This is a genomic window from Acinetobacter sp. ANC_7503, assembly GCF_056780035.1.
Map to the genome: position 1 here is coordinate 230,686 of NZ_JBWYJA010000001.1, position 115,343 is coordinate 346,028.

At 39.2% G+C, this 115,343-nt stretch carries 117 protein-coding genes, 1 tRNA gene, 10 pseudogenes and 1 riboswitch (2 of these 129 only partly in view); of the genes and pseudogenes, 34 read left to right on the forward strand and 94 right to left on the reverse strand.

From position 1 onward, the window contains the following. On the forward strand, positions 1-894 hold the 3' portion of the coding sequence (mdh, locus tag AC1M9M_RS01175; protein ID WP_481595369.1) for an iron-dependent methanol dehydrogenase. The gene continues 279 nt to the left of window position 1, outside the view; only the last 894 of its 1,173 coding nucleotides appear in the window; the start codon falls outside the window, past its left edge; it ends in the stop codon at positions 892-894. A gap of 202 nt (positions 895-1,096) precedes the next feature. Here mdh and AC1M9M_RS01180 read toward each other — a convergent pair whose 3' ends face one another. Next, positions 1,097-2,272, reverse strand: coding sequence for a sigma-54-dependent transcriptional regulator family protein (locus tag AC1M9M_RS01180; RefSeq protein ID WP_481595370.1), 1,176 nt, complete (start codon positions 2,270-2,272; stop codon positions 1,097-1,099). A gap of 204 nt (positions 2,273-2,476) precedes the next feature. On the opposite strand from AC1M9M_RS01180, the gene exaC reads away from it, so the two are divergent. Beyond that, complete coding sequence (gene exaC / locus AC1M9M_RS01185) at positions 2,477-3,988, forward strand: acetaldehyde dehydrogenase ExaC (RefSeq protein WP_481595371.1); 1,512 nt, start codon at positions 2,477-2,479, stop codon at positions 3,986-3,988. A gap of 59 nt (positions 3,989-4,047) precedes the next feature. Here exaC and AC1M9M_RS01190 read toward each other — a convergent pair whose 3' ends face one another. From AC1M9M_RS01190 to AC1M9M_RS01200, 3 genes and pseudogenes are all read right to left on the reverse strand, one after another. Further along, positions 4,048-5,100, reverse strand: a complete 1,053-nt coding sequence (locus AC1M9M_RS01190) for an NAD(P)-dependent alcohol dehydrogenase (protein ID WP_481595372.1) — start codon at positions 5,098-5,100, stop codon at positions 4,048-4,050. A gap of 101 nt (positions 5,101-5,201) precedes the next feature. Next, positions 5,202-5,804 carry a 2-hydroxychromene-2-carboxylate isomerase gene (locus AC1M9M_RS01195; protein ID WP_481595373.1) on the reverse strand — a complete coding sequence of 201 codons (603 nt, stop codon included), beginning with the start codon at positions 5,802-5,804 and terminating at the stop codon, positions 5,202-5,204. Between the two features lie 22 nt (positions 5,805-5,826). Beyond that, positions 5,827-6,597: pseudogene (locus AC1M9M_RS01200) on the reverse strand (SDR family oxidoreductase). A gap of 86 nt (positions 6,598-6,683) precedes the next feature. On the opposite strand from AC1M9M_RS01200, the gene AC1M9M_RS01205 reads away from it, so the two are divergent. The 3 genes from AC1M9M_RS01205 (at position 6,684) to AC1M9M_RS01215 (ending at position 8,767) form a co-directional block, all read left to right on the forward strand. Then, entirely contained in the window at positions 6,684-7,256 is a 573-nt protein-coding gene (locus tag AC1M9M_RS01205) for a TetR/AcrR family transcriptional regulator (protein WP_481595374.1), read from the forward strand. 88 nt (positions 7,257-7,344) lie between these two features. Next, positions 7,345-8,046, forward strand: coding sequence for a glutamine amidotransferase (locus tag AC1M9M_RS01210; RefSeq protein WP_481595375.1), 702 nt, complete (start codon positions 7,345-7,347; stop codon positions 8,044-8,046). 94 nt (positions 8,047-8,140) lie between these two features. Then, a complete protein-coding gene (locus tag AC1M9M_RS01215; RefSeq protein ID WP_035263786.1) occupies positions 8,141-8,767 on the forward strand; it encodes a LysE family transporter in 627 nt (208 codons plus the stop codon). A gap of 47 nt (positions 8,768-8,814) precedes the next feature. Here AC1M9M_RS01215 and AC1M9M_RS01220 read toward each other — a convergent pair whose 3' ends face one another. After that, the gene (locus AC1M9M_RS01220) at positions 8,815-9,402 is read right to left on the reverse strand and encodes a YceI family protein (protein ID WP_481595376.1); all 588 of its coding nucleotides are present in this window, start codon (positions 9,400-9,402) and stop codon (positions 8,815-8,817) included. Between the two features lie 330 nt (positions 9,403-9,732). Between AC1M9M_RS01220 and AC1M9M_RS01225 the strand changes: the two genes are divergently transcribed. Further along, on the forward strand, positions 9,733-10,260 hold the full coding sequence (locus AC1M9M_RS01225; RefSeq protein ID WP_481595377.1) for a nuclear transport factor 2 family protein: 528 nt from the start codon (positions 9,733-9,735) through the stop codon (positions 10,258-10,260). Positions 10,261-10,319: 59 nt separating this feature from the next. Here the strand turns inward: AC1M9M_RS01225 and AC1M9M_RS01230 are convergent, their stop codons facing one another. Together AC1M9M_RS01230 and tkt are read right to left on the reverse strand one after the other, a co-directional pair. Then, a complete protein-coding gene (locus tag AC1M9M_RS01230; RefSeq protein ID WP_035263790.1) occupies positions 10,320-10,535 on the reverse strand; it encodes a hypothetical protein in 216 nt (71 codons plus the stop codon). A gap of 114 nt (positions 10,536-10,649) precedes the next feature. Continuing rightward, entirely contained in the window at positions 10,650-12,638 is a 1,989-nt protein-coding gene (gene tkt / locus AC1M9M_RS01235) for a transketolase (protein WP_481589912.1), read from the reverse strand. 443 nt (positions 12,639-13,081) lie between these two features. On the opposite strand from tkt, the gene metK reads away from it, so the two are divergent. Next, positions 13,082-14,248, forward strand: coding sequence for a methionine adenosyltransferase (metK, locus tag AC1M9M_RS01240; protein WP_035263794.1), 1,167 nt, complete (start codon positions 13,082-13,084; stop codon positions 14,246-14,248). A gap of 45 nt (positions 14,249-14,293) precedes the next feature. On the opposite strand, the gene AC1M9M_RS01245 is transcribed toward metK, so the two are convergent. Continuing rightward, positions 14,294-14,536, reverse strand: a complete 243-nt coding sequence (locus tag AC1M9M_RS01245) for a hypothetical protein (protein WP_035263796.1) — start codon at positions 14,534-14,536, stop codon at positions 14,294-14,296. Positions 14,537-14,843: 307 nt separating this feature from the next. On the opposite strand from AC1M9M_RS01245, the gene AC1M9M_RS01250 reads away from it, so the two are divergent. Beyond that, on the forward strand, positions 14,844-15,053 hold the full coding sequence (locus tag AC1M9M_RS01250; RefSeq protein WP_035263798.1) for a hypothetical protein: 210 nt from the start codon (positions 14,844-14,846) through the stop codon (positions 15,051-15,053). On the opposite strand, the gene AC1M9M_RS01255 is transcribed toward AC1M9M_RS01250, so the two are convergent. Together AC1M9M_RS01255 and AC1M9M_RS01260 are read right to left on the reverse strand one after the other, a co-directional pair. Continuing rightward, positions 14,997-15,638, reverse strand: a complete 642-nt coding sequence (locus AC1M9M_RS01255; RefSeq protein WP_179998148.1) for a LysE family transporter — start codon at positions 15,636-15,638, stop codon at positions 14,997-14,999. The genes AC1M9M_RS01250 and AC1M9M_RS01255 overlap by 57 nt on opposite strands. Positions 15,639-15,744: 106 nt before the next feature. Continuing rightward, complete coding sequence (locus AC1M9M_RS01260; protein ID WP_035263802.1) at positions 15,745-16,329, reverse strand: FxsA family protein; 585 nt, start codon at positions 16,327-16,329, stop codon at positions 15,745-15,747. Between the two features lie 122 nt (positions 16,330-16,451). On the opposite strand from AC1M9M_RS01260, the gene ruvC reads away from it, so the two are divergent. Continuing rightward, positions 16,452-16,997, forward strand: coding sequence for a crossover junction endodeoxyribonuclease RuvC (gene ruvC, locus AC1M9M_RS01265; RefSeq protein ID WP_035263804.1), 546 nt, complete (start codon positions 16,452-16,454; stop codon positions 16,995-16,997). A gap of 23 nt (positions 16,998-17,020) precedes the next feature. Here the strand turns inward: ruvC and AC1M9M_RS01270 are convergent, their stop codons facing one another. Further along, on the reverse strand, positions 17,021-17,299 hold the full coding sequence (locus tag AC1M9M_RS01270; protein WP_481595378.1) for an acylphosphatase: 279 nt from the start codon (positions 17,297-17,299) through the stop codon (positions 17,021-17,023). Between the two features lie 15 nt (positions 17,300-17,314). Continuing rightward, complete coding sequence (locus AC1M9M_RS01275; protein WP_481595379.1) at positions 17,315-18,826, reverse strand: NAD(P)H-hydrate dehydratase; 1,512 nt, start codon at positions 18,824-18,826, stop codon at positions 17,315-17,317. Positions 18,827-18,845: 19 nt separating this feature from the next. Here AC1M9M_RS01275 and queG point away from each other — a divergent pair, with 19 nt between their 5' ends. Next, positions 18,846-19,949: a tRNA epoxyqueuosine(34) reductase QueG gene (gene queG / locus AC1M9M_RS01280; protein ID WP_481595380.1), complete on the forward strand. Its 1,104-nt coding sequence runs from the start codon at positions 18,846-18,848 to the stop codon at positions 19,947-19,949. Positions 19,950-20,239: 290 nt separating this feature from the next. Beyond that, positions 20,240-21,229, forward strand: coding sequence for a biotin synthase BioB (gene bioB / locus AC1M9M_RS01285; protein WP_180027754.1), 990 nt, complete (start codon positions 20,240-20,242; stop codon positions 21,227-21,229). Positions 21,230-21,275: 46 nt separating this feature from the next. Here the strand turns inward: bioB and AC1M9M_RS01290 are convergent, their stop codons facing one another. Next, positions 21,276-21,485, reverse strand: coding sequence for a hypothetical protein (locus AC1M9M_RS01290; protein WP_481595381.1), 210 nt, complete (start codon positions 21,483-21,485; stop codon positions 21,276-21,278). Positions 21,486-21,681: 196 nt separating this feature from the next. Here AC1M9M_RS01290 and AC1M9M_RS01295 point away from each other — a divergent pair, with 196 nt between their 5' ends. Next, on the forward strand, positions 21,682-23,001 hold the full coding sequence (locus AC1M9M_RS01295) for an acyl-CoA dehydrogenase family protein (protein WP_481595382.1): 1,320 nt from the start codon (positions 21,682-21,684) through the stop codon (positions 22,999-23,001). 161 nt (positions 23,002-23,162) lie between these two features. On the opposite strand, the gene AC1M9M_RS01300 is transcribed toward AC1M9M_RS01295, so the two are convergent. Further along, positions 23,163-24,425 carry an acyl-CoA dehydrogenase family protein gene (locus tag AC1M9M_RS01300; RefSeq protein ID WP_481595383.1) on the reverse strand — a complete coding sequence of 421 codons (1,263 nt, stop codon included), beginning with the start codon at positions 24,423-24,425 and terminating at the stop codon, positions 23,163-23,165. A 13-nt stretch (positions 24,426-24,438) separates the two neighbouring features. Next, positions 24,439-25,689 carry an SfnB family sulfur acquisition oxidoreductase gene (locus tag AC1M9M_RS01305; RefSeq protein ID WP_481595384.1) on the reverse strand — a complete coding sequence of 417 codons (1,251 nt, stop codon included), beginning with the start codon at positions 25,687-25,689 and terminating at the stop codon, positions 24,439-24,441. A gap of 208 nt (positions 25,690-25,897) precedes the next feature. Here AC1M9M_RS01305 and AC1M9M_RS01310 point away from each other — a divergent pair, with 208 nt between their 5' ends. After that, positions 25,898-27,313: an LLM class flavin-dependent oxidoreductase gene (locus AC1M9M_RS01310; RefSeq protein ID WP_481595385.1), complete on the forward strand. Its 1,416-nt coding sequence runs from the start codon at positions 25,898-25,900 to the stop codon at positions 27,311-27,313. A 48-nt stretch (positions 27,314-27,361) separates the two neighbouring features. On the opposite strand, the gene AC1M9M_RS01315 is transcribed toward AC1M9M_RS01310, so the two are convergent. The 5 genes from AC1M9M_RS01315 to AC1M9M_RS01335 all read right to left on the reverse strand — a co-directional run bounded on the left by AC1M9M_RS01315 (position 27,362) and on the right by AC1M9M_RS01335 (position 34,499). After that, positions 27,362-28,267 (reverse strand): cation diffusion facilitator family transporter, encoded by a 906-nt coding sequence (locus AC1M9M_RS01315; protein ID WP_481595386.1) that lies wholly within the window; start codon positions 28,265-28,267, stop codon positions 27,362-27,364. Between the two features lie 76 nt (positions 28,268-28,343). Continuing rightward, positions 28,344-31,487: an efflux RND transporter permease subunit gene (locus tag AC1M9M_RS01320; protein WP_481595387.1), complete on the reverse strand. Its 3,144-nt coding sequence runs from the start codon at positions 31,485-31,487 to the stop codon at positions 28,344-28,346. Continuing rightward, positions 31,477-32,694 (reverse strand): efflux RND transporter periplasmic adaptor subunit, encoded by a 1,218-nt coding sequence (locus AC1M9M_RS01325; protein WP_481595388.1) that lies wholly within the window; start codon positions 32,692-32,694, stop codon positions 31,477-31,479. Before AC1M9M_RS01325 ends, AC1M9M_RS01320 begins: the two co-directional genes overlap by 11 nt. Position 32,695: 1 nt before the next feature. Then, entirely contained in the window at positions 32,696-34,015 is a 1,320-nt protein-coding gene (locus tag AC1M9M_RS01330) for a TolC family protein (protein WP_481595389.1), read from the reverse strand. A gap of 46 nt (positions 34,016-34,061) precedes the next feature. After that, entirely contained in the window at positions 34,062-34,499 is a 438-nt protein-coding gene (locus AC1M9M_RS01335) for a cation efflux protein, CzcI-like (RefSeq protein ID WP_481587099.1), read from the reverse strand. Positions 34,500-34,739: 240 nt separating this feature from the next. Here AC1M9M_RS01335 and AC1M9M_RS01340 point away from each other — a divergent pair, with 240 nt between their 5' ends. Then, the gene (locus AC1M9M_RS01340) at positions 34,740-35,684 is read left to right on the forward strand and encodes an ABC transporter permease (protein WP_481595390.1); all 945 of its coding nucleotides are present in this window, start codon (positions 34,740-34,742) and stop codon (positions 35,682-35,684) included. After that, positions 35,684-36,577 (forward strand): ABC transporter ATP-binding protein, encoded by an 894-nt coding sequence (locus AC1M9M_RS01345; RefSeq protein ID WP_035263830.1) that lies wholly within the window; start codon positions 35,684-35,686, stop codon positions 36,575-36,577. The genes AC1M9M_RS01340 and AC1M9M_RS01345 overlap by 1 nt, the downstream gene beginning before the upstream one ends. A gap of 91 nt (positions 36,578-36,668) precedes the next feature. Here the strand turns inward: AC1M9M_RS01345 and AC1M9M_RS01350 are convergent, their stop codons facing one another. The 10 genes from AC1M9M_RS01350 to AC1M9M_RS01395 form a co-directional block, all read right to left on the reverse strand. Next, positions 36,669-37,373, reverse strand: a complete 705-nt coding sequence (locus AC1M9M_RS01350) for an ABC transporter ATP-binding protein (RefSeq protein WP_481595391.1) — start codon at positions 37,371-37,373, stop codon at positions 36,669-36,671. Continuing rightward, positions 37,366-38,577: an ABC transporter permease gene (locus tag AC1M9M_RS01355; protein ID WP_481595392.1), complete on the reverse strand. Its 1,212-nt coding sequence runs from the start codon at positions 38,575-38,577 to the stop codon at positions 37,366-37,368. The genes AC1M9M_RS01350 and AC1M9M_RS01355 overlap by 8 nt, the downstream gene beginning before the upstream one ends. Before the next feature lie 2 nt (positions 38,578-38,579). Beyond that, a complete protein-coding gene (locus tag AC1M9M_RS01360) occupies positions 38,580-39,749 on the reverse strand; it encodes an efflux RND transporter periplasmic adaptor subunit (RefSeq protein ID WP_481595393.1) in 1,170 nt (389 codons plus the stop codon). Positions 39,750-39,769: 20 nt separating this feature from the next. Beyond that, positions 39,770-40,018, reverse strand: coding sequence for a TIGR03643 family protein (locus AC1M9M_RS01365; protein WP_481595394.1), 249 nt, complete (start codon positions 40,016-40,018; stop codon positions 39,770-39,772). A 270-nt stretch (positions 40,019-40,288) separates the two neighbouring features. Next, the gene (locus AC1M9M_RS01370; RefSeq protein ID WP_481595395.1) at positions 40,289-41,305 is read right to left on the reverse strand and encodes an ABC transporter substrate-binding protein; all 1,017 of its coding nucleotides are present in this window, start codon (positions 41,303-41,305) and stop codon (positions 40,289-40,291) included. Then, positions 41,302-43,110, reverse strand: coding sequence for an allophanate hydrolase (gene atzF / locus AC1M9M_RS01375; RefSeq protein ID WP_481595396.1), 1,809 nt, complete (start codon positions 43,108-43,110; stop codon positions 41,302-41,304). The genes AC1M9M_RS01370 and atzF overlap by 4 nt, the downstream gene beginning before the upstream one ends. An 11-nt stretch (positions 43,111-43,121) precedes the next feature. Beyond that, positions 43,122-43,565 (reverse strand): CopG family ribbon-helix-helix protein, encoded by a 444-nt coding sequence (locus AC1M9M_RS01380; RefSeq protein WP_481595397.1) that lies wholly within the window; start codon positions 43,563-43,565, stop codon positions 43,122-43,124. After that, the gene (locus AC1M9M_RS01385) at positions 43,558-43,683 is read right to left on the reverse strand and encodes a hypothetical protein (RefSeq protein ID WP_481589896.1); all 126 of its coding nucleotides are present in this window, start codon (positions 43,681-43,683) and stop codon (positions 43,558-43,560) included. Before AC1M9M_RS01385 ends, AC1M9M_RS01380 begins: the two co-directional genes overlap by 8 nt. Positions 43,684-43,937: 254 nt before the next feature. Continuing rightward, positions 43,938-44,570, reverse strand: coding sequence for a nitroreductase family protein (locus AC1M9M_RS01390; RefSeq protein WP_481595398.1), 633 nt, complete (start codon positions 44,568-44,570; stop codon positions 43,938-43,940). Positions 44,571-44,611: 41 nt separating this feature from the next. Continuing rightward, positions 44,612-45,469, reverse strand: coding sequence for an SDR family oxidoreductase (locus AC1M9M_RS01395; RefSeq protein WP_481595399.1), 858 nt, complete (start codon positions 45,467-45,469; stop codon positions 44,612-44,614). Positions 45,470-45,597: 128 nt separating this feature from the next. Here AC1M9M_RS01395 and AC1M9M_RS01400 point away from each other — a divergent pair, with 128 nt between their 5' ends. Continuing rightward, on the forward strand, positions 45,598-45,975 hold the full coding sequence (locus AC1M9M_RS01400; RefSeq protein WP_481594561.1) for a winged helix-turn-helix transcriptional regulator: 378 nt from the start codon (positions 45,598-45,600) through the stop codon (positions 45,973-45,975). A 278-nt stretch (positions 45,976-46,253) separates the two neighbouring features. Here AC1M9M_RS01400 and AC1M9M_RS01405 read toward each other — a convergent pair whose 3' ends face one another. The 11 genes from AC1M9M_RS01405 to AC1M9M_RS01455 all read right to left on the reverse strand — a co-directional run bounded on the left by AC1M9M_RS01405 (position 46,254) and on the right by AC1M9M_RS01455 (position 58,393). Further along, positions 46,254-46,406: a hypothetical protein gene (locus AC1M9M_RS01405; protein ID WP_481595400.1), complete on the reverse strand. Its 153-nt coding sequence runs from the start codon at positions 46,404-46,406 to the stop codon at positions 46,254-46,256. Between the two features lie 2 nt (positions 46,407-46,408). Beyond that, positions 46,409-47,332 (reverse strand): Abi family protein, encoded by a 924-nt coding sequence (locus AC1M9M_RS01410; RefSeq protein ID WP_481595401.1) that lies wholly within the window; start codon positions 47,330-47,332, stop codon positions 46,409-46,411. 163 nt (positions 47,333-47,495) lie between these two features. Continuing rightward, positions 47,496-51,116 carry an urea carboxylase gene (gene uca, locus AC1M9M_RS01415; protein WP_481595402.1) on the reverse strand — a complete coding sequence of 1,207 codons (3,621 nt, stop codon included), beginning with the start codon at positions 51,114-51,116 and terminating at the stop codon, positions 47,496-47,498. A 2-nt stretch (positions 51,117-51,118) separates the two neighbouring features. Next, positions 51,119-51,772, reverse strand: coding sequence for an urea amidolyase associated protein UAAP2 (locus tag AC1M9M_RS01420; protein ID WP_481595403.1), 654 nt, complete (start codon positions 51,770-51,772; stop codon positions 51,119-51,121). 15 nt (positions 51,773-51,787) lie between these two features. Then, positions 51,788-52,525 (reverse strand): urea amidolyase associated protein UAAP1, encoded by a 738-nt coding sequence (locus tag AC1M9M_RS01425; protein WP_481589888.1) that lies wholly within the window; start codon positions 52,523-52,525, stop codon positions 51,788-51,790. A gap of 28 nt (positions 52,526-52,553) precedes the next feature. Further along, a riboswitch (guanidine-I (ykkC/yxkD leader) is annotated at positions 52,554-52,665 on the reverse strand. A gap of 220 nt (positions 52,666-52,885) precedes the next feature. Beyond that, the gene (locus AC1M9M_RS01430) at positions 52,886-53,560 is read right to left on the reverse strand and encodes a hypothetical protein (protein WP_481595404.1); all 675 of its coding nucleotides are present in this window, start codon (positions 53,558-53,560) and stop codon (positions 52,886-52,888) included. Positions 53,561-53,859: 299 nt separating this feature from the next. Continuing rightward, entirely contained in the window at positions 53,860-54,777 is a 918-nt protein-coding gene (locus AC1M9M_RS01435) for a LysR family transcriptional regulator (protein WP_481595405.1), read from the reverse strand. A gap of 103 nt (positions 54,778-54,880) precedes the next feature. Next, entirely contained in the window at positions 54,881-55,681 is an 801-nt protein-coding gene (locus AC1M9M_RS01440; protein WP_481595406.1) for a sulfite exporter TauE/SafE family protein, read from the reverse strand. 43 nt (positions 55,682-55,724) lie between these two features. Further along, entirely contained in the window at positions 55,725-56,219 is a 495-nt protein-coding gene (locus AC1M9M_RS01445; RefSeq protein WP_481595665.1) for a flavin reductase, read from the reverse strand. 96 nt (positions 56,220-56,315) lie between these two features. Continuing rightward, a complete protein-coding gene (locus tag AC1M9M_RS01450) occupies positions 56,316-57,359 on the reverse strand; it encodes a methionine synthase (protein ID WP_092766429.1) in 1,044 nt (347 codons plus the stop codon). Positions 57,360-57,409: 50 nt separating this feature from the next. Further along, on the reverse strand, positions 57,410-58,393 hold the full coding sequence (locus AC1M9M_RS01455) for a putative oxygenase MesX (protein ID WP_481589884.1): 984 nt from the start codon (positions 58,391-58,393) through the stop codon (positions 57,410-57,412). A 336-nt stretch (positions 58,394-58,729) separates the two neighbouring features. Between AC1M9M_RS01455 and AC1M9M_RS01460 the strand changes: the two genes are divergently transcribed. Next, positions 58,730-59,398: an epoxyqueuosine reductase QueH gene (locus AC1M9M_RS01460; protein WP_481595407.1), complete on the forward strand. Its 669-nt coding sequence runs from the start codon at positions 58,730-58,732 to the stop codon at positions 59,396-59,398. 54 nt (positions 59,399-59,452) lie between these two features. Here the strand turns inward: AC1M9M_RS01460 and AC1M9M_RS01465 are convergent, their stop codons facing one another. From AC1M9M_RS01465 to AC1M9M_RS01495, 7 genes and pseudogenes are all read right to left on the reverse strand, one after another. After that, entirely contained in the window at positions 59,453-59,956 is a 504-nt protein-coding gene (locus tag AC1M9M_RS01465) for a GNAT family N-acetyltransferase (RefSeq protein WP_481595408.1), read from the reverse strand. A gap of 1 nt (position 59,957) precedes the next feature. Beyond that, positions 59,958-60,722, reverse strand: a complete 765-nt coding sequence (locus AC1M9M_RS01470) for an ABC transporter ATP-binding protein (protein ID WP_481595409.1) — start codon at positions 60,720-60,722, stop codon at positions 59,958-59,960. Beyond that, positions 60,719-61,735: a FecCD family ABC transporter permease gene (locus AC1M9M_RS01475; RefSeq protein WP_481595410.1), complete on the reverse strand. Its 1,017-nt coding sequence runs from the start codon at positions 61,733-61,735 to the stop codon at positions 60,719-60,721. Before AC1M9M_RS01475 ends, AC1M9M_RS01470 begins: the two co-directional genes overlap by 4 nt. Next, positions 61,732-62,748, reverse strand: a complete 1,017-nt coding sequence (locus AC1M9M_RS01480; protein WP_481595411.1) for an ABC transporter substrate-binding protein — start codon at positions 62,746-62,748, stop codon at positions 61,732-61,734. The genes AC1M9M_RS01475 and AC1M9M_RS01480 overlap by 4 nt, the downstream gene beginning before the upstream one ends. Beyond that, positions 62,748-64,841, reverse strand: coding sequence for a TonB-dependent receptor (locus AC1M9M_RS01485; RefSeq protein ID WP_481595412.1), 2,094 nt, complete (start codon positions 64,839-64,841; stop codon positions 62,748-62,750). Before AC1M9M_RS01485 ends, AC1M9M_RS01480 begins: the two co-directional genes overlap by 1 nt. A gap of 214 nt (positions 64,842-65,055) precedes the next feature. Continuing rightward, entirely contained in the window at positions 65,056-65,736 is a 681-nt protein-coding gene (locus tag AC1M9M_RS01490; protein WP_481589877.1) for a GntR family transcriptional regulator, read from the reverse strand. Between the two features lie 207 nt (positions 65,737-65,943). Next, positions 65,944-66,573 (reverse strand): annotated as a pseudogene (locus tag AC1M9M_RS01495) (methylenetetrahydrofolate reductase C-terminal domain-containing protein); the annotation flags it as partial. A 93-nt stretch (positions 66,574-66,666) separates the two neighbouring features. Here AC1M9M_RS01495 and AC1M9M_RS01500 point away from each other — a divergent pair. Continuing rightward, positions 66,667-66,819 (forward strand): transposase, encoded by a 153-nt coding sequence (locus AC1M9M_RS01500; RefSeq protein ID WP_481595666.1) that lies wholly within the window; start codon positions 66,667-66,669, stop codon positions 66,817-66,819. A gap of 1 nt (position 66,820) precedes the next feature. Here AC1M9M_RS01500 and AC1M9M_RS01505 read toward each other — a convergent pair whose 3' ends face one another. The 23 genes and pseudogenes from AC1M9M_RS01505 to AC1M9M_RS01615 all read right to left on the reverse strand — a co-directional run bounded on the left by AC1M9M_RS01505 (position 66,821) and on the right by AC1M9M_RS01615 (position 81,304). Continuing rightward, on the reverse strand, positions 66,821-67,153 hold the full coding sequence (locus AC1M9M_RS01505) for an Imm42 family immunity protein (RefSeq protein WP_481595413.1): 333 nt from the start codon (positions 67,151-67,153) through the stop codon (positions 66,821-66,823). Between the two features lie 213 nt (positions 67,154-67,366). Next, a complete protein-coding gene (locus tag AC1M9M_RS01510; protein ID WP_481595414.1) occupies positions 67,367-67,618 on the reverse strand; it encodes a hypothetical protein in 252 nt (83 codons plus the stop codon). Positions 67,619-67,684: 66 nt separating this feature from the next. Beyond that, positions 67,685-67,930: a hypothetical protein gene (locus AC1M9M_RS01515; protein WP_481595415.1), complete on the reverse strand. Its 246-nt coding sequence runs from the start codon at positions 67,928-67,930 to the stop codon at positions 67,685-67,687. A 346-nt stretch (positions 67,931-68,276) separates the two neighbouring features. Continuing rightward, positions 68,277-68,813: pseudogene (locus AC1M9M_RS01520) on the reverse strand (VENN motif pre-toxin domain-containing protein); the annotation flags it as partial. A 58-nt stretch (positions 68,814-68,871) separates the two neighbouring features. Next, positions 68,872-69,249, reverse strand: a complete 378-nt coding sequence (locus AC1M9M_RS01525; protein ID WP_481595416.1) for a hypothetical protein — start codon at positions 69,247-69,249, stop codon at positions 68,872-68,874. Between the two features lie 26 nt (positions 69,250-69,275). After that, positions 69,276-71,048, reverse strand: a pseudogene (locus AC1M9M_RS01530) (VENN motif pre-toxin domain-containing protein); the annotation flags it as partial. 174 nt (positions 71,049-71,222) lie between these two features. Next, positions 71,223-71,345, reverse strand: a pseudogene (locus AC1M9M_RS01535) (transposase); the annotation flags it as partial. 700 nt (positions 71,346-72,045) lie between these two features. Next, complete coding sequence (locus AC1M9M_RS01540) at positions 72,046-72,675, reverse strand: hypothetical protein (protein ID WP_481595417.1); 630 nt, start codon at positions 72,673-72,675, stop codon at positions 72,046-72,048. A gap of 21 nt (positions 72,676-72,696) precedes the next feature. Further along, positions 72,697-72,918, reverse strand: a complete 222-nt coding sequence (locus tag AC1M9M_RS01545; protein ID WP_481595418.1) for a hypothetical protein — start codon at positions 72,916-72,918, stop codon at positions 72,697-72,699. Between the two features lie 410 nt (positions 72,919-73,328). Continuing rightward, positions 73,329-73,653, reverse strand: a pseudogene (locus AC1M9M_RS01550) (VENN motif pre-toxin domain-containing protein); the annotation flags it as partial. Between the two features lie 76 nt (positions 73,654-73,729). Continuing rightward, positions 73,730-74,116, reverse strand: coding sequence for a hypothetical protein (locus AC1M9M_RS01555; protein ID WP_481595419.1), 387 nt, complete (start codon positions 74,114-74,116; stop codon positions 73,730-73,732). Next, complete coding sequence (locus AC1M9M_RS01560; protein WP_481595420.1) at positions 74,113-74,427, reverse strand: TNT domain-containing protein; 315 nt, start codon at positions 74,425-74,427, stop codon at positions 74,113-74,115. The genes AC1M9M_RS01555 and AC1M9M_RS01560 overlap by 4 nt, the downstream gene beginning before the upstream one ends. A gap of 142 nt (positions 74,428-74,569) precedes the next feature. After that, positions 74,570-74,854 carry a hypothetical protein gene (locus tag AC1M9M_RS01565; protein ID WP_481595421.1) on the reverse strand — a complete coding sequence of 95 codons (285 nt, stop codon included), beginning with the start codon at positions 74,852-74,854 and terminating at the stop codon, positions 74,570-74,572. Between the two features lie 3 nt (positions 74,855-74,857). Next, positions 74,858-75,631, reverse strand: a complete 774-nt coding sequence (locus tag AC1M9M_RS01570; RefSeq protein ID WP_481595422.1) for a VENN motif pre-toxin domain-containing protein — start codon at positions 75,629-75,631, stop codon at positions 74,858-74,860. A 40-nt stretch (positions 75,632-75,671) separates the two neighbouring features. After that, positions 75,672-76,034 (reverse strand): hypothetical protein, encoded by a 363-nt coding sequence (locus AC1M9M_RS01575; RefSeq protein WP_481595423.1) that lies wholly within the window; start codon positions 76,032-76,034, stop codon positions 75,672-75,674. Further along, on the reverse strand, positions 76,034-76,216 hold the full coding sequence (locus AC1M9M_RS01580) for a hypothetical protein (protein ID WP_481595424.1): 183 nt from the start codon (positions 76,214-76,216) through the stop codon (positions 76,034-76,036). Before AC1M9M_RS01580 ends, AC1M9M_RS01575 begins: the two co-directional genes overlap by 1 nt. A gap of 646 nt (positions 76,217-76,862) precedes the next feature. Then, positions 76,863-77,175 (reverse strand): annotated as a pseudogene (locus AC1M9M_RS01585) (VENN motif pre-toxin domain-containing protein); the annotation flags it as partial. Between the two features lie 20 nt (positions 77,176-77,195). After that, a complete protein-coding gene (locus AC1M9M_RS01590) occupies positions 77,196-77,492 on the reverse strand; it encodes a hypothetical protein (RefSeq protein ID WP_481595425.1) in 297 nt (98 codons plus the stop codon). A gap of 701 nt (positions 77,493-78,193) precedes the next feature. Further along, positions 78,194-79,480, reverse strand: a pseudogene (locus AC1M9M_RS01595) (VENN motif pre-toxin domain-containing protein); the annotation flags it as partial. A gap of 76 nt (positions 79,481-79,556) precedes the next feature. Next, positions 79,557-79,856, reverse strand: coding sequence for an Imm40 family immunity protein (gene imm40, locus AC1M9M_RS01600; RefSeq protein ID WP_481595426.1), 300 nt, complete (start codon positions 79,854-79,856; stop codon positions 79,557-79,559). 427 nt (positions 79,857-80,283) lie between these two features. Then, positions 80,284-80,520: a hypothetical protein gene (locus AC1M9M_RS01605; RefSeq protein WP_481595427.1), complete on the reverse strand. Its 237-nt coding sequence runs from the start codon at positions 80,518-80,520 to the stop codon at positions 80,284-80,286. Between the two features lie 18 nt (positions 80,521-80,538). Then, positions 80,539-80,907: pseudogene (locus AC1M9M_RS01610) on the reverse strand (VENN motif pre-toxin domain-containing protein); the annotation flags it as partial. Positions 80,908-81,031: 124 nt separating this feature from the next. Further along, positions 81,032-81,304, reverse strand: coding sequence for a DUF6966 domain-containing protein (locus AC1M9M_RS01615; RefSeq protein ID WP_481595428.1), 273 nt, complete (start codon positions 81,302-81,304; stop codon positions 81,032-81,034). A gap of 189 nt (positions 81,305-81,493) precedes the next feature. Between AC1M9M_RS01615 and AC1M9M_RS01620 the strand changes: the two are divergent. Continuing rightward, a pseudogene (locus AC1M9M_RS01620) lies at positions 81,494-82,341 on the forward strand (IS5 family transposase). 189 nt (positions 82,342-82,530) lie between these two features. Here the strand turns inward: AC1M9M_RS01620 and AC1M9M_RS01625 are convergent. Further along, a tRNA-Ile gene (locus AC1M9M_RS01625) sits at positions 82,531-82,607 on the reverse strand. A 328-nt stretch (positions 82,608-82,935) separates the two neighbouring features. Here AC1M9M_RS01625 and AC1M9M_RS01630 point away from each other — a divergent pair. Together AC1M9M_RS01630 and AC1M9M_RS01635 are read left to right on the forward strand one after the other, a co-directional pair. Next, on the forward strand, positions 82,936-83,502 hold the full coding sequence (locus AC1M9M_RS01630; protein ID WP_171076734.1) for a 1-acyl-sn-glycerol-3-phosphate acyltransferase: 567 nt from the start codon (positions 82,936-82,938) through the stop codon (positions 83,500-83,502). 107 nt (positions 83,503-83,609) lie between these two features. After that, entirely contained in the window at positions 83,610-84,359 is a 750-nt protein-coding gene (locus AC1M9M_RS01635; protein ID WP_035264495.1) for a YebC/PmpR family DNA-binding transcriptional regulator, read from the forward strand. A gap of 82 nt (positions 84,360-84,441) precedes the next feature. On the opposite strand, the gene AC1M9M_RS01640 is transcribed toward AC1M9M_RS01635, so the two are convergent. Together AC1M9M_RS01640 and AC1M9M_RS01645 are read right to left on the reverse strand one after the other, a co-directional pair. Then, a complete protein-coding gene (locus AC1M9M_RS01640; protein ID WP_035264497.1) occupies positions 84,442-84,912 on the reverse strand; it encodes an Lrp/AsnC family transcriptional regulator in 471 nt (156 codons plus the stop codon). A gap of 113 nt (positions 84,913-85,025) precedes the next feature. After that, positions 85,026-85,790 carry a glutathione S-transferase family protein gene (locus tag AC1M9M_RS01645; RefSeq protein WP_481595429.1) on the reverse strand — a complete coding sequence of 255 codons (765 nt, stop codon included), beginning with the start codon at positions 85,788-85,790 and terminating at the stop codon, positions 85,026-85,028. A gap of 373 nt (positions 85,791-86,163) precedes the next feature. Here AC1M9M_RS01645 and AC1M9M_RS01650 point away from each other — a divergent pair, with 373 nt between their 5' ends. The 7 genes from AC1M9M_RS01650 (at position 86,164) to ychF (ending at position 93,834) form a co-directional block, all read left to right on the forward strand. Next, complete coding sequence (locus tag AC1M9M_RS01650) at positions 86,164-87,366, forward strand: SfnB family sulfur acquisition oxidoreductase (protein WP_481595430.1); 1,203 nt, start codon at positions 86,164-86,166, stop codon at positions 87,364-87,366. Between the two features lie 9 nt (positions 87,367-87,375). Further along, positions 87,376-88,599 carry an SfnB family sulfur acquisition oxidoreductase gene (locus AC1M9M_RS01655; RefSeq protein WP_481595431.1) on the forward strand — a complete coding sequence of 408 codons (1,224 nt, stop codon included), beginning with the start codon at positions 87,376-87,378 and terminating at the stop codon, positions 88,597-88,599. Beyond that, positions 88,599-90,029 carry an LLM class flavin-dependent oxidoreductase gene (locus AC1M9M_RS01660; protein ID WP_481591137.1) on the forward strand — a complete coding sequence of 477 codons (1,431 nt, stop codon included), beginning with the start codon at positions 88,599-88,601 and terminating at the stop codon, positions 90,027-90,029. The genes AC1M9M_RS01655 and AC1M9M_RS01660 overlap by 1 nt, the downstream gene beginning before the upstream one ends. A 25-nt stretch (positions 90,030-90,054) precedes the next feature. Continuing rightward, complete coding sequence (locus AC1M9M_RS01665; protein WP_481595432.1) at positions 90,055-90,897, forward strand: MetQ/NlpA family ABC transporter substrate-binding protein; 843 nt, start codon at positions 90,055-90,057, stop codon at positions 90,895-90,897. 11 nt (positions 90,898-90,908) lie between these two features. After that, positions 90,909-91,979, forward strand: coding sequence for a methionine ABC transporter ATP-binding protein (locus AC1M9M_RS01670; RefSeq protein WP_481595433.1), 1,071 nt, complete (start codon positions 90,909-90,911; stop codon positions 91,977-91,979). Further along, positions 91,960-92,619 carry a methionine ABC transporter permease gene (locus tag AC1M9M_RS01675; RefSeq protein WP_481595434.1) on the forward strand — a complete coding sequence of 220 codons (660 nt, stop codon included), beginning with the start codon at positions 91,960-91,962 and terminating at the stop codon, positions 92,617-92,619. The genes AC1M9M_RS01670 and AC1M9M_RS01675 overlap by 20 nt, the downstream gene beginning before the upstream one ends. Positions 92,620-92,742: 123 nt before the next feature. Next, the gene (ychF, locus tag AC1M9M_RS01680; RefSeq protein WP_035264512.1) at positions 92,743-93,834 is read left to right on the forward strand and encodes a redox-regulated ATPase YchF; all 1,092 of its coding nucleotides are present in this window, start codon (positions 92,743-92,745) and stop codon (positions 93,832-93,834) included. 59 nt (positions 93,835-93,893) lie between these two features. Here the strand turns inward: ychF and AC1M9M_RS01685 are convergent, their stop codons facing one another. Further along, the gene (locus AC1M9M_RS01685; RefSeq protein ID WP_481595435.1) at positions 93,894-94,448 is read right to left on the reverse strand and encodes an Mpo1 family 2-hydroxy fatty acid dioxygenase; all 555 of its coding nucleotides are present in this window, start codon (positions 94,446-94,448) and stop codon (positions 93,894-93,896) included. A 100-nt stretch (positions 94,449-94,548) separates the two neighbouring features. Here AC1M9M_RS01685 and AC1M9M_RS01690 point away from each other — a divergent pair, with 100 nt between their 5' ends. Beyond that, entirely contained in the window at positions 94,549-95,241 is a 693-nt protein-coding gene (locus tag AC1M9M_RS01690; protein WP_481591143.1) for a Crp/Fnr family transcriptional regulator, read from the forward strand. Between the two features lie 66 nt (positions 95,242-95,307). On the opposite strand, the gene AC1M9M_RS01695 is transcribed toward AC1M9M_RS01690, so the two are convergent. After that, a complete protein-coding gene (locus AC1M9M_RS01695; protein ID WP_035264529.1) occupies positions 95,308-95,790 on the reverse strand; it encodes a hypothetical protein in 483 nt (160 codons plus the stop codon). Positions 95,791-95,915: 125 nt separating this feature from the next. On the opposite strand from AC1M9M_RS01695, the gene AC1M9M_RS01700 reads away from it, so the two are divergent. The 5 genes from AC1M9M_RS01700 (at position 95,916) to dapC (ending at position 102,276) form a co-directional block, all read left to right on the forward strand. Further along, positions 95,916-96,644 (forward strand): AzlC family ABC transporter permease, encoded by a 729-nt coding sequence (locus AC1M9M_RS01700; protein ID WP_180027874.1) that lies wholly within the window; start codon positions 95,916-95,918, stop codon positions 96,642-96,644. Next, on the forward strand, positions 96,641-96,982 hold the full coding sequence (gene ygaH / locus AC1M9M_RS01705) for an L-valine transporter subunit YgaH (RefSeq protein WP_179998205.1): 342 nt from the start codon (positions 96,641-96,643) through the stop codon (positions 96,980-96,982). Before AC1M9M_RS01700 ends, ygaH begins: the two co-directional genes overlap by 4 nt. Before the next feature lie 185 nt (positions 96,983-97,167). Further along, a complete protein-coding gene (gene purT / locus AC1M9M_RS01710; RefSeq protein ID WP_481595436.1) occupies positions 97,168-98,385 on the forward strand; it encodes a formate-dependent phosphoribosylglycinamide formyltransferase in 1,218 nt (405 codons plus the stop codon). A 23-nt stretch (positions 98,386-98,408) separates the two neighbouring features. Next, complete coding sequence (glnD, locus tag AC1M9M_RS01715; RefSeq protein WP_481595437.1) at positions 98,409-101,075, forward strand: [protein-PII] uridylyltransferase; 2,667 nt, start codon at positions 98,409-98,411, stop codon at positions 101,073-101,075. A gap of 31 nt (positions 101,076-101,106) precedes the next feature. Beyond that, positions 101,107-102,276 carry a succinyldiaminopimelate transaminase gene (dapC, locus tag AC1M9M_RS01720; RefSeq protein WP_481595438.1) on the forward strand — a complete coding sequence of 390 codons (1,170 nt, stop codon included), beginning with the start codon at positions 101,107-101,109 and terminating at the stop codon, positions 102,274-102,276. Positions 102,277-102,483: 207 nt separating this feature from the next. Here dapC and pyrF read toward each other — a convergent pair whose 3' ends face one another. The 18 genes from pyrF to AC1M9M_RS01810 all read right to left on the reverse strand — a co-directional run. After that, positions 102,484-103,182 carry an orotidine-5'-phosphate decarboxylase gene (pyrF, locus tag AC1M9M_RS01725; RefSeq protein ID WP_179998209.1) on the reverse strand — a complete coding sequence of 233 codons (699 nt, stop codon included), beginning with the start codon at positions 103,180-103,182 and terminating at the stop codon, positions 102,484-102,486. 140 nt (positions 103,183-103,322) lie between these two features. Further along, positions 103,323-103,688: a lipopolysaccharide assembly protein LapA domain-containing protein gene (locus AC1M9M_RS01730; RefSeq protein WP_035264552.1), complete on the reverse strand. Its 366-nt coding sequence runs from the start codon at positions 103,686-103,688 to the stop codon at positions 103,323-103,325. 20 nt (positions 103,689-103,708) lie between these two features. After that, complete coding sequence (locus AC1M9M_RS01735) at positions 103,709-104,014, reverse strand: integration host factor subunit beta (protein ID WP_035264555.1); 306 nt, start codon at positions 104,012-104,014, stop codon at positions 103,709-103,711. A gap of 162 nt (positions 104,015-104,176) precedes the next feature. Continuing rightward, on the reverse strand, positions 104,177-105,853 hold the full coding sequence (rpsA, locus tag AC1M9M_RS01740) for a 30S ribosomal protein S1 (protein ID WP_035264556.1): 1,677 nt from the start codon (positions 105,851-105,853) through the stop codon (positions 104,177-104,179). A gap of 116 nt (positions 105,854-105,969) precedes the next feature. Continuing rightward, positions 105,970-106,650, reverse strand: a complete 681-nt coding sequence (gene cmk, locus AC1M9M_RS01745) for a (d)CMP kinase (protein ID WP_481595439.1) — start codon at positions 106,648-106,650, stop codon at positions 105,970-105,972. A gap of 18 nt (positions 106,651-106,668) precedes the next feature. Then, a complete protein-coding gene (locus AC1M9M_RS01750) occupies positions 106,669-107,100 on the reverse strand; it encodes an SRPBCC family protein (protein WP_481595440.1) in 432 nt (143 codons plus the stop codon). A 75-nt stretch (positions 107,101-107,175) separates the two neighbouring features. Beyond that, entirely contained in the window at positions 107,176-107,700 is a 525-nt protein-coding gene (gene tadA, locus AC1M9M_RS01755; RefSeq protein WP_035264563.1) for a tRNA adenosine(34) deaminase TadA, read from the reverse strand. Positions 107,701-107,702: 2 nt separating this feature from the next. Then, positions 107,703-108,824 (reverse strand): enoyl-CoA hydratase/isomerase family protein, encoded by a 1,122-nt coding sequence (locus AC1M9M_RS01760; RefSeq protein WP_481595441.1) that lies wholly within the window; start codon positions 108,822-108,824, stop codon positions 107,703-107,705. After that, positions 108,821-109,534: a uracil-DNA glycosylase gene (ung, locus tag AC1M9M_RS01765; protein WP_179998212.1), complete on the reverse strand. Its 714-nt coding sequence runs from the start codon at positions 109,532-109,534 to the stop codon at positions 108,821-108,823. The genes AC1M9M_RS01760 and ung overlap by 4 nt, the downstream gene beginning before the upstream one ends. Positions 109,535-109,562: 28 nt before the next feature. Beyond that, on the reverse strand, positions 109,563-110,159 hold the full coding sequence (locus AC1M9M_RS01770; RefSeq protein ID WP_180027682.1) for a 6-pyruvoyl trahydropterin synthase family protein: 597 nt from the start codon (positions 110,157-110,159) through the stop codon (positions 109,563-109,565). A gap of 161 nt (positions 110,160-110,320) precedes the next feature. Then, positions 110,321-111,277, reverse strand: coding sequence for a type II secretion system minor pseudopilin GspK (gene gspK, locus AC1M9M_RS01775; protein ID WP_481595442.1), 957 nt, complete (start codon positions 111,275-111,277; stop codon positions 110,321-110,323). Positions 111,278-111,292: 15 nt separating this feature from the next. Next, the gene (gene gspJ, locus AC1M9M_RS01780) at positions 111,293-111,940 is read right to left on the reverse strand and encodes a type II secretion system minor pseudopilin GspJ (protein WP_481595443.1); all 648 of its coding nucleotides are present in this window, start codon (positions 111,938-111,940) and stop codon (positions 111,293-111,295) included. Beyond that, entirely contained in the window at positions 111,937-112,329 is a 393-nt protein-coding gene (gspI, locus tag AC1M9M_RS01785) for a type II secretion system minor pseudopilin GspI (RefSeq protein WP_035264570.1), read from the reverse strand. Before gspI ends, gspJ begins: the two co-directional genes overlap by 4 nt. Beyond that, positions 112,316-112,876, reverse strand: a complete 561-nt coding sequence (locus tag AC1M9M_RS01790) for a pilus assembly FimT family protein (RefSeq protein WP_481595444.1) — start codon at positions 112,874-112,876, stop codon at positions 112,316-112,318. The genes gspI and AC1M9M_RS01790 overlap by 14 nt, the downstream gene beginning before the upstream one ends. A 1-nt stretch (position 112,877) precedes the next feature. Then, positions 112,878-113,492 carry a TetR/AcrR family transcriptional regulator gene (locus AC1M9M_RS01795; RefSeq protein ID WP_035264575.1) on the reverse strand — a complete coding sequence of 205 codons (615 nt, stop codon included), beginning with the start codon at positions 113,490-113,492 and terminating at the stop codon, positions 112,878-112,880. 45 nt (positions 113,493-113,537) lie between these two features. After that, positions 113,538-114,311, reverse strand: a complete 774-nt coding sequence (locus AC1M9M_RS01800; protein WP_180027681.1) for a TatD family hydrolase — start codon at positions 114,309-114,311, stop codon at positions 113,538-113,540. A 31-nt stretch (positions 114,312-114,342) separates the two neighbouring features. Beyond that, positions 114,343-114,684 (reverse strand): PilZ domain-containing protein, encoded by a 342-nt coding sequence (locus AC1M9M_RS01805; protein ID WP_481595445.1) that lies wholly within the window; start codon positions 114,682-114,684, stop codon positions 114,343-114,345. A 25-nt stretch (positions 114,685-114,709) separates the two neighbouring features. Further along, a protein-coding gene (locus tag AC1M9M_RS01810; RefSeq protein ID WP_481591156.1) for a DNA polymerase III subunit delta' crosses the window boundary here: on the reverse strand, positions 114,710-115,343 show its 3' portion. Its footprint extends 344 nt past the window's final position; 634 of the gene's 978 nt are visible here — the last part of the coding sequence; the start codon falls outside the window, past its right edge; it ends in the stop codon at positions 114,710-114,712.

Sequence of the window (115,343 nt, forward strand, 5' to 3'; positions counted from 1 at the left end):
AATGCTTGTGATTTTATTATTTCTTTAGGTGGTGGCTCTTCACATGATTGTGCTAAAGGTATTGGTTTAGTGACTGCAGGTGGTGGGCACATTCGCGACTATGAAGGAATCGATAAAAGTACCGTCCCGATGACACCTCTTATTGCAATCAACACAACTGCAGGAACTGCTTCGGAAATGACGCGTTTCTGTATTATTACTAATACAGAAACTCATGTAAAAATGGCAATCGTCGATTGGCGTTGCACTCCACTCATTGCCATAGATGATCCTAAACTGATGATCGCAAAACCTGCAGCATTGACAGCTGCAACAGGTATGGATGCGCTTACTCATGCCGTCGAAGCCTATGTTTCAACAGCAGCAAACCCAATTACAGATGCCTGTGCTGAAAAAGCCATCAGCATGATCAGTCAATGGCTGAGTCCTGCGGTTGCTAATGGTGAGAATATTGAAGCACGTGATGCAATGAGTTATGCACAATATTTGGCAGGCATGGCATTTAATAACGCCTCTCTAGGTTATGTACATGCCATGGCTCACCAATTAGGCGGTTTTTATAATCTTCCGCATGGTGTGTGTAACGCGATTTTACTCCCACATGTCTGTGAGTTCAACTTAATTGCCTGCCCTGATCGTTATGCCAAAATAGCTGAATTAATGGGTGTAAATATTGAAGGATTAACCATTAATGAAGCTGCATATGCAGCAATTGATGCGATAAAAATCCTCTCTCAATCTATTGGCATTCCAACAGGATTAAAAGAGCTTTCGGTTAAAGTGGAAGATTTAGAAGTGATGGCTCAAAATGCACAAAAAGATGCCTGCATGCTCACTAACCCACGTAAAGCAGATCTCCAACAAGTCATCAACATTTTTAAAGCTGCAATGTAAACTTTTGAGTTGCTAGATCTAAAAGAGAATCTGGATACACTTCAGATTCTCTTTTTTACTCTTTGATTCTCAATCGAATCTGATAGTGCATTACATCAGGAACGGCGGCGTTAAATTTTTGTAGGTATAAATAAATGAGGATAAAATACGTTAACAATACGAAGAATATGCTTTAGGCCGCTGTGTTTTACTTTAATTCGGCTCAATTACGATAGTGCTGTAAAAGTTGTTGCGTTGAATAATCTTGCGGTGACAACTCCATTAAACGCTCCATTGCATCAACTGCATCAGGATTTCGTGCAATGTATTTTAAAAGCACTTCAACATCACAATAGTTAAAAATTGCTTCACTCAAACGCGAATCTAAACAATTTCGCCAAGAACATAAGAATGGGCTTTCTGTTTTTGCGAGCATTACACCATTGACCTGCTGTAAAGCTTTATCAATAAATCCAACGTCTAAAGCATTTTCGATTCGGAGGAAATCAGCCTCAATATGAGCCAGTAATTTATAGGGTCTTGAGCCTAACATTCCACCCAATAAATCTCGAAGCTGCGACATTTCAGCTTTTAAAGTTCCCATGCTTACCTTTCGCTCCCCATACAAAGCTTGATGAAGCGAATCTAAGCTAAGCCCTTGAGGACATAATGCCAATATTGTCAAAATTTCAATCTGTCTAGGTGTAACCACCAAGGTACGTCCGTTAAATATGACTTGAGGAATTCCAAAGGTACGAATAAATAAATGTTGGCGTTGATAATTCAGTAATGCTGATTGTATTAAAGATGCACAACGTTCTGCTGCGAGTAGTCCAAAACTATTGTGATGATCCCATGTCGTTGATAAATCTAATACACCAATGAGTTGCTTCGAAAATGGATCAACAATTGGTGCTGCATAGCACACCCAATCATGAATAGACTCCATATAGTGTTCATTTGAAAACACACAACTTGATTTTTCAGTTTTCAAGGTTAATGCTAAAGCATTGGTTCCAACCACTTCCTCCCGCCATTGACCGCCTTCAATAAAGTGAACACGTTCTGCAGCCTTACGCATTTGTTGACTAGCTTCCGTCCAAATAATGGTGCTGTTGATATCGCCTACCGCAAGTACCATAGATGATTGTTGTGCAACATGTTTTAACTCTTGTTCACATATTTTCAATGCTTGATTTAGGCTGTTACTTTCAACAGTACTCGTTGTGATCAACGGCGCTACCATTCGCTCTTTCGGAATTTCTGCCAACTTCGATCTTTGCCAAGACTTTAAAATATGCTGACCAAGTTGTTTCGCCTGTACAGTTGAAAGACTGATTTTCTCTCTAAGTGTTTCTATTTGTTGTCTTTGCTTGATAAGAGTCTGCATTGAGTTCATTCCTTATTATCTCAACATTTCCCAATATGCATATGTTGTACTTATTATAGTTATAGTATTTGTTGATCAGTTGTAAACCTTCATCATTCCAACCTTTTTCCAACCTTATTGTGGTTATGTTAACTCATCAATAATAGAAGATATCTAATACCAAAGACGAAGATATTTTCCATAACTTTACAGCACAACCAAAGGATGGACACTATGCGCTACGCTGATCCCAATCAACCAGATTCTAAAGTTCAATTTAAAGCACAATACGAAAATTTCATTGGTGGGAGATGGGTTCCTCCAGTAAAAGGTGAGTATTTTGATAATCTTTCTCCCGTAGATGGGAAAGTTTTTACTCGAGTTCCCCGTTCTTCAGTCGAGGATATTGAACTCGCTTTGGACGCAGCTCATGCCGCTAAAACTGAATGGAACAAAACGTCTGCAACAACTCGCTCTAACATTTTATTAAAAATAGCAGATCGCTTAGAAGAGAATCTAGAATTACTTGCTGTGGCAGAAACATGGGACAATGGTAAACCTATCCGTGAAACCTTAGCTGCAGATATTCCACTGTGTATTGACCATTTCCGCTATTTTGCTGGCTGTATCCGCGCACAAGAAGGTGGTATTTCAGAAATCGATGAAGATACTATCGCTTACCATTTTCATGAGCCGTTGGGTGTCGTTGGACAGATTATTCCATGGAACTTTCCGATTTTAATGGCGGCGTGGAAACTTGCGCCTGCATTAGCAGCGGGGAACTGTATTGTCTTAAAACCAGCTGAGCAAACTCCTGTCAGTATTCTAGTTTTAGTTGAACTGATACAAGATATTTTACCACCAGGTGTGCTGAATATCGTCAATGGTTATGGTGTTGAAGTAGGACGCCCTCTTGCCACAAATCCACGTATTTCAAAAATTGCATTTACTGGCTCAACTGCGGTTGGTCAATTAATTATGCAATATGCCACCGAAAATATTATTCCAGTGACATTAGAACTGGGTGGCAAATCTCCAAATATTTTCTTCGAAGACATCATGGATAAGGATGATGAATATCTAGATAAAGCGCTTGAAGGTTTTGCCATGTTTGCCCTGAATCAGGGAGAAATTTGTACTTGTCCATCACGCGCTTTAGTCCAGGAAAGTATTGCAGATAAATTCTTAGAGATGGCTGTAGAGCGCGTGAAGCGAATTAAAACGGGACATCCACTTGATACAGAAACCATGATTGGTGCTCAAGCCTCGCAAGAGCAACAAGATAAAATTTTAGGTTGTATTGCGACAGGTCGTGAAGAAGGTGCTCAAATTCTTACGGGTGGTCAAGCTCGTGAAGAAATTGGACAAGGTTTTTATATTGAGCCGACTATTTTCAAAGGCAATAACAGCATGAAAACATTCCAAGAAGAAATTTTTGGACCAGTTTTGGCTGTGACAACATTTAAAGATTTCGACGATGCCATCAAAATTGCCAATGACACCATTTATGGATTAGGTGCTGGTGTTTGGTCTCGATCAGCGCATACTTCATATCGTGCAGGACGTGCAATTCAATCAGGTCGAGTCTGGACAAATTGCTACCATATCTACCCTGCTCATGCTGCTTTTGGCGGTTATAAAAAATCAGGGATTGGTCGTGAAAATCATAAAATGATGCTGGATCATTACCAACAAACTAAAAATTTATTGGTGAGTTACTCTACTAAACCAATGGGTTTCTTCTAAAACAAAAGCTAAAGAAGCGGCAGATTGCCGCTTCTTTTCTGCTACAGGAGTTTAATGGATTAGCTGGCTTGTAGACTTTTCATATCAATCACAAAACGATATTTCACATCACTTTGAAGCATTCGCTCAAATGCCTCATTAATATTTTGCATATCAATGACTTCTACATCCGACACGATATTGTGCTCACCACAAAAATCAAGTAGTTCTTGAGTTTCTTGAATCCCACCAATCACCGATCCTGCGATTGATTTTCTTCCCATAATCATGGGTACGGAATTGCTGCTAAATTCTCCGAGATAGCCTACCAATACTAGTGTCCCACTCAATGCAAGTGTCGGAATATAAGGCTTTAGATCATGATCATATGGCACAGTATCAATAATTAAATCGAACTGATTTTTCACTGATTTCATTTGTGTTGGATCTGTTGATAACACGACATGATCTGCACCTAAATCACGTGCATCCTGTTCTTTATTTGCTGATCGTGTAAATAAAGTCACTTCTGCACCAAGTGCATGAGCAAGTTTAATCGCCATATGACCTAAACCACCGAGTCCAACAACAGCCACTTTAGAGCCTTCACCGACATTCCAATGCTTTAATGGCGACCATGTCGTGATCCCAGCACATAAGATGGGTGCAATGGATTGTGTATCTAAATTTTCAGGTACTTTCAATACAAAATCTTGGCTCGCAATGATCGTTTGTGCGTAGCCACCATAAGTAGATGTTTGATCATGACGATCTAAACTACCATACGTTTGTGTATTGCCAGCTTCACAATATTGCTCCAAACCTTGGTGACAAGCTGAACAAGTACGACATGAATCTACCATACACCCGATTCCGACCAGATCTCCAACCTTAAACTTCGTTACAGATGTTCCGATGCTTTTTACACGACCAATTACTTCATGACCCGGTACAATTGGGTAACGACTAAATCCCCAATCATTACGCGCTTGGTGTAAGTCAGAATGACATACACCGCAGTATTCAATATCAATAATGACATCATCGGGGCGAGCTTGACGTTGCTGGAAAGTATATGGAACCAATGGACTTTTAGAATCAAGCGCTGCGTAAGCTAAAACATTATGGGTCATCGTGACTCCCTCAAGCTGTTAATTTCGTACTCTCTTATTCGTTATATCACATCAATATTTTTAATAAATTTAGCTGAGTCTCAATCCAATTTCTTTTTCACTTATTTTTGTAATTCGCGCTCTACAAAATGCAAGCGATCTTGTCCCCAATACATATTTTCCCGTACAAAAAATGTAGGTGCTCCGAATACCCCTCGTTGTACGGCATTGTTTGTTTCATCAATCAATTTTTGTTTTACCACCGGATCTTGGCTTAAATCCAAAAGTTGCTGACCGTCGATTGCATCACCTTGAAATAAATTTATCAGAACTTCTGGATCGGCTAAATTCAAGGGCTTTCTAAACATCGCATCAAAAAGCTTGGTCAAAATCACTTCAAAATATTCATTATGATAGATTTTGACTCCCGTTAACATACGCATTAAAGTCAATGTATTCATTGGAAAATATGGATTCATCTGCATCGGGATCTGATAATAATCTGACCAACGACTTAAGTCTTGCATTGAATAGATCCCTTTAACAGGCACCTCAATTGAACTCTTGTTACCAGTCGACTTAAAAATTCCACCCAATAAAATTGGTGTGTAATCAATCACTGCATTATATTTTTTGGTGATTTCTTGTACCTTATAAAAAGCCAAATAACTAAATGGACTGCCAAGATCGAAATAAAATTCAACTTTTTGTTGTTGTGTAGTCATGTCTTATCCTTATTAAATATGATTACCACTGTTCAGACCATGGTCGCAAATCCAATTCATGTGTCCAAGCATCTCGTGGTTGATGAGCAATATGCCAATAGTTATCAGCTATATGTTGAGGATTCAAAATACCGTCATGCTGTTTTTTTTCATACAAATGAAGGAAAGTATCTTTAATAAAATCAGTATCAATCGCCCCATCAATAATGATGTGCGCAACATGAATATGATGAGGCCCTAACTCTTTTGCCATACTTTGGGCTAAGGCTCTTAACGCATGTTTAGCGCCAGCAAAAGCGCTGAAATATGATGAACCACGGATGCTTGCTGTTGCACCAGTGAAAATGATAGTGCCGCGCTGCCTTGCGACCATCCGTTAAGCTACTTCACGACCATTTAAAAAAGCACTAAAACAAGCCATTTCCCAGATTTTAAAATATTTACGTGCTGTTTCTTCTAGAATGCTACACGGCACATTTGCTCCAATATTAAAAACCAATACTTCTATCTGACCAATGTCACGTTCAATTGTGTCAATCAGTTGAATCACTTGATCTTCTTTTCTTGCATCTGAAGCAAATCCATAAGCTTTACCACCGTGTGCTTCAATCTCTCGGATAACAAGTGCAAGCTTGTCTGCATTGCGTCGAGTCATACAAGCAGTATATCCACCTCGTGCAAAGCGTTTTGCGATCTCACTGCCTGTGGCATCTCCTGCACCAATGATCAGTGCGACCTTGTTATATGTTGATTTTTCTTCTGAATGATTAATTTCTGACTGCTGATCGTTCATCACCTCTCCATTAAATAACGATCGTTATTATAACGATCACTATGTTATAGTTTTGAGGCACAGTCAATGGTTATTGAATATTCAATATGAGATATAAAGCAGGATACAAAGAAGAAAAACGTCGCGAAATTTTAAAAACCAGTGGTGAACTCGCAAAAAAACAAGGTTTTAACAATACTGGGGTTGATGGTTTTATGCACGCTGCAAATATGACCAGCGGCGCTTTCTATTCTCACTTTTCTTCAAAAAACGACTTATTTAAAGCCTTAATCGAATCTGAAATCGGAGCAAGTATTCAACAGTGGGAAATGAATCCTCATCAAGATCCAGAATCTTGGTTAGATTTTGAAATGAACCGATATCTTTCTCTATTACACGTTCAACACCCAGAAAAAGGCTGTGTTTTACCCTCACTTGCTGCTGAAGTTTCACGCGCTGATGCTGACATTAAACAATGTTTTGAAAAAGAACTTCAGCGTGGTTACAAACTATTTGCGCAGCATGCTCCAGAACCTGATTTCGCTTGGGCCATACTCTGTCAAATGGTGGGCTCCGTACTATTAGCGCGTGGAGTTCAAGATGAACGCTTAAAAAAAGATATTCTCAATTCTAGTCTAGCGATGCTTAAGAAATTATTAAAAAAAGAGATTGCGAAATAAATCGTTTTATATTGTTTTATGGACGAAACCTTAGTTCCAAAAGTTCTATACTATAATCTCCTCATCATTCTTTTAAGAACGTCACATCATGAGAAAGCTTCCTGAAACAGTATATGCAATACAGCATTTAGCCTTTGAAGATCTAGGTTCTTTTGAGGAGACACTATATCAACTGGGTTATCGGGTCAGATATTTTGATGCAGGTGTGGATGATCTTTCAGTAGCCTTAAAGTACGAAGGTCTGACCATTATTTTGGGTGGACCGATTGGTGTTTATGAGACAGAAGATTACCCTTTCCTACAAACAGAAATAGACTTACTTAAAGAAAGATTAAAACTCCAACGCCCTACGCTTGGCATCTGTCTAGGTGCTCAACTCATTTCAAAAGCCTTGGGCGGTGCAGTATATGCTGGCCACACTAAAGAAATTGGCTGGAGTACGGTAGATATTATAAATGAGCAAGACAACGTTCTAAATTCTTTAAATGGTGTGCCAGTTTTGCATTGGCATGGTGATACCTTTGATCTTCCCGCGCAATCGAAACTTCTGGCGAGCACTCAAATTTATAAAAATCAGGCTTTTCAAGTTGGATCTAATATTTTAGCACTCCAGTTCCATCCTGAAGTGACCTCAGATAGTTTAGAGAAATGGTTGATTGGTCATACTTGCGAATTGCGTAAAGCGGGTATAGATATTACTCAATTACGTGCAGATAACCATCGTTATGCTGAAAAACTTGAATCTGTGGCAGGTTCAATCTTAAGCCGTTTTATTGAACAGATTAAATGATTTTGATTTGATTGCCTTCAACCCAACTGTAGATCAGGATATTGGATTGTGCTATACCTAAATTCAATATCCAAAAATTATAATGAAGATATAAATGTCACCACTGTTCAGTTTAGCCATCATTCATTTCTTTGCACTTATTAGTCCTGGACCAGATTTTTTATTTGTCACGCAAAGTGCGGTTCGACAGTCTCGCATACATGCACTTTTTGCAGCATTAGGAATTTCTCTTAGTATTTTAGTTTGGGCAATTTGTGCTATGAGTGGATTACACTATCTATTCCAAAAAATGGCTTGGCTCCAAACAATTATGATGATTTTAGGAGGGGTTTATCTCATTTATTTAGGCATTCAACTCTTTAAATCAGGGCTAACGAAATTAGAACCTGCTTCAGCTTACGTTACAAAAGGCATAGTCAAGAAAAAATACAGTTCTTTACTGATTCAAGGCTTTCTCACCAATATGGCAAATCCTAAAGCATTAGTTTACTTCAGTAGTGTTTTCGCGCTTGCGATGAATAGTGATGCAACTCTGATACAGCAGAGTTCACTGTTAATGTTAATTTTTGTTGAAAGCTTGATTTGGTTTGCGATAGTTGCTTTTATTTTTTCTGCTAAACAAGTAAACACAATATATCAAAAAATCAGCAAGAAGATTGATCTTATAACAGGTAGTATTTTTATCAGTTTTGGATGTTTCTTAATTTTTAATCGTGATTAAAAAAGCACCCGTAGGTGCTTTCTAAAATGTACTGTTTTTGAAGAATATTATTTCTTATCAGTTGCGACTGAAGCTTCAGTCGTAATATTCACCGTGATTTTGTCGCCTACATTAGGCACATATGCTCCAACACCGAATGCAGAACGGTCAAATGAAGTCGTTGCATTGAAACCAATAGACTGCGCTTTCGTCATAGGATGTTCAGCTTGTTTATTCAAAACAGCATCTAGTACGACAGGCTTAGTAACATTTTTAATCGTTAGATCACCTGTGATCTTATACTTGTTCTTACCATTTGGTTGAACTTTAGTACTTTTAAAAGTGATATTCGGATATTTTTCAGCATCAAAGAAATCTGGTTTCAATAAATGTTCATCTAATGCTTTGACATTTGTATTGATACTTGAAAGTGGAATTGTGACATTCACCGCTGAATTAGCAGGCTTTTCATTGTCTACTTTGATCGTTCCTTGGATATCGCTAAAATTACCTGATGGTGTAGAAAAGCCAAAATGATCCCAAGTAAATACTGTCGCTGTATGAGTTGGATCAATTTTATATTCAACTGGTTTAGCAAATGAAACTGTTGCTACAGAAAGCACTACGGCACTTAACGCTATTGTTTTAAAGTTCATCAATTTTTCCTCAAATTTTTTAAAACATTTATGAAATGGATAGTGAATAATGTATAGCATTCTGAAATTCTTGCATCAGTACAGATAGAACAGTTTGTTGCAAGATTAGAACGCACCTTAAGAAGGTGTCACTTTTATCAAATCAATTTGATCAGATTATGACTATCACTTGTGTATAGATCATGTTTTTCATCTTTAAGCTTTCTCCTAATAAGCAGTTAACATCAACACATATCTTAAATATGAGATTAAATTAAACATTTATACAATATACTAATATTTTGTCTCATTTATAATACTAAAATTACCACTTTGAACTGGAGAATAATGATGAGTGAACAACAACAAGCGATTGATAAAGCGCTTAAAACTAAAGCACCTAAAGATGTCGTATTGGCTTTTTTATATAATACTGATAAATCAAGAGTAGCGATTGCTTCAGAAAAGTTAGTGGCTAAAGATGCCATTTATACTTCGCTAAATTTTAATAATCCTGAACTTAAACAAATTGAACCTTGGGCTGGTACTTCTACAGGTCGTGATGTCTACATTTATACTTTTTCTAATGTCGGAACTTATTGGACGATCGATGATTTTCAAATCACAGATATTTTAGCTGAAGATGAAACAGTGGCTGTATTCGGTCAATTTACTTATACATCTGTTTACGCTAAGCGCACTTTTACTTCACCTTTTTCAATTAAAGCAATAGTTAAAGATGGCTTAATCACGTATTTCCAGTTTATGGAAGATACTTATGCTTCAGCAGCATCTTTCAGAGTAAGTGGTGAATGGACAATTCAACAAAATGCTGATCCAAAATTAAATTTTACCGTGTCAGAAACTACGGCTAATTAACTGTAAAATAATAAAAATAGGCTATTAAAAAAGCCTCATAGGAGGCTTTTTTATGACTGTTAAAGCTTTTCAATCAGAATACGATCAATCTGTTTTAATCCTGAAGTTTTTTCACGATTTTTTCGACGTACTTTAATGATTTTCTCTTCTGCCATATCTTGTAGCAATAACTCTACTGCTACCATCGCTTCAAGTGGTAAGTCTTCACCAATCCACTTTTGCTCACCCGCATCCATTAAAGTAATTTCATCACTAATTTGCTCATACAAACTCATTGCGCTACTCACTTCCAATCTGAAATCTAGGGAATGAATGTATCTATATAGATACATAAAAATAAAAAGACGCCCCACAGTTGGGACGCCTTTTAAAACACTTAATTCTAAGAATTAAGCAGTAATTTCTTTCACTGCTGCGACAACTGCTTCAGTCGTAATACCGAAGTGTTGGAACAAATCTTTCGCTGGTGCAGATTCACCATACGTAGTCATACCAATCACACGACCATCAAGACCTACAAATTTCCACCAGTAATCTACATGTGCTGCTTCTACAGCAACACGTGCACGAATGTTAGATGGAAGAACTGCCTCACGATAAGCCGCATCTTGCTTAACAAATTCTTCAGCACATGGCATAGACACAACACGCACACCTTCAAGCTGTGCATAAGCTTCCATTGCCAATGCAACTTCTGAACCTGTTGCAATGATAATCGCTTTCAATTCGCCTTTTTCTTCAGCCAATACATAACCACCTTTCGCAACATCAGCAATTTGTGCTTCTGTGCGTGTTTGGAATGCTAAGTTTTGACGAGAGAAGATCAACGCAGTTGGACCTTCAGAACGTGTTAACGCAGATTTCCAAGAAATTGCTGCTTCAACTGTGTCACATGGGCGCCATGTGTTGAGGTTTGGTGTACCACGTAAAGATGCGATTTGTTCAATTGGTTGGTGTGTTGGACCATCTTCACCCAAACCAATAGAATCGTGTGTGTAAACATGAATCACACGTTGTTTCATCAATGCAGACATACGTACTGCGTTACGTGCATATTCCATAAACATGAGGAATGTTGCTACGTAAGGAATGAACCCACCGTGAAGTGCAACACCGTTTGCGATTGCAGTCATACCGAACTCACGTACGCCATAGTGTACGTAGTTACCTGCAGCATTGTCTTGAACGCCTTGTGCGCCTTTCCAAAGTGTTAAGTTAGAACCTGCTAAGTCAGCAGAACCACCTAAGATTTCAGACAGCATTGGGGCAAATGCTTGGATTGCATTTTGGCTTGCTTTACGTGTTGCGATGGTTTCAGCTTTTGCGTTTACTTCAGCAATATACGCATCGGCTTTTGCAACGAAGTCAGCAGGTAATTCACCGCTTAAACGACGTTTAAGATCAGCCGCTTCAGTTGGATATTTTGCTTCATATTGTGCAAATACTTCGTTCCAAGCTGCTTCTGCTTGTTGACCTTTTTCTTTAGCGTCCCATGCAGCATAAACGTCAGCAGGAATTTCGAATGGACCTTCAGTCCAACCCAACGCTTCACGTGTTAATGCGATTTCGTCGTTACCCAGTGGTGCACCATGGCAATCTTCTTTACCTTGTTTGTTTGGTGAACCTAAACCAATAATCGTTTTACAGATAATGATTGTTGGTTTCTTCGTTTCAGCTTTAGCTTCTAAAGTTGCCGCACGTAATGCATCTGCATCGTGACCATCAACTTTCAATACTTGCCAGCCATAAGCTAAGAAGCGTTGTTCTGTGTCATCAGAGAACCAACCTTCTACTTCACCATCAATTGAAATACCATTGTCGTCATAGTAAGCAATTAATTTACCTAGACCCAAAGTACCTGCCAATGAACATGCTTCATGAGAAACACCTTCCATTAAACAGCCGTCACCTAAGAAACAGTAAGTGAAATGATCAACGACTTTAATGTCTTCTTTGTTGAATTGCGCTGCTAAGGTTTTTTCAGCCAAAGCAAAACCGACAGCATTCGCGATACCCTGCCCTAATGGACCAGTAGTTGTTTCGATACCAGGTGCATAACCTAATTCTGGGTGACCCGGTGTTTTAGAATGCAATTGACGGAATGCTTTTAAATCTTCAATTGAAAGATCATAGCCAGTCAAATGTAATAATGCATATTGAAGCATTGAGCCATGACCATTTGATAATACAAAACGGTCGCGGTTAGCCCACTGAGGGTTTGTCGGATTGTGATTTAAGAATTCACGCCATACAACATCAGCAATATCAGCCATCCCCATTGGTGCACCTGGATGTCCAGAATTTGCTTTTTGCACAGCATCCATTGCAAGTACACGAATTGCGTTAGCAATGCGACGTTCATTCAGCGGGGTTGTCATAGATCAGTGTCCGATAAATTAAAGATGGGAAATGAATAAAATTCAAAAACTGGGTGTATTGTCTTAAAAAAATCAAACAGCGTAAAGCCCAGAAACGTATATTTCAGCCCTAAAGCGAAAAAATTCATACAATGCGAGTCGGTTTTACCAATATTCAATTCAATCCAATATTTTTTAGTCGCTTGGCCTTTTTTTAAAGTACTGATGTTGAATCATATATTCATATTCTTTCGTACCCACTTAAGCTGTTTTTTATTTCAGCTCAGTCTTAAAAAGAATAAGTCTTATACAAAAGTTTTCACTTATCAATTTAACAGATGATGATATCAATTAAAAAAACACAAAAATGACATAAATTCATGCTTTTTAGTCAGGTTAAGCTAGTCCTTAACGTTAAGTCGATGTACCATATTGCGTCTTTAGAAATAACTGTGATAGGACTTATGCGCGAGTACGCTGTATTTACTTCAGAATCTGTAAGCGAAGGCCATCCAGATAAAATGGCTGACCAAATCAGTGATGCTATTTTGGATGCAATCTTAAAAGAAGACCCATATGCACGGGTTGCTTGTGAAACGCTTGTAAAAACAGGTGCTGTTGTTCTTGCAGGTGAAATCACAACAACTGCAAATGTAGACTTTGAAGCAATTGTACGCCAAACCGTAAATGGCATTGGATACCATCATTCTGATTTAGGTTTCGATGGTTCAACTTGTGCTGTTATCAACATGATTGGCAAACAATCTCCTGAAATTGCTCAAGGTGTAGATCGTCAAAAACCTGAAGATCAAGGTGCTGGCGATCAGGGCTTAATGTTTGGCTACGCAAGTCGCGAAACAGATGTTTTAATGCCTGCTCCTATTTCGTATGCGCACCGTCTTATGGAAAAACAAGCAGAACTTCGTCGTAACGGAAGTCTGCCATGGTTACGTCCAGATGCGAAAAGCCAAGTGACTTTTGCATATGAAAATGGCGTACCTGTTCGTTTAGATGCGGTCGTATTATCGACTCAACACGATCCTGAGATTTCACAGACTGATTTAAAAGAAGCTGTCATTGAAGAAATCGTGAAAAAAGTGATTCCAGCAGATATGTTCCATGCGGATACCAAATTCCACATCAACCCTACGGGTATGTTTGTGATTGGTGGTCCAGTCGGTGACTGTGGTTTAACAGGTCGTAAAATCATTGTAGATACATATGGTGGTATGGCTCGTCACGGTGGCGGTGCTTTCTCTGGTAAAGATCCATCTAAAGTAGACCGCTCTGCTGCTTATGCTGGTCGATATGTTGCAAAAAATATTGTTGCCGCTGGTTTAGCCGATAAATGTGAAATTCAAGTGTCTTATGCGATTGGTGTTGCTGAACCAACATCTATCTCAATCAATACATTCAATACTGCTAAGGTTTCTGAAGAATTGATTATTGCATTGGTACGTGAGCATTTCGATTTACGTCCATATGGAATTACACGTATGTTGAATCTCATTCAACCGATGTATAAGCAAACTGCTGCATATGGTCACTTTGGTCGTGAAGGTTCTGATACTGCATTCACTTGGGAAAAGACAGACAAGGTTGAAGCGCTTAAAGCATCAGCTGGTTTGTAATTTCCAAATAAAAAAGCCCACATCAATGTGGGCTTTTTTATAGATTCAATTTGCTTTATCACTTTGATGAAGCGTGTCCAAAAACGACTGCTTCACAGGGACATTTTGGTTATCTTGTAAATATAAATGGGCCACTTTAAACACAATGGCTGCGGCTAAACACGCAATGATACAAAATATCCAAAAACCATAAGGTGTTCTGATATTTTGTGATCCGCATTCAGAACACACTTTGTCTGTCGAAGCAACCACCTTGTCGCAACACGCACAATGATACTGATACAGCATACTCATCCTCCCGATTTGACTGTCTTTTTATTTTTATCTACATCACCTTAGAGGCTAATATTTATACTATATAAGCCTTCACCAATAATCAACCTCATGATGTAGCTATAAAACAGCAACCATCTATGTCTTCATTCAATATCTTGTATTATCAGATATCTATATGAATTTTTTTTGACAACCTGCTCTATCATTCTTTTTTCTTCTAGAGATTATCCATATTTTATTCACGCACTCGCCCATCATATCCGCATGGAAATCATAAATTGAAGTAAAATAAACGTAGTGAAAAAATGATGATATGACTATGGTTCAATTAATTAAGAAAGGCGGCTTGAGAGAAAGAGCAAACAGAAGTCGCTCTTATCAAGGTTCTGAAAATACTGAAGCAACTTTGCGACCAAGACGTTATCAGCAAGACACGCTCGTTCTGACTCAAACAGAAGAGTTAGATCAGGATTCAGTTAAGCAAAATAAGCGCATCTATCCACAACCAGACTGCAAAGATCAAAAATAGACCACCCGATGCCATATCTATGTAATGCCCTGAACGCTGGTAGAGCTGTTTAATTTTAGGTCGTGCTAAAACGACCATCAAAAACGTAAAGGTTAAAAACGTTTGAATCGGAATAATGACTGCCAGTTGTATTTTCAACATCTCTGGTGCTGAAGCAGTTAAGGCAAGTGAAAATACACTACTAAAATAAATCAGTGTTTTAGGATTGGATAGGTTTGTAAACAACCCCATCAGAAAGTATTTTTCAGCTTTTAAAGGTAACTGATTTTCATCAATTGCATCAAGTTTGAAAGACTTATAGGTTTGCCAACCACCCTTTAGCATCGCCCAGCCCATTTTTGCCAAAAATAAACCACCGACTAACATTAAGACTTGTTGAATCCATGGGAATTGGGCAATCAAAAGTGCAAAACCTGATAAAGTTAAAATCACCCAAAATAAAATTCCAATAGAAATACCTAAAATAACTTTCAACGTGTTTGCGATTGTGGTTGACGCTGCGCATTTGGCAATCAACAAAATATCAGGTCCAGGACTCAATTGAGCAACAAGATGTAGGACACAGATGGTAAGTAATAGAGACATAAATCAAAAATGAATAAAAATTGTTTGAATTATACTGTTTTTTAGGAAAATCGAGATACAAAAATAAAAAAACCAGACATTACATCTGGTTTTGAACATGCGCAATTTACTTTTGATTAACGTCTTTCATTTCAATTTTCTTTGCTTCAGGTGTAATTTCTCTTGCTTCACCATCAATGATAGTAGAGTCATTTGAACCACGACCGTGCTGCTGGCTTTGCATTTCTTGCATTTGGCGCATTAAATCTGCAAATGGATTCTGACCATTTGCTTGACCACCCATGCCGCCCATATCTCCCATCATACCACCCATCATTTTTTCCATCATGGCTTGCTGACGCTTCATCATGGTTTTCATCATCACCGCTTTAAATGCTGTTTGAACAGGTGGAATTAGAATAAGTAAGGCGAATAGATCAGAAATTAACCCCGGAATCAAAAGGAAAATACCCGCAATAATTTTAGGTAAGTTATTGGTCAAATTCGGATCAGCACTCATATGACCTTGTTGCATTTGCTGCATCTGTGGCATTAAACCTGATGCATGAGAACGAACCATATTTAAACCAATAAAGAATGCAGCAATAAACCAGAAGAATACATACCACATACTTCCGACTAGATCACCCACACCGACCCATACGAAGATTTCAAGGACTATACCGATTAAAACAATAAGAGCTAATTTCATGAAATGTAATCTAATCTCAAAAATTTAAATATAGGGTCGTAATCATCTGCTCAATCTGTATCAAGCTTTTTTCATACGCTTATGTAACAATATGGGCATTATTTTATTTTTAAAGTCATGGAATGTCATTAATTATCGGAATTGATCCTGGTTCACGTCTAACAGGTTACGGTATTATTCAAAAAGAGGGGCAAAAACTCACTTTTGTTGATGCTGGAACAATTCGCACTGAAACACCTGATATGCCTGAGCGTCTAAAACGAATTTTTTCAGGCATTGAAAGAATCGTTAAATTTCATGGTCCTACCGAAGCTGCTGTGGAACAGGTATTTATGGCGGTCAATCCTGACTCTGCCTTAAAACTTGGTCAAGCACGCGGTGCAGCTATAGCGGCATTGGTCAATTTAGATCTACAAGTGGCTGAATATACTGCGCGTCAAATTAAACAATCTGTTGTTGGCTATGGCGCTGCTGATAAAGAACAGGTTCAAATGATGGTTATGCGCATACTTAATTTAAGTATTAAACCACAAGCCGATGCTGCAGATGCACTTGCCGCAGCAATTTGCCATGCACATGCCTCTGGCAGTATGAGTAAATTGGCTGTCTTAAATGCTTTAGGTGGAATGGCACGTGGACGAAGCCGCAGCAGTAGTCGTCGACGTTAAAAGTCTCTCGACACTCAATGCACTTATTGGCGAATTTGAAAGTTATCGAAATCACGCTCTTTGATGTCAATTAAGTCTTCATAGAAGATTTGCTTAACTTTACTATTATGAGGCCCTGCCATGGCCAGTTTGATCATGTCATTGACATCTTTATATGTGCCAACAATGATAGCTTCCAAATCCCCATTATCCATATTTTTAACGTAACCAGTTAAATGCAACTTTAAGGCTTGTTCCATAAACCAGCGACGAAATCCGACCCCTTGAACAAGACCTTGTATCGTTAATTTTAAATATCGCATATCTATCCCTGAATTTTATTTTAGATTTACTATTTGATAAATCGCTTGAGCCATATTCTGAGCTAACAAACCACGTTCACCCTGTTGAGCCAATACATCACCTGCCATGGCATGTAAGTTAACAATTTCATGAAGTTGAATGGAATTAGACAATTGTCCTTTAAGACTCGCAATCATTCCTGCAAGGATATCCCCCATTCCACCTGTACCCATTCCTGGATTACCTTGGGTGCAAATCCAAATGGTTTGCTGCGCGTCAATCGTTAAACTTCCTGCACCTTTTAATACCCATTCACCAGCATACAGTGTTTGTAATCGTTTAATTGCTTTGATGCGGTCATGCTCAACTTCCGCCACGCTAGAGTGTAAAAGTTTTGCAGCCTCACCAGGATGTGGCGTTGCGTAAGTTCTCTCATTGAGTCGAATGGGCTTTTCAGATAAGAACCACAATGCATCAGCATCGAGTACAGTCGGTTTGTTCGTAGAGGACAGAATACTCATCCATTGATCATATTGCTCAGCTGCCCAATCATCGCGTCCCAACCCCATTCCAAAACAAATCGAATCGACTTGCTGTAGCAAATTTTTTCGTTGTAATGGATCGAAACGATTAATATCCTGCACCATTACATTGGGAGATCGTGACAAAATTGCTGAATGATGTTTAGCATCACACACGATCGTGACTTTACCCGCCCCAGCGGCAAATGCAGCTTCAGCCGCCATAATCACCGCACCTCCCATTTGTGCATGACCGCCAATCACGAGCACATGCCCATACGTTCCTTTATGTCCTGTAGAGTGTCGTCGCGGCAAAATTGTTTTGACTGGGCTTAATCGGGCCACAGGTTTTAAATCTGAGTCACATGGTAAAATGGGAATGAGTTTTAGATGTCCTATAAAATCCTGTGCACGCCCTACAAATTGCCCTACCTTATATGCGAGTGCGGTAAGCGTATGCTGAGCATGAATAGCCATTGGTAATGGTTGACCTGTATTTGCATCTAAACCGCTCGGCATATCAATCGCAATTTTGACGCCGTCTTGCTCATTAATATGATGGATAATTCTCTGCCAGTCTTCACTTAAAGTACGATTAATTCCAATTCCAAACAATGCATCAATATAGACATCATAACCCTTACAATGGTTCAGATCGGTGAACTGCTTAAGTGGTATGGATTGACTCATTTTATAAGCACTCTGTAAGGAGTCAGCCGAGTGATGATCGACTTGTGAAAAAGAAAAAATATCGATTTCTAGATTTTGGTTGAATGAACAATGTCGTGATAAAGAGTGCTGTGCTAAATAGTACGTAACAAGATAACCATCCCCTGCATTATTTCCTTTGCCGCAGCAGACTGCGATACGGATTTTCTTTTTTTCAATACCTTGAAGAATTGTGATGATTTCTTGTGCCATCATCCAAGCAACTTGCTGCATAAGACCAAAAGCACTATTTTGATCGTCAAACCAGCGCTGTTCCCAAGCTTGTATCTCACTGCTGTGATAAACTTGTTGATGCATTATCGTTCCTTTTTTATTTATGACTCAATCTCTCTCATCTATACCAGCTCGTATTCCAACACAGCAATTTGATCCTCATGCGCTTAAAGCTTGGATTAAATCTCAAGCATTGGAACTGGGCTTCGCTGATTGTGTCATTGCCCGACCTGATGCTCAAGATGAATTACCTCGATTAAAAGCATATTTAGAACAAGGATTTCATGGTGACATGAAGTTCCTCGAAGAAAATTTGGAAAAACGTGCTAATCCAACACTGTTGGTTCCCCATACAAAAAGTATTATCTGCGTCAGAATGAATTATTTGGTTGAACGACCTCAACCTCGAACAGTACCTGATTTCCCTAATTCTGCCGTTATTGCGCGATATGCACGCGGACGGGATTACCATAAAACCATGCGCGGTAAATTAAAAACACTTTCAAACCTTATTCGTGAAAAAGTCGGCCCATTTGAATCAAGACCTTTCGCCGATTCAGCCCCTATTTTTGAAAAATCACTCGCTGAATCTGCAGGTATGGGTTGGACAGGTAAACATACCCTGCTCATCCACAAAAAATCGGGTTCCTTTTTTGTACTCGGTGAACTGTTTAGTTCTCTTGAATTACCCTTTGACGAGCCTGCCAGTGCACATTGCGGCTCATGTACAGCATGTATTGATATTTGTCCAACGCAGGCGATTGTAGCGCCATATCAATTAGATGCCCGTAAATGTATTGCCTATCTGACCATTGAATACCAAGGGGTGATTCCTGAAGAACTACGCCGTGGCATAGGTAATCGCGTATTTGGATGTGATGATTGCCAGCTGATTTGTCCTTGGAATAGTTTCGCACAAACTACAACGGTTGCTGATTTCCATCCCCGTCATGGGCTGGATCGTCTTTCTTTAATTGAATTATGGCAATGGGACGAAGCAACATTCTTAGCCAACACAGAAGGCAGTCCACTGCGTAGAACAGGCTATGAAAGCTTTATGCGGAATATTGCGATTGGAATCGGGAATGCACCGTATCATCCAAACAATATTGAGCAATTGATACTAAAAAGAAATCAGTCTAGTGAGATTGTGCAAATCCATATTGACTGGGCAGTACAAGAACAACAATCAAAAAGAAATAATTAATTGTACTTTTCCAAGATGACTTGACAGCGCAAAAACACCGTTTTGAGCATGATCTGAAATTTTAAGTACACGTTAGCAACAAGTTCTCAGCATCAAGTTCCCAAAAAATAATTTTGCGGCGAAAAATGCATAAAAATAGTTAAGTTTGTAACTAAATCAACAATGATTAATTTCTATTGAGTTGGCGATTTTGATAATTTTTTTGAGTCATTATTGTCATATTTTACGATTTTGCATTGTTAAAATTACAGTATGATCAAATAAGTAGCTTTTTAATTGATGGATAAATTATGCAAGTACGCAATGATTGGACGCGTGAAGAAATACAAAAACTCTATGAACAACCCTTCATGGACTTAGTTTTCGAAGCACAACGCGTGCATCGTCAATACTTTGATGCAAATACCATTCAGGTCAGCACATTACTATCGATCAAAACGGGTAAATGTCCAGAAGATTGTAAATACTGTTCTCAATCTGCACGTTATGATTCCAAACTTGAAGCTGAAAAAAGAATTGCTGTTGAAAAAGTAATTCATGAAGCCAAAGAAGCTCTCGCTTCTGGATCATCTCGTTTTTGTATGGGTGCTGCATGGCGAAATCCTCATGAACGCGATATGCCCTATGTACTTGAAATGGTACGTGAGGTAAAAGCCCTAGGACTTGAAACCTGTATGACCTTAGGGATGCTTAATCAATCACAAGCGGAACGTTTAAAAGAAGCGGGGTTAGATTATTACAACCACAATTTAGATACCTCTCGTGAGTACTATCCAAATGTGATTACCACACGCACTTATGATGATCGTTTAAATACTTTAGACTTTGTGCGCCAAGCAGGCATGAAAGTGTGTAGCGGTGGAATTGTTGGCTTAGGTGAAGATACTCAAGATCGTATTGGTCTATTACATGAACTTGCGACCTTAGCTATTCATCCAGAATCGGTACCAATCAACATGCTTGTGCCGATCGAAGGCACACCCTTAGCAGATGTTGAAAAACTCGATGTGACTGAATGGATTCGCACCATTGCCGTAGCGCGCATTATCATGCCAAAAAGTTATATAAGACTTTCAGCGGGTCGTGAATCTCTTTCTGATTCTGATCAAGCTTTAGCGTTTATGGCAGGTGCTAACTCTTTGTTCTCAGGTGAAAAGCTTTTAACGACACCTAATGCTGGTGAAGGCAAAGATAAGCAGTTATTCGATAAGTTAGGTCTAAAAGCCGAAAAAGCGAAGCCGACTGTATCAGAGCTGACTATAGATGCAATGGCAAGTTAATTTATAAGATTCGCTCAATCAAAAACCGAAGCTTTGCTTCGGTTTTTTATGATGTGATCAATATGCCATAACAGGCATTAAGATACTGTCCTGGCTTAATTTCATCTGTTCCATTGGCATGGTGTACCGTTATTTTTTGACTAAATGCATCAAACTCAAAGCGATCATAACTATCTTGGTGGTGCATCAACCAATAAATCGTATCTATGACATGATCATCACAAATATAAGTATTCGATTTAAAATCTTTACTCATTTAATTTAAATCCTTTTTTCAATCACAACATTATTATATCTCAATTCATTTTATTGAATATAATTTTCTTTATTTAAGATAATTTCTAATTTTTTATTAATCCAATATATTATATTTACATATCACAATAAATCGATTTTCACCCATTTTATAAGCGCTATTATTTTATTTTAATTTATAATAAAGACTGAGTATTATGAATATCGTTAATTTAAAAACTCAAACTGCATTACAACACCGTCCCAGCGCACTGACCACACAAATTAATGCTGTATGGGGACAAGGACCATCTTCACGTTATGAAAGCCTCGCCTCGTTATTTAGACCAACATTTGAAAAAATCAAAGCTTCGCGATCAGAACGCGAAGAAAAGCGAATTTTAGCTTTTGAACAGATTCAATGGTTAAAAGACATCGGTTTTACGAGACTTCGCTTACCCACTTCGCAAGGTGGATTTGATGCAACTATTCCAGAATTATTTAATCTATTAATCGAACTTGCCGAAGCTGATGCAAATTTACCGCAGGCACTTCGCGTACATTTTGGCTTTGTGGAAGATTTACTGCTCAGCCGCGACCCACAGTTTAAATCTATATGGCTTCCTAGAGTGGCTCAAGGTCAAATTATTGGAAGCGCATGGTCTGAAGGTGGAAATGAGTCCATTCATGAATTTAAAACGAGACTTTCCAAAGATGCTGAGGGACGCACGATATTGAATGGACAAAAATTTTATACCACAGGAAGCTTGTATGCAGACTGGATTGATGTGGGTATTACTGATTTGTATGGAGAATCAGCCAGTATTCTAATCCCTCGACATGCTGAAGGTGTTGAGATTGTGGATGACTGGAATGGTTTTGGTCAAATTCTTACAGCAAGTGGTACTACTAAGTTCACTGATGTTGTTGTGAATCAACAAGATGTCATCGGAGACCAACAGCGCTTTAAATATTCAGCAGCATTCTATCAACTGATTCAATTGGCAATTATTTCAGGGCTTACAAGAGCAGCAAGCTATGAAGTATCAGCTGAGGTTTATAAACGTGAAAGAAATTATACGCATGCCAATGCTTCCTTCGTCCGTAATGATGCTCAAATCCTACAAGTGGTGGGTCAAATTCGTGGTGTCGCGTACACCACTGCAGCAATTATTGAAAAAAATGCACAGGCTATACAACGTGCTTTTGAAGCTGGGTTGAATGATAATGAACAACTCGAAGCAGATCAAAATGCCATAGCAGAATTAGAGGTTGCTCAATCTCAAACCATTATCACCACACTTGCATTAAATGCTTCGACCATTATTTTTGATGCTCTAGGAGCATCAGCCACTGATAAAAACTTAGCTTTAGATCGTTTCTGGCGAAATATTCGTACGCTCGCATCACACAACCCAAGAATTTATAAAGATCGAATTGTCGGAGACTTTAGCGTAAATGGTGCATTACCCCCTTATCAATGGCGTATCGGTAAAGTTGATGAATCAGGGCTTCTGCAAACAGATAAGGCTTCTTGAGCTCGCTTTAAATCGTTAAGACACTATTTTTTAGTGTCTTTTTTTAGTGTTTTTTAAAGTGATCTATCTAAATCGCTTAGGCTATTAGAGCTCTTATTTACGAAGCTAGAAAAAAGGTCCTTAACAGGACCTTCTTAGCAGCATCATAGAAATTACATCAATTAAGCCACTTGAGCTTTCAAGTGTTTCGCCAAAGGACTATTACCAATTTGCCATACAAATGGCAATTCAGTTTGATTCACGACAAAAGCCCCCACCACTTTCTCCTTATAAATAATCGGATTATGTGAGGATACGACACGTGCATTACGCCAGAAACGATCTAACTGCTTCGATGAAGCGCTGGCTGAAGCGCCCAAACTATTGAATAGTTTAGTTGTTAAATCAAGTACAAGATCTGAAATGACGACCTGCCCTTGAGCAGATTCTAGTTCTGCAATTTGGTTAATCTCATGATCTTTTTCAGATGAAGCATTAAAGTGACTTAAATATGCATCATCCAGTGCTGCAGCTGTTTTTAAAGTAATGGCTTGACTGGCAAATGCTTGGGCAGATGCCTTACCAATCACTTGTAGAATCTGAGCATCATCACGGACCAGATCAGCATTCCCGTGGCTAAAGATTCGAGTACGCTTACGCACTTCCTCACTAAAGGTTTCCACCGCAGAAAATGCGATGCCGGTCAGTGTTGCTAGATGTACAACTTGATAAAAAGCTGTTTGATATTTAAAACGCTGATCAAACGGGTAAATATGATCTCGTTCAATCGACACTTGGTTGATTTTTAGAGTCCCACTTCCCGTTGTTTTTTGACCAAATCCATCCCAATCATCATGTACTTTAATTCCATTAGCTTTAGTTGAGACCGCTGCAATCACATGCTGATCAGTGGTTTCATCATAGGCAAAAAGATCAATCCAATCGGCAAAAATAGTACCTGTAGAATAGAACTTTTCTCCTGAAACTTCATATTCGCCTTGTTGATTTTGTCTCACTCGGGTAATGACGTCGCCTATCTCAACATTACCGACCTCTGTCCAAGCGTTTCCTGCGATTTCACCATTTACAAATCGCTTAAACCAAAACGCTTGTGATTGATCTTTATGCGCCACTAAACGGTCTTCGACAAATGCAAAATGTCCACGTAAAGCTTGCACAATATTTGAATCCGCTGTCGCCAACTCGATTAAGATTTGGAAAAGTTGCTGTTGGGTAAAACCTGCACCGCCATATTTTTTTGGCACACGTAATGCACCAAAACATGCATCGTTTAACCATTTAATTTGTTCATGAGGCAAATCACGATCGGTTTCTCGTTGAACGGCCCCTTCTGCAATCCGCTTAAAAATCGGTCGAAACTTTGCTGCAACCTCTTCATAGTTGGCACCAAGTGAAAGTTCTTCATTCTGATTTAATATAGTCATAATAAATTTCTCCTTAGCTCCATGGATGACGTGGTGGTGGGACATCATTTAGAAAATAATTTCCTACAATGTTGTATTTCCAACGCACGGGATCATGCAAAGTGTGTGTTCTGGCATTGCGCCAATAACGATCTAAATTTAATTCTGATAAGGTCGAACGCGTGCCAGAAAGCTCAAATAATTTATTCGCTGCTAAAATCGCAATGTCAGTCGTTAAGACTTTTGCTTCAGCCACGAGCAATGTTGCTTCATTAATATGATCTTCGGTCGGTTCAGCAAGTGCTAAATCAATCGCTAATCCTGCCAAATCCAGAACGGCTTCAGCAGCACGCAGCTTAATTTTCAATTCACCAATATTGGCAATGGTATATGGATCTGAACTTGCTTTATCTAAACCTGAATCAATCCATGGACGTGCAAAGTTACGAACGTAATGAATCGTTTCTTGAATCGCACCACGTGCAATCCCAGCATCTACAGCAGCTTGAATAAATTGAGAAATTGCTCCAGCTGCTGTCGGTCTTACAAAAGCTTGATAAATTGGAACGATATATTTTGCACCTACTTTAACGTTGTTTAATTCGACTGATCCACTGACCGTTGTACGCTGACCAAACCCACTCCAATCATTGGTAATTTTTACACCTTCTGTCCCTTGTGGCACGATTGCAGCAAATGGTTTTCCTTCAGCATCAATCGCAACAACTGGAATGCGGTGTGCCAGTAAAGCTCCAGTCGCAAAGAATTTTTGTCCATTCACAATCCCATTGCCAGAAGCATCAAATTCTATTTTTGTGGTGAGATCGGCAACCGTCTTAGACCCTTTTTCTGAGAAAGCATTCCCCAAACGCTCTCCACCCAGTACTGCTTTAAAAAAGAATTGTTTTTGTTCTTCGGTGGCATCTAAACGGATATGCTCTAGAAACACCCAATGATTTTGTGCGATTTGACCTAGTGATGGATCAGCGCTAGAAATGGTTTTAACAACTTCAGCGAGAGTCTTGTAGCTCGCTCCTGCACCGCCATATTGCTTTGGAATGTTAATTGCCCAAAGCCCTGATTGAGAGTACTTGTTAATTTCACTCAAAGGTAAACGGCGTTCATGATCACGAATGGAGGCTTCCTTTGCAAAATCTTCAGCGAGCTGTTGTGCGATTTGAATCGCTTCTTGATCTGTCTTAATCACATGCGCTGGCTGATGAATTTGGTAGAATTCTTTTGAAATTTCAGCTTCATGCAATTTTATATCTATTTGTGCGGTCATTTTATTCTCTTCAAAAAAATTGAATAAAATTAAATTAGCACTAATTATTTTAATTTTTTATACGATTATTTTATTTACTAATCTGATTTCAAACATAATCAAATCATTTATTTTTTTATTATGTATATTGCAGTTTTTCTCATTAAATAATAAGTATGATATTTCATATAATCAAAATATAAACATTTAATTATTTTATATTTTCATTATGACTAAACATATACGATTTAATGCTTTTGAAATGAATTGCATTGCACATCAGTCCCCAGGCTTATGGCGTCATCCGCTCGATCGCTCTACAGAATATAAAGATTTGGAATATTGGACTGATTTAGCAAAAATATTAGAAAAAGGTATTTTTGACGGTATTTTTCTTGCAGATGTTTTGGGTATTTATGATGTGTATCATCAATCGGCTCAACATGCTTTAAATGGTGCTGTTCAAGTTCCTGTGAATGATCCAATTCAGATTGTTCCAGCAATGGCAGCAGTCACCCAACATTTAGGCTTTGGTGTAACCACCTCTATTTCATTCGAACATCCTTATCCCTTCGCACGACGTATGAGCACATTGGATCATCTCACCAAAGGTCGCGCGGGTTGGAATATTGTGACTTCATATTTAGAAAGCGGATCTAAAAACTTAGGTTTAAAAACCCAAGTGAGTCACGACAATCGTTATGATATTGCAGACGAGTATCTGGAAGTTTTATATAAACTTTGGGAAGGTTCTTGGGAAAATGATGCGGTACGACGCGACAAAGCCGCTGGTATTTTTGCGGATCACACCAAAGTTCATCCAATCCAACATGAAGGTAAATATTTTAGCGTGCCAGGTATTCATATCTGTGAACCTTCTCCGCAACGCACACCTGTATTATACCAAGCTGGTGCATCAAAGCGTGGACAGAAATTTGCAAGTCAAAATGCAGAGTGCGTATTTATATCTGCACCAACGAAAGTTGCTGTAAAAAAGTTAGCACAAGGAATTCGTCAGAATCTTATTGAGGAAGGTAAAGATCCAAACGCAGTTTTAATTTATACAATGCTTGCGATTGTGGTCGATGAAACTGATGAAAAAGCACAGGCTAAATTTGCAGAGTATCAATCTTACGGAAGTTATGATGGTGGATTAACACTCGCTTCAGGGTGGTCTGGTGTAGATTTTTCACAATTCAAAGCTACAGACCAGGTTGAATATATTCATACCAATGCCATTCAGTCTATGTTGCAATCTTACGTAGAAGCAGATCCAGATAAAGTTTGGACCATTGAAGAAATTGCAAAATGGACCAGTGTAGGTGGAAACGGCCCCGTGATTGTCGGCTCACCAAGCACAGTAGCCGATCGTCTTCAAGAATGGGTGGATGAAACTGGCATTGATGGATTCAATTTGGCTTATATTTTGGCACATCAATCTTTTGAAGACGTGGTCGAATACGTCGTTCCTGAGTTACAACGTCGCGGTGTTTACCCTACAGAATATACCAAGGGGACACTGAGAGAAAAGTTGTTTGGTCATGGACCATTACTTCCAGATGATCATCGTGGTGCTCAATACCGTAAGTCATCAACAAATGGGCTGCACACTTCAACCCAAACCGCAACACTTGAATCTGTGTAGATCAATTTAAATTCTCTATATGTAAAAAAGCGCTTTTCGGGGCTTTTTTTAATGCTGATGTTCTAGTTCATGGTGATATGCATCATCTTCTATCTGCAAGGTCATTTCAGTAATATGGTGATCATGACTTAACATTTCAAAAGCTTGTTCATGTAAACGTTTAGGATCGACATTCGGTGCAACCAAATGAACTGTGAGCATGACTTTTTTGGATGTGATCGCCCAAACTTTGAGTTGGTGAATGTCCTTAACTCCTTCAAGCGATAATAAATCTGTACGGAGCTTTTCAATATCAATCTCATCAGGCACACCTTCAAGTAGGATATTTACACTTTGCTTGGCGAGAATCCAAGCACGTGGTAAGACCCAAAATCCGATCAGGACTGCGATAATCGTGTCAATAAGTACCCAGCCTGTAAAATAAATAATCACAGCACCGATGATCACACCTACAGAACCAAGTGCATCACTTAATACTTCTAGATATGCCCCTTTGACATTGAGGCTATCTTTACTACTCGAAAAAAGAATCTTCATCGAAATTAAATTAATGATTAAGCCAATGACGGCGACTATCATCATTCCAACACTCTGAATTTCAGGAGGATTACTTAATCGATGAATCGCTTCTATCAAAATATAAATTGCAACGATAAATAACATCACCGCATTAAATAGAGCTGCCAAAATTTCAAATCGCTGGTAACCAAAAGTTCGCTTATTGTCTGCAGGCTTTTGACCAATCTTAATTGCAACCAACGCGATGGCTAGAGCAGCAGCATCAGTAAACATATGTGCAGCATCTGACAGCAAAGCTAAACTTTGAGTAATAAATGCAGCAACAACTTCAATAATTAAAAATGTCGTGGTTAAGGCTAAAGCAAAAGTTAGTTTCTTTGCGTTGTCTTTACTGACTTCCACATGACTGTGATCATGATTATGCGAACTACCCATTTTATACTCCTCATCAGAAGCCTCACTTAAAATAAAGTGAGGCTTCTGATTCATATACATAATGTTATTGTTTAATTTATTGTTCTGCTTTTGCTTGATTCATCCACCTATACAATACAGGTAAAAGTAGTAGCGTCAGTATGGTGGATGAAATAATTCCACCGATAACCACTGTCGCAAGCGGTCGCTGTACTTCAGCACCCGTACCCGTAGCAAGCGCCATTGGAACAAATCCTAAAGACGCCACAAAAGCAGTCATCAGCACAGGACGTAATCGCAACATTGCACCTTGCCAAATGGCATCTTTTAAACTGTATTCACTTCTTAGCTCCTTAATAAAGGTCAACATAACCAGTCCATTCAGAACAGCGACACCTGATAAAGCGATAAAACCAATACCCGCAGACATTGAGATGGGAATATCACGTAACCATAAAAATAAGACTCCCCCCGTGAGAGCAAAGGGTACGCCCGTGAAGACCAATAAACTTTCTCTTATATTTTTGAATACAGCCATCAGCAGGATAAAAATCGTAATCAAAGCCAATGGAATCACGATAGTCATTCTAGCTTTGGCAGATGCCAAATTCTCAAACTGTCCACCATACTCAATCCAATAGCCACTCGGTAATGCATATGTCGTGAGGCTAGATTGCAACTCTTGGACAAATGAACCCAGATCTCGCCCTTCAACATTTGCCGTCACAATAATCCTACGCTTGCCATTTTCACGACTCACCTGATTCATACCATCAATATTTGAAACTGTAGCCACATCTGCCAGTCTTACTGTCCCACCATTGGGGAGTTGTATGGGTAATTGTGCAATCCCCATGACTGTCCGATCTTGATCAGTAAGTCGAATAACAAAATCAAAACGGCGGTCGCCTTGTAGAATTTCACCGACTTGTTGACCACCGATACTTGAAGCGACTAAATTTTGTATCTCACGAACCGAAAGACCATATTGCGCTGCTAAAGAACGATTTACGTCTATATTTAATAAGGGTAAACCTGAAGTCTGTTCTACTTTGACTGCGGTACTGCCACTGATTTTTTGCACAATCTTGGCAATTTTGGCAGCTTCATCGTTTAACACCTGCATATCATCGCCAAAAATTTTTATACCTATGTCACTGCGGACTCCAGAAATGAGCTCATTAAAACGCAATTCAATGGGTTGAGAAAATTCACTATTGTTGCCAGGCAAAGTCTCCAAAAAAGTTTCAATACGTGACCTTAAATCATCTAAGCTTTCTTTGGGATTCGGCCACTCTTGACGAGGTTTCAACATAATGAATCCATCTGAGATATTGGGTGGCATCACATCTGTCGCCACTTCAGCAGTACCCGTTCGTGCGAAAACATTTTTAATTTCTGGAAAATTTTGAAGCAAAAGTTTCTCAGTCATTTCCTGCATTCTTAATGATTCTTCTAAGCTGGTACTGGGTGAACGCATTTGTTGAATAGCAAAATCACCTTCGCTTAATTGCGGTGCGAATTCACTTCCTAGACGTGTCGCCAACAACCCTGTTAAAACCAAAATACTAACTGCGAGCGTTAACATGACCGTTCGATATAAATAAGTCATATCTAATGCTTTTAGATATTTTTTCTTTAACCATAACATCCATCTACTTTCAGTTTCTTTGACTTCACCTGTTACAAATAAAGCCACTGCAGCAGGAACAAAAGTAATGGATAAAATGATCGCAGCAATAAGAGCTAATACTACGGTGAGTGCCATAGGGTGAAACATTTTTGCTTCAACACCACTTAAAGCAAATATGGGCAGGTACACCACTAAAATAATCGTTTGACCAAAAATTAAAGGACGGCGCGCTTGACGAGCGGCAAGGAATACTTCTTTAAATCTCTCTGAACGTGTTAAAGGTCGTCTTAACTGTTCTTGGGCATGAGCTAATCGGCGAATACAGTTTTCGACAATTACCACTGCCCCATCTACAATAATTCCGAAATCTACCGCACCTAAACTCATAAGGTTGGCACTAATCTTTTGCTGTGCCATACCTGATAATGTAAATAACATCGAAAGTGGAATCACGCATGCTGTAATTAAAGCTGCTCGAATATTTCCCAAGAAAATGAATAAAATCACAATCACCAAAATCGCCCCTTCGACTAAGTTCTTTTGAACTGTCTTAATGGCTTTCTCGACTAAGGTGGTACGATCGTAAACAGTTTCAATTTTTACGCCTTCGGGCAGTGTGGTTTGAATTTCTTGAATTTTTTGATCAACAGCTTGTGCAACACTACGGCTGTTTTCACCCATCATCATCATGGCGATGCCGAGTACGGTTTCTTCTCCGTTATAGGTCGCTCCGCCTGTTCTAAGATCATGTCCAATCGACACTGAAGCAATATCTGAAACACGGACAGGATTTCCATTTAAGGTAACCACCGTTGTATTTTCAATATCCTGTATCGTATTCAGTGTTCCAGGAACTCGTACTGTCAGTTGTTGACCTCCATCTTCAATAAATCCTGCTCCACGATTTTCATTGTTCTCAGTAAGAACTTGTTGAAGTTGCGTCAAACTGACTTGTAGTTGTTGCATACGATTCAAGTCTGGCGAAACAACATATGTTTTATTGAATCCTCCAATACTATTCACCTCAGCAACGCCTTTTACGCGTTGCAATTGTGGACGCACGATCCAATCTTGAATTTCGCGTAAATCCATTGCTGTGTATGAAGAACCATCAGGTTTTTTAGCCTTTGGCTCAGCTTTTAGTACCCATTGATAAATTTCACCCAGCCCCGTAGATACTGGAGACATGGTAGGTGCGATATCATCAGGTAATTCGGATTGAACCTCTTGCACACGCTGATTGATTTGTTGACGTGCCCAGTAAATATCTGTGCCATCTTTGAAGACAATAGTGACCTGAGATAAACCATACCTAGAGATCGAACGTGTTAATTCAAGATCTGGTATCCCCGCCATGGCATTTTCAATTGGATACGTAATGCGTTGCTCAACTTCGAGCGCAGTAAATCCATTAGCTTGGGTATTAATTTGAACCTGTGTATTGGTAATGTCTGGAACTGCATCAATTGGCAATTTTTGATAACTATAAACTCCAACAGCAATCCAAGCACAGGCAAACAGCATGATCCAAATCGCATGTTGAATTGAAAACTGAATAATTCGCTCAAATAGCCCTTCAGCCTCCGGCATGTCATGATTAGTGCCCATGGTCAGCTTCTCCTTTTTCTAACTCCGATTTCAGTAAGAAGCTGCCTTGATTGACATATTTTTGCCCCGCTTGAAGACCAGACTTAATTTCTGCCCATTGACCATCTGAAGACATTTGACCTACTTCAATGGGTTGTGCTTTAAAGTGGAGTTTTCCATTTTTTTGTTCTGTAACAATAAATATTGCTGATTTACCTTCGATTTGTTGCACTGCATTTTTTGCAACGCGTAATACATTGGATGCATCGGGACTTTGAAGTTCAACATTTACCATCAAATTTGGTCTTAACTCACTTGCCTTTCCTTGAACTTTAGCGCGAACAATCAAGCGACCAGTCTGCGCATCTGCTTGCGACGTTAACGATTGCACAACTGCTGTATACGTCTGACCTGATTGTAAAGATTTGAATTGAATATTTTGTTGTGCACGAATTTGATTACTCGCATCTGCAGGTAACACAAATTCCAGCCATAAATCTTTTAATTGTTCGATGATGAAAATCTGATCTGCAAGTTGCACATTTTCACCCACCACGATGTCTTTTTGGCTGATCACGCCCGAGATAGGCGAACGAATGGTAAAACGACCATTAGAACCTGCTGAAGCTCCCAAAGCTTGTAAACGTGCATTGGCACTTTGCACTGTGATTTGTGCTTGACGATATGCATTTTCAGCACGTTGCAAATCCTGTTTTGCAGAGATCCCCTGCGACCACATCCGTTGTTCACGTTGCAAATCTTGGCGTGCCAAATCTAAATTGGATTGTTCCATTCTTAAATTTGCTTGTTGGTCAATGAGCTCTGGGACACTTAATACTGCAAGTATTTGACCTTTACCTACTTCTTGTCCCAGTGCTACATTCACTTGTTCAACATGACCAGCAAAATTAGGGGAAATATGCGCTTGTTGATCTGTATTTACCATCAATTTTGCAGGCAAGTTTGTGTATCGCGGAATTGCACCTAATTGAGCTGATTCTATTTTTATACTATGTTCGACTAGCTGTTTAGATGTCAGTTCAATCTCACCTTCTTCTGCATGATCAGCTTCTGCGCCATTCGACGTTTCAGCTTGCTCTTCACTCTCAACAATTGCTGTTTTCTTATTATCTTTGAAAAAAATCCAAATCCCGATAACTACCGTCACCCCAATAATCAGGGCGATGAGGAATGCTTGGTTTATTTTTCCTTGTTGTATAGATCTCATTTTATTCTGCCCCTATATTGATGAAATTTTCTGACTGTGACACAGCCTCTTTGAGTAATTGGGTATAGGCATCCGAACGACTAATTTGTTCATAACTGGTACCAATACTTAATGCCTCAGCAGCAAGTGCGGTTTGCCATGCCTGTCTTAAGAGCTGAATTTGACTGAGCCGAATATTTTGTAATTGTGTCGTTGCTTGTTGCACCTCAGTGATTGAAAGTTTTCCATTTTTAAAACCGAGCAAAGAGCGCGTCTGTACTTTTTCAGACAAGCCTTTTTGTCTCAGTACAGCGTCATACTGTAGTTTTAAGCCACGCACCTGATGAAATGAGTTTGCAATCTCTAAAATTTGTTGTTTGAGTTCTCTTTGTTGTTGACGCTCAAGTAGAGATTGCTGACGTTGGGCAAGCGGAATTTGGTATTGCTGACGATTAAAAATATTGAACGGAATATCGACACCCACAGATAAACTAGTATCGTTTGTCTCATTGGGCGCTTTTGTTCGCGTCATCCCTACATTCAAATTTGGATTTGGTTTTGCTTTTACTTTAAGTTGCTCAATTCGTTGATTAGCCTGAACAACATTGAGTGCATAAAGCTTTTCTAAATAACCTGCAGAAATATAATTTTGAACATTCTGTTCAACTTGGTCAGGCCAATAAATCCGATTTGAATCAACCTTCACCTCTGCTTCAGTTTCTCCCCAGAGATTAGAAAGATTACGTTTTGCAATTTCCTTATTTAAAATGGCTTGCTGATAATTGCGTTCATTTTCTGCCGCTTCAATCTGCGCTCGTTCATACTCAACTAAGGCTATGCTTCCTGCCTGATATCGTTTTTTAGCGCTGTCTAAAGTTTCACGACTGACTTGCAGTTGAGACTTTTGAATTTGCGCTTCAGATTGCGAAATTAAAAACTGTGACCAAGCATACTTCACGATTAATTGGCTTTGTGCTTCCCACAACTTTTCTCGCAATTCATTTTGTTGCCCAACCAAACGCGCTATATTTTTTTGAATCCGTCTTTGACCAAAAATGTCGATCGGCTGACTAATACCTAGACTTAACTCTTGATCTTGATTCGAGCCAAAGCCATCTCGAGAGAGATTGATAGTCGGGTTTTGCCAAAGTCCACTTTGCTTGACTGCAAGCTCTGACATTTCTTGTCGTTGCTGCCAAATCTGTTCTGATTGTTGATATTGAGACACTTGAACCAGTGCTTGTTCAAGCGAATTGACTGTCATTGCTTGAGCATTTGCACCCAAACTAAGCGAACCTAAAACCAGCCATAATCGAATGGAATGTTTTAATTTAAAAGACATGTGAATTTCCCACTAATTTAAAAATAAGTGGTGGGAAATTTTTAGGCTACCCCACCAATAGCGGGGTTAATTCAGGAGGCGGAGGGATTTTACCTAAATGAGGCGATTGATAGGCATTAATCCAAAGAAAGTGATTTTGGTAAATCTTTTCGATGTGTTGTGACGAAGGCAAATTCTCGTTTACAGCAAGAATAAACTGAGACATTGACGGCAGATGATCTTGATGATCCAAAACATCGATTTGCGCTTTTTCTTCTAGCGTCACGCTTTGATCATCACCAAGCACGAAGCCTTTTTCAATTTGGGACTTCGGACTTTTATTTGAAAGATCGGCTTGGCAAAGTACAGGTTGATGATGACCAAAGTGAAAACTTTGTGTCGATGTTGAGTCGCTTTCATGAACACAAAAAGCCGCCGCCACATTCCAAAGGCTTTGGAACATGAACATACATGCTAAGAATGTCACAAATTTAGCCGATCTCATTTAAGCAGGCTCTCATCTTTTCTATCTGCATTTAAAACGTGATAGTGATCACCATCAAGTGAAGAGTTGTAATTCTCCATCATATTTTGATGATCGAAACCTTGATATTGAAAGAATGTACATAAGAAAAATGAATGAAAACTTAAAAATTTAGCGCTTTTAAAGCACGCTTCGAAAATGGCATCGATTTTGCAACCTAATCATACGAATTTTATTTTTTGTATTACTGAGGTGGCAACGATGAGCTATGTTGCACGAGAATTGAGTCAAAAGCATAAATTTTTGCTTGGTTTTGGATCGTTTTTAATTCCAATTTTAATCTGGTGTGCAGTGAGTTATTTGCCTTTTATTTGGCATCCCCAAGTTCAAATCACAGATTCTGGTAGCACAACATTTTTACAATTCGATAGCCGTGTCAGTAGAGAAGTTTATTATGCTGAAGCGCAATTGGCAGTCGATCAAGGACTGCCACCACCTCGGGGAATTTTGGTCAATCCCATTTACCTACCCGCACCAGATGAAGTCGCTACAGCCTTAGTGACCGCATTTACAACGCCACCCGCTCAAGCAAATGCACCATGGTTTCATGAAAGTTTATGGCACAGCATTAAACTGGTGTTTACCGCATTTTTTATTTCTTCTTTGATCGGGATTCCTTTGGGTATTCTTTGCGGTTTTTCTCATAAAATTTCTCAGTTAACTGAACCTTTTGTAGAGTTCTTTCGCTATCTGCCTGCACCAGCCTTTGGCGCTCTTGCTGTTGCGATTTTGGGCATTAATGATGCACCTAAAATTGCGATTATTGTGATTGGTACCTTGTTCCAACAAATTCTGATTATTGCCAATACCACCCGTCTGGTCGACCGCAGTCTTATTGAAGCTGGATTCACCTTAGGAACTAATAAAATCAAAAGTTTATTTTATGTGGTCATCCCTGCTGCACTCCCAGAAATTTATCGAAACCTTCGTGTACTTTTAGGTTGGGCTTGGACCTATTTAATCGTTGCAGAACTCATAGGAAGTACATCCGGTATCACGTGGTTCATCACTCAACAAGCTCGCTATCAAAACTTTGACAATGTTTTCGCCGCAATTTTGATTATCGGGATGATTGGTCTGATTTGCGACGTGATTTTAATGAAACTTGGACAGCACTTATTTAAATGGAAAACGGGAGCTCGCTAATGTCTTCACTAATTCAACCCTCAGATTTTGATGCCCGCGCTTACTTTGACAAAATTTACGCTCGTCCCGTCATTTTAGAAGCGAAAAATCTCACCCAGAAATTTAGCCACGGAAAAACTGAGCGCACCATTTTAAATGCTTTAGATTTAAAAATTCATAAACGTGAATTTATCTGTGTTATTGGTCCTTCAGGATGCGGTAAGTCTACCTTTAGCCGTATTGTGGCAGGTCTTGATCCATATACCAGTGGTGAATTACTGGTAGACGGTGAAACCATCACAGGACCGAGTCCAGAGCGTGGCATGGTTTTCCAAGGCTACACACTGTTTCCATGGAAAACGGTAAAAGAAAATGTCATGTTTGGTCCACTCATGCGAGGTGCCAGCAATGCTACAGCTGAGGCGCAAGCCCGTGAATGGATCAACATTATCGGACTTGAAAAATTTGAGCAGCAATACCCTCATGAACTTTCTGGAGGGATGAAACAACGCGTTGCCATCGCTCGCGCGCTCGTGAATCAGCCAAAAATTCTCTTAATGGATGAACCCTTTGGGGCTTTAGATCCTCATACGCGTCAAAAAATGCAAAAGCATCTGATCGATCTTTGGGCCAATATCGATATCACGATTATTTTTGTGACACACGATATGGACGAGGCAATTTTACTGGCCGATCGGATTGTGGCATTGAAGGCCAATCCTGGCGAAATTAAGGAAATCATTGAGGTTGATCTACCAAGACCACGTCAGCATGAATTGATGCTCACTGAAAAATTTAAATCGTTAAGACAACGTGTAGATGCTTTGGTACATGCTGAAGAAGATGAACTTGATCCAGCACTCGCCGACTTACCTAAAATTCCAAGAATGACCAAGGTCAGTCATTCTAAATAAGACGCTATATCCTGATCACACAAACGGTCAGGATAAAGCATACAACATCAATCCTTTTGACCACACCATTTTAAATGCAGACTTGGATTAATCACGACTTCATTTCATCACGCTCAATTCGCCCATCTACCAATTGAATGGTTCGATCACATGTAGCGGATAATCGTGGATCATGGGTCACTAACAATACCGCACAATTTTGTTGCTCATTTACTTCACGAAACAGCTCAAAGACTTCGCTCGCTGTTTGACTGTCTAGATTACCTGTAGGTTCATCAGCGAGGAGTAAAGCAGGCTGAGTGATTAAAGCTCTGGCGATTGCGACACGTTGTTGCTGCCCACCAGAAAGTTGACTGGCTTTTCGTTGTGCAAATTGACTCAATCCTACCGCTTTTAACAAATCATGTGCTCGATCCAAAGCTTGTTGATTGGGTTTGCCATGCGCCAACATTAGAGGCATCAAAACATTCTCAATAACGGTGAACGCTTGAATCAAATGATGAAACTGAAACACAAATCCAATGCTCTTCCCACGCAATTCCGTTCTTTGTTGATCTTCCATTTGACTGGTTGGTTGACCAAGTAAATAAATTTCACCACTGGTGGGTTGATCCAGCAAACCTAAAATATTTAATAACGTACTTTTACCTGAACCAGAAGGTCCAATTAACGCAGCAAAATCTTGACGATGTATGGCAAAATCAATCCCATGCAGCACTTCAATTTCATTGGGTTGTCCAATGTTATAAGACTTTTTCAAAGCCTCTAAACGCAGTACTTCATCATGATTAGACATGACGGATTGCCTCCACAGGATCTAAACGCGCTGCACGACGGGCAGGAATCGCCGCTGCAATTAAACCGCTCAATGTTGCAAGTAATAAAGCTGATCCAATCAAATAAGGTGAAATTGGAATGTAAAATAATCCTGGACCAAATTCATTAAATGACCAAACCAATGCATAACTGGTCAGGATTCCGACAATAGAACCAAGTAAGCCGAAAATCGCACCTTGAATGAGAAAGATTATCAAAATCTGTTCTCGGCTCGCACCTGTCGCACGCAAGATTCCGATCTCACGTGTACGCTGTACCACTGTAATGGAGAGTACGCTGGCGATCGCAAATGCAACAGATATTCCAACAAATATAATAATCATATTGGTTGAAAGACTTTGCGCTGAAATCGCATTCATCAATTGCGCATTACTTTCAATCCAACTTTCAGCTTTTAATCCAGTGAGACGATGAATTTGCGTTGCGACCTGATCTGCGGAGAAAATATCAGAAATACGAAGATCAATAATGGTAACCCCACCCGGCAAACCCAATAAAGACTGTGCCCGCTTTAGATCGATATACATATAGCGTGAGTCTAGTTCTTTGACCCCGAGTTCAAAAATACCCGTTACATTCATGACGGCGTTAATATCTTGACCGTTATCAACGCGAATTTTACTGCCTACGCGCACACCAAGGTCTTTGGCCAACTCACTTCCGATGAGTACATCATCTGCTTTTAAACGAAGCTGACCAGTTTTTAGATACTCTTGCAAAGGTACAATACGTTGATACCGTGGTAAATCAATCCCCATAATCGCAACTGACTGAATCGCTTCCCCCCGTTTTACCAGTGCAGGCCCTGAAACCATGGGAGAAACGGCATTGAGCGTCTTGATATTGTCTAGATTTTCAAGAACTTCTTGCCAGTTATTGATCGACTTGAGTCTTTGAGCCCTTTGATCTTCATGGATGATGTGTGCTACGCCCTCAGGCACTTTAACGACGCGATTGACCTCATCTGGTGCATGTAAACTAATATGTGCCTGAGTACCCAACGTACGCTCAATCAAATTGGACTGAAGCCCCTGAATTAATGCACTAATAAAGACAATAACGGCAACACCAATAGCAACACCACCAATAATCATCAGTGTTTGACTGCGACCCTCGCGTAAAAACCCAACAGCGATGAGCCAATTGGTCCATAAACGCTTCATCTTCAAAGTGCTTGTACCTGCTTAGTTCTGACACGCTGATACGCTTTTACTTGATCAGGCTTTATAACGACCTGATCATTGTGATCCAACCCTGATAAGATTTCAGACATGGCAGTCCCACGCAACCCTAATTTTACAGATTGACGTTGGACCTTGCCCTCTCTTACCACCATAACTTCAGCTTGCGTGGTTGAAGGGTCAATAAGCGCGTCATTGGCTATTACTTTGGTTTTATTTCGACGTGCTGTTTCGACATTCACTGAGACTGTCATATCTTGCTTCAAAAAATTGGGTACAGAGTTCACCGCCAATTTGACTTCAACCGTACCACGTTGAGGATCAATATTAGGTGCAATAAAGTTAACTTCAGCTGGAAATGCTTGCTCTGGATAAGCATCTGCAATCACTACCGCTTTTTGACCCAATTTCAGATAAGGTAAATTTTGCTCATCCACCGCCACTTTAATTTGCGTTGGACTATCAACTGCGACTGTAAAGAGCACCTTTCCAGGTTGAATCGCATCCCCTTTTTCGACTTCACGCGTCAAGATCGTACCCGATACTTGTGCCCGAATTTCACTTTTTGCCAATTGGGCACGTAGTGCATTTAATCTTTCACTTAAGGTTTTTTCTTCCACTTGACCTGGAGCAAGGCTTTGCGCCTTCAGTTTTGCCGCAGATAATTGATTTCTCGCTAAGCGTTCAGCTTCTAAGGCTTGTTCTTTTTCCTCTACAGAAAGCACTCCCGGTTCCGTTTGCTGACGACGTCTTGCTTCGCGACTGGCTTGTTGTAATTGGAATTCTGCCGTTTTCAATTCAACCTGCGCTTGTGGATAGCGAATTTTCCGCAATTCCTCTAGCGCAACTTCTGCTTCACGGACTTGTGCTTTTAAATCATCAGATTGAATAATTAACAGTACATCTCCTGCTGCTATTCGTTGACCTTCTTGCACGCGTCGCTCAATCACCACACCCGAAATTTCACTCCCAATTTCACTACGTGCTACATTTTCAGCACGACCTGAAGCGACCACTGTTTGAATCAGTGGTTTTTCTTCGATTAGGTAAGTTTCGACTACAGGACCTTGCCACCAACGGAAAATGAAATATATCCCACCCATCGAAATGAGCAGAATGAGAATCCACCATTTTCGTTGTTTTAAAATACGCAAAGCTTTATCTCCCAATAGGCCTACTTCGGTTTATATTGTCGAGTACAGTAAGCTCTTAAAATATCTGGTGAGCGCTTGTGAAGATGCTTGGTATTCCGCCCCGCAACACGTTTACGCCACATTTCAACACTACTTTTTTTTAATTGTTGTCGCATCAATCGAATGACTGCACTTTCGTTTAATCCGTATTCCAGCAGAATGGCTTCGAAGGGTGTCCGATCTTCCCACGCCATTTCAATAATTCTGGAAATATCAGCTGTTGTATACAACGCACATGATCCTTTTTCATTCGCATCAAACGTTGATGTTAAGCGTTCATTCGTGAAAAATATGTGATTTTTTGTTGATTTATAGACACTTCATACACGCTAACGCATTCATTGTATAAAACGATTGATTTTATGATTTTAATCCGTTTCCCAGTTTTTCCATTTTTATCTATTCTTAATCCATACAAGGTAGGCAACTCTGTTGCTCTACCGACCAATCATTCAGTCCAACTTTGTGCCCAGTGCAAGCCCCTCTGCACTGGGCTTTTTTTATTTAAATGATTCAACCAATTTTGGATAAATCAGCCCATCAATATCTAGTTTTACCGTATAAACTCCATTTTCAAGATTAAACTTATTGACATGATAAGTTGATCCATAAATAGAATCTAAAGTTGAAGAGCGTTTAAATACCTTTTGATTTGCCTCAAGATCCAACAAATGTGTGCCTTGAATAAATTGTTCATATTGCTCAGGTTCTACACCAACACGCTTAGACATAATCATCAAAGCATCGTTTCTCGTCCCAGGGTCTTGAATAAATTTGACGGTTCGATCCCATACTTGAAGCACTTTTTTCCACTCTGCTTGATGCCTAGATAAATGCGTCATATTTACCGTCAACGTATCATAGATCAATCCTGGTTTATCTTGAGAACTATAGATGATTTTGGACCCAGCTACGCTTTTTAAAGCTTGATTTGCTACAGGTTGCCATACAGCGATGGCATCCACATCTGGGCTGCTAAACACTTGGGGTAATTCGTTGGTTGCTGCATTAATCAGTTTGATTTCATTGGCTGATATATTTTGATCTGAAAGTGCGGTATTCAATAAATTATGATCGACCAGCCCTTTTTCGACTGCAATCGTTTTACCCTTAAGATCTGCCACACTATGAATGCCCTCTTTTGCAAGAATGACATCATTCCCTGATGAATAATCAGTTGCTAAAATCATAATGCCCCGCGTTCCACCTGAGGCAATGACCAAATTATCCCCATGAGAAACAGAAACCGCATCCAATTGGTTTGCTGCAAAAGCATTCATAGAGGCTGAATAATCAAACCATTTAAACTCTACGTTTAATCCAGCTTCTTTAAACCACCCTTTCTCAATAGCAACTTGCCATGCCACCCATCCTGGCCAATCACTGTAACCAATACGAATCGGTTGCATTGATTTTTCGGCTTGAGCATGTTGACTTGGTTCTGGAATTTTTGCGGTTTTATCACAACCCACGAATAACAGTGCAGTTCCAATGACTCCCCAGACTATCGTTTTCATTGCACCACCTCACCAATGCTCGTGCACTTAAATTTAGTATTGGTAAAATTTGAGGCTTGAATATAATCACGCCATCCACCAAAGTGACTGATATCAAGTGCATCTGCTAAAGCATGGTTTTCACATATAAAGCCTTTCACCCATGTTCCATCAATGAGTTGGACATTGCCAATACCAAGTGGTGCTGGGACTTCAGCAACAATGTCACCGAACAATGCTCTTGGTACATCCCACACTTCCACTTCAATAGAATGACCTGATGTATCTCGTTGTAGCCCCGGCTTAGGTGGCTGAGTATTTTTTAAAGCAAATAGTTTGTAATACGGCGCAGTACGCGTTTTTTTAACCAAGGTGGCTTGTCTGCTCGTTAACTGAAAATTCAGCGGCATGCCTGTAAGATGTGCTCCCACCACTGCTAATTTAATGGTGTGCTCAGATCCTATTGATTTATGAATTTGATAGCCTTGCTTTGACGTTGCTAAATTTAATCCTGAAGTCGCTTGCCATTGCTGACCGAAGTGTGCCAAAGCTTTATCCATCCAAGCGCCAGCAACTAAAGTGATACCACTTGGCAAACCATCATCACGGATGACATTTGGGAGTGCCAATGCTGATAAATCAGCAAAATTAACAAAATTGGTATAAGCCCCCATATGCGAATTCTTTTGGATCGGATCTGCTTCAACATCTGCAATGCGATAAATCGTAGGAGCTGTTGGCACCATCAACGCATCATAATTTTTTAATTGAAGATTGATCTGCCTAGCCCATTCTGCACGCTGATACTCATCTTGCATCACATCTACAGCATTGAAGTGATCAGCTTGATCAATAATTTGCTTAATTACCGGATGACATTGCTCACGTCGAACTTTGTGTTCGACGGCATGCGTACGCTCCGCAACCCATGAGCGGTTATACAATGCAGCAGCCAATTGATTAAATACTGTGAAATCAATCTCTTTAACTTGAAATCCGAGCGATTTCATTCGAGCAATGGCTGTTTGAAATGCTTGCTCACTTTGAATATCACCATAAAATTCTAAGTGATCTGGGATTGCAATCTTGCCCTTCGAAAATTGTGTCGGGACTGTTCTCGGATGCTGTCTTGAATAAGCATCGGTCGCATCATAACCTTGCATCAATTGTGCTACCGTCCAAGCATCCTCTACTTGAGTTGCAAAAATTGAGATCACATCAATACTTCGACATGCAGGGATTAAACCTGTGGCTGAAAACCAGCCTTTGGTTGGTTTGAGTCCGACAATATTATTGAAACCCGCGGGAACTCTGCCAGAACCTGCTGTATCAGTGCCTAGGGCGAATGGTACATACCCATTTGCTACTGCAACCGCTGAGCCAGAGCTTGATCCACCGCTGATATAATCCGGATTGAAACTGTTTTTTACTGCCCCATAGGGTGAACGTACGCCAACCAATCCCGTGGCAAATTGATCTAGATTGGTCTTGCCCACCACGATTGCACCAGCAGATTTAAGCTTAGCCACTACGGTTGCATCTTGCGTTGCTAAATAAGCCGCGTCTGGGCACGCCGCAGTGGTATAAAATCCAGCAACATCAATATTGTCTTTGACAGCAAATGGCACGCCATATAACGGAAGATCAGCGATATCCTGATGGACCAATGCATCAATCTGCGCCTGTATTTGCTCTGCACTGGCTATTGAAATCCAAGCGTGATCATCATTGCAGAGTTCAGCAACATAACGCTTTAAGTCATTCAACTGAATAGTTTGATTTGTATAAGCCTGTTGCCAATCTTGTATAGTCCATAATGTCTGCACGGCGGTGCTCCTTATACGTGTTCCGAATTTTGAGGAATAGGTGGCATGACTGCATCCATCAGCTCTAAATGCCCCTTAATTACCCCTTTTAATGTTTTAAATTGCTCACTGATGGCTTTTAGGTCACTGCTGACCCCTTGCATCAACATCACCTGCATGACTTTGTCATCATCTAATTGGATATGTAGTGAACTAATCACCTGAGTCAAAAACTGTTGCTGTAAATCTATAAGCTGTGTTCTTAATGGCTTTAAACTGACGTCATACAGTAAGGTTAAAGTACCGACCATGACCTCATTTCGGCTGACGAGGTCATTGATCAAATGGTGGTTAATCATGTCAACAATGGCTTGAGATCGGCTTTCATAATGTTGATCTACAATTTTTTGATCCATAGCCTGCAATGTATTTTCAGGTAAAGTGATGCTGATCCGCGCCAGCTTCTGTTTAGGCACGTTTGAGCTCCTTAGGTTTTTGAGATTGTTGTAAGTGTAAACCGGCACGGACACTCATCAGTTCAATGAAGAATTGAAGGATGGGATGCTTCGATTGTTTGGTTTGATTTGTCGTCATCTGCAGCACCTCTAGGTATTACAAAAAAAAGAATTGGTAATACTTGGTAAATGCAGAAAACGTGCCAAAACTTTTCTTGAGATATATAAAAGAGAGCTAGGAAAAAAGTCGTTGGAAAGATTCAAAAATGTGCATGAATCAAATTTGTGCACTTGATTTGTTCAATGTTCAGAAATGCAAAAAGACCGCCTTTCTGGAGATAGACGGTCAACTCGAATGGTTATTATTTTGTCTTCTTGTTCTAATGAAATACTTTACTGGATATCAGTGACGAACTCCTCACGCGGAATACGGAATTTCTTCAATCCAATTAACCAATCTTTTTCTGGGTTACGGCGACCTAGTGCCAATAGCACCACAGACTTTAAGCCTTTTTCTTTTAAACCTAATAATTCATCCAGACCGTCTTTATCAAAACCTTCCATTGGCGTTGCATCTACACCTAACTCAGCTGCTGCCGCAATTGCCATACCAAAACCAATATGCGCTTGTTTTGCAGTATGATGGTATTGCTGCTCTTCAGTAAACGTCGAGAACAGGTTCTTTAAGTTTTGCACCACATCCATGGTCGTATCTAAAGGTAAATGACGCTCACGATTCATGGCGTTATAGCGTTCATCAATACGCTCGTCTGGAATCGTATCCCAAGCCGTAAATACCAAAAGATGCGATGACTGGGTAATTTGCGGTTGATTCAATGCAACTTGTGAAATTTTCTCTTTAAGTTCTTGGTTGCTGATCGAGATAATATGGAACGGCTGTAAGCCCGCTGAGGTCGGTGCTAAACGCGCAGCTTCAAGAATTTGATCGACTAATTCTTGCGGTAGTTTTTCACCAGTCATTTGTTTGGTTGCATAACGCCAATGTAAAGCTTCTAATAATTTCATGTATTTACCTATAATGTTTAAATGTGAATATTTTTAATTCTTTAAGCGTATAAACTCGCCAACATTGATTTGAGTGATTGGCTTGGACGACCTAAAAGTTTTTCTAAATCTTGGCTTTGAACTTCATACTGTTGATGTTTAATATCTACGACTGTGCCATATGTGAGATAGATCAGAAATTCGGGCAAACCGATTCTTTTTAACAGCTGTTGATAGGCTTCTTCAGTGAGATCGTGATATTCCACTGATATTGTTTTGAGTTGACTCAGCTCATCAGCGATATCTTGATAGCTATAAGTTTGGCTGCCGACTAACTCATAGACCTTATTCTCATGATCATTTTGAATTAAGGCATTTGCTATTGCTTCTCCTAACTCTGCTCTTAGCACATAAGGCACTTTTCCCGCTCCTCCAGAGAGCTGGATGCCTGTATCGATGACTCCTTCACCGATAATTTGTGGAATCGCTTCTGCATACATGGTGTTGCGTAGGAGTGTATATTTCAGTCCGCTTGCTTTGAGGTAATCTTCAGTTTGAAAATGACTGATCATCAAATCTTTCACCGCTGAATTTGCAATATTTTGAATGGACAAACCTGTGTAATACACATGTTGAACACCTGCTTCACGCGCAGCGTCGATGACATTCTTATGTTGTTCAAAGCGATTCATTTCCATCGTTGAAATGAGAAGTAGCTTGTCGACACCCTGAAAGGCTTTGATCAAACTTTCAGGCTGATTGAAATCTCCTTCACGGACTTCAATATGTTCATTGACATAAGGTTTGGCTTTTTCTAAGTTTCTCGCCAATACAGCAAACTCATTGTTTTGTAACTGTTGCTTTAATTGTTGCACTACACTTCGCCCTAAATGGCCAGTAGCACCAGTAACTAAAATCATTCAATAACCTTGGATTATTTTTGCAATGATGTAATTTATAGGCGAGTTAAAAAACGAGATCACTATACTGTTGTATAGTGAATTTAGGATTTTATTTGATTAAATTTTATGACGAGATGGGAGGATAGATGGCTGATTTTATGAAAGAGAATGCAGAAACATTAAGTGAAGATGACCAATGTAATTTGATGTTTATTGTAGCGCTTAAAAATGCCATGAACGTCATTAATGGCAAATGGAAATTAGCGATTGTTGCAACCATGATTAAACAGCCACGCCGTTTTAATGAGATTGAACGTCTGCTGCAAGGCATTACACCCAGAATGATTTCTAAAGAGCTCAAAGAACTTGAATTGAACAATGTTGTTGAAAAAATTGAGTCTGTTGATGAAACCACGGGTAAAACGACCTCAATGTATGATCTGACACCATCAGGTCGTGGCCTAGAAAAGTTGATGGTACAAATGGCGGTTTGGGGACAAGAGCATAAAGAGAGTTTGAAATAATTATAATTTTTTATAGATCGTATCAAGGCGGTCTAAGTCTAAGACCAGTAGCACAATTTTTGCATCGATGACTTGATAAACCAAATGATAGACTGCTGACCTGAGTTTTACATTATACAAATCGACCGATCCACTGAGTTTGTTTTTCGGGATTTTGGGATTGTTTAAAATGGCATCATATTGCGAATAAACTGTTCCGCAATTTGTGGATTGAGTTTATCGAATTTTTTAAGCGCGGTTTTTGTGAACTCGAGCTCGTAGCTCGTCTAAAGTGACCTTTATCGTTTTTTGCCCTTTAGCTTTTCTGCTAGTTCTGTTAAATGCACATCTTCCGCAAGACAATCTTTCAAAATTATTTTTGCATTTTCTAAAATTCGATTTTGACTTTCAGGACTACGATTGCTCAAAAGCAATTGTAATTTTTTAACCATTTTTACAAGCTCCAAATAGGATGTTGCTCCCAATTATCAGGGAAACCCATAGCCACACGCCAAGCCTCATTATTAACAATAGGTCTCAAAAGCTTATTTAATTGATGAGTCCACTCTGTATCGAAGCCTGTTGGTCTAAGTAAAGTCTTTAATATTAATAACACGTAGAAAATACGTTTATTTGTCGGGGTAATTGGTGCTTTCCAATGTGGATGTTTATCAACTTTCGATTTAATCGCTAATTCTTTATTCCATAATCGACCATGGTGCGCACAAATATTTCTTACATAGGTCAATATATGCAACCATTCAGCTAATTTTTCATTATGCACGGAAAATTGCTGAGAGATAGCTTTCTTATCTTCTTTACTGTCAGCCTTATTATTTATTAAACCACTATATAAAAATGACAAAGAACCAAAGCTTAAAACTTCTGTCAGCATCCAAATTGGAAGTTGGGGAAATCCATCATAATTTTGTTGAAAATGTTGAATAAAAGTATCTTTAGAACGCTCTACTTCTTTCTTGCAGGTATTTAAAAATTTACTATGATTAAATTTTGGATAAAAATTTCTCGCATCATATATACAAAATGCACCATATTGATGTGCCATATAATAGGTGATTTTTGTGCGTAGATAAGTTTCAACCATTTCTATTGCATTAAAAATTTGTAATCTTAGCTCTGTATCAAACTCGTATAACTGGATTATAACTTCGAATTTTGTATTCTTATGAAAGATATCTAAAATTTCACCTTCTTGTCTTACTCGGTAAGGATGCCAGTATGCACTTAAACGATAATAACCATATTTTGCCAATATATTCTCAGCCCAAGGAATATTATGAATATTCATACCTTTGGATTGTAGATGATGTACTTGCTCAGTATAAGATAATGGCTTTTTATTATAAGGTTTTAACATAATCAATTAATATATAGACATAAAAAACCGCCAAGGTTGCGCGGACTTCCTAAGAAGAACTAAGCGTGGCGGCTGTATTAAAATCATAATAGCGACAATTGTCGTTATTAGCAAGTGCTAATAAAAAACCGCCCTTACGGACCGCCTTTTTATCTCTATCTCATCAAGCCACTGGCGCCAACGTAAATAACACCTGCCCCGTTTTTACGGTTTGCCCTTTCTCAATGGTAATCGCTTCAACCTTCATACGTTCAGGCGCAATAATCGGAATCTCAATTTTCATCGCTTCTATTACAGCAAGCGTTGCACCTTCTTCCACAATATCCCCTGACTGACATTCAATTTTCCAAATTGAACCCGGCATATGCGATTCCACCGCACAGCCACCTTCAGGCACTTCCACGCCTTCACCATCATCCACAGCATCTAAACTTTCAGAGACATATTCTGCAAGTCCTGCTTCATGCCAGCGACGACGTTCTGCATCAAAGTTAGCCTGTTGTACCGACTTAAATGCTGAAATGGATGCTTGGTTTTCCGTTAAGAAGTCGTTGTACTCTTTTAAGTTGAGCACACCTTCTTCAATACGAAGTTTTAAGCGCCCTGCTTTAAAATCCTCACGCATCTGCATGAGTTCTTCTTCAGACACTTCGTAAAACTTAATTTGGTCAAAGAAGCGTAATAACCACGGTTTACCTTGCTCAAAGTCAGCATTTTTACGGTAGCGTGACCACATTTGCGTGGTACGACCAACAAACTGATAGCCCCCCGGACCTTCCATGCCATACACGCACATATAAGCACCACCAATGCCCACGGCATTTTCAGGGGTCCATGTACGTGCAGGGTTATATTTGGTCGTCACCAAACGCTGACGCGGATCAAGTGGTGTTGCGACAGGAGCACCGAGATAAACATCGCCCAAGCCCATGACCAAATAACTTGCGTCATACACCACATCTTTCACAGCTTGTTTATCTTTTAAGCCATTAATACGACGGATAAATTCGATATTGTCCGGACACCATGGTGCATCAGGTCGCACAGTTTGCATATAGCGTTCGGTTGCCAATTGGGTTTGTGAGTCTTCCCAAGCGAGTGGTAAATACACCGTACGTGATGGCACTTGCATTTGCGTCACATCAGGCAATTCAGCTTCAGCGACTTGCAATAAACGCAGTAAATCAAGCTGATCGAATTTTAATGAGTCAAAATGGATTTGCAGTGAACGAATACCCGGTGTTAGGTCGATAATGCCCTGAATATTTTGCTTTTGTACCCATTGCATCAAAGCATGAATACGGAAACGTAAGTTTAGATCCAGCACCAACTCGCCATATTCCACCAACATGTAGTTGTTGCCGGCAGGACGATACACCACATCAGGCGCTCCATTTTTACCTTTTAAGGTATCGAGGACGGCATTTTTTAAAGTAGCAAGCTCAGGATAGAAAGACTCATCAAATGCCACCGCTTCTGTATCTGAAGCCTCTAATTGCGCATGATATTTTTCATTTAAAAGTTTGGCTTGGTGATAGCTCACAGGGACAAATTTTACTTTATCACCGGCTTTAAGCTGACCGAGTTTCCATAGTTCGGAATGAATCACCACTGCAGGACAAACAAAACCACCGAGACTTGGACCATCTGGACCGAGAATAATCGGCATATCACCCGTGAAGTCGATGGCACCAATCGCATAGGCATTGTCATGAATGTTGGATGGATGCAGACCTGCTTCACCACCGTCGATACGTGCCCATTCAGGCTTTGGACCAATTAAACGGATACCGGTCCGGCTCGAGTTAAAGTGAATCTCAAAGGTATTGGCAAAGAAAGTATCAATGTCATTTTTGGTAAAGAAATCAGGTGCACCATGCGGACCATACATCACCGCAATTTCCCATTCATGGCTAAATGAAGGCACTTGTTCAGGTGCAAGAGCTTTAATTTCATCGCTTGTGAATGCTGTAATTGGGAGCATATCGCCAATAAGTAAGTTACGACCTGCGTGACCACCAAACTGACCTAAGGTAAAGGTTGCTTGAGAGCCTAGATATTCAGGCACATTTAGCCCACCTTTGATGCCGATATAGGTACGGCAACCTGTGGCAATTTCGCCACATTTGAGAATCTGACCTTTACGTACATTCACGGTTTGCCACATTGGCACAGACTGACCATCTAAAGTCGACGGCATATCACCGCCGGCAAGTACGATTTGGCTGTCACAATGGAATTTTAAGGTTGGCCCTTGTAGGGTACATTCAAGCCCTGCAGTGTTATAGGCATTACCAAGCAACTGGTTTGCAACATTCAGCGATAATGGATCTATCGCACCTGAGGGTGGCACACCGACATCCCAATAGCCCAAACGCCCTGTGACATCTTGCACGGCGGTTTGAATGCCGGCTTGTAGCACTTCAATCTTTTGAGTTTTCCACTCAAAGGTATTTAAGAAGCGTGTGGTTTGTGTGCCGGCTTTAAACACTTCACAGTCGATGATGTTTTGTAGATATTCAAGATTGGTTTCAATCCCCGCAACAGAGGTTTTCGCCAAAGTATCGGTCATGGCTTGAATCGCAGAAGCTCGATCATCTGCAGTGACAATGATTTTAGCAATCATCGGGTCATAGAATGACGATACATTCGAGCCTGTTTCGACCCATGTTTCATTTCGGGCATTAGCATCAAACTCAACATGTGTCAGTAAACCGGCACTTGGTTGGAAGTTTTTAATTGGGTCTTCAGCGTACAAACGCACTTGAATCGAATGACCTTTGGATTCGAGTTTTTCAGTTGGCGCAGTCCAATCACCGCTGGCCAATGTCACCATCCATTCCACCAAGTCCACACCAAAGACTTGCTCGGTCACGCCATGTTCCACTTGTAGACGAGTGTTTACCTCTAAGAAATAGAATGCTTGTGTGTCAGTATCCATCACAAATTCAACCGTACCGGCAGAACGGTAATTTACCGACTGCATGAGTTGAATGGCAACATTTTGGATGTAGGCACGTTGTTCATCATTGATATGCGGTGCCGGGGTTTCCTCAATCACTTTTTGGTTACGACGTTGTACCGAACAATCACGCTCACCGAGTGCAATCACTTGACCTTGACCATCACCAAAAATTTGCACTTCGATATGACGGGCATTTTGCACAAATTTCTCTAAGTACAAACCTGCATCTTTAAAGTTGGCTTGTGCTAAATAAGACACGGTTGCATAGGCATCTTTCAGCTCTGCTTCGTTCCAGACCAAGCGCATGCCGATCCCACCGCCACCTGCGGTACTTTTCAGCATCACAGGATAACCAATACGATCAGCCTCAAGCAGTGCTTCAGCTTCATCCGCCAATAACTGACTACCCGGAAGTAGCGGTACATTGGCTTGAATCGCAAGTTCACGTGCCGTGTGTTTAAGACCAAAGGCACGCATTTGCGCGGAGTTTGGACCAATAAAAGCAATGCCTTGTGACTCGCACAAATCGCAGAATTCAGCATTTTCAGACAAGAAGCCATAACCCGGATGGATCGCTTGTGCGCCGGTTTTCTTGGCCACTTCTAAAATTTTATCGACATTTAAATAGCTTTGGTTGGCTGGTGCTTCACCGATATACACTGCCTCATCGGCCAAAGTCACATGCAATGAATCACGATCAGCCTCTGAATAGACCGCAACTGATTGGATACCTAATTTTTTAAGGGTACGAATGACACGACACGCAATTGCACCACGGTTGGCGATCAAAACTTTATTCAATCCATATTTTTTAGTCATGGTTATGCGTCCTCGCCTTCACGGATGATCAATTGAATTTTGGTTGGGTTATAGGCATTACAAGGATTATTCAGTTGTGGGCAGTTGGAGATCAGCACGATTAAATCCATTTCCGCTTTAATTTCCACATATTTACCCGGTGCAGAAATACCATCATCAAACTTTAGATGCCCCTCAGAGGTCACGGGCACATTCATAAAAAAGTTAATATTTGGACCGATGTGACGCACGTTTAAGCCGTGTTTTTTGGCAATTGGATGCTGAGACAGCGCAATCATGAAATTGTTACGGCAACTGTGCATTGGATATTTGTCATGTGCATAACGAACGGTGTTACTTTCACATGAACAAGCACCGCCTAAGGTGTCATGGCGACCGCAGTTATCATCATGAATGATGGCAATTTTGTTGCCAAAGTTGGTGTATAAAGCTGTACCTTTTTCTAAATAGATTTGTTTATTAATCGCTAAGGTATCAGTTGCGCTATAACGCTCTTCAGGGTTTGAAGCCGAGATAAACAGCGTATCCACCGCTTGGTTGCCTTCTAAATCCACAATACGGAAATATTGCCCTTTTTTGACTTCGCACATCCATGCTTCACCAGCAGGACATACTTCGCTTAAAACTGATTTTTCTAATTTTACGAGTGCAGTCATGTTGTATTCTCCCAATTAAGCGCTGAGTGCGTAGTAACGAGTATTGTTTTGAAATGCACGCTGATTTTGCGGGCATGAATCACGACATACATCGCTGTCGCTTAAAGGAAGTGCTTTGTATAAAGACAATTGAACATCGGCAGGTGCATATTCGGTGCTGGTGTCTAAAGCATGCGGTGCAGAGGATAAAAACACCAAGCAATCCATTTCAAAGCGCAGTTCAATCACTTGATTCGTATTGTCAGATGCCACATAGCTGAGATTGCCATGGTCATCCGGTTGAACTTTAGAAAACAAATTTAAAGTACTGCTGAGGTCTGTTGCAGATAAACCAAACTTGGTCATTTCAAGCAATAACGAATCTTTGCCGTTACGGTACATGTCGTTGCGTACATCTTGAAAGGTTTTTGAACCAAATTGTTGTTCAATTTGTTGTGCGGTACTTGGTGCACAAAATGCATCATTCCAGCCATGGTCATCTTTGACGATAGAGATCATCGCGCGACCAAGGTCAGATGCAAGGATATGTCCTGTACTTAAAAATGCCGTATGTTGCCCTTTTAAGCTGTCTGGCATGTTGTAGCGTTCGAGCTTATCTTCGCTATTGATGCAGTACAGTGCCACATTGGCATTTTTACCTAAGGCTTTGAGTTGTAATACTGCGCCACGCTGAATACGTGCTGACCAGTGGTGTCCACCCGGTAAACGTTCCGTCCAAAGGACTTGATCTTCGTGATAAGTTATTGTGCTCATATGCATCCATCCCAATCTTCTACGGTTTACCTCCCGGGCTTTTATCCCTCCGTGTAGCTTGAGCTTGCAACTTAAGCCGTGAACTCTCGGTCGCAGACCTACATGAAACTTCATGTATCGGAACCCTAGATCACTTTATGATTGAATAGATAGATGCAAAGGCTGTGCCAAAGTAATACTTTTTTGTATTTTAGTATTACTATCGCTTGATATATAACATTTCTCTTAGAGCTGATTGTATTGAACAGAATTTAATTCAAGTAAACCTGTTGAATCAGTCGGAGTAAAGAATACTCGGTAAGCACCGAAATTAACCTGCGTGCAATTTTCTTGTGCAAAGAAAAAAGCTAACACATGATTCTATTTTGTTTGTTTTGAGCGGTTATTTTCTGATTGCTTAAGTAGGTTTAGACTCTGATTGATATCACGCACAGTGATTAACTTAAAAATCATAACTAAGCTTCCAAGTGCTACGAACAAAAGAAATACAAGTAAAATGATTAAAGTCATCCCTGTGTTTAATGCGCTATCTGAGGTATAACGAGCTAAAAACCAAGTAAAATTTGAAAATATAAAAAAAGCTAAGGAACCGGTGACGGTATATAGAGCACCATACGCTAACCCTTTAAAGACTAATTCCCGTTCTGAATAAATACATTGAATTTCTCCATTTTCAACTTTAAAAAATTTCCATGTAGTGCGAAGGGACTTCACTAAGTAAAAATAGTAATCTGCATATTTGCGTATAAGTATATCGGATAAAAATGAAGGAATCTCGACACCGCCATTAAGTTGATCACTGGCAATTTTCTTCAAAAAAGGATCTATTGTTTTATTCGGGCTTACATAGATAAATTCTCGAATGTAAAAAGATGCAGCCTCATATAAATTTTTATTTTCATTAAAACTTTTTAGACTCACAAAATACGTTTTTCGACCGTAAAAGACAGCGACGATACCTATAAGCGTCGTACAAATAATCGAAAATAAGCTGAGATAGTCTGAGACTGAAAATGAAGGTATGAGTTGTATCATGGATATAATCTTAAATTTATAATGTATTGAGTTTTATAATTAAAAAACCACTTAGATAAATGACCAAAATAATGGACAATGGACTGAGATCAAATCGTTTACTTTCTACAAACAGATGATGAGTCCAATGTCTCGATGTCAGACATCAATCTTAGTTAAAAAAGTATAATCAAAAGCAAAAAATTCGTCTTCATACAAATAATAGCGACTATCTAATTTTCATCTTAACTTCGCTCATTATTGATATGAAGATTCATTCGAGGTTCAATCTTCACTTTATTCAGAATGATTAAACTTTCTTACATGTAATAAAGTTTTCTTGATTCTGAAAATTTAGCTAATTTTTTTATAAATGAATCGAAATAATCTTTTTTCTTATCTTCAGTTCGAAAACCTGCATATAAAGTACGCCTTAACCCCTCTGGTGCAACGCACTCTAGGCGACGTGAAGTGACCCACCCTTTGGTTTCATATTCGTTTACCACCCAATCTGGTAAAGCTGCGATTCCACGCCCACTTGCGACTAACTGAATCAGCATCTGGGTCAGATCTGTGGTTCGAATATTTTTTGGAAGAATATTTGCAGGAATGAACAACTTCGACATGATATCTAAACGATGTTTGTCTACTGGAAATGTAATCAGCGTTTCTTCAGCTAAATCTTGAACAGTAATGTTTTTTGCACGTACCAAAGGATGTGTTGTAGATAAAACAAGTCGTGATTCATATTTAAATACTGGGAAATATTCAACTCCCTTTAATGCAATTGGGTCTGCAGTAATCAACAAATCAAATTCGCCATTTTGTAGCAATTCATGAGGATTTGCTTCAAACCCTGATGCGAAATCTAAATCAACATCAGGATATTGGTTTCGATACTGATTTAATATCGGCATGAGCCAATCAAAACAACTATGGCATTCTGAAGAAAATGTAATTCTGCCAGTTTGCCCATGGATAATACGCGTGATATCGCTTTGAGCAATCTGAACTTGCGGTAAAATTTCATCCGCTAACTGCAACAGTCTTAAGCCAACATTAGAAAAAGTAATTGGTCTCGTCTTGCGGTTGACGACTTCAACCCCCATCCACTGATCAAGCTCACGTAACTGATGAGATACGGCTGAAGGTGTAATGCAGAGATCACTCGCTGCAGCGACTAAAGAGCCATGCTCTCTCAAAGCCAATAGCATTTTCAAATGTTTTAGTTCGATCATATGGGAAAAAACTCAAATTATGATCCCTCTAGGGACATATTAAAATCTTCGCTTTAGCCCACATTAAGTGAGCTATCTAGGCTGATAAGACATTTGGGTGAAATTAAATCAATCCTTTTACAAGGAAGATACTTCCTATGATAACCAACAAGACAGCGAAACATTTCTTTAACATTGCTGGCGATAAGGTATGTGCAGTTTTGGCACCAAATTTTGCTGTTATAAAACTCATCACACTAATGCCAATGAAAGCATAAATATGAACATACCCGATGGTATTCGGCACATTGATCTCAGCAGTCATACCAAAAACCATAAACCCTATAGCACCAGCTAGAGCTATTGGTAATCCACAAGCAGCAGATGTACCGACAGACTTTTGCATCACCACCCCATAACGATTCAGATATGGAACGGTCAGACTACCACCACCAATTCCAAAGAGTGCCGATGCAATCCCAATGACACTACCTGCTGCAACTTGCTGACTTGATGAAGGAAGAGTCATTGTTGAATTAATTGCTTTGTTCGAGCCTGTAAACATAGTATACGCCACCCAAATCAAAAATAAGCCGACCATGATTTGAAGATGTAATCCCGGTAACAAACCAGCAATTCCAGCACCTGCAAAACAGCCGATGGCCATGGGTGGAGCTAAATTTTTAAATACAGGCCATAGCACGGCACCATTTTTATGGTGTGCCATTAATGAGCTAATCGAAGTGACAACGATTGTTGCTAAAGATGTACCTAATGCCAGATGCATAATGACATCAGGATCATAACCCATTTGGGTAAAGACAATAAAAAGTAGTGGCACAATAATCGTACCACCGCCTACACCAAACAGCCCAGCCGCAAAACCAGCAAATGCACCGATGATTAAAAAGGTTATAAGTTCCACAATAGACTAACTTTTAAAAAGATGAAGGGATTAAGGGGTTGAGTTAAGCGTGTTCCAACTGACCCACTTGATGATAAGCACGGTTAAAGTACACCAAACTCTCTTCTTGATTACTTTGCTTTACTGCAGTCACACGGCATAAAAAAATACTATGTGTACCGACTTGTTGAATATTCTCAATCTCGCAATCAAAACTGACTAAAGCATCTTCTAAAATCGGCGACCCAGTTTTTAAATCAATCCAATCACCTACTCTGAAGCGATCTTCTGAGCTGAGCTTGCTTGAAGCAAAAGCATTCGAAAGCTGTTCATGCTGAGTACTCAGTACGTTTACAGCTAAGACTTTATTTTCAACAAAATGTGCATGTGAACGAGAGGACTGATTCATACAGACTAATAGTGTTGGCGGAGTATCTGTGACACTACATACCGCAGATGCAGTAAAGCCATGCATCCCTGCTTCGCCTGTGGTTGTAATCACATTTACCGCAGTTGTAAGTAAAGACATTGCATTTCTAAAGTCTGTTGCTTCAATCATCTCTTTCATCTCAAATATACATATGACGTGTCGTACATTAGACAGAACAAATGATCTTGCGACGATTTGCCCTGATTAATACAAGACTACGTTTGATTAAGCTTCTAGCTCTTTACGGACAATGGCAGCTCCAGCACTTAAAGCCTCAAGCTTGCCACGTGCCACTTGACGAGAGAGCGGCGTCATACCACAGTTCGTTGATGGATAAAGCTTATCCGCGTCCACAAATTGCAAAGCTTTACGCAGGGTATTCGCGACTTCTTCTGCGGTTTCAACTTGATTAGTTGCCACATCAATTGCACCGACCATGACTTTCTTACCACGAATCAATTCAATCAAATCCATTGGCACACGTGAGTTTTGGCATTCAAGCGAAATAATATCGAGCTTAGATTGTTGTAGCTTCGGAAATGACTCTTCGTATTGACGCCATTCATTACCCAAAGTTTGTTTCCAATCGGTATTGGCTTTAATACCGTAACCGTAGCAAATATGAACCGCAGTTTCACATTTTAAACCTTCAAGTGCACGCTCTAGGGTTGGTACCCCCCAATCATTTACTTCATCGAAGAATACGTTAAACGCCGGTTCATCGAATTGGATAATATCCACGCCTGCTGCTTCAAGCTCTAAAGCTTCTTGGTTTAAAATTTTGGCAAATTCCCAAGCCAATTTTTCACGGCTCTTGTAGTGACCATCAAATAAAGTATCAATCATGGTCATTGGACCAGGCAACGCCCATTTAATTGGCTGATTGGTTTGGCTACGCAAGAATTTCGCATCTTCAACAAATACCGCTTGTTTACGAGAAACTTCGCCCACAACAGAAGGTACACTTGCATCATAACGATTACGAATACGCATGGTTTCACGCTTTTCGAAATCCACACCTTCAAGATGCTCAATAAATGTAGTGACGAAGTGCTGACGGGTTTGTTCACCATCACTCACGATATCAATACCAGCAGTGACTTGCTCATGTAATGATAATTTCAATGCATCACGTTTTGCCTCAAGAAGCTCTTCCCCTTCGAGTTTCCATGCAGACCATAGTTTTTCAGGCTCAGCTAACCAAGATGGTTTCGGTAAACTACCCGCAGTTGAAGTTGGGAGTAATAATTTCGGTGGTGTAAGTGCCATGTCTAATCTTCTTTCTCTAAATTCGTGAATCTGTATATCAATTGGATGTTTTAAGCAGCTGTTTCGACTTCGAAATTTTCAGCCCATTCATTTAAAATGTCTTGATAAGGCTTAATGAAATTTTCTTCTGTCCATTTACCTTGTTTGACTGCTAACTCAGCACGTTCTACACGGTCATAAACAATACGAGTTAGTGAGTAGTCGCCATAGCTTAAGCTTGGTTTATATTCCACGCCTGCTGGTGAGTTAGTATTGTAAATTTCAGGACGGTAGATTTTTTGAAAGCTTTCCATAGTTGCAATCGCACTGATCAATTCAAAATCAGTGTAATCACGAAGTAAATCTCCAGCGAAATAGAATGCGAGTGGTGCGTTACCACCTTCAGGTTTGAAATAACGTACACGTAAGCCCATTTTGGCAAAATATTCATCGGTACGTGAATATTCATCATTTTTGTATTCCACACCCAAAATAGGATGTACGTTGGTGGTACGGTAATAGGTTTTAGAGGTTGAAACACTCAAGCAAATTACTGGTTCTTTATTGAATTCTGCTTTAAATACTGCTGAATTCACCAGATGTTTATACAATTTGCCATGTAGATTACCAAAATCTTCAGGTTTTTCACCCACGCCACAACCCAACTGAGGCAATACCACACTGAAGTCATAATCACGCACATAAGATGAGAAGCTATTGCCAATCATACCTTCAATACGTTCACCTGTTTGGTGATCAATCACCACACTTTTCAGTGTTTCAATAAATGGGAAAGTTTGTCCATTGCCTTCGATATCAATTTCTGCAGAAATGATGTCGATCTCAAGTGAATAGCGATCACCTTTAGGATTATCGACAGTCGCTAAGCTATTAAAACGGTTGTTGATCATCGCAAGTGTACGGCGCAGATTTTCCTGACGACTTTCACCACGAGCCAAATTAGCAAAGTTTGTAGTCAAACGTGTACTTTCTGCTGGCGTATAGTTTTCATCAAAACGGATACGTTTAATTGAACACTCAAATGCTGTACTCATGGAGATTGCCACCTAAAATTTTATAAAAAGCTAAATTTCTGAATGGCTGTATTTAAACGTGAATAATAAAGTGAGTAAAACGATATAAATTCAGCTTAAGATGAGAATCCCTCATGTTAAAGCATATTCGCTATTTCAAAGCGATTTAGAATAGATGAGCTAACTTATCCATGCAGTTAATGAGTAGATCACTGGTATACGGATGCGATTCCGTCCACTCAAATGGTGCTCAAGTGAATTTATCTCAACCTAACCTTAGAAAATATCAGCTTATTAGAGGTTTAATTATCTACTCAATCTTTAAAATATAGGGTTTAAATTTAAACCTATATAACCATGTCAAACAAACTTGAACGTCAAAAACTGTCTCTCCCAGCAGGTCACGACAAACTTCTACTTCATTCCTGCTGTGCACCATGCTCGGGTGAAGTGATGGAAACCCTGATTGAATCAGGCATCAACTTTTCGATCTTTTTTTATAACCCCAATATTCACCCTGTCAAAGAATATGAAATTCGTAAAGAAGAAAATATTCGCTTTGCCGAAAAACATAATATCCCTTTTATCGACTGTGATTACGATACAGACAATTGGTTTGCACGCGCCAAAGGTATGGAAAATGAACCTGAAAAAGGCATTCGCTGTACTATGTGTTTTGACATGCGTTTTGAACGTACAGCTTTATATGCAGCTGAAAATGACTTCAGTCTAATAAGTAGTTCGCTTGGTATTTCCCGTTGGAAAGATATGAAGCAAATCAACGACTGTGGTCATCGTTCAGCTTCACATTATGAAGGGATAACTTATTGGGATTACAACTGGCGTAAGAATGGTGGTGCTGTGCGTATGCTCGAAATCAGCAAAAAAGAGGAGTTTTACCAACAGGAATATTGTGGTTGCGTCTATTCCTTACGTGATACTAATCGTTGGCGTATGAGCCAAGGGCGTGATCGCATCAAAATAGGTGTGAAATTCTATTCAAATGCTCTGGATGATCTAGACTGATTACTGCAGTATTTAGCTATAATCTATATAAATAATTAAGCTTATGGCTAAATTTCAAAATCGTTGATCAGATTTTATAGTTCTTAACATATGAATGGTATTGTAAGTTTTTAACCACTCACGTTTAATCACGTCGAAACCTTGTAAACGCCAAAATTGCTCCGCTGCAGGTAAAAAGGGATGTGTATGCAAATACAAGGTTTCTATGCCGTGTTGCTCGGCATGTGTAAATAATAACTGACACAGTTGCGTGGCAATGCCTTGTCGACGATATTCAGGCAGTACAAAAAGTTTGACCACCTCAACAGCACCTTCAGCAATATCCAAATCAAAACGTCCGTCATAGGCACGGTAAGCAATCGTTGCAATAATTTTGGCTTGATTTTTGACCACGATAAAACAGCCTAAAGGACTGTCCACATAGTACTGCTCAAACTGGGCAATATCTTTTGGAATACAAGCACCATACAGTTCTGGAAATAAAAGCTGCCGTGAATATAAAGCAAATTGAATGACAGATTGATCGGCGGATTGCAGTGTTTCATAGGTTAAATTCATTTTACAACCAAGAATGATCAGGGATAACAATGGTCTTGTCTTGAATCATGGCTTCATGAAACTCGACATCGTAGACGCTTTTTAAAAATTTCGGATCGGTGAGACGCGCTTTTGAATCAGGACGAATCACTTCATGTTCACGCATAAAGAACAAATGATCGGCAAATAAAAATGCCAAATTCGGATCATGCATAATGGCGATCACAGTAAAATTCTGCCGTGACAATTGTCGCAGTTTTTTCATCAAATAAGATTGATAATAAACATCCAAATGATTGGTCGGCTCATCTAATAAAATCACTTTCGGTGCTTGCACTAAAATACGGGCAATCATCACCAATTGACGTTCCCCGCCTGATAGCTCGGTATAAGGACGCTCTTTTAAATGCTCGATATCGAGATCAACTAAAGCCTGATCGACCATGTCCCAATCTTGTTTAGATGGACGAAATCGACTAAATGCAGCCCGACCTGTAATCACCACATCTTTAACTAAAAATGGGAAAACCGTTTTATGGAACTGCGGTAAAAATCCAAGTAGCGCGGCTCTTTCTTTGCCTTTTATCTGTTCTAACGCCCGCCCCGCATAAAGTACTCGCCCATCTATGGTCTGTTCTAAACCTGCCATCAGTTTAAATAATGTGGATTTGCCACAACCATTGCGACCTAAAATCACCGAGAACTGATGCGCTGGAAATTCAAGCTGAATATTTTTTAACACTTGTTTATGCCCATAGGCATAGTTCAACTGTTCAATTCGAATCATGCCCAAGCCGTCCTTTGTGTTTTGATCAGTAATAAGAAAAATGGCGCACCGAGGAGCATGGTGAAAATGCCAATTGGAATTTCAAAGCTGAGTAAAACTCGTGAAAAATTATCAATGAGTAGCAAAAAACTGCCGCCTAAAACCATGTTGGCAGGAATACTGTAACGATGGTCAGGGCCAACCAACATACGCACAATATGCGGCATAAATAGTCCGTATAGACTAATGATGCCTGCGGCAGCCACTGAAGTTGAGGTGCATAGCGTGACCAATAAAATCAGTATGAGCTGCTCCCACTTCGGATTTACCCCCACGGCTTGTGCTTCATCAGCTCCCAATGCCATCAGATTCAAGCGCCAACGCATGGCGTATAAGCCCATTAAAGCCACCGTAATCGGCACAACCGCATATTGGACTTTCTGCCACGATGCCTGATGTAAATTCCCCATGGTCCACTGCACGATCGCTTGTAATTTAAAAGGATCACTTAAATATTGAATAATGGTCAGTCCTGCTAAAAACAGACCTGAAACAATCATGCCGGATAAAATCACCATCACCAATGAAGTTTGGATTTCATGCTTTTGCTGGGCAAACACATAGGTTAATGCCACTGCACATACGCCAAAAATAAACGCCGATAAATTGGGCGACAACCAACTCAAAGATAGTGCTAAGGCTGCACCAAAGGCGGCACCTGAAGAAATCCCCAGCACATAGGAATCCACTAAGGGATTGCGGAACAAAGCTTGCAAGCCATTGCCGGCTGTTGCCAAAGCAGCCCCGACCATAAAGGTCAATAAGATGCGTGGTAGGCGAATATTGAAGACAATATTTTGCATCAAGCTAAATTGTTGCGCATCAAAATACGCTGTACCCAACATCCACTGGATAAACCACAGTGCATAATCCCCTGCGCTTAATGTTTGACTCGGTCCTAGCAACAGCGACATAAAAATCAGCAGAATCGGCAATGGATAAAACCAGGTGTATTTCAATTTTGCCTTATTCATGACATCAACTCCTTGGCAATTTTCTGACCATAGAGTTTCTCTAAAATTTTGAGTTGCAAGGCTTCAACTGCTAAGTCTGAGGTGTCAGGGTAAATGTGATGATGCAGATAAATCGCAGTCACAAGAATTTTGATGGTATGTGGGTTATAGATAAATGCAGGGCTGAGATTAAACACTTTCTGTTGTTGTACTGCTTTTAGACCTTGCAATTCTTTACGCTGATAAATCAGGTTTGGGTCGGTATTCCACAGTACAATATTGTCAGGATTCCACTCAATCAACGTTTCTGGATTGACATTCGGTTGATTGGTCTCCGTTTTAACCACGTTGTAAGCCCCTGCCAATTCAATAAAATCATTGGTAATCGATTTACGGCCTGAGGATGAATAAATTCGTCCACCTGACCATGCGTAATATATTGATTGCTTATATTTTTGCTTTGAGGTTTTGAGTGCCACTTCAGCCAGAAGCACATCTGAAAAATCCAGAATTTCTTTAGCCCGTTGCTTAGCACCTGTAAGCTGTGCAATTTCATACAGCTCTTCTTTCACCTGATCGTAAGTGCCTGATTCCATCACATAGACTGCAATACCAAATTGTCGAAGCAATTGAATGGTTTGTGTTTGCCCACTACCTAAAATCACCAAATCTGGCTTTAATAGCATTAAGCTTTCAATGTTGGTGGCATTTGAGCCTTGTGAAGGTGTAGCGAGTTGCTTATTGGCAATACGTGGATCCATTTTGGAATAAGCATTAAATAACAAGGTCTGTAAATAGACCTCAGCAGGAATCCCCACGACCTTTGCACCCTGCCCCAACATATATAGCCCGTCTAAACCTGGTTCAAACAAGGACACAATACGCTGTGCTGGCTGAGCTAGGCAGACTTCGGTCTCTGAGCTATCAACCACACAGTGCGATGTTGGGCTTTGTATTTTTGCTGATATCGGTTGCTCTGTTGCCGTACAACCCAACAGTACACAGCTCAGTAAAAGGACAATAAATCTTTGCATTAGTATTGCCACTGTACCGATAACGCTGCTTTGATCGGCTCACCGGGTTGAATCCATACATGGCTATAACTGGATAGATAATATTCCTCGTTTAACAGATTATGAATATTCAGTTGATAGCGTAAATTTGGATTTGCTTGGTAATAAGCCCCAAGGTTCAATACGGTATAGGCAGGTAAGCTGAAACCATTAGCCGTATTGGTTGGGCTGTCTCCACTCCGTTGCCCGACATAATTGAGGTTGAAATTTAGACCTGCTGCATGTTGCGTATTTTGCCAAAGGTCATAACTTGCCATGACATGTGCACTATGTTTGGGTACGTTGCTCAGTGCTGAGCCTGCAGGTAACACATCATCTTTGCTGACTTTGGCATCCATATAGGCGTAGCCTGCTGACACCATCATCTGGTCATTGATACGATGGTTGAAGTCAATTTCGAGCCCTTTGCTTTTCACTTCACCAACCGCAGCTTCATAGTTTGGATCAATGGCATCCGTCATCAGGACATTTTTTTTGCTCATATCAAACAAGACGATGCTAAGCATGCTGTGATCTTGCCAATGGTATTTCGCGCCGATTTCATAGCTTTTCGCTGTTTCAGGTGCAAACGTCTCCCCTGTACGACCCATGCCATTATTCATGGAAAATGCTTCACCATAATTGCTATATACAGACAGTGCTGGTGTAGGACGGTAATTAAGGCCTATGCGTGGGCTAAACTTTTGTGCTGTACTCTGATCCTTGAACTGCGTGCGATGGTTGATGAAGCGCTGTTCGACACGATCGAATCGACCTCCGAATAACACATTCCATTGGTCATTAAAAAAGACCTGATCTTGTACATTCACAGCCATGTACTGCTGACGTTCATCGGAATCGGTATGTAAAGGTAGTTCAGAGCTAAATTGCCCATAAGTGGGATTGTAAATGTTGATCCAATTTGGCTGAGCAGCCGAGTGATTAAGACGCAATTGACGTTGCATAAAGTCCAAACGCCCTGTTTCTGCACCGAGTACCAATTCATGCTGAACATGACCGAGTTCCAGTTGACCAAGTAATTCACTTTGGAGCAGCATATCCTCGGTCTGATAATCACGATGACGACGCTGACGCTCTAATGTTTCAAGGTCAGCCTGTAATTTGCGTGGTTCTGTTGAATAGCCGACCATTTGCGCATCTTTATAACTGATCGCAGCATTCATCTGCCATGCGTCATTGAGCTGATGCTTTAATCGTACTTGATAGAGATTGTCTTTGACGCGCATATCACCATCAGAAGGCTCACCCGTAAAGGTCTTTGGATCCATCAATAACTGGTTGTTGACAGCCGTGATACCACGGTCAAATGTGCCTAGATGCTGGGTAAATTCAGTATCTAAATCCACTTGGGTATTTTCAGATAATTTCCATGAGAATTGTGGCGCGACAAATAAACGTTGGCTACTGACATGATCACGGAAAGACTGGTTATCTTCCATTGCAGCGGCTATTCGATACGCCAACGCATCGCTGATTGGCGCGGTCTGTTCAAGACTTAAACGATATTCATCTTGTGTTGTCCCACGAAGATTAAGCGTTGTTTCAGACGTCCATTTTGGTTTTTTTGTGGTGACATTCAATGCCCCACCGACCTCACCACGTCCATACAGTGCGGTACTGGGACCTTTTAAAAAATCCAGTGATTCAATATTGACCATATCTTTAGGTGCAGAAATGCCACGATTGACACTCAGCCCATTACGAATGGCATCCACCCCCATATTGGGATTGCCTTGGAATCCTCGGAATGAATAGTTATCCCAAAAGCCCCCACCATAATTATTTTGATGCAATACCCCACTCACGATGCTGAGGGCTTGATCCATGCGCTGAATATCTTGCTGCTGGATAACGTCTTGCGACAAATGGCTTTTATTAAACGGGATATCCAATAGATCATGCTGAAATTTGGTAAGCGCTTGAGCATGCTGTGTAGATTCTGAGGCTAAAGCTGTGCTGAGATAAATCGTATCTAGGGTTTTGACCTGATCTGTTGCAAACACCCCTTGATTGATGCCAGTTAAACCTATTAATAAAGTTACACGAGATCTCAAAAAAACTATCCTCATTTATACGCACAATATTGATGCGTTTACAAATATTGAATTCAAATTGGTGCACTATTCATTAAATCTATGCACTAAAACTAAGCAAATGTTGTTCTGGCATCGCTGGATTAGTTTTGTGTACATTCTTGTATACAAGATATGAATTAGAGGCAAAAAAAATGCCAATTTTTTAAAATTGGCATTTTTTTAATAATTTATCCTAAACAGTCGAAAATATTTTAAGAGTAATTTTCTTCACGTCCTCAATACTATGTAAGACATGATGTTCTGCTAAATGGATCGCCCCATCAGCATCACGAGCTAAAATACATCTAAGTATTGCAGCATGATCTTGATAAGCATGCTGGATATCGAATTCACGCATGGCGCCTAGACTGAGCACAATTCGGATTTTTTCACTGATTTCATGATGAATCTTGGCGATTTGACGATTTCCTGCAGCTCTAACCAAGGCACAATGAAAATCTTCACTTTGCAGCACCAATGCTTTGGTGTTCTGGTTATAGTCCTGTTCGTCTACAAGCCATAATCGCTTTAAATTCTGTAATTCTTCAGATTGCTCATGATCCATTACGCATAAACGTTTAACAGCCTCTTTTTCCAAGATCATACGTAAATCAAAGAGCTCCTGATAAAAGGTAAAATCTAAAGGCTTAATTTCCCAACCACTGCGGAAATGCACATTCACATAGCCTTCCTGTTCAAGACGATACAGTGCTTGCCGTGTTGGGGTACGGCTGACCTCATACTTTTCAGAAAGGTCCGTTTCAGTAAAACGTTGTCCAGGTTTGAGCTTAAAGCTAAAAATATCATCCTTTATTTGTTGATAAATCACATTAGCTAAATTGCCAGTGCCTGACTTAATGGGCGTTATGCTCATCCTTAATTCTCGTTTTACATCTATGTAATAAATAAATTATAGAGTCATCATGAGAATTTAAGAATCAGTAAATATTGATATATAGGAAAATAGATTAAATTTTGGCTTTTAGATTTATAGGATAATTTAATTTAAGCCCCTATATAACGCTAATTAATAATTGCATTTCAATACTATAAATCAACCCATACAAGAAATTGAAAAGACTTAAACTTTTCCCAAAAACCAATTTTTCCAAGAACTGGTTCCACGAACTTCAACGGGTACGGTTGCAATCAGGGTATCTTTTAAAACGTCAGTTTGTCCTACGGCTTTGGCTAATCGGGCTTTTACAGAGTGAATGCATTCCCGATCTCCAAACTCACATCGATCTAATGTGGTGCCACCGCAAGGACCATTTGCAAGTCCTTTAGGACATGTTTCAGAGCAAATATATAAAGTATCAGCCAATCTACATTGACCACAATTTTCGCAGCCCACAACCATATGTTTTGACTTAAATTCGGTTTTTAACAAAGTTTTTGATGCCAACTCATTATCCCAAAAGGACGCTTTAAAAATAAACCTACCTACACCTTTAGAGATTTTGGACTCAAAAAGGGCTTTATGCATGACATGCAAATGATGATATTTAATCAGCTGACCTAATGTCGGTTGACGCGCATCATAAGTTAATTCTGGAACAAACTCATCTCCAGTCTTAATCTGCCAAAGAGATTTCCAGCGTGCTTCAAGTTCCTCTAAATCATCATGTTGATATTGCTCAATATAATTTTGCAGAACCTTCTGTTCTTCTGAATTTTCGCACGCTGAAAGATGAACACCATTAAAACCTAAAAGCCAAAAAGCCAAAAAGCCAAAAAGCCAAAAAGCCAAAAAGCCAAAAAGCACTGTAAACTAGATCCTGAGCTAAAAGTTTACAATCAAGAAATCAATAAAAGAAGAATTGGGATTGAGCATGTATTTGGGACTTTGAAGACCTTCAAAATCCTTGCCGAGCGATATCGTAATCGAGGCAAAAGATTAGGCTTAAGATTCAATTTAATTGCTGGGATCTATACCATGGAACTGAATAAAAAATGACTTATGATAGAACTCTATTATTAAAACCAAGCCCTAAACCAAAACCAAATTGAAATAACTCCCCTGTATCAATCCAAACAAAATTATCACCATCCAAAGATGAAAAATCAATTTCATTAATAGGCTTTTCTCCAAAATCTTTTTTTAGATTATTAATCACTTCAATGTTACTGACCAAAGTATAAAAAATAGAGTTCAAAGTGATATTAATTCCTTTCCCTGGATAACATTTATCCTGAATCCAAAAACTAAATATTCCTAAATTTAATCCATCATTTAATGCAAAAATTACATCCCATTGAACAAAAAAATCATCATTAAACTTTAAAATCATTCTAGTGCCTCTGACTTCCATCCATTTTTACGCAAAATGGCTTTGGTTTTATTATCTAACTTTAAAGAATTTCTGGCACCATCTGAACTGCCAGCCCAATGGTAAGTATTTGAGCCAGTCCTTCATATGTGAACTGATGAATATTTCCTTTGAAAAGTCAGTCAAACGCCCTTTATTAAAAAACAGCAATCTAAACGAAATTAGTATAGTTTTTTAAGTTAAATCTATTTCCATTTCTTTATGTAGCCCTTTGTCGCACTCTAAAATAAATGGATAAATTTTTTCGGGTTCAGAGTAAATATATTCTAAATAGCTTACTGGTAACCAATAATATATTTCATAATCACTTTGCCTATTATGAGTCGGAACTAGAAAAGATACATAATATTTTTTCATTCCTTCTTCAATCCCAACACTAAATTTTAATTCTTTTGATACATATATATCTCTAAAATTAAATTTCATTTTAATTTCCTATTTTTCTGACCTTTAACATGTCTTTCCTGACCTTTGTTGCATCAATAACAGCCTCTAAACTACCATTAGTAATTTACCCTCAGGAATCCACTGACTATTTGCACCAGCCTCGTTACCAGATGGTAGTCTTAAACCTGCAGATCTTGGATTAGATATATCAATCCTTACTAAACTGCCATTTTTAAGTTGACTTTGTGGTATGCCTATTGAAGCGATTGCAAGTTGTCTTTCATTCTCTGTAATTTCCTGACCTGTTAGGAAATCATTCTTCAAACCAACTGCAGCCCAAATTTGTTTCAAAGTAAGCTCATTAGCCAAAGCAAGAGTTCGCTTACCTAAAGTTTTTTCAGGTGTGGGCCCAATACAATTTGTAGTAGCACCACTGACGGAACCTACATCCTGACCTGAACGGACGGCTTCTATATCTTTTATTGCTTGACTTGTGTAACCAATGGTTTCATTGAATAAGCCTGTTACCTGTCCTGATATTTTTAATCGTTATAATTATTTCACCATTTCTTTCATTTCTGGTGAAGCATCACTTGCCAAAATATTTTTTTAGATGTTGTTCTACACAAGCAGAATTACCCGTTTGCACACAATCATTGAAGGCTTTATCAAGCATTTTATCGGTCTTTCTTAATATTGAAATTCCTTTCTCAATACATGCTCTATCATTCGAACTACATTTTTGAAGGTGTTTATTTACAGCTTTAAGAGTAGCTCTGGTTTGATAATTATTCTCCACCGCATTTTGAGCACTTTGACCACTCTGTACAGTCGAAGCCACATCACCAGTACTTGCACCCACGCCAGATGCAACCAAACCAGTAATCGCACTTACCGTTCATTTTTCATCCACTGTTAAATCTTTTGATTCTTTACCATATAGGTATTTAGCTAGTAGAGGTGCTGATGCTTCTGCTCCACCTGCTGCCAAACCTGCCGTTAAAGCATCATTGCCACCTGCTGCTGCAACTGCCGCACCCAATACAGTATGCGCTAGAATATCTGTTGCACTTCCTTCACTATCATTTGATTTGAAATATTGCCCAATCTCATAGCTGAGTTTAGAACTTGCTGTTGCGGCTGCTATTCCTAAGCCACTGTTAGTCGGAGCTGATAATCCTGCTGAAATGCTATCGACTAATATGCCTAATGTTTGAAGTTGTTGTTTCTTGTCGAACTCAGCTTGACTCAATGTTCCTGCTTCATTAGCTTTTTAGGCTTCGTCTAGCTTTTTATAAACTGTACTTTTTGAATATTTTCTCAATTTCATCTCTTCTAGATGGTTGTTCTTTTAGAACACTCTCTAATCCTTGTCGAATATAGTATTTAACCGTTTTTTCATCATACCACCCTTCAGTTGGCTCTATTCCTATCATTTCTTCATCGACCCAAGCATAATATAGTTCTGTACCATCTTCCTGAACTTCTGAATAGAGCTGCCATCCTGGATCGCCTCCAACTGGCTCCATTGGGTCTTTACCTATCGTTCCACGTAAATAATATTCTAAATCTTTACCGCCATGTATCATTTCATAAATACAATACAACAATGGTGCCTGAAGATCATCATGTTCAAAACTAAAATAATCACTTTTATAGGTAAAACTCATTCAAAAATCCTCTCAATTGATACAATTTATTTTGAATTAGGATTAATAGGAAATGATGTTGGTACTTGAGGTACTCCACTTCGCGTAACGACAGGCACTCTAAAAGTAATTCCATTTATCACGACATTTTGTTGAGTTTTACCACTAGCTCCATAATTCACTATTGCTTTTGCAGCAGCTTGATTTGCCATACTTGCCATTTGCGCATTACTGTAGACTTTAGGATCATAAACAGTTTTTGCTTCAATCCTTCCATTTGGCAATTGATATCTTACTTCCGTAATTCCTTTGGATATTTCTGTTGGCTGCCCAACTACTTTACCACCATTGGCATTTAAAATTTCATAAAAATTATCTGCATTATGTCCACCAGAGATCACTTTTGATTTCTTATTAATTGTCGCATCAATTAAATGTTTCCCTAAAGGTGTATCAATTTGGTTTGTACCAACTTCAGTATAGCCATCTCTAGGTCGAACAGGAATTCGACCAGCAAAATCTGCCTCAGGTTCTTTTAATAATTTCGTAATGTCACTACCATATTTTTTCCCAATATTCTCAAATGCTTCATCCGTTAATTTAATCGGTCCACATAACGTTTTAGAAAAACCTAAACCTAGCATTGCAACTTTAGCTTCTTGTATTTCCTTTGGCGTAAAATGCTCCTTAGTTATAGGGTCATATTCTGCACCCATTGCAGCTGCTAGCTGTCTTATTGTTAAATCATTAATAACCAGTAGAGTTTTTTCACCCAAAGTTTTCTCGGGTATTGGACAAACATATCCTGTCGGACAAGAAAATTTCTCTTTAGTATTTTCTTTAACTACCTGCCCATAATTCTCATCAATAATTGAAAATCCATTATTTTCTACCGCATTCTGAGCTAATTGACCACTCTGTACAGTCGAAGCCACATCACCAGTACTTGCACCCACGCCAGATGTAACCAAACCAGTAATCGCACTTACCGTTCCTTTCTCATCTGCAGTTAAGTCTTTGGCTTCTTTTCCATACAAATATTTTGAAAGTAACGGTGCTGATGCTTCTGCTCCACCCGCAGTAACTCCTGCAAGGAGTGCATCATTATCACCTGCTGCTGCAACCGCCGCGCCCAACACAGTGTGCGCTAAAATATGCGCTGCACTTCCTTCACTATTATTGGATTTGAAATATTGCCCAATCTCATAGCTAAGCTTAGGACTCACTGTTGCGGCTGCTATACCTAAGCCACTGCTCGTTGGGGCTGACAAGCCTGCTAAAATGCTATCGACTAATATTCCTAAGGTTTGAAGTTGTTGCTGTTTCTTGTCGAACTCAGCTTGACTCAGTGTTCCTGCTTCCTTGGCTTTTTTAGCTTCATCTAAATTTTTATTAATTTCAGTACGTACTTCTTGGCGGTTCGCATCAAACTTCTTCGTCACATCCATTTGTAAATTAATTTCGCTTTTAACTTGATCTCGATCAAAGTTATTTTGCAATGCGCCACTGTTTTCACGTGCTGTATCTGTTGTGACATGTGTGAGGATTTCTGACTTGATCTGCTCAGCAGAGTTTCCTGTCAGCTCTTCTTGACGAACTGTTTCTCTAATCGTGATATTAGACGTATTAATACCACTTTGCGTCACACTACTGTCTTTATCACTGTCCAAACCAAAACCAATCGACTTGCTTACACCTTGGATTGTGGAAGCATGTTGATCAATTTTTTCAGGCGCTGATATTACAGTGCCGGGTTTACCCTGATCAGATTTAGTCGCATTTAATCCAGCACTCAGTGAAATCCCTTTAGCATCATATTGTCCCGAATAAAGGCGTACCTCATTTGGACTGGTTTGCCAAGTACACCGCGACCTCTTTAATATAGCCCTTTCTTCGCTGAGTCATTGCAGTTATTTTTTTAAATTTGTTAATTATGCACTTGGATCATTAGATTCTGTGATCTTGGGCTGCTGTGGATCATAACGTTTAATCTATGCATAAAGACTATGTGTAGTTATACCTAAAAGTGATGCGATATCAGCAACACTATGACCTTTCTCTGTGACCTGTTTTACTGCTTCAATTTTAAATTTTTCAGGGTATGGTTTATTGCTCATAAGCACCTCGTTAATTTGCCATTTTATCTAACTAAAAGGTCTCTATAAAATAGGCGGCTAATCACTCAATCAAAAAATATCATACTTTGCATCTTCAACTGAATGGGTTTTCAAGAAATACCCTTTTAAATCCGTTACACAATATCATCGTCGCGCTTGAGTATATTCTGTCCAAATTAAATTCGGTGTACCATCATATATACAAAAACACAAATCAGGCCAATACAAATCATTAGTAACCATTACTCCAAACCCTTGAAAATTAGGAAAATCACCATAATAAGGAGAATGTATATACCAATCTTCTTTTCCGATCTTAGTTAAGTTGATTAGATCTTTTGGGATAATTAATTGATGTCTTAAACTACCATCCGAATTGTATACAGCAGCGTTGTTAGGTCTTAAGAAGTACCAAGGATATTCTATTTTTTTACTTAACTTAGAAGGCTGGTTATTAAAAATAATCAAAAAGCATTTACAATCTAATAAAACATGAACACTCTCCGCAATAGGTAAAATATACTCACTACCATCGCTATAAATAATTTTTTTTTTAAAGCAATAATTTTCTCATTCTTCAATAATAAATTATTAAAAATATTGAGCGAAATATCAGAATCATATTCAGGATAATTCATAAATTCATAAATTTCTCCATTTTCAAAAACATTTGTCTCTATTACTTTCTGTATTGTTTTCATTATTTAATCTCTCTTGTCGAGCTAATTTTAAATAGCTCAGGGTTCGTGTAAGGAGATTTATCTACGAAATTAATCTGATGAGCATTACCTGGTAAAGTTTTACCAGTCTTATAATCATACATAGAGCCTGCTCTTCCTTCTCGAACACCCACACTTGGCTGTACTTCAAATTCAACCACATAAAATTTATTTGGCTTACCAGATTTATTAATACTAGGCTTAAACTCTTCAGTTATTGCACGTTTATTTCGCATATCTGCAACAGAATTAACCTGTTCTTTTGTCGCCCAACCACCTAATTTCTGTGCCGGATTTTCTCCTTTTTTGATAGCTTCTACCATGTTAGAGTATTGAACTTCATCAATCACCATTCGCATTTTCTCGGATTGAATTACTCTTCGATCAGTTACAGTTGTGCCTGCTTTCCATGCTGGATAACCTGTAGGATGATAACTACCACCAACCTGTTGATCATTCAATGTTTTTGGATTATTTCCAATAAGATTTTCTTTTGCTCGTACTAATCCATCTCTATCTGTTACTTGTCCAGCATTAATATTTTCCGCCCTATACGTTGTACCGGATTGAAAGTCACGTACTGATGAGTCTCCAAAACTAGGATTCTCCACATTAGCGTTATTCTCAATTTTTTATCGCTGAATTAAATCATCTGCTACTTTTGCCTCCTTATTGGCTAGACTGACTCCTTTAGCCGTTCCACCACCTACAGCCATTAAAGCTAGATCTGTTGCACTTTCAGGGAAAAATATTTCTGTCGCAACATAACCAAAACCAGCAATATAGTAACTTGCTCCTGTTCTTGGTTTTTCCCCTACCATATAATCTAAAACAGCTGATTTTGCTGGAATCAATATTTTTCTGCTGCGCTTTGCTTTAAACCATTATATTTTGTACTGCAAGCACCATACGTCATGTTTTGGCAACTTCTTTGTGCATATCTCAAGAAATCTAATTGCTTCGTTGCTTGTATTGAAAATCCACTAGTTTCATTGAGAAGCCCTTTTGCTTCAATTGAAACTTTTAGTCTTCTTAGCTGTTGTTCAATCTCTTTCATTTCCGGTGAAACATCACTTGCCAAAATATTTTTTAAATGTTGTTCTACACAAGCAGCATCAGCTGTTTGCACACACTTATTGAAAGCTTTATCAAGCATTTGGTCGGTCTTTCTTAATATTGAAATTCCTTGCTCAATACAAGCTCTATCATTCGCACTACATTTTTGCAGATGTTTATTCACAGCTTTAAGAGTAGCTCTGGTCTGGTAATTATTATCCACTGCATTTTGGGCCACTTGCCCACTTTGCACAGTCGAAGTCACCTCACCAGTGCTTGCACCTACACCAGATGCAACCAAACCAGTGATTGCACTAATCGTTCCTTTCTCATCAGCTGTTAAATCTTTGGCTTCTTTGCCATACAAATATTTTGAAAGTAACGGTGCTGAAGCTTCTGCTCCACCTGCTGCTGCAACTGCCGCACCTAAAATTGTATGTACTGAGAATATGGCCTGAATAGCCTTCCTCATCTCTACATTTTAAATATTGACCAATTTCATAACTAACTTTTGAACTTGATGTAGCTCTCGCAGTAGCTCAACCTAATTGCGTTGGGACACATATCAGCTAAGAGGCATCGACGATTAAACTTTTTCATATAAACTGTTTAAAATGTACCCGACCTAGGAATACATCCAACCGATGTGCTTTCTTGTGCTGGGTGAGCCACAATGCTCCATAAATAAAAATTTGCTGCATCATATGGAGAAGTAAACAAAGATAATCTTGACTTTCGGTAACGTTCGCTATGATAAACCAACCAATATTCATCATCTCTATTAATACACAAGCCTCCATCTAAATAATTTGCATGTTCTGCACCAATATTTACTGTTAAATCTTTATAGCCGAATTTTATCAATTCATCAGTTAACTGTTGATAAGCAATTTTTTCTGCTTTGTTTAATCGCTCAACTCTTTCCTCTTCACTTTTGTAAAAAGAATTACGATTAACATTGATACCATCAAAATCACTATTGAGATTAATGATCATATTTTGTCTCCTAAATAACCGAATTTTTTCAGCTGCTCAACTGTAGCATATTGTTCAAGCTCTGGTATTTTCACACGAATTTGCGTTCCTCCACCTGGTTGCCCAAATGCTGGTGCAATTTTTTCTTCGGTAATCTTAAAGGGCTTAAGCACTTCATATTGATGATATGATTGAGGTCGGTTTGTCCCAGGGGGTAATGCTCTTTGCTCCAATGAATCTATTGGGCTTGCTAAATACCTCCCATTTTCAGGACCATAACGATCTAAAATTTGACCAACCTGTACATTTTTCTCAATACTACTACCTGGCACAGCCCCCCCCATTTGGAGCCACTTTATCCCAATTCCAGTTTCCTCCTATTTCTGCTTCTCCAGTTCTCCAATTTTTTGCATTATCCAATCTATAATGATCATATTATTGAAAATCTTCAACACCATGATTATTATCAATTTTTTATCGCTGAATTAAACCATCTGCTACTTTTTCCTCCTTATTGGCTAGACTGACTCCTTTAGCTGTTCCACCACCTACTGCCATTAAAGCTAAATCTGTTGCACTTTCAGGAAAAAATAATTCTGTCGCAACATAACCAAAACCAGCAATATAGTAACTTGCTCCTGTTCTTGGCTTTTCCCCTACCATATAATCTAAAACAGCTGATTTCGCTGGAATCAATATTTTTTCTGCTGCGCTTTGCTTTAAACCATTATATTTTGTACTGCAAGCACCATACGTCATGTTTTAACTTCTTTGTGCATATCTCAAGAAATCTAATTGCTTCGTTGCTTGTATTGAAAATCCACTAGTTTCATTGAGAAGCCCTTTTGCTTCAATTAAAACTTTTAGTCTTCTTAGCTGTTGTTCAATCTCTTTCATTTCCGGTGAAACATCACTTGCCAAAATATTTTTTAAATGTTGTTCTACACAAGCAGCATCAGTTGTTTGCACACACTTATTGAAAGCTTTATCAAGCATTTGGTCGGTCTTTCTTAATATTGAAATTCCTTGCTCAATACAAGCTCTATCATTCGAACTACATTTTTGCAGATGTTTGTTCACAGCTTTAAGAGTAGCTCTGGTTTGGTAATTATTATCCACTGCATTTTGCGCCACTTGCCCACTTTGCACAGTCGAAGCTACCTCAGCAGTGCTTGCTCCAACACCGGACGCAACTAAACCAGTGATTGCACTAATCGTTCCTTTCTCATCAGCTGTTAAATCTTTTGATTCTTTACCATACAGGTATTTAGCTAGTACAGGTGCTGATGCTTCTGCTCCACCAGCTGCTGCAACCGCCGCGCCCAACACAGTGTGCGCTAAAATATGCGCTGCACTTCCTTCACTATCATTTGATTTGAAATATTGTCCAATCTCATAGCTGAGTTTAGAACTTGCTGTTGCGGCTGCTATTCCTAAGCCACTGTTAGTCGGAGCTGATAATCCTGCTGAAATGCTATCGACTAATATGCCTAATGTTTGAAGTTGTTGTTTCTTGTCGAACTCAGCTTGACTCAATGTTCCTGCTTCATTAGCTTTTTAGGCTTCGTCTAGCTTTTTATAAACTGTAGTTTTTGAATATTTTTTCAATTTCTACGCTTCTATTTGGTTGCTCTTTTAAAACATTTTCTAATCCTTGCCGGATATAGAACTTTACAATAATTTCTTCATAATCACCTTCATTCGGCTCTAAACCCATCATTTCATGAACCCAAGCACAATAAATGGTTGTACCATCTTCTTGTAACTCAGGAACTAAACTCCAACCAGGATCACCTCCAACAGGCTCCATAGGATCTTTACCTATAATACCTCTCAAATAATATTCTAGGTCTTGTCCCCCTATTATTCCAAAACCCAAGCACCAAAGCAAAGGCATTAGATCTGCTGAAGAGCCCTCTTCATTAATATAACCTATCATTAATTAACTCCTCTAGAAGTAGGGTTTATAGGGAATGCTGATGGAACATAATTAGCCCCTCTATATGAGCTAATCGGTACTCTAAAAGTAATCCCATTCACTATTACATGCTGTATTTTATTTCCATTTACCCCATAATTTACAATTGCTTTTGCTGCGGCTTCATTTGCCATCGTTGTCATTTGTTTATCACTGTACACTTTCGGATCATAAACTGTTTTAGTCTCAACTCTTCCATTTGGTAGTTGATATTTAATATCAGTGATACCTTTTGTGACTTGATTTGGATTACCAATTACTTTCCCACCACTACGCTCAAGAACATCATAAAATTATCAGCATTATGCCCTCAAGAAATTACTTTAGATTTTTTATTAACTGTAGCATCAATTAAATGTTTCCCTAAAGGTGTATCAATTTGGTTTGTACCAACTTCAGTATAGCCATCTCTAGGTCGAACAGGAATTCGACCAGCAAAATCTGCCTCAGGTTCTTTTAACAATTTCGCAATGTCACTACCATATTTTTTCCCAATATTCTCAAATGCTTCATCAGTTAATTTAATTGGCCCATTGAGTGTCTTTGAGTAACCTAAGCCAAGCATGGCAACTTTAGCATCTTGTCTTTCTTTTGGAGTAATAAAATCCCCTGTTAAAGGATCATATGTCGCACCTAAAGCAGCAGCCAATTGTCTAATCGTTAAATCATTAATAACCAATAAGTCTTTTTCACCTATGGTTTTCTCAGGTATCGGACAGATATATCCAGTTCGACAAGACCATTTTTCTTTTTTATTCTTTTCAACAACTTTTAGATAATTTTCGTCAATAATAGTGAAACAATTTTCCTCCACCGCATTCTGTGCAATCTGCCCAGTACTCGCTACATCACCCACTGTTGCACCAACACCCGATGCAACTAATCCCGTAATCGCACTAATCGTACTCTTTTCATCTGCGGTTAAGTCTTTTGATTCTTTACCATATAAGTATTGAGCTAGTAGAGGTGCCGATGCTTCTGCTCCACCCGCAGAAACTCCTGCAAGGAGTGCATCATTGCCACCTGCTGCTGCAACTGCCGCACCCAATACTATATGCGCTAGAATATGTAACGAGTTTCTTTCTACTCTATTACTATTAAATTGACGCTTGAGATATGATATTAATTATCATAAACAACTTCATATTTATTTTTAAGCTCTTGCATTAATTTTCTTGCTAAAATTTCTCCTAAAGCTTTAAATTTCAATTCATCTTCTAGACTATTAAAACCTGATCTAATTGGATCATCCATATTTAAAGTTGTATCAAATATTTTTGACCAATCGTCTAATGCCTTTATCAACTCTTCGGAAATAGGTAAATCCTCAGGATTTAAATTACCTATTAGCCCTAATTCATCATATTCCCAAAGTGGATAACATTCATAATCAGCCATTAGCTTTATCAATTTTTTCATCACTTAATCCTCGTAGGGTTTGCACCAACTATGAATCCATTGTTTCCTATTGTAATTGCAATTCCTCGTTTTTTCCCTTTTATTTCAGTTTCATATATTGGACGCCCCTTTCCTTTTCCTTGATACCCAACTATTTTTCCCTTTTTAATTGCATCCATTAATACGTTAGGAATATCATCTACTTGTACACCAATATCTTCAAAATTCTTCTGATGCTCTTTTAGGACATGCAATAAACCAGCTTTTTCATTTCCTTTTTCAAGAAAAACAACCTTTCCATCTGGAGCACGTATAGTACTGATTAAATCTTTTTCACCAAATTTAATATTATTTGCTTTCAAATACTCAAGATCTTTTCTATTAATTTTCGATATAAATAATGCCTTAGTAACATCATTTATTTTTGAGACTACACCCGATTTACTTATACTTAATACTACAGGTTCAACTACCTTGCCTGCTCCATAACCTGCCGCCATAGTAAGAAGGCTTTCCCCACCTTTTTGGGCAATCTCTTGAGTTGTAGCGTAACGTTCTCCTTGTCTAGGAGCACATGAATATCCTGCGACCTTGACACACAAAATAAACTCACCATTCTCATTTATTTTATAAGTTGTATTATCTTTAATCGCTTGCAGAGTTCGTTTAGGAATTTCTCCTTTGTGATCATTTTGAATTTCATGAGGAAGAAGAACATTTTCTAATCCATTATTCTCCACCGCATTTTGCGCCACTTGCCCACTTTGCACAGTCGAAGCCACCTCAGCAGTGCTTGCTCCAACACCGGACGCAACTAAACCAGTGATTGCACTAATCGTTCCTTTCTCATCAGCTGTTAAATCTTTGGCTTCTTTGCCATACAAATATTTTGAAAGTAGCGGTGCTGAAGCTTCTGCTCCACCTGCTGCCAAACCTGCCGTTAAAGCATCATTGCCACCTGCTGCTGCAACCGCCGCGCCCAACACAGTGTGCGCTAAAATATGCGCTGCACTTCCTTCACTATTATTGGATTTGAAATATTGCCCAATCTCATAGCTAAGCTTAGGACTCACTGTTGCGGCTGCTATACCTAAGCCACTGCTCGTTGGGGCTGATAATCCTGCTGAAATACTATCGACTAATATTCCTAAGGTTTGAAGTTGTTGCTGTTTCTTGTCAAACTCAGCTTGACTCAGTGTTCCTGCTTCCTTAGCTTTTTTAGCTTCATCTAACTTTTTATTAATTTCGGTACGTACTTCTTGACGATTCGCATCAAACTTCTTCGTCACATCCATCTGTACATTAATTTCGCTTTGAACTTGATCTCGATCAAAGTTATTTTGCAATGAACCACTGTTTTCACGTGCTGTATCAGTTGTGACATGTGTGAGGATTTCTGACTTGATCTGCTCAGCAGAGTTTCCTATCAGCTCTTCTTGACGAACTGTTTCTCTAATTGTGATATTAGACGTATTAATACCACTTTGCGTCACACTACTGTCTTTATCACTGTCCAAACCAAAACCAATCGACTTGCTTACACCTTGGATTGTGGAAGCATGTTGATCAATTTTTTCAGGCGCTGATATTACAGTACCGGGTTTACCCTGATCAGATTTAGTCGCATTTAATCCAGCACTCAGTGAAATCCCTTTAGCATCATATTCACTGTTATTTTGAATGTTTGAATAAGTCAAAGTCCCTGTATTTAGACTATTATTTTTTAAGTTTTCAGCTTTTTGCGTCGATGTGATCAAAGCACCTTTTAAATCAGTATTAGTCTTCACATTGATTTGGTAACCATCATCTCCAGCAAAGATCCCTGATTGCTCATTAACTGAGGCATAATTTGCATCAACATTCGACTTACTAAAGCTACCCGATGCATTACCGCCATTGGTACCAACGCTAATTTGGCCTGAAATATCTTGTTGTTTGCTATTATAAGTGGCCGTATCTTGCAAACTTTCAAGATTCAGCTCATTGGCATCAATCTGTACACCTTTGCCTTATAATTCATCACTATCATTATTTTTAAAATAAGCCAACGATTCAAATCATTGGCCCAAGCAAACCTCACATTATCTAAATATTAAATACAAATGAAACAAAGAGATCGTTATTAATTTTTGATAAAAAACTCTTTGCAACCTCTATGCTTTCTAAAGCACAATCCCCTTCATAATACCAATCGGTGTAAGCATTTTTGAAGCTACCATCAGGTTGCTTTTCATAAATGTCACCTCCTAGAATTAAAATGTTAAAATTTGTAAATAATTCAAGCACTTCAAGAGATGCATTAATGCTGATAACTGCCTCCTTTAAGCCATTATCTCTTAATGTCAAACCATCTTTTGCATAGATCTCTAAAACTTCACTTAACATAGTTAATCCTTATTTGGAACAAACAACCGATGATTAATAGTACCATCATGATTACGAAGATATTCAAAAGTACCTTTTCTACCCTTATAATTCCCCTCTAACTCCAATTTTAGACGTGGCACCCCATCTTTTGATCCTGTAAATACTGTTGTTTTTCCATACTTTTCAGCCAATTCGTCTATCGTAGCAGGAAAACCATGATAATTATCTTTTTTGATTTGTGCATTAACCTTGGAGGTATATTTAGTATTTTCAAAAAAGTTTTTACTATTAATATTTTCAAAATATTTGTTTCGTATATCTTCACTATATTTTTTAAAATTCGATGATTCTCTAGCTTTCTTGCTGACTTTAATATTCTCTAAAACTTTCTCGGCTTGTTTCGCATCATCAAATTTTGCTATTACTTTACCTGTGGCTTTACTTATTATTCCAACCCTTTACCAACAGGAATTAATTCATATATTTCTGTAGGAACTATAATCATTGCTAGTTCTTTCGAATTATTTATAATTCGCTGACCAGTCCATTCACTACACTGTCCAGCAGAAATACCACTTTGTTTACAAAGATCATTGTATTGTTCAGATTTTTTCTTGGCATAAGCACCAGCAATGGAAGCATTGTTATCAACCGCATTCTGCGCAACCTGTCCACTTTGCACTGTACTCGCTACATCTCAAGCAGTAGCACCAACACCTGAAGCAACTAAGCCTGTAATGGTACTAATCGTTGACTTTTCATCTGCTGTTAAATCTTTGGATTCTTTACCATATAAGTATTTAGCTAGTACAGGTGCTGATGCTTCTGCTCCACCCGCAGAAACTCCTGCAAGGAGTGCATCATTATCACCTGCTACTGCAACTGCCGCACCTAATATAGTATGCGCTAGAATATGCGCTGCACTTCCTTCACTATCATTTGATTTGAAATATTGCCCAATCTCATAGCTAAGCTTAGGACTCACTGTTGCTGCTGCTATACCTAAGCCACTGCTCGTTGGTACAGACAAGCCTGCTGAAATACTATCGACTAAGATACCTAAGGTTTGAAGTTGTTGCTGTTTCTTGTCGAACTCAGCTTGACTCAGTGTTCCTGCTTCATTAGCTTTTTTTGCCTCATCTAACTTTTTATTAATTTAGCTCTAACTGCCAATAGATTTACGTTCAATTGAGTTATACTAAGCACAAATCATAAAGATCATTCCGTAATTTGGAAAATTTGTCATTTTCATAAGGTGGATATTCTCCATTTTTTTCTAAAACGATGTCATTAAATGAGCCCATTCCAGCATAATTCCTTAAAATATCGTGCTTAACTTGAGAAAAATTTGAATCAATTTCCGTCAAAAAACGTTTAAATGCTGTTGACCAATATGTTAAGTCAAATTCTTTAAGCAAATTAATTATTTCACTTATGATTAATTTTATAGATTGAACTTCATTCATTTTAGAGGCTTCTCACTGATTACTTTTACTCCAGGAATTTTCCAAGGTTCAACGGCTTTGTTGCAGAAAGCTATTCTTAAGGGCTTCTTCAGCCATATAATTTTCAAATGAAGAAGCCTACACAAAATCTACCGCACAACCAATTGGCCCGCATATAACCGAGCACTCATTAATCGCGGAAATATTGCCATTTGGTTTGATCCTACTACGCAATGGTATGCTCCATCAAAAGGAAAACAAGGACGAAATCAAATCTACTCCGACGCAGCCATCCAATGCTGCTTAATAATTAAATCCTTATTCTGTCTGTCTTTACGTATGGTCACTGGCTTTATGCAAAGTCTGATTAAACTTTGCGGATTAAATTGGACAGCACAGATTACAGTACACTTTGTAGAAGACAAAAGTATATTGATATTGCAATCAGCTACCAAAAAAATAGCTATGGGCTGCATCTACTCATGGACTCTACAGGCTTGAAGTTTCTAGGTGAGGGTGAATGGAAACACAAGAAACATGGACCTGAATATCGTCGCCAATGGCGTAAGCTACATATTGCTATAGATGCTGAAACTCTTCAAATACATGCTATTCAGCTCACAACCAATAATATCTGTGATTCACAGGTACTTGGTGATTTACTTGATCAGATTCCACAAGATGAGCAGATTGACTCTGTTTATACCGATGGAGCTTATGACACCAAGCAATGCCGTCAGGCCATTGCAGATCAGCAAGCGCATGCGGTGATTCCACCTAGAAAAAATGCGAAACCATGGAAAGATACAAAGAGCAGCTCGCTAGAGCGAAATGAATTACTTCGAACAGTTAAACGTTTAGGTAGGACACTATGGAAAAAATGGTCAGGCTATCATCGGCGAAGTTTGGTTGAGACTAAAATGCACTGCATCAAATTATTAGGAGATAAATTCAGTGCAAGGAGCTTTGATAGCCAAGTCAATGAGGTTCACGCACGTGTAGCAGTCCTCAACAGATTTACGGAATTAGGTCGACCACTTACCCAAGTTACGCCTTAAATTTGGCTCAATTAGGGGCACTTTGCCTTTCAAATCTTTGTGCAACAAAGCCATTTAGGATACAAACAAGGATACACAGAGCGTGTTCCCATATGAAGTTATATGACGTTAAACAAAGCAATAAAAAACCCTTAACTCTTTTAGAATTAAGGGTTTGGATTTCATATGAATGCATATGATTATAAAATTTGGTGGGCCCAGACAGACTTGAACTGTCGACCAACGGATTATGAGTCCGCTGCTCTAACCAACTGAGCTATAGGCCCTATAAATACTGATTTCTCAAGTATTTTCGAATCAGAATACTAGCCAATATCAAATTCAAAAACAAGGTTTTTCATTTTTTTATCTTCAGCTTGACCAAAATTTATTCATCGCAGTTTACAAATCACGTACGATCTTGATCATCTATAGAATTTCAGTCACAAATATGTGAAAAATTATGAATTTTTGGTAAGCGTCGAGGATGTAAAGTTTGCAGATAAAATCTAAATTTAGTAGTCAATTTTTCTATAATTTATTACTAAAGGGATTGAATTTTTTAAAATGAAGTAAGAAACTCTGCCATATAAAATTCAAATATCTCTGTGAATCATGAAAAAACACATTGCCGAAATGGCGTTTAAACTTGCTGGTGTCAAATATCATGTTGAACCGAATGTTCTTGGTGATAAACAAGTCATTATCGGTTTTGAACATACCACGATGATGGATGCTGTACTCTCAATCGCACTGTTTCAAATCCATGATATCCCGATTCACACACTAATTAAAAAAGAACTATTCAAAGGACCTTTTAAGCCAATTCTAGAAGGGGTTGGTGGTATTCCAGTTGACCGTCACTCAAATAAAGATATCGTGGCGCAAATGGTTGAACTCTTCAACTCTAATGACAAATTTAATCTCGTGATTGCGCCTGAAGCGACTCGTGCGAAAAATGGTGAACAACGTAAACCGATCCGCACTGGTTTTTGGCATATCGCAAAAGCGGCAAACGTCCCTATCGTTTTCTTGTTTGTGAACCAAAAAACCAAACAAGGCGGAATTTTTGGCAAAATCATGCCATCAGAGTTGGATCATGATTTGAAATTGATTCAGGAACTTTATAAGGAACATACAGGTTTAGACATTATTATTCCTGAACCGAAGAATAAAGCCTGATCTTGATCAATTGCTAAAATAAGGGTCTTTATTAAAAAAAAGCCCTTATGGTAGAATTTCGCAGATTTGATTAGGCATAAGGCCAATCTACAAGGAGCATATTTCGCATGGCGGGTCATTCCAAGTGGGCCAATATTAAGCATCGTAAAGCTAAACAAGATGCTAGTCGTGGTAAAGTTTTCACAAAATATATTCGTGAAATTGTTACAGCTGCAAAACTCGGTGGTCCAGATGCAGCAAGCAACCCACGTCTTCGTGCAGTTGTTGAAAAAGCATTGTCCGTTAACATGACTCGTGATGTCATCAACCGTGCCATTCAGCGTGGTGCTGGTGGTGAAGACAATGATGATTTAAAGGAAGTCACATACGAAGGTTATGGTGTTGGTGGTGTAGCTGTTATTGTTGAGACAATGACTGATAACTTAAACCGTACCGTACCAGATGTTCGTCACTGCTTCTCTAAAACAGATGGTAACTTAGGTACTAACGGCTCAGTTGCTTTCCTTTTCACAAAACGTGGCGAAATTACTTTTGAAGATGTTTCTTTAGAAGACCAAATTATGGACGTTGCGTTGGAAGCTGGTGCAGAAGACATTGAAGTGACAGAAGATGAAATTCTTGTGATCACTACACCAGAATCTTTTGGTACAGTGCAAGATGCTTTAGCGGCTGCAGGTTTAAAATCTGACAATGCAGAAGTGGTGATGAACCCTTCAACTAAAGCAGAAATCACAGATATCGATCAAGCGAAAAAAATCATGAAAATGATTGATATGCTTGAAGATTTAGATGATGTTCAAAACGTATATACCAACGTTGAATTCTCTGAAGAAGTTTTAGCACAATTGGATGCTTAATCTATATTCAGAATTAGAAAAACGCACCTTCAGGTGCGTTTTTTTATAACTGATGGTCGTCTTTATTTTGTAATTGCTTGAATTATGCTTTACTCAATAAACCATGACAGTTAAATACATCATATTCTTTAATGACAAAGCTTGAATGCAATGCCACAACATGATCAATTTTACCAATGCGCTGTAACAAAATCTGGCTATAATTTTCCATATCACGAGCAACAACTTCTATAATAAAATCAGCAGATTGCCCTGTGACTAAAAAAGCATTGATCACTTCAGGAATACTTTTAAGTTCATCTAAAAATTTTGCAAAAGTATCTGAGTCATGCTTACTCAATGATACTTGTAACAACACATGTAAATTAAACCCCAATTTTTGATAATTAATATCACGCTTTAAATTTGTCATGATATTGGTTTCAATGAGGTGTTTAATACGACGGTGCACTGAACTTACAGACAGGTTAATACGCTCCGAAAGCTCGTTCAGATTCAAATCTTCATGCGTAAGGATTTCTAAAATTTGTTTATCGTATCGATCTAATTCCATCTTCTTCTCAATATTTTCATGGCACAAAATGATTATGCGTTATTTTTTCAAAAATATCGATTAAAATGAAAATAAATTAACCAATCAGACAACATAACAGAAAATATGCTCTGTTATATCCCGCGCCAATCTACCCGCGCATTTCGTTCGTTGGCATAAATACGTTTGACATATTGCCCTATCGGCAAATCAAGCAATTGATTTTGATAGTCCTCAAATTCAGATGAAACTGGCTGATGATATTCTCTTTCCCATGGTGTACCAGAAATCTCGAGTAGTGGAGCAAGCATTGAACAAACAGCGATATCTGCCAAACCTAAACGATCTCCTACCAAATATCGAGCTTGATTCTGAATCAATTGGTCGTTTAACTGCAAAATAATTTCATGCATATTTTCTTTAGCAAGCGCAACTTGTTCATCATCAAGTTGGTAGCTAGTTGAAACTAAAGTTTTAATAAGTGGCTTACTGATCTTTTGAAATTTTCTCAGATATCCTTTTTCACCGATCATGATTTCTAGTGGCTCATCGCTTTCAGATAAAGCTTGAGCAAGCCCCCACCGCCTCACTGATACACCCAATTGATTACTCAGGTCATTAATTTCAATTGCTTTTTTTCTTAACTTTAAATCTGATCTGAGCAATGAATGCTCTGGATAGACATCATCCAAATACAGAGCAATTTGGGTTGAATCTGCAATCCACTTTTCTTTATCGCGTAATATCGGCAGAGAGTTTTGACCTGTTTTTAATTTTGCGAATGCACGATGTACGCCCGGAATCATATTTTGAGCAACATAATCCAATTCCTTATGATCAAGTAACCAGCGAGCTTTTTCACAAAAGTGAGATAAAGGAAACTGGTAAAGGATGCGCATAAAATCTCCGAAGTCTTGATCAATCATAGGATTTATTGTTTTGCTTACTTTATGCAACCCTATGCCAAAACACAATGTGATAATGCATCAATTGCAACTTAAATTGTTATTTTTGGAAATATGAATCCGTTAAATTATAAATGTTTAGCAAATCTTTATCTTTTTTTTTGCAAAGTCTAAATGAATCCATCGTATTTAGAGCACTATGGTTTATTAAAATTCATTATCAATCAATAATTTAAGTTTTCTAATATTTTTCAATCGATATCTATATTTGTCTTAAGCAATTTTTTTGAATAGTTCCACAAAAATCAGCATTAAAAAAAAATATTGTATGAGCGTAGCGTATATCTCCTCAAAGAGGAATTGATCTATGTCTCGTTTAATTACTGAAAATGTTCATGTTATTGAAAATGATCAAGATGCCATTCATGCAGCCTATCATGTTGCTGATTATGCGCTCGAAGGTCGCAATCAGCGTGACCAACAACGAGCTTTACCATTTGCAGAAATTGAATTATTCAGCCAAAAAGGTTTAGGAGGCTTACGCATCCCCCACGTCTATGGCGGTGCTGAAGTATCTCATCGTACCCTTGCCCAAGTATTTCGTATTCTAAATAAAGCGGATTCAAGTTTAGGGCAAATTCCACAAAATCAAATTGCATTGCTCAATATGATCAACATCATGGGAAGCGATGAACAAAAGCAATTTATTTTCAACGAAATTTTAAAAGGTAAGCGTCTTGCCAATGGGGGGCCAGAACGACATACCAAAGATACCAAGACTTTAGACACACACCTTGTTTTGGAGGATGGGAAATATCGAGTTTCAGGAAAAAAATTCTATTCTACAGGTAGTTCATTTGCACATTGGTTAGCTATCAAAGCCATACACCCTGAAGGTCACGTGGTTTTAGTTTTAGTGAACCGTGAATCCACTGGTGTCGAAGTGATCAATGACTGGGATGGATTTGGTCAACGTACCACTTCAAGTGGCACAGTGATTTTAGACCATGTTGAAGTTGATCCATTACTGATTTTTGATGAAAGAAAATTATTGGACGTCCCTAATTTTAGAGGCGCGTTTTCACAGCTGATGCAAGTGGCTATCGATGTTGGTATTGCTGAAGCAGCATTTGAGGACATGTTGTTTGCGATCCGTAAAGCACGCCCAATTGTGGATGCACAAGTTGAGCGTGCCAGTGATGAGTATTTCACCTTACAAGAAGTTGGCAAAGCTAATGTTTTGTTAGATGCCGCCATTCTTTTGCTTGATGAAGCAGCTGATTATTTAGATTCACTCAATGTAGTTGAACAACTCTCTGATGAACAGATTGCTGAAGCTTCGATCAAAGTTGCTGAAGCTAAAGTCTATGCCAATGATGCTGCACTGCATATCTCAGAAAAGTTGATTGAGCTCGGAGGAAGTCGCGCCAGCCTCAATGTCCATAATTTTGATCAACACTGGCGAAATGCACGTGTACATACCCTTCATGATCCTATTCGCTGGAAACTTCACGCGCTGGGTTCGTATTACTTAAACCATACTTTTCCTGCACGTCATGCCTGGATTTAAGGAGTCATCATGTCATCTTTACAAGCTTTAGAGATCCAAGAATCAGGCAGTTATAGACCAGCGCATATTATTCGCTCTGATGAAGAAGCATTAAAAGTCGCACACGAACTTGCAGAAAAGTTTAAGTACCGTGCATCTGAACGAGATTTAAATCGTGAGCTTCCTAATGAAGAAATCGAAGCGTACAGTCAATCTGGCTTATGGGCCATTACAGTACCTCAACAATATGGCGGTGCCGATGTTTCTATTCATACACTGACAAAAATCATCGCATTAATGAGTGGTGTTGATGGCTCTATCGGACAAATTCCACAAAATCATTTCTATGCACTTGAAATTTTGAGGAATACTGGGTCTGAGGCTCAAAAAAGACGTTTATTTACTGAAGTTTTACAAGGTGCTCGCTTTGGAAATGCCTTGGCTGAGTTTAAAACTAAAAATGCAGCACAACGCCATACCTCTTTAAGACAAGTCGAAAATGGTTATGTCCTCAATGGAGAAAAATTTTATTGCACTGGCAGTCTATTCGCTCACCGTATTCCAACCCTTGCTAGTGATGAACAAGAGCGCCAGTTTCTAGTCTTTGTTCCATATGATAGCGAAGGCTTAAGCCTATTAGATGACTGGAGTGGATTTGGTCAACGTACCACAGGCAGTGGGACTGTTAAATTTGAAAATGTACAGATTGACCCAGAGGATATAGTCCCTTTTGATTTGGCTTATTCAACTGCCACCATTTCAGGTCCATTTGCACAAATTATTCATGCCTCAATTGAAACAGGCATTGCTCGAGCTGCTTTTGAAGAAACATTAATACGCGTTCGTCAAGCACGCCCTTGGATAGATGCAAAAGTTGAACATGCCACTCAAGACCCTTTGACACTATACGAAATTGGTCGAATTGCAACAGACGTCAAGGCCACCGAGTTACTACTAAAACAAGCAGCGCAAGCGGTTCAAGATGCCAAAGTCTCCCCTTCAGAACATTCAGTTGCACATGCTTCTATTCAAGTGGCTAAAGCACGTGCACACAGTACCGAGACTGCACTAAAAGTCTCGTCAAAACTGATTGAACTGGCTGGTAGTCGTGGAAGTCAACGACAAGATAATCTTGACCGATACTGGAGAAACGCACGTGTTCATACCTTGCATGATCCAGCGCGTTGGAAATATTTCTTCATAGCCAATTATGTTTTAAACGGCGTATTCCCCCCAAGACGAGGTACGCTGTAATGACAAAAATTCAATCGAAACCTCAAAAACAGATCCTGTTCAATGCATTTGATATGAATTGTGTAGGTCATATCAACCATGGGCTTTGGACACACCCACGTGATCAATCCTACCGATTTAATGAATTAAGTTATTGGACAGAACTTGCTCAAACTTTAGAGGAAGGTCTTTTCGATGGATTATTCATTGCCGATATTACTGGCGTTTACGATGTCTATCAAAATGGCATTGATCTAACCTTGAAAGAATCAATTCAACTGCCGAGCCATGATCCAAGCACGCTGGTGTCTGCAATGGCAGCCGTCACACAGCATTTGGGTTTCGGTATTACAGTGAACTTAAGTTATGAATCTCCTTATCAATTTGCTCGTCGCTTCGCGAGTCTGGATCATCTGACCCAAGGACGTTTGGGATGGAATATCGTCACAGGCTATTTGGATAGCGCAGCGCGATTGGTCGGTCAGCAAGGACTGAAAGATCATGATTTACGTTATGAACAAGCTGAAGAATTTTTAGAACTCTGCTACAAATTTTGGGAAGGCTCTTGGGAAAATGATGCTGTCATCCAAGATAAGCTCAATCGCATTTTTACCGATCCGACTAAAGTACATACGATCCACCATCAAGGACAGTTCTATAACAGTCACGGCGTCTTCCAAGTCTCGCCTTCAGTACAACGTACACCTGTGCTATATCAAGCGGGAACATCACCTAAAGGACTACAGTTTGCCACTCGGCATGCAGAAGCCATGTTTATTGGTGGAGATACCGCTGAAAAAATTGCGTCTCAAACACAAAAGATTCGCCAATTAACACAATCACAAGGTCGTCACGGTACAGCTATTAAATTATTTGCCGGCATCACTGTCGTCACTGCTGAAACAGATCAACAAGCGCAAGAAAAACTGCAGGAATATATTCGATATGCAAGTCCTGAAGCTGGCATTGCGCATTTCTCAAGCTCAATCGGAACAGACTTAGGTCATCTAAAAGATGAGGATGCTATTCCATATAAAAAAACCAATAGCATCGTTTCTGTAAATGAGCGCTTTAAGGAAAACAAAGTCACTTTGGCAGATTTAAAAGCTCAGCATGTACTCGGTGGACGTTATCCCTTATTTGTTGGCAGTGGAGCAACAGTTGCTCAACAGCTAATCGAATTCATTGATATTTCTGGATTAGATGGTTTTAACCTTGCCCGTACAGTCGCTCCAGAGTCACATCAAGATTTTATTCGTTATGTCATTCCTGAACTACAACATCGCGGTCGCTATAAGACCGCCTATGCTGAGGGTAGCTTAAGGCACAAGCTATTCAATGCGGGAGATCATTTACCACATTCACATCCTGCACATCATTTCCGATGTCCAAGTTCAAACCAAGATACACAACAATCAAATTTAAATTCTATACACCAACATTCTGCTTAAGTTTTTAATCTTTAGGGGTCTTTCTATGGCACAAGCTCAGTCTTCTCGACTTAAATGGATCGGCGTTGCAATCGCCATTATTGTGATTGCAGCATTTGCATGGTCCTTTTTGAAAAAAAATGATCAACAAGAAATCGTCATTGGTATTAGCCCACCTTTTGCAAAACCACTTCAAGCCGCAATTGAAGAAGCAAAGGCTCAAGGCATTCATGTACGTTTGGTAGAATTTTCAGATTGGAATACACCCAACATCACCCTAAATCATGGGGATATTGATGCAAATTATTTTCAGCATCAACCTTTCTTGAATAATGCGTTAAAAGAAACCAACTTTAAGCTCAAACCCTTGGGCATCGGCTCAGGAACACATGTCGGTTTATATTCAAAAAAATATAAAGCGATGAGTGAAGTTGAAAATGGCGCTCGAGTTGTACTGCCAAATGATCCTGTGAATCAGGGTCGCGCTCTACTCCTCTTACAACACGCTGGATTAATACAACTTAAGGATTCCAACAACCACTTATCCAACTTGAAAGATATTAAATCCAATCCAAAAAAATTGAACTTTATTGAAGTCGAAGGCCCGCAAACTGCGCGTGCCGTAGATGATGCAGACCTCGTATTTAGCTATCCAATGTACCTACGCTTAGCACAAACGATTGATCCGAATGATGCCTTAATTTTGGATGAAATTAACAACACGCTTTATGCCATCTTATTTGTTGTTCGCGATGACTTTGAACAAACTCAGCCTGAAAAAGCAGCTCAACTGAAAAAATTTATCCAAATTTATCAAACCTCAGACAAAGTTAAACAAGCATTGAATGAGGATATTGGTGAAAAACTATGGTTCAAAGGCTGGAAATAAGGAGAATGAACATGGTGAGTTTTGGTTCACACATTGAATTTGCAGTACCCCATATTACAATTCGTCATTTAAATAAGTATTACGATGTACAAGGAAAACAAGTTCACGCACTCAAAAATATTAATTTGGATATTCCCGAAGGAAAAATTTTCGGCATTATCGGCAAAAGTGGTGCGGGCAAATCTTCATTGATTCGCACCTTAAATGGGTTAGAAACAATTTCTGATGGTAGTATTCATATACATCAACATGATCTAGGGCAGCTTAATCACAATGAATTAATCGCCCTACGCCAGCGTATTGGCATGATTTTTCAACATTTTAATTTACTATCTGCCAAAACAGTTTGGGAAAATGTCGCGCTTCCATTGAAAATCGCAAAAGTGCCTGCTGCTGAGATTCAAACTCGTGTGGATGAGGTTTTAAATCTAGTCGGTCTGGCTGAAAAGCATCATCACTATCCATCACAATTATCGGGTGGGCAAAAACAACGAGTTGGGATTGCCCGCGCATTGGTCAGTAAACCTGAAATACTATTGTGCGATGAAGCAACATCGGCACTTGATCCAGAAAGCACATCTGTTGTTCTATCTTTACTGAAGGAAATTAATCAAAAATTAGGACTCACCATCGTTCTCATTACACATGAAATGCAGGTAATTCGTGAAATTTGCGATCAAGTGGTGGTTATTGATCAAGGTGAAATCGTTGAATCAGGGCAAGTTTGGTCAGTCTTCTCTCGTCCCCAGCAGAAAATCACGCAAGAACTCCTCAATTTGGAACAGCTTGATTTGCCATTCCAGTTACATCAAGAGCGAGCTACACATTTAACGCATACCATTTTGAAAATCAGCTATGCAACTGATTTGAAAAATCCTCCCAACTTAAATGATGTACTTTCTAAAATTACACTGCCTGTGCATTTATATCAAAGCCATGTAGACACTATTCAACATCATCTGGTTGGCTCACTTATCGTAGGTATTCCTCAATTAGATGTTGATGTACATACGCTCCATCAGCAATTCCACCATAAAACATCACAAATCGAGGTGCTTGGCTATGCACAACCAGCTCATTGATCTTTTAATTACGGGTACCATTGATACTTTGTTAATGGTCGGTATTTCTGCATTTTTAGCGCTTCTCATTGGATTGCCTATGGCTGTAATCCTCGTCAATACCTCAGAAAATGGGATTTATCCGTCAAAAAAAATTAATCATACCTTGGGTTGGGTGGTGAATATTACGCGCTCTATTCCCTTCCTAATTTTGATGGTGGCGCTCATTCCCTTCACTCGACTGATTGTGGGGACCAGTTATGGGGTATGGGCTGCGGTTGTACCTTTAACTATTGCGGCTACACCTTTTTTCGCACGTATTGCGGAAGTCAGTCTACGAGAAGTTGATCATGGACTCATAGAAGCTGCACAAGCCATGGGCTGTAATCGCAAACAAATTATTTGGCATGTGCTTTTACCAGAAGCACTGCCTGGTATTGTTGCAGGTTTTACTGTCACGCTTGTAACCATGATCAATTCCTCTGCGATTGCGGGTGCTATTGGTGCGGGTGGTTTAGGTGACATCGCCTATCGATATGGCTACCAACGCTTCGATATGCAAATTATGTTGGCGGTGATCATTGTATTAGTCGTATTGGTCATGCTGATTCAAGCTTTGGGTGATCAATTGGCACATAGTTTGGACAAACGTAAAATCTAATTCACACTATTCAACTGAGTCTCATCTGTCTTTTAGAGAAACATCAAAGCCATGACCTGACTTTGTCATGGCTTTGATGTAAAATCACCGACAATTTTTAAATAACACTGTGTGAGTCTTTTCATGGGTTTTAATTGCGGTATTGTCGGCTTGCCGAACGTTGGTAAATCTACACTTTTCAATGCATTGACGAAAGCTGCTATTGCTGCAGAAAACTTCCCATTCTGTACCATTGAACCAAACACTGGCATCGTTCCTGTTCCAGATCCACGTTTAGATAAATTAACTGCTATTGTTAAACCTCAACGTGTTATTCCAACCACAATGGAATTTGTAGACATCGCAGGTTTAGTTGCTGGTGCTTCTAAAGGTGAAGGTTTAGGGAACCAATTCTTAGCCAACATTCGTGAAACTGATGCAATTGCACACGTAGTACGTTGTTTTGAAGACGAAAATGTTATTCACGTGAACGGCAAAATTGACCCACTTGATGACATTGCAACTATTAACACTGAGCTTGCTTTAGCAGATTTAGAAACAGTATCAAAAGCGGTTACACGTTTAGCAAAGTCTGCGAAAGGTGGTGATAAAGAAGCAGTTGCAACAAAAGCTGTACTAGAAAAAATTCAGCCATTACTTGATGAAGGTCGCCCTGCTCGCGCAGCTGATCTTGATGACGACGAGCGCAAATTAGTTCGTGGCTTTGGTTTATTAACCCTTAAACCAACAATGTATATTGCTAACGTTGCTGAAGATGGTTTTGAAAACAATCCGCACCTTGATGCTGTTAAAAAATTAGCGGCAGAAGAGAATGCTATTGTAGTTCCGCTTTGCAACCAAATCGAAGCTGAAATTTCTTTGCTTGAAGATGATGAGCGTGCTGAATTTTTAGAAGCGATGGGCATGGAAGAACCAGGTCTTAACGTGGTTATTCGTGCAGGTTATGGCTTACTTGGCCTACAAACTTATTTCACTGCAGGCGTTCAAGAAGTTCGTGCTTGGACTGTAAAAATCGGTGCGACCGCTCCTCAAGCTGCTGGTGTGATTCACACTGATTTTGAGAAAGGCTTTATTCGTGCAGAATGCATTGCCTATGACGATTTTGTTCAATACAACGGCGAAGCTGGCGCTAAAGAAGCTGGAAAATGGCGTCTTGAAGGTAAAACTTATGTCGTTCAAGATGGTGATGTTTTACATTTCCGTTTCAACGTTTAAGTTATTAAAAAACAGCCGAAAGGCTGTTTTTTTTGCAAAGATTATTTAAAAGAATGAGATCATGGATTTTGAGTTGAAGTACTCGAGTGATTTACGTGTTTATGGTCCATTTCATAGCGTAATTGTTTAGCTCGAACCAATACTTTCTCTTCCAGTTTCTTACGTAAACCAATAAGAAATATAAATTCTGCTACCACAAATAAAGGACCTATAGCGAGCCCTACAAGATCATCCACAAAAGCTGGTTTTTTCTTTTCATAATAGTGCCCAATAAATTGAATAATCCATCCCACAATAAAAAATCCAGCACTTACCAATACCCAAGAGGATGTCGCTAAAGCTGCTACTTGTGTGGCTGGTTGATAAATTAAAGCAAATAGCACTGCCATTACCACACCAAAAATGAGATCCAAACTCAAGTAATAAATCACTGATGCGACGATCAATAACATTGCAAGATCAATGGAATATCCAGCAACTGTAAATTGCGCTTTGGCTGCAAAACACAAGATCGAAAATACAATCAAGGGAATTCCAATAAAATGCGAAAATACGTTTTTACGATCTAGGTGATAAGCTGCATATTGTCCAAGCAAGCTCTCTAAACGAGTCATGTTATCATTCCTTTTTCTGACTATTTCCTTCACTATATATAAATATAAACCAATAAGTTGTCGACTAGACGACAAATAATCAGCATAAAAAGGGAAAATTTTGCTTTCAAATCAATACGTTTATCTTTTAAAAAATAATTGGTGGTTTAGCCAGTTTGATCATGAACTACAACAGCTGATGCTCGAACATGCACAGCTCATTGAATATGGCAAAGAACAACTGATATTTTCTAAAGCTGATCAATTTGATGGCATTTATGCCGTGATTGATGGTGCTGTTCGTTTAGCACATATTGACGTAGAAGGTCGTGAGGCGGTGACAGTTATCGCAGATCCCATTATGTGGTTTGGTGAAATTTCGTTGATTGATCAACAACCCCGCTCTCATCATGCGATTACCAGTAAAAAATCCAAAATCCTCAAAATAAGTCGTGTAGGACTTGATCTAATTTTAGAACAATATCCAAAATTTTGGTTTTATCTGGCTCAATTGGTGAGTCATAAACTCCGTTATGCTTTCATGGAGTTGGTCTCTATTCAAACACAACCCCTTATTCAACGTTTAGCACAAAGATTAATCTTTATCTTAAATGGATACGGTAATCTCAAAGAGATTGAAAAAAACACCATCAACCTATCTCAAGAACAATTGGCACAAATGTTGGTCTGCTCAAGACAGACCATTAATCAAGAACTACAGCATTTAGAAAAAATTGGCGCAATTAAAGTTGCATTTAAAAAAATTGAGGTGATTAATCTTAATCAACTTAAAGCTTTAGCCGATCAAGCTTAATCGATTAAAGATGATGTGCTTCAGTAAAATCTGGATTAATCATTGTATTGGGGTCGCTAGGGTCACTTAAAATAATTTTGTATACGCCTTAGTGTTTCCTAATTCTGGTTGCTCAATTGCAGTTTTGCACTGCGCTTTATCGCGTTCATAATTGGCTTGACGCTGTGCGAGCTGGCCCTCATTTTCCACGATTGCACGTGCCCAAGCATCTATGGTTGTTAGCGCTTTACGACAAAGCGCATATTTCCCTTCAGTCACTGAGTCGGTCATTTTGACATTAATACGCCAATCCAGTACCAATTGACGCACAGGCTCGCGTACTTGTGATGGTATAAGCGCTTTATTGGCTTGATACAGAATAGGATCAACCTGATTAATCAATTGCCAAGCATGATTTGCATATTCAGTTGCGTCATTAGTCAGCTTCGGTGCTTCTTTAATTTCAACCTTTTCATCGGCAGTTTCTGCCTGACCACCACAACCGGATAAAGTGAAGATGAGGAATGTAGTCAATGCAGCTAATTTAAAGGGAGATTGAATCGCAAACATGACATCGCTCTAATAAACTATTCGGCACTATGCTAGTAAATTCGGGTAGAATACTCAATCTCGTTTTATACCTTTTGTTCCAATCTCCAATTAGGTTTATCGTGACCCAATCAAGCTCCCCACACATGACACCGGCAGGTTTTTGGCAAGGTGCCAAAGACAGTCAAGCCATCATTTTCACCTATTTGCCTGTTTCATTCGCGTTTGGTGTATCGGCAACTCAATTTGGATTTACGGCGTGGGAAGCATTATTTTTATCCTGTTCGATGTATGCAGGTGCCAGTCAATTTTTGGTGGTTGCCTTACTCGGCAGTGGCACTTCTATCTGGATGACAGCCTTAACTGTAATAGCACTTGATATTCGACATTTGTTATATGGCCCTGCTTTACAAAACTTAATTCAAGATAAACTCAATCTGAAAAAAACAGCAATTTGGTCATGGGGCTTGACCGACGAAGTCTTTGCATCAGGCATGATTAAACTTTCGCAACGCCGTCAAGAATGGTCTGAATCTTGGATGTTAGGTCTGAGTCTGTTTAGCTGGTTGTCTTGGGCACTTGGATCTTTTCTCGGAGGCTTATTTGCAGATCAAGTCAGTCATCTCCCCCAATTTTTGCAAGCAGCGCTCGACTTTCTATTACCTGCACTTTTCTTGAGCTTTTTATTGGCTGCATTTGAGAAAAAACATACCTTTGTCGTGACCATCACCATTATTGTTTCTGCTATTTCGTGTTACTTTATCGATTTATCCGCAGCGATATTCATTGGCATAAGCTCTGGTATTTTGGCTGGTTTGTTTAAACATTATGTACTGAAGCAACATGATCCTTTGCACACAGGTGAACAATCATGAATCTAGAAATTATTTGTGTCGGTATTCTAGTCGGCATCGCGAATTTCGCCTCACGCTTTGGTCCTTTTTTTGTGATTCAGAAACTACAACAAGGTCGCCAGAAACGCGGTGCTCTTTGGCTTAAAATCGCCCTTGGATCAATCGGTATTGCAGCAATCAGTTCAATGCTCGTGGTCGCGACTTTACCGCCGCTCTTAGAAACACCCAATAAGAGCGTTGCCATGTTAATTGGTTTTATTGTGCTCTCGGGTTTATATTTCAAATTTAAACAGATTGTACCTGCAACACTCACAGCGGCACTCACATACGGTTTGGTGTATACCTATTTCCCACTTTAAAATATTTCTCGCGTATTATTCATTCAGATTCTAAATTTATAAGCCTGATCCTCGGATAAGGCTTATAAATTTTTATCAATAAAAAAATTAAACGATATCAAAATAATTTCTTGCTTTTTCTTGTATTCATCGCGCTCAAGAGGTTTTAGTTCTGATATGCTAAAAGTCCATAATATCAAGCACGGATGAATCAAATGCTTATTACACTCGGTACTCCACTTCAATCTTCGGCGTTTAAAGTTCTATTATTGGGTTCAGGTGAGTTGGGTAAAGAGGTGGTAATATCATTACAACGATTAGGTGTAGAAGTACATGCAGCAGATCGCTATGACAATGCACCTGCCATGCAAGTTGCTCATCATTCCTACACTTTGAATATGGCGGACCCAAAAGAATTAAAAAAACTGATTGAACAAGTTCAACCTCATTTAATTGTTCCTGAGATTGAAGCCATTGCCACTGAAGTCTTAGTGGAAATCGAAGATGCTAAAACTGCCGTAGTTATTCCCTCTGCGAAAGCCGTGAATCTCACCATGAATCGTGAAGGAATTCGTCGCCTCGCAGCTGAGGAACTAGGGCTACCAACCTCGGCTTATCGTTTTGCCAATAGTTTGGAATCATTCCGTGCAGCATGTGATGATATTGGCTATCCAAATTTTGTAAAACCTGTGATGTCATCATCGGGTAAAGGACAATCACGCGTAAAATCTTTTGATGAAGTCGACGCTGCTTGGGAATATGCTCAAACAGGTGGTCGTGTCAATCAAGGTACTGTCATCGTAGAATCGCAAATTGATTTTGATTTCGAAATTACATTACTCACAGTACGCGCAAAAAATCCTGAAACAGGAGAAATCGAAACGCACTTCTGCGATCCTATTGGACACCGTCAAGATGCAGGTGACTATGTAGAAAGCTGGCAACCTCAACCTATGAGCACAGCTGCCCTTGATGAAGCAAAACGTATTGCCAATAAAGTCACAGTAGCGCTCGGCGGTTGCGGTATTTTTGGTGTGGAATTATTCGTTAAAGGTGATCAAGTTTGGTTCAGTGAAGTTTCTCCTCGTCCACATGACACTGGATTAGTCACACTTGCATCTCAATATCAAAGTGAATTTGAACTTCATGCCCGTGCGATTTTAGGTCTTCCAGTAAATACGCAACGTCACAGTGTTGCTGCAAGCGCTGTGATCTATGCAGGTGTTGATGATACGAATTTGTCATTTTCTGGCTTAAATCTTGCTATGCAAAACCCTAATGTCGATTTACGTCTTTTTGGTAAACCTGAAGGTTTTAAACGTCGCCGTATGGGGGTCGCAACTGCACGTGCTGAAACAACTGACATTGCACGCGAATTAGCGACTGAAGCAGCTTCAAAAGTAATTGTAAATCAAAACAAATAATTCAATAGGTAGGCCATCATTTCATGATCAATACGTCTCCATTAGCAAACTATGTTTCGAGTAATCACGACATCAAGGCAATTAATCAATGGCGCTCAGATGTTGAAAATCAATTAAAACATGAGTTTGAAAATGGTAAGGCGATACGTGAGATCATCCTCACTCGATCTAACCTGATTGATGAGGCACTTAAATTCCTTTGGCAACATGCTGAGTTAGATCAAACCGATCTGGGCTTGTTCGCTGTAGGAGGTTATGGTCGTCGTGAAATGATGCCCTACTCTGATGTCGACATTCTGATCCTTTCAGAAGATGATCTTACACAAGAACAAGAAAATGCCATTACCATTTTTATTTCCTCTCTATGGGATGTTGGCAATTTTAAACCTGGCGTAAGTGTAAGAACCATTCAACAGTGCTTTGAACAGGCCATGAATGACTTAACGGTAGCTACATCTCTCATTGAGTCTCGTTTAATTATTGGCAATGAACACTTAGCGAAATGGCCTCGTCGTGTTGTTTCACAAACTTGGACGGATAAAACCTTCTTTGATGCCAAGATGGAAGAACAAGCCAAACGCTACGCTCAGCACAACAACACTGAAAGTAATTTAGAACCTGATATCAAAAATGCACCGGGCGGCATTCGAGACATTAACCAAATTGGTTGGATTGCAAAACGGCATTTCCGAGTAAATCGTATATACGATCTTGTACATTTAGGTTTCATTTCTGAGTTTGAACTTGGGGTTCTCGAAGATGCTGAGAATTTTCTCTGGGAAATTCGTCATCATTTACACCGCTTAACTAAGCGTGATGAAAACCGACTATTGTTTGATTACCAACGCGATATCGCAGCAAAATTTGGTTACCACAAAGTCGAAGGTGAACATATCAATTATCCAATTGAACAGTTCATGAAACGCTACTATCGAGCAGCTCAGCAGGTTTCAACCCTGAATGAAATGCTACTCGCCTATTTTAATGAGTCTGTCATCACGCCTCGTTTACCCAACTATGAGCGTAAAATTGAGGAAGTGAATGAAAACTTCAAATTGGTGGATGGTAAACTCGCAGTTCAACACCATAAAATTTTTGCAGAGAAGCCTACAGCCATTCTTGAGATTTTCTATATCCTAGCAAATCGCCCTGATATTGATGGCATTCGAGCTCGTACACTTCGATTGCTTACTTTAGCTGCAAAACGCATTGATCAAGCGTATCGAGACAATCCAGTTAATCAAGCCTTGTTTATGGCGATCATCCGATCACCGAATAACTTATATGAAACATTGCTTGCGATGAAACGTTATGGTGTACTCGGCAACTATATTCCTGCATTTGGACAAATCATGGGCCTTATGCAATACGATTTATTCCATATCTATACTGTAGATGCACATACGCTCCTACTCTTACGAAATTTAAATCGTTTTAAAGCGCCAGAATTTGCTAAAGATTTTCCTGTCGTAAGTTCGGTATTCCAGCGTCTGGTGCGCCGAGACATCGTATTCCTCGCTGCTTTGTTCCATGATATCGCCAAAGGCCGTGGTGGAGACCATAGTGAATTGGGCGCGGTTGATGCCATTGAGTTCTGTAGCAAGCACGGTTTTACTGAGCGTGAGTGTAATCTTGTTGCGTGGTTGATCCAAAATCATCTATTGATGTCGATGACTGCGCAGAAAAAAGATATTTCTGATCCAGATGTTGTAAAAGATTTTGCCGAGAAGCTAGGTGATATGGAACACTTAGACTATCTGTATACGCTTACAGTGGCTGACATTAACGCAACCAATCCTAAGCTTTGGAACACATGGCGAGCATCGCTCATGCGTCAGTTATATACCAATGCTCGTGACGTTATTCGTAGTGGTTTGGGACGTCCTGTCGATTACCAAATGCTGATCGAAGATACCAAATTTGCAGCAAGTGAATTACTTGTCAATGATTATGCTTTAGAAGCTGTTGAAAAAGTTTGGCAAGAACTTGGTGACGAATACTTCCTCAAAGAAACTGCAGATGAAGTCGCATGGCATACACGTGCAATCCTAGATCATGGTGATAATTCAGCACCATTGGTGATGATGCGCGCGCACCGTAAATCAGCGCAAGATGCTGTGCAGATTTTTATTTACACTCAAGATCAACCTAATCTTTTTGCCACCACTGTTGCAGTTCTAGATCGTATGAATCTAGATGTACAAGATGCACGCATTATTACAGCAACTAAATCCTTTAGCTTAGACACCTACGTGGTGCTTGATCGTTTTGGCACATTAGTGACAGATCCAGAACGTGAAAATACGGTAAAAGAATCATTGGTGCACGCATTAACAGATTCACAAAATTATCCAGGTTTAATGCAACGCCGTATACCACGCCAACTTCGTCATTTTGATATCGAAAACACAATTGATATTACGTTGAACGAGGCGCTGCAGCAAAATATGGTCGAGATCTCTACCCTCGATCAGCCTGGATTACTTGCCCGTATCGGTGGCTTATTTATGATGCAAGGTCTCGATATCCATTCCGCGAAAATCGCCACCTTGGGTGAGCGCGCAGAAGATATTTTCTTTGTAACCAAAAAGAATGGCGAACCTATGAATTTAACTGAAGCTCAGGCTTTTGCTGAACAATTAAAAGCAGCATTAGATGAGGCTTCAAATCAGGTCTGTAATCATCATTAAAATTTAGATTTAACCCGACGGTAACTGTTTCATGAACTCTAGTTTAAACCTATTACATCCTTATCCATTTGAAAAGTTGAATAAACTTTTTCAGTTTGTAAAACCTGCAAATCTTCCGTTAATTCCATTGTCAATTGGTGAGCCAAAACATCCTGCACCTGAATTCGTAAAACAAGCTATTGTCGATAACTTCAATCATCTTTCGACATACCCAAACAGTAAAGGCTTACCAGAATTACGTGAAAGTATTGCGCAATGGCTCACACGCCGTTTCAAATTAAATGCTATTAGCGCAGAAGATCATATTTTACCTGTGACTGGCACACGTGAAGGAATTTTCTCATTCGTACAAGCGCTGATCAATCGTGATGAAGCGCCTTATGTAGTTATGCCGAATCCCTTTTATCAAATTTACGAAGGTGCAGCTTTACTCGCTGGCGCTCAACCCTATTTCATCAACTGTACTGAAGAAAATGGTTACCTTGGCGACTTCGATGCTGTCCCTGCGGAAGTATGGGAGAAGACAGCTTTGCTCTTTGTCTGCACCCCCGGAAATCCGACAGGTGCTGTGCTTTCAAAAGAACAGTTCAAAAAATTAATTGCGCTCTCTGATCAATACAATTTTGTCATCGCATCTGATGAATGTTATTCAGAACTATGGTTTGATGAAGCACCAGTTGGCTTATTAGAAGTTTGTGCAGAATTAGGTCGTGATGACTATAAAAACTGTATCGTATTCCACTCTCTGTCTAAACGTTCTAATTTACCAGGTATGCGATCTGGCTTCGTTGCAGGTGATGCTAGTCTATTAAAACCTTATTTAAAATTCCGCACTTACCACGGTGCTGCAATGCCAGTACAACATCAATTGGCATCGATTGCTGCATGGAATGATGAGGCACATGTTGAAGAAAACCGTAAACAATACCGTGCTAAATTTGATTTATTCCAACAAGAATTAGGTCATTTGCTACCACTGAAAAAGCCTGATGCGGGTTTCTATTATTGGTTAAAGGTCGATAATGATGAAACTTTTGCCAAAATGCTGATGGAAAAAGCACATATCAAAGTCTTACCGGGTCGTTATTTATCTCGTGATACTGAACAAGGAAACCCAGGTGAAAGCCATGTTCGTTTGGCACTGGTCGCAGATTTAGACCAATGTAAAGAAGTTGTTAAACGCTTAAAAGCAATTCTCTAATCGTGCATAATCTTTAACTTTAAGCCCTCTTTTTAGAGGGCTTATTTATTTTATTGATGAGTAAATGCTAGTCCAAATATTGGACTATAGCTCCCCTAAAGAAAATGTAAGGTTAACTTTGAAAACATCATTCATTTTAAAAACTAGTCAAAAAACGCCATGAACATTCATGGCGTTTTAAAATATTTAATGACTGTAATTGGAAAATTACAAAGTCGCTAAAATGTCTCTTAAAGTCTGATTTGGATTTTCTGATTTAGTAATCGGACGACCAATCACCAAGTGTGTAGAACCATCTAACATTGCTTGCTTAGGTGTAACAATACGTTTTTGATCATCAGCTGCTGAACCTTCCGGACGAATTCCCGGAGTGACGAGAGCAAAGTTCTGACCTAAAGTTTCGCGTAACATTTTTGCTTCTTGCGCAGAACATACAACACCATCCAAGCCACTTTCTTGAGTCAAGGTCGCTAGACGTTTTACATGTTCAAAAGGCTCAATATCCAAACCAAGATCACGTAGATCTTCTCGCCCCATTGAAGTTAATACGGTGACTGCAATCAACTGTGTTTGATAGTTACCTGATTTTAATCTTTCTACACAAGTTTCCATCATTTTTCGTCCACCAGATGCGTGAACATTAACCATCCATACCCCTTGATCTGCAGCAGCGCAAACGGCTTGTGCTGTAGTATTTGGAATATCATGAAATTTTAAATCTAAAAATACTTCAAAACCCTGATCATGCAATGCTTTTACAACAGTCGGACCTTCATGTGTAAAGAGTTCTTTACCCACTTTTACACGACAAAGTTTAGGATCCAAATTTTCAGCCATTTTCAATGCGTCGTATTGGCTTTTTGCATCTAAAGCAACAATGATACTCAAGGTTGTTCTTCCGTCCATCTAAAGTTGCGTCATTATAAAGATGTTCAACTTAAGCTGCAAAATTAACTTTAAAAAACTCAGCTTAAAATTCAACAGTTTATTTTCAATAAAAAAAAACCTCTAAAATAAATTTTAGAGGTTTTTTAAATATTTATAAATTACAGCGGATTTGAGTTACGCGGATCTGAATGCACATCTAGTACTGTCTTTTCATGACGTACATTTGCAGCAGCTTCAGCAGCAGCTAACTGAGCATTTTGGATTTGTTCTTTACGAAGATATTCAATATCTTTGCGAAGACGCTTAATTTCCCAACTATTTTGGAATACACGGAAAACTTGAACTCCGAGTAATAATCCAACGATGATCCCAAGTGCCAAAGTCAACAAAAGCAATAAACCTAATCTCATTGCCGGTACTTGAGTGAAGAGAAGATCAACAGTCAGTTCTGTACCATTTTGCAGAACCAATGCCAATGCATATCCGAAGATTACAACTAACAGTGCAACTAATACGTAACGCATAACCACCCCTGAGTAATTTATTATTTTCCTGCTGATTCATTTACAGCATCTCTTAGTGCTTTACCTGGTTTGAAATGAGGTACAGCTTTAGCAGCCACTTCAACTGACTTACCTGTTTTAGGATTACGTCCAACTCGCGGTTCGCGATGATGTAAAGCAAAACTTCCAAACCCACGAATTTCAATACGATTATCAGCTGATAATGACTCAATCATTTGATCGATCATAATTTTAACAGCTTCTTCGACCAATGGCTCAGCCAAATGAGGATTTTTGATAGAAATACGTTCTATTAAGTCAGACTTATTAAGTGCTTCAGTAGTCATCTGCGACCTCTTTAATTATCAAGCTACTCTGTGCATAGCGAGATAATAACCTGTTTAAATACAAAACGGTAGCGCAGTAAGTCAATACTACGCTACCGTTTACAGTATTTGTGTAAAAAGTATTAGTTAAATTACATTAACAATACATTGAACACGAAAGACTTAGTGGTTCATTTGAGCTTTGATCAAATCACCAATTGTCTTAGGACCGTTGTCTTGACCTGCAGAAGCCGTTTTCAAGTTAGCAACAGCTTCTTTCTCTTCAGCTTCGTCTTTCGCTTTGATAGACAAGTTGATTGCGCGTGATTTGCGATCAACATTGATGATCTTAGCTTCAACTTCTTGACCAACTTCTAAGAATTTAGTTGCATCTTCAACGCGGTCACGGTTGATTTCTGAAGCTTTAAGAGAAGCTTCAACTTCGTCAGCCAACTTAATTGTTGCGCCACGAGCATCAACTGCAACTACAGTACCTTTAACAAGAGCACCACGTTCGTTAGCAGCTAAGAAATCGTTGAACGGATCGCTGTTCATTTGCTTGATACCAAGGCTGATACGGTTGCCTTCAGCGTCTACAGAAAGGATAACCGCTTCAACAGTGTCACCTTTCTTGTAACGACGAATCGCTTCTTCGCCTTGTTCGTTCCAAGAAATGTCAGATAAGTGAACTAGACCATCGATACCGCCTGGTAAACCGATGAAGATACCGAAGTCAGTGATAGACTTGATTGTACCTGAAACTTTTTCACCTTTGTCGTGAGCCTTAGCAAACTCTTCCCATGGGTTAGCACGAGTTTGTTTGATACCAAGAGAAATACGACGACGCTCTTCATCAACCTCAAGAACCATAACATCAACTTCATCACCAATCTGAACAACTTTAGATGGGTGGATGTTTTTGTTTGTGTGGTCCATTTCTGAAACGTGTACTAAGCCTTCAACGCCTTCAGCGATTTCAGCGAAGCAACCGTAATCAGTTAAGTTAGTTACACGCGCTTTAACGATAGAACCTTTAGGGTAACGGTTCATGATCGCTAACCATGGATCTTCACCAAGTTGTTTAAGACCTAATGATACACGGTTACGCTCTTTGTCAAATTTAAGTACTTTAACAGTAACTTCTTGACCAACTTCAACAACTTCTGATGGATGCTTGATACGTTTCCAAGCCATGTCAGTGATGTGAAGAAGACCATCAATACCGCCAAGGTCAACGAAAGCACCGTAGTCAGTAAGGTTTTTGATTGTACCAGTAACTGTTTGACCTTCTTCAAGTTGAGATAGAAGAGCTTCACGGTCAGCTGAAGATTCAGCTTCCATAACAGCACGACGTGATACAACAACGTTGTTACGTTTAGCGTCAAGTTTGATAACTTTGAACTCTAACTCTTTGCCTTCGAGGTGAGTCGTGTCACGGATAGGACGAGTGTCTACCAAAGAACCTGGTAAGAACGCACGTACTGGACCGATGTCAACAGTGAAACCGCCTTTAACCTTACCAGAGATAACACCAGTAACGATCTCGCCGTCTTCAAAGATTTTTTCAAGTTTAGTCCAAGTTTCAGCACGTTTAGCTTTTTCACGTGATAAAACTGTTTGACCCATACCGTTGTCAAGCGCTTCAACAACTACGTCAACTGTGTCACCAACGTTAACTTCAAGTTCACGTTGTTCGTTTAAGAATTCAGAGCGAGCTACTACGCCTTCAGATTTAAGGCCAGTATCTACAGTTACCCAGTCAGAATCGATGCTAACAACGATACCTTGGATGACTGCACCCTTTTCAACGTTGAGGTTTAATTCGCTTGCTTCAAAGAGGGCTGCAAAAGATTCGGTCATGATATACCTAGAAAAGTCAGCGGTCTTGGATCAGACAAGGCCGGTTTAGTTAAGTATCGACATAGTCCATATAGAACTGATCAAGCTATGCTTCCACTAATATTCATTAATTTATCTTATTGCGCATCAATATATGCGGTCATCAGGTTAAATACAGCGTCAATGTCCAGATCTGAACTATCGATAATGTAAGCACCTTCAGCCGGCTTAAGCGGCGCAACGGTTCTTTCCATATCACGCTTATCACGTGCTTGGATATTAGATAAAATGTCGCTCATTTTAACATTTTGCCCCATAGCCTGCAACTGCTTTACACGTCGCTCAGCACGAGACTCAGCAGAAGCCGTCAAATATATTTTTGCTTGGGCTTCTGGGAAGATTGAAGTCGCCATATCACGGCCATCGGCAACAAGACCTGGTGCTTGAGCAAATGCACGTTGTCTTTCGAATAATGCCTGTCTTAATTCAGGTACAACTGCAACCTTGGATGCAAACTCACCGACTTTTTCAGTGCGAATTTCATCCGTTACATCATGCCCGTTAAGTAAAATTTTTGTTTTTAAATGATCACTAACAAATTGAATATCGAGATGAGTCGCTATTTCTACGCATTTAACCAACACATCTGGATTGTGAATTGAATCAATTAAATTCAGCTGATGTAATGACAATCCCAACAAACGATACAAAGCGCCAGAATCTAGTAAATGAAACTGGTAATGCTGTGCCAATTTTGCTGCCAAAGTTCCTTTGCCTGAACCGCTTGGTCCATCGATCGTGATAATTTGAATTGTCATTACTTTACCAACTTCGCCTTAAAGGCGTTTTGCTAATTTCTTAAAACCAAGTGTAATAGCAAGTTTGAGTTGTGCAAGAATTAATTTGCTCACAAATGGTGCTCTTGCCTGTAATTCGATCGTGTATGTGACTAAAGTTTTAGCTGTTGAAAGCTCTTTAAATTCAATAATTCCAAGATGATGTTTGATTAATGGATTCTTGATAATTTTGTATTCAATACGCTTATTTGGCTCTAGTACAGTAATTTCTTCTTGAATTGGCTTTATTGGGCCTAATCCCATTTTTCGTACTGATCCAATCCCATCAGGACGACTCGGATCAGCTGCATCTTTAATGCGTACAACCTGAATCGGTGCAAATACATCATTATAAGTCGCATGTTTTGACAAAACTTCAAATACACGACCTATAGGCTGGTTAAATTCTTGTTTAACTTGGATTGAATTCATTTTTATTCCTTTTCATTGAGTCCGCTTCATACTGACAATACATTATGTCAATTTTTCCACAATCAACAATAGCAATCATTCCTGATTATTTTCTATTTTTTGTCGTACACGCTGTTGTTTTTTTTGTTCTCGTCTGAATTTAAAAAATTCTGAAAGTTGATGAGCACACGCTGATTGCATGCAGCCCCCTTCAAATTCAAATATATGGTTGTAGTAACCTTGATTATTCAATAGCTGTCGCGCACTGACCAGAGAACCCGCTTTCGGCTCTAAAGTACCAAATACAACACGGTGAACTCGAGCATGAATTAAAGCCCCCACACACATCGTGCATGGCTCAAGGGTTACATAAAGGGTTGCATCTTCTGGTAGACGATAGTTCTGAATTTGATTACATGCTTGGCGAAGTGCGACCACTTCTGCATGAGCAGTTGGATCATGACTCAGGATGGGTTGATTATATCCTTCACCAATCACTTTTCCCTGACTCACAATGACAGCTCCAACAGGGATTTCTCCCAATTGAGCTGCGAATGCAGCCTGCTCATAGGCACGCTGCATCCATTTTAGATCTTCAGTATCAAATTGGATTTCAGTCAAAATTAGATAATACCGTACTGTTTTAACAAGTTATTCCAGGTCTCGATATTTGTAACTGGTGGGTGCGCACCTAAAATTCCTTTTAAGGACATAGACTCTGCAGGTGTCCATTCAGGAGATAAATCTTTATCCACTAAACGCGCACGCACGCCCTCAACAAAATCAGGATGTCTAATTTTCCAATCAGAAATTTGAGTTTCAAGTTCAAATACTTCTTGCCAAGGATGAACTTGACGCCCCCATTGCCATAACAACCAAGTAATCGCAGCCGTACTCGGTGAGCCTTTTGCCAGATTTTCACTGGCTTGTCTTAGCCAATCACTTCGTGCATCACTTAACCCGATGATTGCTTCGTAGTCATTTTCAAAGTTTGCACCGCGACAGACACTGTGAATCACATCTAACGAGATTTGCAGTGGCCCTGGAGAAACTGGTCGATGCAAACTATTTAAAGTGTCATCTAATGCCCTAAAATCGCCAGCAGGATAATGATCCCAATCGATATTGATCAACTTTTGTAAAACAACATCACGCTGAGCATCACAAATATGAGTCGCCCAACCGATACCATAAGCTCCTGCCGCAGTCATGATCGATCCAGTTAAACCTGTAAATAGACCAATTGGACCACGATCTGCCAAGAAACGACTAGCACCAACATCTGGATATAAACCAATATTCACTTCTGGCATTGCAAGACGCGAATAAGGTGTAACCAGTCTGAATGGTGCAGCCATAAATAAGCCAAGCCCACCACCCATCACATAACCTTCACCCCAAACGACTATCGGCTTAGCGTAGTTATGCAACAAAAGATCTAGCGCGTATTCTTGTTCAAAAAATTTATTTGCCGCATCAACTTCATTATTGATGACCAACTGACGGAGTTTGCGCACATCCCCACCGGCACAAAAAGCTTTAGGTGTTGTTGAATCAAACCAGATCGCTTTAACGGCATCATCATGATGAAACTTTTCAAAAACAGCCAATAAAGCCGTCACAATAGATTCATCAAGTGCATGTAAAGATTTTGGACGATTTAATCGAACCACTCTCCATCCATTCTGTGCTTCTTCAACAATTAAGTCAGGATGATATTGATTCGTCTCAGGAGATATTGTCATGCTTCCAGCTGCCATTTAATTGGCTCAATGCCATTTTGTTTAAGATAATTATTTGTTTTTGAAAAAACTTTACACCCAAAAAAACCACCTCGGTTTGCTGCCAACGGTGATGGATGTGCTGCTTTTAAGACCAAATGCTTATTTTGGTCAATTCGTTGACCTTTCTTATGCGCGTACGCACCCCAAAGAATGAAAACGATCTTTTCACGTTGCTCATTTAGAACATCTATCGCAGCATCGGTAAAATCTTCCCAACCTTTCTTTTGGTGTGAAGTCGGCTGGCCCGCTTCAACAGTCAATACACTGTTCAGCAACAAGACACCCTCTTCAGCCCATTGGGTTAAATCACCATGCTTGGCAGGCGCTATTCCAAGGTCAGTGCTGAGTTCGTGATAGATATTACGCAAAGACGGCGGTAATGCAACACCCTTTTGCACTGAAAAACTCAATCCATGTGCTTGATTTGGACCGTGATAAGGATCTTGACCGAGAATCACAACCTTTACACGATCTAAGGGTGTAGTGTTGAACGCATTAAATATAAGGGAATTAGGTGGGTATATCACCTTATTCGCCTGTAATTCAGATTTGAGAAAAGCTTTCAGCTGATCCATTTTATCGCTGAGCAGAAAATCTGCTAAAGCATACTTCCAACCATCCTCTAACCGAACTTGATTCAGTTGACTTAATTCTTGTTCGGTGAGTTGCATTGTGTTCATCCCTAAATCAATCACAGCTTTAAAGTTTTACTTGTAAATCTACACTTGGGTTCTTAAAAGTGAATCCTTGTTTCAATTGTTCGTACATTTTAGGATCAGACCATTCATTTTGAATTTGTTCTGAGAATACGATTTGATCAAGCGCCAATAAGCCCATTTGTTCATTTACGATATCTTCAGCAAAACTTTGCGCATAGCCTGTGTCAGTTTCATGCACGATCACTGAATAGACTTCGACATCACCTTCACCATTTTGCGTGATAGTTGATTTCAGTACTTGTTCTGCCAAATAAAAGAAAATTCGAGAAAATTGTTCAGCAGAAGGTGAAACTGGCAATGAAACCCAACGCGCACTAAAAGTTTTACATGCTTGAATATATTCAGCTGAATCCTCTTGCCAAAAACAAATCGCATGATCAAAACTATCATAAAGTTCTTTGATCACACCTTTCAGCAAACCAAAATCATAGACCATTTGACCATGATCTAGCTTTGAGGCTTTCAATAATAATTCGACTTTATAGCTATGACCATGAATTGAACGCTTACAGCGGTCTGATGTGCAATTTCGCACAATATGCGCGTTTTCAAACTTAAATAATTTTCGAATTAACATATGTCAGAGCAATAAAAAATCATGGATTAAAATGATTATAGTGCATATTCACACAACTCATCATTAATTTTAACGTTTTAAGCAATTGGCAAAACGTATTAAAAACAAAAAAAATAAAAGCTATCATTCAATTTGTTTAAATTAATAGTTTAGCAATTTAATCAATTGGTTTGAAGAGGTGCCAAACTTCTTGAGAAGACATAAACCTTATCTTCATCACGCATCAGATAACTCGAAAAATATCGCTTTCGATCAGATAGCATGATTTCAATATCTGCTCGATAGAATGCAGATTTAACATCAAAATTATTTTTTGCTGTGCTTCTTGCTTCTCCACTTAACTGACTTAGAGTGTTGAGTTCCCATAGCTGATCTACGGACTCAAAAAATTCACCATTGGCTTTTTTCTGATCCAAATCACGCTGTACATTTTGCACATCCAAACTTGGGTCTATAGCAGCAATAATCATCGCTGGTGCTGTATTAATATTAATTTTAATTTCTTTTAAAGGTATCGCTGTAACATAAGGTTTTATCAATAAAAACTTATCACCTTCAAATCCTCGCACTTGCTTCAACTCTTCCACGCTATGAAAAGGACCATTCGCTGGCAAATAAGGACGCGTTAAACTTAAATAATAATTACTCTCTGCCCCCATCGCGCCAATCGTCAAATCATCTTGATCTTGCCAATCAATTACCGCTTCACTCAATTCTTCTGGTAAACCAAGCTTTGATAATAATCCCTTAAAGTAATTCACCGCATTATCATTCGGCACACCATCATCTTTGACCAAACTGTTTAAATTAAACTTACCCGTTTCATCAATAATTCGCCCTGCAACATAACCACCATCAATTGGGAATGGTGGCATCGGTTGAGCCCAAGTTTCTAGAAGATTATCTGATTTTGAATTGGATTTAGCATCTTGAACCAATAATTCTGAGAAAAAAGCTTCAGCACTTTTTGCATAATACAGTGCTTGGTTTTGACGAATCACATAGGCCGTATTTTCACTGGTATTATATTGACGATGGGCAATCGTGGCAGCAATGATAGTTGCCAAAGCGACTAACATTAAAATCGTAATCAGGGCGATTCCTTTTTGCTGCTTCATGCATTTTCCTAATGATTATTGATTAGATGTCGGTTTTAAATAGTCAGTATTAAGCAAACTGAAAATCCACTCGTATTCAACATCTTGTTGCTTAAATCTAATTCGCATACCTTTAGGCAATAGTCGAGCAACACCATCTTGAGCATCATTACTATTAGAACTTATTGTTGATGCTTCCGGCCACGAATTCAATTCATTCGGGTTCAAAATCGTGATTTGAAAATCATCCACATTTTCTAGGATCGCACTGGATAAAGGTTGAGTTGTTTGAAGAACATTCAGATTGGGATACTTTAAACGATAAACTTTTCGATCTTGCGCATTATAACGATATTCTATTCTCTCAAATGGAGACAAACCCTGTTTCAGCGGGTCTGTGACCCCTGCCTTACTAAATTGTACAGACTGATCATCCAGTAAAAATGCAGGTTGGATTTGTCCTGCGATATTGGCAGTCAGCGGTACAATTTGCAAAGCATCTCTTTGCATTTGTAAATAACTATCTTGCAAACTGAGAAGCTGCTGCTCATGCACCGCATTGCGATCTTTGACTTTATTTAAATAATCAAAAATTTTCCATCCTAAAGCAGACAATACTGCAAAGATGGCTATGGCAACCAAAAGCTCTACCAAGGTAAAACCTTGTTGTTTACTCTTTATCATGAGTTGGATTGCTCTCTGATAGGATAGTTATAAAACACCATGGTGGTGACACCTGATTCAACTTTACCTAAATCATTGTTATATAGACTCACTTGCACTTCTATTTTCTGAACATCTGGGCTAATAGTCGCTTCTGATTTTTTATCAATTTGCCAACTTAGACCTTGAGAGGTAATTTGCTTCGATTGAGTTCCCTCTAGCCATTCACCACTAATTTGCATTGCAGCGACTTCATTTTGTGCGACGAATTGTGCTTTTGTTCTTAAAATTGCATTCGCAGTCGCCTGTGTGTACTGCATAGCCACCTTCGTCAATGACATTGCTGCTACAGCAAAAATAGCCAAAGCCACCACAACCTCAATCAAGGTAAATCCTTTAAGCACCCGCATCGATTTTACCCAAGTAATCTATTTGAATAAGATCACCAATTGCTTTTTGTTCATAATACATTTGAATTGTGACAGGTTTAACCTCGCCATTGCCCAACCAAATTAATTTCGGTGCATTATTATTCATCAAGTCTGCATTAGTTGCATTTTCAAAACTATAGTCGCTACTTTCGATCTGAAATGAAACCTTTGCAGGTAGCTCTCTCGCAGAAAACTCTGGCATTTCAACCCAAGTGGAAGGTTGACGATTATTATTCGATACAAGCGTCTGCTCTGGACGAGTTAAATCATTATATTTTTGAAATGTATAGCGAAACTGATCACCATTCCATTGTGGCACCAATGCAACCACTAACGATTGATCAACAGCCTCTCGATGAATACGTTTTAAATCTAATATTAAAGCCTCTCTAGCTTGCATTGCTTTACGTTGATCAATCCCACCAATATTCATCACCACCAATGCCGCCATGATGCTGATGATCACAATGACCACCATCAATTCGATTAAAGTAAATCCGCCTTGACGGTGATCTAGAGATTGCATATTAGGCCACTGATTCTGTCAAATTAATCTGTTTAGGCATCATCAACGCTTGATCAATTAAAGCAACCCTTAACGTATCTCGACAACCTAAATAGCGTTGATAGAAACTCGAGTTTAATATCGCAGCACCACCATGAGTAATCGACCAAATGGATGCTAGATAATCCCGAGAACTCATCTTACTTTGAATGGATGCTAGATGATTTTCTGTCATACGAATGATAATTCTGAGTCTACTTTTGCGAATCTGATACATTTCATTAAACAAATGATTAATACCCTGACCGGTTGTAGACAATCGCTCTTCAATTTGATGAAAGAGTACAGTACGTTCTGGATGATGCAAATGGTGCAACATAAAAAAAGCTAAATGTTCAGGAAATCCTTTTTCAGTATCTCGAACCATTTCTAATAACATGCGCTCATTACGAATAATGAGCAACATGTACAATTCATCTTTACTTTGGAAGTGCTTATAGAGTGTTCCTTTTGCCAAATCCAACTCAGCGGCCAATGCATCCAATGTCATGCCCGCTTCGCCGTTTTCCAAAAGAAGTTGTTCTGCGACCTGAAATATTAATGCTTCTCTCGCTCTAAACTGAGCCTGACGATCCATCTTCACTCTATAAACTCTCTTCTTTCTATTTTCCGTATTAAATTTTTACTGCATTCGTAGAAGATTCTCGAAATTTTGCGTTGTAATAAAGGCAATCTCCTCGACTGACTTATCATATACATCACTTAATGCTTTGGCTACATATGGGACATACTTTGGTTCATTAGACTTTCCTCTATATGGCATTGGTGCTAAATAAGGGCTATCAGTCTCAATTAATAGTCGATCTAATGGAACTTGCTTGGCCACATCACGTAGATCCTGAGCATTTTTAAACGATACTATTCCTGAAAATGAAATGTAATAACCACAATCTAGAACCGCTTTTGCCGTATCCCAATCCTCAGTAAAACAATGCAAAATTCCGTGTGTCGACTTTTCAGCTCTTATAATATCTATCGTATCGTTTTTAGATGAGCGTGTGTGTACGACCACTGGCTTTTTCACCATCTGTGAAGCTTGAATATGTCGTGCAAAACATTCTTTTTGTTCTTTAACAAATTCAGTACTGTGATAATAATCTAGACCCGTTTCACCAATTGCCCAGACCTTATCTTTACTCGCCAATTCAACCAAAATTTCAACAGTAGCACGCTGCATGACTGCTGGATCTTCACATGGATGCACCCCAACACTGTAGCCTACTCCTTCGTGTCGAGCTGCAATTTCTGACAGAATAATATGATCATCTAAATCAACCGATATCCCCATCATTTTTGTGACACCAGCATCAATCGCTTGCTGAATTGCTAAATCGATATTTCCCTCGTAAGGTTCGAGATTGAGCATGTTTAAATGACAGTGTGTATCTACAAACACAAGGACACCTTTTAATTTCTTAAGTCAGAACCTACATTGTAAAGCTTGCGCGTGCTGTTGACATACTTCCAGCGAGTATTTTTTCTGCTTCCATTTTGTAATAGGCTCCTTTATCTCCAGTTAACTGCAATCCAAAACCTTGCGGTTTAATGCCTGATTGCTTATAGGAAATCCAAATCACCTTACCCGTAATTGGTATTTTTTGGGTTTGATTAGGAAGTGTTGCCAAGATAAAAATCTCTTCACCCATTTTGACTGGATGTTTGGTTGGAATAAATAATCCACCACCCTCAACAAAAGGCATATAACTGGATTGCAGAGTTTCGCGATCATTAATATTGACTTGTAATAAACCGCCCTGACGTGGCTGCATCTCTATCCCCTGTATTCATACATGATTATTGAACATTCATTAATTTTATAAAAAGCTGATCAACAATTAAATTTGATTGAACATTCTGCTCAACCATTTGTTTTGCTTGATGCACATCGTTATAAATATCAAATAATTGCTCTAATTGATATTGCTCAGCCAACAAACTAAAGTCTAAATCGCTATTTTTTACATTTTGTTCCATTTTATAGGCAACAAGATCAGCTAATAAGTACTCAAACATAACAATCAACTCGGAAAAGTTGAGTTGCTTATTCCATTTAGAGGCGTACTGCATTGGCATATTTTTTTGACTGACCAAATGATACCAATCATTTATAAACGCACTTCGCAGAGTTAACCATTCACTTGAGGCCAACTCAATAGCAGCTAAAGGCATACCATTCGAAAGGTTAAGCAACAGTGAGCTCAAAGTCTGCTGCTCTGCATTCAAATGTTCATTCAAATATGCATTGGCTTGATCATCAGTCAGCCGATCTAAGGCGTAATGTTGTAGGCGACTTCGTATAGTGGCTGGTAATTTTAAATAATGATCCGCCAAAAGAATAATCACAACACGCTCACCTGGTTCTTCAAGTGTTTTCAATAAAGCATTTGACGATGCGATATTGAGCGCTTCCGCCGGTTCGATCACAATA

What these genes read in the sequence shown, in the direction of transcription:
- AC1M9M_RS01250 (WP_035263798.1), top strand. Translation starts at nt 14,844, where the DNA reads ATGGTTCAATTAATTAAGAAAGGCGGCTTGAGAGAAAGAGCAAACAGA.
- tkt (WP_481589912.1), bottom strand. Translation starts at nt 12,638, where the DNA reads ATGACAACCCCGCTGAATGAACGTCGCATTGCTAACGCAATTCGTGTA.
- AC1M9M_RS01490 (WP_481589877.1), bottom strand. Translation starts at nt 65,736, where the DNA reads ATGAGCATAACGCCCATTAAGTCAGGCACTGGCAATTTAGCTAATGTG.
- AC1M9M_RS01260 (WP_035263802.1), bottom strand. Translation starts at nt 16,329, where the DNA reads ATGAAATTAGCTCTTATTGTTTTAATCGGTATAGTCCTTGAAATCTTC.
- dapC (WP_481595438.1), top strand. Translation starts at nt 101,107, where the DNA reads ATGAACTCTAGTTTAAACCTATTACATCCTTATCCATTTGAAAAGTTG.
- cmk (WP_481595439.1), bottom strand. Translation starts at nt 106,650, where the DNA reads ATGACAATTCAAATTATCACGATCGATGGACCAAGCGGTTCAGGCAAA.
- AC1M9M_RS01270 (WP_481595378.1), bottom strand. Translation starts at nt 17,299, where the DNA reads ATGCGATATTTAAAATTAACGATACAAGGTCTTGTTCAAGGGGTCGGA.
- AC1M9M_RS01420 (WP_481595403.1), bottom strand. Translation starts at nt 51,772, where the DNA reads ATGACTGCACTCGTAAAATTAGAAAAATCAGTTTTAAGCGAAGTATGT.
- AC1M9M_RS01730 (WP_035264552.1), bottom strand. Translation starts at nt 103,688, where the DNA reads ATGCGTTACGTATTAGTTGCACTGTTAGTTGTAATCTTCGGATATGCA.
- AC1M9M_RS01460 (WP_481595407.1), top strand. Translation starts at nt 58,730, where the DNA reads ATGTCAAACAAACTTGAACGTCAAAAACTGTCTCTCCCAGCAGGTCAC.
- gspI (WP_035264570.1), bottom strand. Translation starts at nt 112,329, where the DNA reads ATGCGGGTGCTTAAAGGATTTACCTTGATTGAGGTTGTGGTGGCTTTG.
- AC1M9M_RS01195 (WP_481595373.1), bottom strand. Translation starts at nt 5,804, where the DNA reads ATGACTACACAACAACAAAAAGTTGAATTTTATTTCGATCTTGGCAGT.
- AC1M9M_RS01505 (WP_481595413.1), bottom strand. Translation starts at nt 67,153, where the DNA reads ATGATTTTAAAGTTTAATGATGATTTTTTTGTTCAATGGGATGTAATT.
- ruvC (WP_035263804.1), top strand. Translation starts at nt 16,452, where the DNA reads ATGTCATTAATTATCGGAATTGATCCTGGTTCACGTCTAACAGGTTAC.
- AC1M9M_RS01635 (WP_035264495.1), top strand. Translation starts at nt 83,610, where the DNA reads ATGGCGGGTCATTCCAAGTGGGCCAATATTAAGCATCGTAAAGCTAAA.
- AC1M9M_RS01320 (WP_481595387.1), bottom strand. Translation starts at nt 31,487, where the DNA reads ATGGGCACTAATCATGACATGCCGGAGGCTGAAGGGCTATTTGAGCGA.
- AC1M9M_RS01385 (WP_481589896.1), bottom strand. Translation starts at nt 43,683, where the DNA reads ATGACGACAAATCAAACCAAACAATCGAAGCATCCCATCCTTCAATTC.
- ygaH (WP_179998205.1), top strand. Translation starts at nt 96,641, where the DNA reads ATGAATCTAGAAATTATTTGTGTCGGTATTCTAGTCGGCATCGCGAAT.
- AC1M9M_RS01190 (WP_481595372.1), bottom strand. Translation starts at nt 5,100, where the DNA reads ATGACCCATAATGTTTTAGCTTACGCAGCGCTTGATTCTAAAAGTCCA.
- AC1M9M_RS01325 (WP_481595388.1), bottom strand. Translation starts at nt 32,694, where the DNA reads ATGAGATCTATACAACAAGGAAAAATAAACCAAGCATTCCTCATCGCC.
- metK (WP_035263794.1), top strand. Translation starts at nt 13,082, where the DNA reads ATGCGCGAGTACGCTGTATTTACTTCAGAATCTGTAAGCGAAGGCCAT.
- bioB (WP_180027754.1), top strand. Translation starts at nt 20,240, where the DNA reads ATGCAAGTACGCAATGATTGGACGCGTGAAGAAATACAAAAACTCTAT.
- AC1M9M_RS01660 (WP_481591137.1), top strand. Translation starts at nt 88,599, where the DNA reads ATGACAAAAATTCAATCGAAACCTCAAAAACAGATCCTGTTCAATGCA.
- rpsA (WP_035264556.1), bottom strand. Translation starts at nt 105,853, where the DNA reads ATGACCGAATCTTTTGCAGCCCTCTTTGAAGCAAGCGAATTAAACCTC.
- AC1M9M_RS01205 (WP_481595374.1), top strand. Translation starts at nt 6,684, where the DNA reads ATGAGATATAAAGCAGGATACAAAGAAGAAAAACGTCGCGAAATTTTA.
- AC1M9M_RS01215 (WP_035263786.1), top strand. Translation starts at nt 8,141, where the DNA reads ATGTCACCACTGTTCAGTTTAGCCATCATTCATTTCTTTGCACTTATT.
- AC1M9M_RS01770 (WP_180027682.1), bottom strand. Translation starts at nt 110,159, where the DNA reads ATGTTAATTCGAAAATTATTTAAGTTTGAAAACGCGCATATTGTGCGA.
- AC1M9M_RS01335 (WP_481587099.1), bottom strand. Translation starts at nt 34,499, where the DNA reads ATGAGATCGGCTAAATTTGTGACATTCTTAGCATGTATGTTCATGTTC.
- AC1M9M_RS01645 (WP_481595429.1), bottom strand. Translation starts at nt 85,790, where the DNA reads ATGCGCATCCTTTACCAGTTTCCTTTATCTCACTTTTGTGAAAAAGCT.
- AC1M9M_RS01245 (WP_035263796.1), bottom strand. Translation starts at nt 14,536, where the DNA reads ATGCTGTATCAGTATCATTGTGCGTGTTGCGACAAGGTGGTTGCTTCG.
- AC1M9M_RS01435 (WP_481595405.1), bottom strand. Translation starts at nt 54,777, where the DNA reads ATGATCGAACTAAAACATTTGAAAATGCTATTGGCTTTGAGAGAGCAT.
- AC1M9M_RS01300 (WP_481595383.1), bottom strand. Translation starts at nt 24,425, where the DNA reads ATGACTATATTAAATCAGAATGAAGAACTTTCACTTGGTGCCAACTAT.
- AC1M9M_RS01455 (WP_481589884.1), bottom strand. Translation starts at nt 58,393, where the DNA reads ATGAGTACAGCATTTGAGTGTTCAATTAAACGTATCCGTTTTGATGAA.
- AC1M9M_RS01180 (WP_481595370.1), bottom strand. Translation starts at nt 2,272, where the DNA reads ATGAACTCAATGCAGACTCTTATCAAGCAAAGACAACAAATAGAAACA.
- AC1M9M_RS01695 (WP_035264529.1), bottom strand. Translation starts at nt 95,790, where the DNA reads ATGTTTGCGATTCAATCTCCCTTTAAATTAGCTGCATTGACTACATTC.
- AC1M9M_RS01630 (WP_171076734.1), top strand. Translation starts at nt 82,936, where the DNA reads ATGAAAAAACACATTGCCGAAATGGCGTTTAAACTTGCTGGTGTCAAA.
- AC1M9M_RS01685 (WP_481595435.1), bottom strand. Translation starts at nt 94,448, where the DNA reads ATGACTCGTTTAGAGAGCTTGCTTGGACAATATGCAGCTTATCACCTA.
- AC1M9M_RS01760 (WP_481595441.1), bottom strand. Translation starts at nt 108,824, where the DNA reads ATGACAATATCTCCTGAGACGAATCAATATCATCCTGACTTAATTGTT.
- AC1M9M_RS01470 (WP_481595409.1), bottom strand. Translation starts at nt 60,722, where the DNA reads ATGATTCGAATTGAACAGTTGAACTATGCCTATGGGCATAAACAAGTG.
- uca (WP_481595402.1), bottom strand. Translation starts at nt 51,116, where the DNA reads ATGACTAAAAAATATGGATTGAATAAAGTTTTGATCGCCAACCGTGGT.
- AC1M9M_RS01340 (WP_481595390.1), top strand. Translation starts at nt 34,740, where the DNA reads ATGAGCTATGTTGCACGAGAATTGAGTCAAAAGCATAAATTTTTGCTT.
- AC1M9M_RS01480 (WP_481595411.1), bottom strand. Translation starts at nt 62,748, where the DNA reads ATGCAAAGATTTATTGTCCTTTTACTGAGCTGTGTACTGTTGGGTTGT.
- AC1M9M_RS01230 (WP_035263790.1), bottom strand. Translation starts at nt 10,535, where the DNA reads ATGAGTTTGTATGAGCAAATTAGTGATGAAATTACTTTAATGGATGCG.
- AC1M9M_RS01400 (WP_481594561.1), top strand. Translation starts at nt 45,598, where the DNA reads ATGGCTGATTTTATGAAAGAGAATGCAGAAACATTAAGTGAAGATGAC.
- AC1M9M_RS01445 (WP_481595665.1), bottom strand. Translation starts at nt 56,219, where the DNA reads ATGATTGAAGCAACAGACTTTAGAAATGCAATGTCTTTACTTACAACT.
- AC1M9M_RS01665 (WP_481595432.1), top strand. Translation starts at nt 90,055, where the DNA reads ATGGCACAAGCTCAGTCTTCTCGACTTAAATGGATCGGCGTTGCAATC.
- AC1M9M_RS01700 (WP_180027874.1), top strand. Translation starts at nt 95,916, where the DNA reads ATGACACCGGCAGGTTTTTGGCAAGGTGCCAAAGACAGTCAAGCCATC.
- AC1M9M_RS01510 (WP_481595414.1), bottom strand. Translation starts at nt 67,618, where the DNA reads ATGAAATTTAATTTTAGAGATATATATGTATCAAAAGAATTAAAATTT.
- AC1M9M_RS01355 (WP_481595392.1), bottom strand. Translation starts at nt 38,577, where the DNA reads ATGAAGCGTTTATGGACCAATTGGCTCATCGCTGTTGGGTTTTTACGC.
- AC1M9M_RS01575 (WP_481595423.1), bottom strand. Translation starts at nt 76,034, where the DNA reads ATGATAGGTTATATTAATGAAGAGGGCTCTTCAGCAGATCTAATGCCT.
- AC1M9M_RS01305 (WP_481595384.1), bottom strand. Translation starts at nt 25,689, where the DNA reads ATGACCGCACAAATAGATATAAAATTGCATGAAGCTGAAATTTCAAAA.
- AC1M9M_RS01525 (WP_481595416.1), bottom strand. Translation starts at nt 69,249, where the DNA reads ATGAGTTTTACCTATAAAAGTGATTATTTTAGTTTTGAACATGATGAT.
- imm40 (WP_481595426.1), bottom strand. Translation starts at nt 79,856, where the DNA reads ATGTTAAGTGAAGTTTTAGAGATCTATGCAAAAGATGGTTTGACATTA.
- AC1M9M_RS01790 (WP_481595444.1), bottom strand. Translation starts at nt 112,876, where the DNA reads ATGCAATCTCTAGATCACCGTCAAGGCGGATTTACTTTAATCGAATTG.
- AC1M9M_RS01370 (WP_481595395.1), bottom strand. Translation starts at nt 41,305, where the DNA reads ATGAAAACGATAGTCTGGGGAGTCATTGGAACTGCACTGTTATTCGTG.
- AC1M9M_RS01275 (WP_481595379.1), bottom strand. Translation starts at nt 18,826, where the DNA reads ATGCATCAACAAGTTTATCACAGCAGTGAGATACAAGCTTGGGAACAG.
- AC1M9M_RS01475 (WP_481595410.1), bottom strand. Translation starts at nt 61,735, where the DNA reads ATGAATAAGGCAAAATTGAAATACACCTGGTTTTATCCATTGCCGATT.
- gspK (WP_481595442.1), bottom strand. Translation starts at nt 111,277, where the DNA reads ATGAAGCAGCAAAAAGGAATCGCCCTGATTACGATTTTAATGTTAGTC.
- AC1M9M_RS01350 (WP_481595391.1), bottom strand. Translation starts at nt 37,373, where the DNA reads ATGTCTAATCATGATGAAGTACTGCGTTTAGAGGCTTTGAAAAAGTCT.
- AC1M9M_RS01210 (WP_481595375.1), top strand. Translation starts at nt 7,345, where the DNA reads ATGAGAAAGCTTCCTGAAACAGTATATGCAATACAGCATTTAGCCTTT.
- AC1M9M_RS01555 (WP_481595419.1), bottom strand. Translation starts at nt 74,116, where the DNA reads ATGATCATTAATCTCAATAGTGATTTTGATGGTATCAATGTTAATCGT.
- AC1M9M_RS01310 (WP_481595385.1), top strand. Translation starts at nt 25,898, where the DNA reads ATGACTAAACATATACGATTTAATGCTTTTGAAATGAATTGCATTGCA.
- AC1M9M_RS01580 (WP_481595424.1), bottom strand. Translation starts at nt 76,216, where the DNA reads ATGACAACGATGGCAAATGAAGCCGCAGCAAAAGCAATTGTAAATTAT.
- AC1M9M_RS01395 (WP_481595399.1), bottom strand. Translation starts at nt 45,469, where the DNA reads ATGATTTTAGTTACTGGTGCTACTGGCCATTTAGGGCGAAGTGTAGTG.
- glnD (WP_481595437.1), top strand. Translation starts at nt 98,409, where the DNA reads ATGATCAATACGTCTCCATTAGCAAACTATGTTTCGAGTAATCACGAC.
- AC1M9M_RS01675 (WP_481595434.1), top strand. Translation starts at nt 91,960, where the DNA reads ATGCACAACCAGCTCATTGATCTTTTAATTACGGGTACCATTGATACT.
- AC1M9M_RS01255 (WP_179998148.1), bottom strand. Translation starts at nt 15,638, where the DNA reads ATGTCTCTATTACTTACCATCTGTGTCCTACATCTTGTTGCTCAATTG.
- queG (WP_481595380.1), top strand. Translation starts at nt 18,846, where the DNA reads ATGACTCAATCTCTCTCATCTATACCAGCTCGTATTCCAACACAGCAA.
- AC1M9M_RS01565 (WP_481595421.1), bottom strand. Translation starts at nt 74,854, where the DNA reads ATGACGTATGGTGCTTGCAGTACAAAATATAATGGTTTAAAGCAAAGC.
- AC1M9M_RS01345 (WP_035263830.1), top strand. Translation starts at nt 35,684, where the DNA reads ATGTCTTCACTAATTCAACCCTCAGATTTTGATGCCCGCGCTTACTTT.
- AC1M9M_RS01670 (WP_481595433.1), top strand. Translation starts at nt 90,909, where the DNA reads ATGGTGAGTTTTGGTTCACACATTGAATTTGCAGTACCCCATATTACA.
- AC1M9M_RS01410 (WP_481595401.1), bottom strand. Translation starts at nt 47,332, where the DNA reads ATGTTAAAACCTTATAATAAAAAGCCATTATCTTATACTGAGCAAGTA.
- AC1M9M_RS01805 (WP_481595445.1), bottom strand. Translation starts at nt 114,684, where the DNA reads ATGCAGCCACGTCAGGGCGGTTTATTACAAGTCAATATTAATGATCGC.
- ychF (WP_035264512.1), top strand. Translation starts at nt 92,743, where the DNA reads ATGGGTTTTAATTGCGGTATTGTCGGCTTGCCGAACGTTGGTAAATCT.
- AC1M9M_RS01220 (WP_481595376.1), bottom strand. Translation starts at nt 9,402, where the DNA reads ATGAACTTTAAAACAATAGCGTTAAGTGCCGTAGTGCTTTCTGTAGCA.
- AC1M9M_RS01225 (WP_481595377.1), top strand. Translation starts at nt 9,733, where the DNA reads ATGAGTGAACAACAACAAGCGATTGATAAAGCGCTTAAAACTAAAGCA.
- exaC (WP_481595371.1), top strand. Translation starts at nt 2,477, where the DNA reads ATGCGCTACGCTGATCCCAATCAACCAGATTCTAAAGTTCAATTTAAA.
- pyrF (WP_179998209.1), bottom strand. Translation starts at nt 103,182, where the DNA reads ATGGACGGAAGAACAACCTTGAGTATCATTGTTGCTTTAGATGCAAAA.
- ung (WP_179998212.1), bottom strand. Translation starts at nt 109,534, where the DNA reads ATGCAACTCACCGAACAAGAATTAAGTCAACTGAATCAAGTTCGGTTA.
- AC1M9M_RS01390 (WP_481595398.1), bottom strand. Translation starts at nt 44,570, where the DNA reads ATGAAATTATTAGAAGCTTTACATTGGCGTTATGCAACCAAACAAATG.
- AC1M9M_RS01615 (WP_481595428.1), bottom strand. Translation starts at nt 81,304, where the DNA reads ATGAATGAAGTTCAATCTATAAAATTAATCATAAGTGAAATAATTAAT.
- AC1M9M_RS01750 (WP_481595440.1), bottom strand. Translation starts at nt 107,100, where the DNA reads ATGAATTCAATCCAAGTTAAACAAGAATTTAACCAGCCTATAGGTCGT.
- AC1M9M_RS01640 (WP_035264497.1), bottom strand. Translation starts at nt 84,912, where the DNA reads ATGGAATTAGATCGATACGATAAACAAATTTTAGAAATCCTTACGCAT.
- purT (WP_481595436.1), top strand. Translation starts at nt 97,168, where the DNA reads ATGAATCAAATGCTTATTACACTCGGTACTCCACTTCAATCTTCGGCG.
- AC1M9M_RS01465 (WP_481595408.1), bottom strand. Translation starts at nt 59,956, where the DNA reads ATGAATTTAACCTATGAAACACTGCAATCCGCCGATCAATCTGTCATT.
- AC1M9M_RS01315 (WP_481595386.1), bottom strand. Translation starts at nt 28,267, where the DNA reads ATGGGTAGTTCGCATAATCATGATCACAGTCATGTGGAAGTCAGTAAA.
- AC1M9M_RS01590 (WP_481595425.1), bottom strand. Translation starts at nt 77,492, where the DNA reads ATGAAAAAATTGATAAAGCTAATGGCTGATTATGAATGTTATCCACTT.
- AC1M9M_RS01795 (WP_035264575.1), bottom strand. Translation starts at nt 113,492, where the DNA reads ATGGATCGTCAGGCTCAGTTTAGAGCGAGAGAAGCATTAATATTTCAG.
- AC1M9M_RS01450 (WP_092766429.1), bottom strand. Translation starts at nt 57,359, where the DNA reads ATGGCACTTACACCACCGAAATTATTACTCCCAACTTCAACTGCGGGT.
- AC1M9M_RS01430 (WP_481595404.1), bottom strand. Translation starts at nt 53,560, where the DNA reads ATGATACAACTCATACCTTCATTTTCAGTCTCAGACTATCTCAGCTTA.
- AC1M9M_RS01295 (WP_481595382.1), top strand. Translation starts at nt 21,682, where the DNA reads ATGAATATCGTTAATTTAAAAACTCAAACTGCATTACAACACCGTCCC.
- AC1M9M_RS01405 (WP_481595400.1), bottom strand. Translation starts at nt 46,406, where the DNA reads ATGGTTAAAAAATTACAATTGCTTTTGAGCAATCGTAGTCCTGAAAGT.
- AC1M9M_RS01735 (WP_035264555.1), bottom strand. Translation starts at nt 104,014, where the DNA reads ATGACTACTGAAGCACTTAATAAGTCTGACTTAATAGAACGTATTTCT.
- AC1M9M_RS01655 (WP_481595431.1), top strand. Translation starts at nt 87,376, where the DNA reads ATGTCATCTTTACAAGCTTTAGAGATCCAAGAATCAGGCAGTTATAGA.
- AC1M9M_RS01330 (WP_481595389.1), bottom strand. Translation starts at nt 34,015, where the DNA reads ATGTCTTTTAAATTAAAACATTCCATTCGATTATGGCTGGTTTTAGGT.
- AC1M9M_RS01650 (WP_481595430.1), top strand. Translation starts at nt 86,164, where the DNA reads ATGTCTCGTTTAATTACTGAAAATGTTCATGTTATTGAAAATGATCAA.
- gspJ (WP_481595443.1), bottom strand. Translation starts at nt 111,940, where the DNA reads ATGATAAAGAGTAAACAACAAGGTTTTACCTTGGTAGAGCTTTTGGTT.
- AC1M9M_RS01425 (WP_481589888.1), bottom strand. Translation starts at nt 52,525, where the DNA reads ATGAGCACAATAACTTATCACGAAGATCAAGTCCTTTGGACGGAACGT.
- AC1M9M_RS01290 (WP_481595381.1), bottom strand. Translation starts at nt 21,485, where the DNA reads ATGAGTAAAGATTTTAAATCGAATACTTATATTTGTGATGATCATGTC.